This is a genomic window from Streptomyces sp. NBC_01537, from assembly GCF_045040445.1.
Taxonomy (GTDB): Bacteria; Actinomycetota; Actinomycetes; order Streptomycetales; family Streptomycetaceae; genus Actinacidiphila.
In genome coordinates this window covers 3,201,443-3,316,785 of record NZ_CP109392.1, presented here as the reverse complement: position 1 = coordinate 3,316,785, position 115,343 = coordinate 3,201,443, and the positions used below count along the sequence as shown (strand labels likewise).

The following is a 115,343-nucleotide window of genomic DNA, read 5'->3' as shown; positions in this document are numbered from 1 at the left end:
GATGTCGGGGAGGGCGGTGAGGTCGCCGGACACGACGCCGTAGTCGCGGGAGAGGCCATAGCCGTCGCTCCAGTTGGCGAGCTGGACCGCCCAGACGAACGCCAGAAAGCCGAACATCACGAAGAACGCCTTGCGCGCCTCCGCGATCATCTCGTCCGCCGACTGCCCGCCACGTGGTGCGTTTGCGCTCATCGCCGCTCCCCCTCTTTCCCGGAGGCATCTTCCACCGTGGCGACGGACGGCGGCAACCAGGGCTGGATCAGCCGCTCGCAGAGCCCGGTACGACCAGCCCCGATTCGTACGCCGTGACGACGGCCTGCGTGCGGTCGCGCAGGCCGAGCTTGGCCAGGACGCGGCTGACGTGGGTCTTGACGGTCTCCTCGCTGACCAGCAGCCGGGCGGCGATCTCGGGGTTGGACAGGCCCTCGGCTATGAGGCGGAGGACCTGGGTTTCGCGGGGGGTGAGGGCGGTGAGAGGGACGGCGGTGGTGGCGGCCGGCTTGGGGCGGAGGCGGGCGAATTCGCCGATGAGGCGGCGGGTGACGGCGGGGGCGAGGAGGGCCTCGCCGGCGGCGACGATGCGGACGGCTTCGAAGAGGCGCTCGGCGGTGACGTCCTTGAGGAGGAAGCCGCTGGCGCCGGCGCTGAGGGCGTCGTAGACGTATTCGTCGAGGTCGAAGGTGGTGAGGATGAGGACCCGGGGGCTGTCGGGTCCGGGTCCGGGGGCGGGGGCGGTGAGCTGGGCGGTGGCCTCGATGCCGTCCATGTGGGGCATGCGTACGTCCATGAGGACGAGGTCGGGGCGGTGCCGACGGGAGAGGCGGACGGCTTCGGCGCCGTCGGGCGCGGTGGCGACGACGGTGAAGTCGGGCTGGGTGTCCAGGAGCCCGGCGAAGCCGGCGCGGACGACCTCGTGGTCGTCGGCGACGATGATGCGGATCACCGGCTCATCGCCTTCGTCCTGATCGGCAGCCGGGCCTCGATGAGGAAGCCGCCGCCGGTCGCCAGGCCGGTGCGCAGATCACCGCCGACGGTGGCGGCGCGTTCGCGCATGCCGAGCAGGCCGTGACCGTGGCCTGGGCCTGGGCCTGGGCCTTGACCACTGGGCCCCGGACCCGGCCCCGGGCCGTTGTCGCGGATGCGGAGCCTCAACGCCTCGTCGCAGTAACGCAGTTCCACGTCCACCGCCGCGCCCGGTGCGTGGCGGCGGGCGTTGGTGAGGGCTTCCTGGACGATGCGGTAGGCGGTGAGTTCGACGCCGGGGTCGAGCGCGGTGACGGGGCCGTGGACGATGAGGCGGGTGCCGGTGCCGGTGGCGTCGCGGGCCTCGTCGAGGAGTTCGATGAGCTGGGGGAGGCCGGGCTGGGGGCGGCGGTCGGGGCCTTGCGTGCCCGCGTCCTCGCGCAGGACGCCCAGGAGCCGCCGCATTTCGGTGAGGGCGGCGCGGGCGGTGTCGCCGATGGAGAGCAGGCGCTGGGCGCCGGCGGTGGGCAGGCCGGGGGTGGTGAGCCGGGCGGTCTCGGCCTGGACGGCGATCATGGAGATGTGGTGGGCGACGACATCGTGCAACTCGCGTGCGATGCGGGCACGTTCGCCCCGCGCGGCATGCGCAAGCAGTGTGTCGGCGATGACCCGCTGGGCGGCGGTGTGCTCCAGCGCCTCGCTGCGCGCCCGGTGGGCCAGGCCCGCCCCGGCCGCCGCCGAGGCCAGCGAGGCCAGGAGCACGGACAGGACCCGCACCCCGGTGCCGGCGTGCGGGGGACCCGACAGCGCCAGCGCCACGAAGGGCAGCACGAGCAGCACCGTCAGCCGGCGGGAACCGGCCCGGCCGAGGCGGTAGAGGACCGCCAGCTGTACGGCCAGGCCGCTGACCGTCAGGGACTGGAAGGGTACGAGCGAGAGCAGCGTCGCGGCGGAGGCGGCCACAGCGGCCGCCGCCGGGTACGTACGCTGCAGGCCGAGCGGCAGCGTCGTGCACAGGCACAGCAGCAGCGCGACCGGCAGGCTCACATGCCGGCTGCCGCCCCGCGCGACCGTCTCGGCCACGGCGAGCACGGCAGCGGCGGCCACCAGTGACTCGGGGGCGTCGCTGATCCGGCGCAGAAGCCGCAGAGAGCGCACAAGCCGCAGGGGCCGCAGGGTTCCGGACGACATCACACCCGTCATTCTGGGGCAGTCGGGCCGCCGTGCCGTCCCCCACGAGAGGGATGCGAAGACGGCTCTCCTACGTGACGACCCGGCCCGCCCCGCCTCCCTAACCTCCTGGCATGGCAGCAGAAGCGACCATCCAAATAAGCGACCTGCGCAAGCGGTTCGGGCCCGCCACCGCTGTGGACGGGCTCTCCTTCACCGTCAGCCCCGGCCAGGTCACCGGCTTCGTCGGGCCCAACGGCGCCGGGAAGTCCACCACCATGCGCATGATCCTCGGCCTGGACGCCCCCGACGCGGGCACCGCACTGATCGGCGGCCGGCGCTACGCGGCCCTGCGGCACCCCCTCAAACATGTCGGCGCCATGCTGGACGCCGCCGCGCTCCACCCCGCCCGGCGGGCCCGCGACCACCTGCTGTGGCTGGCCCACTCGCACGGACTGCCCGCCCGCCGCGTCGACGAGGTGATCGGGCTGGTCGGCCTGGAGTCGGTGGCCCGGCGCCGGGCGGGCGGCTACTCGATGGGCATGCGGCAGCGGCTCGGGATCGCGGCGGCGCTGCTCGGTGATCCGCCGGTGCTGCTGTTCGACGAGCCGGTCAACGGGCTGGACCCGGAGGGGATCCGGTGGATCCGGGGCTTTCTGCGCTCGCTGGCCGCCGAAGGGCGGGCGGTGCTGGTGTCCAGCCACCTGATGAGCGAGCTGGAGGACAGCGCCGACCATCTCGTCGTCATCGGCCGGGGCCGGCTCGTCGCGGACACCAGCGTGCGCGAGCTGCTCGCGGCGGCCTCCGAGGACCGCGTCGCGCTGCGCACGACCGCGCGCTCCGAGGCCATGACGGTGCTGACCCGCGCGGGCGCCACGGTGGCGGCCACCGGAGGCGACACGCTCACCGTGTCGGGCCTGGCGGCCGGGCGCATCGTGGCGCTGCTGGGGGAGGGCGCGGTGCCGTTCTCCGAGGTGTCGGCGCACCGGGCGACGCTGGAGGAGGCGTACATGGAACTGACCCGGGACGCGGTCGAGTTCCAGGCCGCCACCACGGAAACCGTGGAAGGGGAGTCGCGATGACCACCACACCCACCATCACCCCGTACCGCTCCACCCTTGGGGCGACCGGCCGCGACGGCTTCGCGCAGCTGCTGCGCGCCGAGTGGACCAAGTTCCGGACCGTACGCCGCTGGGTGCTCGGCATGGCGGCCGCCGCGCTGGTGACCGTACTGATCTCGCTGCTCGGGGCGGCCGGCAACCACACCTCCAACAACGGTGAGCCCGTCCCGCAGGGACCGGACGGCACGGTTGTGACCGATTCCTTCGGCTTCGCCCACCGGACACTGACCGGGGACGGCGCCATTACCGCCCGCGTACGGTCCCTGACCGGGTCGGAGCGCTACGGCGCCGAGCCGTGGGCCAAGGCCGGGGTGATGATCAAGGCGAGCACGAAGCAGGGCTCGGCCTATGTGGCGCTGATGGTCACCCCCGGCCACGGGGTGCGGCTCCAGTACGACTTCACCCACGACATGGCGGGCAGCACGGCCAAGCTCTCCGCCGCCTCCCCGCGCTGGCTGCGCCTGACCCGCGCCGGGTCCGCGTTCACCGGCTACGAGTCCGCGGACGGCGAGAAGTGGACCAGGGTCGGCACGGTCCGCGTGACCGGGATTCCGGCCGCCGCGCAGGCCGGGCTCTTCGCCACGACGCCCCGGCACGAACAGGTGACACGGCAGTTCGGCGGCACATCGGTGACCGCCGGCGGCCGGCCGGTCACCGCTGTCCTGGACCGCGTCGGTCTCACCGGTGCGGGGGAGGGCACGGCGGGCTGGAGCATCGGCGAGGTGGGCCAGGGCGACCTGAACAACGCCGGCGTGTCCCCCGGTTCCGTATCCGGGGGCACCGTCACCGTCACCGGGACAGGCGACATCGCTCCGGACACGACCGGTCCCGACCTCGTCCAGATGAGCCTCAGCGGCGTTTCCATCGGCCTGCTGGTGGCCGTGGCCGTGGCGACGCTGTTCATCACCGCCGAGTACAAGCGCGGCATGATGCGCACCACCCTCGTCGCGAGTCCGCGGCGCGGCCGGGTGGTGGCGGCCAAGGCCGTGGTGATCGGCGCCGTCACCTTCGTCGCGGGGCTGGTGGCGACCTGCGTCGCCTTCCCGCTGGCCCAGCGCAGTCTGCGCGCGAACGGTTTCGGGCCGTACGCCGCGCACATGACGCTCACCCACCCGCCCACACTGCGAGCGGTCGTCGGCAGCGCGGCGCTGCTCGCCCTAGCCGCCGTCCTCGCGCTCGCGCTCGGCGTCGTACTGCGGCACAGCGCGGGGGCGATCACCCTCGTCGCCGTGCTCGTCGTACTCCCGCAGATCCTGTCCTACGCCCTCCCGCTGACCGCCGGTCACTGGCTGCTGCGGCTCACCCCGGCCGCCGCCTTCGCCATCCAGCAGGGCACATCCTCCGACGCCTACCCGCAGGTCGCCCACGCCTGCCTGCCCGAGGACGGCTGCTACCCGCTCTCCCCCTGGTCCGGGCTCGGCGTGCTGGGCGCGTACGCCGCCGTGGCCCTGGCCCTCGCGGTGTGGCGGCTGAACAGGAGGGACGCATGAGGCACGAACTGCACGCCGAGTGGACCAAGTTGCGGACCCTCCCCAGCACGGGCCGGCTGCTGCTCGCGATCGCCGTGCTGACGGTGGCGGTGAGCGCGCTGTCGGCGGCGGCCGTGTCCACCCGGCTCTGCCGGTCGGCGGCCGGCTGCCACGAGGACACCGTCAAGCTCGGCCTCTCCGGGGTCGGGCTCGGCCAGGCGGCCGTGGTGATCCTGGGCGCGCTGGCGATGAGCAGCGAGTACGGCACCGGCACCATCCGTACGACCCTGGCCGCGATGCCCCGCCGGAGCACCCTGTTCGCCGCCAAGGCGGCCGTCGTCAGCGGGTCGGCGATGGCCGCCGGCGCACTGGGCGTGCTCGGCTCCCTCCTCGCCGCCCGGCTCATCCTGCCGGGCAACGGCTTCACCCCGGCCGCCGGCTACCCGCTGATCTCCCTCGCCGACGGCCCCACGCTCCGGGCGGCCGCCGGGTCCGTGCTCTACCTCGGGCTGATCGCACTGCTCAGCCTCGGAGCGGCCACCGCGCTGCGCGACTCGGCGGCGGCCATCACCATCGTCCTCGGGCTGCTCTACGCCTTCCCGGTCATCACCCAGCTCGTCACCGACCCGGACTGGCATGCGCGCATGCAGCGCTACGCCCCGATGACGGCGGGCCTCGCCATCCAGGCCACCCGGAATCTCGGCCGGCTGCCGATCGGGCCGTGGCCGGGGCTGGGTGTGCTGGCCGCGTACGCGGGGGCCGCGCTGCTGGCGGGCGGGGTGCTGCTGCGTGCACGTGACGCGTAAAGCTGGACGCGTAAAGCGGCACGCGCGGCTCAGGACACCTCGACGGCGGCCTTGATGCGCTGCCCGAAGGCGTCCGCGTCCTTGCGGGCCGCGCTCAGGGCGAAGCCGACGACGAGCTTGCCCAGGCCATGGCCTTCGAGGACGTTGAAGATCCGTACGCGGGTTCCGCCGGAGGCGGTGGCGGAGAGGTCGTAGCCGCCTTCTCCGGCGGTCACGATGTTCTTCGAGAGCTCGGTCCAGCGGATCGCGGTGGACGGCTCGAAGGCGGTGATCCGGAACTCCCGCCTGGTGGTCATACCGGCGTCCTTGACCGTGCTGGCGAAGACGGTGCCGACGCCGGTCGGACCGTCCGTCGTCTTCTCGATCTTCTGTACGCGGGGGCTGAACTTGGGGTCGTTCGTGCCATCGGCGAGGAAGGCGAAGACCTCCTCGATGGGGCGGTCGATCTCGACTGTCGCCTCGAACTGACCGGCCATGGCCGCTCCTCAGATAGGGACTACCAGGATCCCAGACAACGGTCCCCCGCGCCTATCGCGTTCCCCCGAAACGGCGCACGAAGCGGCGCTGCCACGGGGTCTCCACGGCCCGGCGGTCGTAGTGCCGCCGTACGAAGTCCACCGCGTCCCCGGCCGGCACCCCGTCCAGCACCGCGATGCAGGCCAGAGCCGTCCCCGTACGCCCCCGGCCGCCGCCGCACGCGATCTCGACCCGCTCGGCCGGGTCCGCGGCCCGGGCCCAGGCCTCCCCGAGCAGCTCCCTGGCCCGCGCGGGGTCGGCCGGCAGCCGGAAGTCCGGCCAGCGCAGCCATCCGGTCGGCCAGGGGGCGTCGGGCGGCTGCCTGCCCAGCAGGTGGACGGCGTAGGTGGGCACCGGCCCGGGCGGCAGCGGCCGGCGCAGGGCCCGGCCGCGGACGAGGCGCCCGGAGGGCAGCCGCAGGACGCCGGGGCCGTCCGGATTCCAGCCTTCGGTCATGCTCACACCCCCACGCTATCCCCGCAGTTGACGGTACGCGGCGGCCGGACCGCGTAACCGGGGTGAGTCCATGCCGGACACGCCGGAACGGGGGGCCATGCCGAGACCTGGAACGCGCGGTCGCGCGCTCTTGTGGGGCGGGTCGGCGGTGGCCGGGGCCGGGCCGATCGGGTCGGCCGCACCCCGAGGCCTTCGCGGGCTCCCGCACCCCGCACCCCGCACGCAGCGGCACCGCCTATGCCCCGGGCCCCGCTTCCGACTCGGGCGAGTCGCTGTCCGCCCATCACCCCGGCGAGTTTCTCCCCGGCCGCGGGGACGCCGCCGGGGCCGAGCACTGGTGTACCCCCGCCGCCCGCGCCGGCAACCGCACATCCGCGCTTCCTGCGCTGGACCCGTATCGCCGTCGACAACGCCTCGACCCCGCCGTCCCACCTCAGCAGCGTCGCCGAAGCCCTTCGTCTGCTCACCGCCGACCTGGTCGACCCCCGCGATCCCCAGCCGGCCCTGGCCCTCGAAGCCTGCGGCCTCGCCGCCGACGTACACCTCCGCCTGTACGCCCACGACGAGGCCGCCCACCGCCAGGACTACGAACGAGCCATGGCCGAACTGGTCAGCCTCGGCCTCGCCGCCGGTGACCAGGCCACCGCGAACGCGGCGCTGGACCGGCTGTCCCGGCTGCGGCGGTCCTGAACCACCGTCATCACGCCTTCACGGTGAACCCGTGCTTCTTGCCCAGCTTGGTCAGCGAAGCCTTCCCGGGTATGCCGTTGGCGGCGTCCCCGGTGTAGCCGCACTTCTTCTGCCAGTCCCGGTACGCGTCGACCGTGAGGGTGCCGAACGCCCCGTCCACGTACTTCCCCTTCAGCAGCCCCTCCGCCTTGAGCGCGTCCTCGACCACCTTCACCTCGGCCTTGTGCGTGGTCTTGCCCTGCGCGAGCTTCGGGTCCTTCTTCGCGGCCTCGATGAGGTTCGCGAGGCTGACAGAGGGCTTCACGGGTTTGGCCGGTTTGGCCGGCGTGGTCGGCTTCGTCGGCTTTGACGTCGTCTTGCCGATCACCTTCTTGAGCTGGACCGCCACCTCGTCACGGAAGTCGTCCATGTTGAAGCTCGGGTCCACCTTCCGGCGGGTGCCCTCCTTGTGGCCGATGACCGACTCCGCCGTCCAGCCGTGGAACCGGCAAATGGCCGCCGCGAACCGCACCACCGCTGTGCGCTGCGCCTCCGGGTACGGGTCCTTCCCGTTCCCCTTGTTCTCCACCTCCACGCCGTACGTGATCGCGTTGGCGTCGATCGGCTCGGCGACGTCCGGACGGGGGTGGTTGCTGGACCCCTTCTTCATCGCCGAGACCGCGTTCGCGGCGAACGTACCCGCGTGGTTGGCGCGCCCGTTGCCGACCATCGTCACAGTGCCGTTCTTCGCTATGTGGGCGTGGCACAGCGGACCGGGCAGGCCGGAGCGGCCGTTGTAGCACAGGCTGAGGCTGTCGGTGCCGGCCGTGTGGTGAATGACGACCCCCTGCACCGGCCCCCAGTCCCCGTGGCCGGCTCGGTTGTGGGTCCGCCAGCCGGCGTGCTCGGCGACGGTTGCTCCCTCAGCCTTCAGCGCCTTCACGAACTGATCGGCTGTCATGGGTGTGGACATCGCTCAACTCCTCTGGTCAATCGGGCCGTTGTCATCTCGATGCGGGTGCCAAGCATCAGACGAGCCGGACCATACCGGAGGTTGCACGGGGCGGACGGCAGCCGCGATATTCGTAGGGAAACCTGTCAGAAGATGCTCTTCCGGGACACGGGATACAGGGCTTCCGCCCAGCGCTGGGGCATCGCCACCCGCCTGGGCATCGGTATCGGCTTCGGCGCGGCGGCCCGCTCCAGCCGGACCCGCCCGCCGAGCTCGATCTCGCCGTCGCGCCCGGGCGCCGTCAGGATCTGGGAGCCGCGGCCCTGGCTGATGTTCAGCGCGCGGTCCAGTTCATGTGTCAGCAGCACCGCCGGTGCTCCCGACGCCTCCGCCTCCGCCCCGCCGTCGAACGCCCGGGCCCTGATCCGGCCCGAGGTCTCGTCCTCCCACGCCCACGCGTAGACCGGTCCCTCACCGGCGGGGGGCGCGGCGAGCGCGTCCACCTCCTCCGGCGAGGCGCACTGCCGCAGGGTGCCCTGGCGCGCCCACTCGGCCCGCACGGTGACCCAGGCGAACTCCCCGTCGTTGCGCGCGAACACCTCGCCGGCCGCTGTGACGAGCACATCGACGTCGAGCAGCCACGCCGTGCCGACCAGCGCGTGCCCGGCGTAGGGCTGCGGCCCCCCGGCGGCGTACGGATCGATCTCGCCGCGCTCGGGGTCGTCCACGAACACGGTCTGGCCCTGCCCGAGGTCCGCCGCCAGAGCCTGCCGGTCGGCGGGCCGCCGTACGGCCGAGCCGTCGCGGACCACGCCCAGGTCCTGCCCGTGGTCGCCGTCGGGCCCGCAGAACACGCGCACCACGTCGAGGGCGACGGGTATCGCGAGGGCGTGGGTGTCAAGTCGTTCGGTCACCCCGGTATTGAAACATCCGGGTCGGACAGTGCCCCCGATGCCGGTGTTTGTCTGATAAGCATCTGATAGGCATCCGCCATGCAGACACAGGTGTGGGCATCGCTGATCGGTGTCCTGCTCGGCGGAGGCATGTCCTACCTGGCCCAGCTCACCACGGGACGACAGGCCGCCCGCAGCGAGGACAGGCGGCAGGCCGTGCAGCTGGCCGAGGCCCGTCGTGCCGAACGGCTGGCGGCGTTGCGGGAGTTCATCCAGCTCACCCAGCAGGGCATACGCCTGGCCGAGGCGCGCTACGACGCCGCCGACTGGCCCTCGGGCCGCACACCCGAGTGGCTGGCCGCCGCCAGGGCCCTCATCGACCGCCTCTGGATCTGCGAGCGGATGATCCTCGTCCTCTTCGGCCCCGGCCTCCACCAACCCGCCCGGGACTACGCCACCGCCGTGGACCACGTCCTGTGGGAGGACCTCGGCGAGCACGACCGCGTGGGCGACCACCTGCGCGGCCCCCAGGTCGCGTTCCTCGGCGCCGCTCACGAGCAGCTGGGCTGAGGAACGCGGCCCGGGCCTTTCAGGGGTCAGGGGTCCTACCGGGTGTAACCGGTGACCTTGCCGATCCAGGTCATGAAGGCGGGCGCGTCCTGGTTCGCGCCGTGCCCGCCGTCCCAGTACATGAACGTGTCGACTTTGTCGCCGAGGTTCTCCAGGCCGGCGGTGAGGTTGCCCACGACGGTCAGCGAGGTGTCGCTGTCCTTGGTGCCCACGCGGATGAACCAGTGCCGGGACCTGCCCGGGTTCTGATGCCTGATGAAGTACATCGGGTTCATCAGGTCGATCGTCTCCGGCAGATCCGCGTCGAGGCGGGCAGTGGCGTTGCCGGTGGCCTTGCGCAGGCTCCAGAGCGTGAAGTGCCGCGACTTCGTGGTGCCGATGCCGAACAGGTTGGTCTCGGGGGTGGACAGGTCGAAGGCGTCGAACGACGGGACGTTCTTCTTGCGGGCGCCCACATGGCTGAGGAAGTCGGCCCAGACGAACGACGCCTTGCCGTCGGCCCAGGTGATCCACGGGTTGGCGGTCAGATACGTGGCGCGGTCCGCGTCCGACAGGGCGGCCAGGAACCTGGTGGCCGACGGCTCCAGATGGGTCCTGACCATGTACTCGTCGTAGTTGCGGGCCGTGATACGGCCGAAGCCGTGCTTGCCGTGGAGCTTCAGCGACGCCTGGTACTCCGCGAACTGCCCCCGCAGATCCGTGGACAGGGCCTGGTCGACCTGCGCGCCGCCGGCGAGAGGATTGGTGCCCCAGTTCCACTCGTACGCCATGTCGGCGTGTGCGAGGTCGGTGATCGGGCAGTACGGCGCGGCGGCGAACACCGCGTCGCTCGCGTCGGCCGCCCCCAGCTCCTCCAAGTACGAGTCGTAGCGGCCGCTGCCGCCCGACGCGCCGATCAGCGAGGTGAGCGCACCGCCCGCACTGACGCCGGTGGCCACGATGCGGTCGGTGTTGCCCGGGATGCGGCCCTTGTTGTGGCGTACGTAACGCACCGCCGCCTTCAGGTCCACGATCGCGGCCGGGGCGACCCCGTAGTGGACGCCGGCCGCGTCCACCAGGCTCCGGCCCCTCGCTCCCGGCTCCACCACGACATAGCCCGACGCGAGGGCCAACTGCGGGTTCGCGCCCCGCCCGATGCCGGTGGCGTTGGCCGTGGACGACGGCATGTAGCCGCCGACCGCGTTGCTGAACAGGATCGGCGCGCCCGAGGCGTCGACCACCACGCCGTCGATCTCCACCGGGACGCTGACGTTGAGGGTCTGATACGTCACGTCCACCGGGCTGGCGACATACGTGATCGCCTTGTAGAAGCGGTACGTCACCGCCTTGACGCCGCTGTCCGTCGTCAAGGCCGCGGTGACGGTGGTGTAGTTCTCCGGGTCGAACGCCAAGACGTCGTCGTCCTTCGCCTTGCCTGGGGCGGCCCACGCGCCGCCCGCCGTGCTCACAACCATCGGTAAGGCGGCCGTTCCGGCCAGCGCCTTCACCATCTGCCTTCGCTTCATCGCGTCTTCTCTCTCCTGTGGGGGGAGCGCCGTGGGGTGCGCCGAGTGCGCGCCGGAGAAGGTGCGGAATGAGGAACCACTTCCGGCGCATGCGAAACATATGCACCGTCCATCAGATCGTCAACAATTTCGTCAAGCATTTTCGGCCAGGTGCGGTCCGTTCGGAGAGGCAGAATCGGGTGGCCGGCTCGGGCACCGGACACTAGGGTCGGTCGGGTGACTGCCGGGCCAGAGACTGCCGTTCACCTGAACCACACCGCTGTTTTCGCCAGGGACCGGCGGCTGTCCGCCGAGTTCATCGCCACGATTCTGGGGCTGCGGGTCGGAGATCCGTTCGGGCCGTTCCTGCCCGTCGATCTCGGCAACGGGGTGACGCTCGACTACTACGAGAAGAGCGACGAGCCGATCCAGTCGCAGCACTACGCGTTCCTCGTGCCCGAGGCGCGGTTCGACAGCATGATCGCCCGTCTGGAGGCCGTCGGCGTCACCTACTTCGCCGACCCCAGCCACACCGAACCGGGCCGGATCAACCGCCTCTTCGGCGGTCGTGGCGCGTACTTCGCCGACCCGAGCGGACACAACATGGAGATCATGACCCGCCCCTACGCCCGCCCGTAGCGGGCGGGCGGCAGGCGGCTGGCGCGCGTTGGCAGGACGCGGAGCATCTGGCCCGGGGAAGACGACCGCACCCGGCCCGTCAGGGACTCCGTGTTCGGCGTCCTGCGGACCGGGTGCGGACCGGAAATTCCGGATCAGGGCAGCGCCGCAGTTCAAGCAGCGGCGTGGCGCGAGATCAGGCCTTCTTGGTCTCCCAGAAGATCTTGTCGATCTCCGCGATCAGGTCGAGGGCCTTCTGGCCGGTCGCCGGGTCGGTGGAGGCCTTGGCGGCGCTGAGGGCCTTCAGGGTGTCGTTGACCAGGGTGCTGAGCTGGGGGTACTTCTCGAAGTGCGGGGCCTTGAAGTAGTCGCTCCAGAGCACCGAGACGTGGTGCTTGGCGAGCTCCGCGCGCTGCTCCTTGATGACGATGGCGCGGGCGCGGAAGTGCGGGTCCTCGTTGGCCTGGTACTTCTCCTGGACCGCCTTGACGGACTCGGCCTCGATGCGGGCCTGGGCAGGGTCGTATACGCCGCAGGGCAGGTCGCAGTGGGCGCTGACCTTAACCTTGGGCGCGAACAGGCGAGTGAACATGGCTGTCCTTCCTCGTGATCGTCTTTCCAGGTGGGAGATTACTCCCTGCCGGATGCGTTTTCTCGGGTGCCCCTGGGTGCTTAGGACAAAAGTCTGGTGTCACCCTGGGGCTGGGTGGACAGGGGCACGAGGAGCGAGGAAAGACGCGGAGGAGGCGGGGCATGCGGGAGCAGAGGGCGGCCAGGCTGCCGTATCAGCTGGTGGAGGTGACGGGGCCGTCGATGGTGCCGACGCTGCGGCACGGGGACTGGCTGCTGATCCAGTACGTGAAGAGCCCGGAAGCGGTGCGGGATGTAGTCCGTGAGGGTGACGTCGTGGTGCTGCGGCACCCGCTGCAGCAGGACCTGCTGATCGTGAAGCGGGCGGTGGAGCGGCGGGAGGGCGGGTGGTGGGTGCTGGGGGACAACACGTTCGCGGAGAGCGACAGCCGGCAGTTCGGGACGGTGCCGGACGAGCTGGTGCTGGCGCGGGGACTGGGGCGGTTCAGGCCTCCGATGGGGGTTCAGCGGTCGGTGGCGGGGGTGGCCGGCTGGGTGGTGTCGTGTGTGCGGGTGCTGAGGACGGACCGGTCGTTCTCCAGGCGCTTGCGGGCGCGGTAGGCGGCGACGTTGGCGCGCGTGGCGCAGCGGTCGGAGCAGTAGCGGCGGGAGCGGTTGGTCGAGGTGTCGATGTAGGCGTTGCGGCAGGGGGCGGCCTCGCAGATGCCGAGGCGGTCGACGCCGAGGGTGGTGAGCTGGAAGGCCAGGCCCATGCAGGCGGTCGCGGCGTAGGCGGCGGTGGCGGTCGAGGCGTGGTCGGCGAGGTGCATGTGCCAGTCGTGGCGGCCGTTCTCGTCCAGATAGTCGTGGCCTGAGATCTGCGGGCTCACGGGGAACTCCAGGAGCAGGGAGTTCAGGAGGTCGACGGCCCGGACCTCGTCCGCCTCGGAGGCGGCCTCGAAGACGCCGCGCAGGCGGGTGCGGACGGCGCGCAGGCGGTTGACGTCGGAGTCGGTGGCCCGGGCGGCGGTCTGGCTGGCGGGGCCGAAGAGGGCGCGTACGGCATCGACCGAGGTGAGGGTGTCGGTGCGGCGGTCCGGCTCCTCGGTGTTCACCAGGCGTACGGCGTAGTCCGAGTAATAGGCCAGTTCCACTGGTAGTCCTTACGTCTGCGCTCTACGGTTGGTAATGACCGATGTGACTCTAAGGGTATTACGCATTGGAGGGGATCGTCATGCCCGGACAGGCTGCACAGATCTGGCAGAACTGGCAGGACAGCTGGGACCGGCAGCAGGAGTGGTACCTGCCGGACCGGGAGGAACGCTTCCGGGTCATGCTCGACGCCGTCGAGGCGGTGGCCGGCCCCGAGCCCAGGGTGCTTGACCTGGCGTGCGGCACCGGCAGCATCACGGACCGGCTGCTGAAGCGCTTCCCGGGCGCGGTGTCGACCGGCGTGGACCTCGACCCCGCGCTGCTCACCATCGCGCGCGGGTACTTCGAGGGGGACCGCAGGGTCGAGTTCGTCGTGGCCGATCTGCGCACGCCCGACTGGACGGCGCGGCTGCCGTACGACTCCTACGACTGCGTCCTGACGGCGACCGCTCTGCACTGGCTCCAGCCGGAGCCGCTCCAGGAGCTGTACGGGCAGATCGCGGGCGTGCTGCGGGACGGCGGGGTCTTCATGAACGCCGACCACATGCCGGATCCGTCCACGCCCAGGCTCAACGAACTGGCCAAGGAGCAGGACCGCGTCCGCCGGGAGCGGGAGAAGGCGGCCGGGGTGCTGGACTGGGAGGAGTGGTGGGCGACGGCCAAGGCGGATCCGGTGCTGGCGGAGCCGACGGCCGAGCGGTACGCGATCTACGGGGCGCATGCCGACGGGGAGGTCCAGACGGAGGCCTGGCACGCGGCCGCCTTGCGCAGCGCGGGTTTCGGGGAGGCGCGGTCGGTGTGGCGGTCGGTGACCGATGCCGTGGTCCTGGGGCTGAAGTGACATCGCACAGGGCTTAGGACGAAAGATGTAAGGGGCGGCCTCCCATGGAGGCCGCCCCTTACCTGTCCGCTTGCCCGTCTGCCCTAGAGGACCTTCGACAGGAAGGCCTTCGTACGGTCGTGCTGCGGATTCGTCAGCACATCGCGCGGGTGGCCGGACTCGACGACCACGCCGTCGTCCATGAAGACCAGCGCGTCGCCGACCTCCCTCGCGAAGCCCATCTCGTGCGTGACGACGATCATCGTCATGCCGTCCTCGGCCAGCCCGCGCATGACGTCCAGGACGTCGCCGACCAGCTCGGGGTCTAGCGCCGAGGTGGGCTCGTCGAAGAGCATCAGCTTGGGCTGCATGGCCAGGGCGCGGGCGATGGCCACCCGCTGCTGCTGGCCGCCGGAGAGCTGGGACGGGTAGTTGCCCGCCTTGTCGGCCAGGCCCACGCGGTCCAGGAGGGCCACGGCCCGCTCGCGGGCCACCGCCTTGGTCTCCTTCTTGACCTTGACGGGGGCCTCCATGACGTTTTCGAGGGCCGTCATGTGCGGGAAGAGGTTGAAACGCTGGAAGACCATGCCGATGTCCCGGCGCTTCAGGGCGACTTCGCTGTCCTTGAGCTCGTAGAGCTTGTCGCCCTTCTGCCGGTAGCCGACCAGCTCGCCGTCGACCGACAGCTTGCCCGCGTTGATCTTCTCCAGGTGGTTGATGCACCGCAGGAACGTGGACTTGCCGGAGCCGGACGGGCCGATCAGGCAGAACACCTCACGCGGGGCGACCTCCAGGTCGATGCCCTTGAGGATGTGGGCCAGGCCGAAGGACTTGTGGACGCCCTCGGCCTTGACCATGGGGTGGTTGGTCACGGTCATGGGTGGTCACCGCCGCCAGTTCGAGAGGGAGGTCATGTTCGACTTGATCTTCTGGAACGGCGTCGGTGCCAGCTGACGCGAGGTGCCACGGGCGTAGTAGCGCTCCAGGTAGTACTGGCCGACGCTGAAGACGCTGGTGAGGACCAGGTACCAGCAGGCGGCCAGGAACAGCATCTCCACGGTGGCGCCGGAGGTCTGCGAGATGTCCTGGGAGTTGCGCAGCAGCTCGGGGTACTGGACGGCGACGACCAGCGACGAGGTCTTGAGCATGTTGATGAACTCGTTGCCGGTCGGCGGCACGATCACCCGCATCGCCTGCGGCAGCACCACCCGGCGCAGGGTCTGGCCCTGGGTCATGCCCAGCGCGTGCGAGGCCTCCGTCTGGCCCTCGTCCACGGACTGCAGGCCGGCCCGGACGATCTCGGACATGTACGCGGCCTCGTTCAGCCCCAGGCCGAGGAGCGCGGCCATGAACGGGGTCATGAACTGCGTCATCTCGTCCTTGTAGAACCCGAGGTTGATGACCGGGAACACGATGGACAGGTTGAACCAGACCAGCAGCTGGACGTAGACCGGGGTGCCCCGGAAGAACCAGACGTAGGCCCAGGCGATCCAGGCGGTGACCGGGTTCTTCGACAGGCGCATCACGGCGAGGACGATGCCCAGGATCGCGCCGACCGCCATGGCGGTGACGCTGATCACGATGGTGTTCTTGACGCCGGTGAGGATGCTGGAGTTGAAGAAGAAGTCCGGGATCGCGTCGTAGTTGACGTTGGCCCCGGCGAAGGCGTTGACCAGCAGGGCCACCAGCGCCAGGACGACCACGGCGGCGACCCAGCGGCCGTAGTGCCGGACGGGGATGGCCTTGATGGCCTCGGGAGCGACGAGGGTCCCGGCCGGGGGCTTGTCGCCGCCGGCCGGGGCCTTGTCGTTGCGTTCGGACATGAGAAGTGAGCCTCTAGACCTTCAGTAGACCGTCAGCCGTGGATCAGGAGCCGCCGTTGATCTTGGCCTCGGTGAGCGAGCCGGCCTCGACGCCCCACTTCTTGAGGATCGTCGCGTACGTGCCGTCCTTGATGATCGCCGTGACGGCGGCCTGGATGGCGTCCCGCAGCTTGGTGTCGGTCTTGCCGACGGCGATGCCGTACGGGCCCGCCTCGATCTGGTCGCCGACCGACTCGAAGGCGTTGCCGCCGTCGGTGGTCTTCGCGGCGTAGGCGGCCACGGGGTAGTCGTCGACGTCGGCGACGGTGCCGCCGGCCTTCAGCCGGGTCTGGGCCTCAAGAGTGGTGTCGAAGGCCTCGATGGTGATCTTCTTGCCGCCGGTGCACTTCTGGGCCTTGAGCAGGTCGTGGGCGACCGAGCCGCGCTGTACGGAAACGATTTTTCCGCACAGGTCGGCGAGCGTGGAGATGTTCTCCGGGTTGCCCTTCTTCACGATGATCCCGACACCGGCGGTGAAGTAGTCGACGAAGTCGACGCCCTCGCCGACCTTCTTGCCGCTGTCCGCGTCGATGCCGTTCTGCCGGTTCTTGGTGTCCGACATCGAGGAGATCGCGACGTCGTAACGGCCGGCCCGCATGCCTGTGATGAGGGTGTCGAAGGTGCCGTTGTTGAACTGGAAGGTCACGCCCAGCTGCTTGCCCAGGGCATTGGCGAGGTCGACGTCGACGCCGACCGTCTTGCCGCTGCTGTCCTTGTACTCCATCGGCGGGTACGCGATGTCGGAGCCGACCTTGATGACGCCCGCGCTCTTGATGTCCGCGGGCAGCTTGTCGCTCAGCGGAGCGGCGCTGGCGCTGCCGGACGACGCGCTCTTGTCGGTCTGGTCACCGCATCCGGTGAGCAGCAGGGCACCTGCGACCGCGATGGCTCCGACCGCGGTGAGGCGCGTTGCGGCGGCGGGGCGACGGATGGTGCTGGCGGTCATGCTGGTTCCTCCTGCGGAGTGGGGGAGTACCCGGTTTGTCCGGCACACGCGTTCGGGGATAGCGAGCCCGTGTGATCTCAGGCATCTTGCCATCCGGACATGAGGTCTTAGGCGACCGGTTGTGTCAAAATCGCATAACGGGCGATCCCCGGGCTCCCATCAGGCCGGTACACCAGGGCCGGACCGCGATGGGGCCGTGCTGACAAGTTACGTGTATCACGTCGGTTGTCCCGCTATTCGGACGATTTATTCGATATGTGCCGTCGTGAATGCGACTCGTCAGCGGAATCGGTCTTCCGGTAGAACAGACCCTTACCCCTCATCCGGGGCCCAGGGCGTGCGTGCGGCACGCCTGGCGTAGCGCGCTCCAGGACCACACATGTGCCTGAGGTCGCGCTTGCCGAGCCCAGCTATCTCCTGTCGTAGGGGGTAGTACCCTCGTAGAAATTTCAGACAAAGGGGTCAAAAGTGGCAGCGGAGATTGTCAATCCTCGCACTGACAGCGACGGGCCTGAAAGCCCCGTCGACCCGGTGTTCGCCCTGCACCGCGGCGGCAAGATGGAGGTGGCCGCCACCGTTCCGGTGCGCGACGCCGACGACCTGTCGCTCGCCTACACGCCGGGCGTGGCCAGGGTCTGCACCGCGATCGCCGAAGAGCCGGAGCTCGTCAACGACTACACGTGGAAGTCGAACGTGGTGGCGGTCGTCACCGACGGCACCGCGGTGCTCGGGCTCGGCGACATCGGGCCGGAGGCCTCGCTCCCGGTGATGGAGGGCAAGGCGATCCTCTTCAAGCAGTTCGGCGGGGTCGACGCGGTTCCGATCGCGCTCGCGACCACCGATGTGGACGAGATCGTCGAGACCGTGGTGCGGCTCGCCCCGTCCTTCGGTGGAGTGAATCTTGAGGACATCTCGGCGCCGCGCTGCTTCGAGATCGAGCGCAAGCTCATCGAGCGCCTCGACATCCCGGTCTTCCACGACGACCAGCACGGCACCGCCGTCGTGACCCTGGCCGCGCTCCGGAACTCGGCGCGGCTGACCGGGCGGGCCATGGGCAGCCTGCGTGCCGTCATCTCGGGCGCGGGTGCGGCCGGAGTCGCGATCGCCAAGATCCTCGTCGAGGCCGGCATCGGCGACGTCGCCGTCACCGACCGCAAGGGCGTGGTCCACGCGGGCCGCGACGACCTGAACTCCGCCAAGCGCGAGCTCGCTTCGTATACGAACCGGGCCGGCCTCACCGGCTCCCTGGAGGAGGCGCTGAACGGCGCCGACGTCTTCATCGGCGTCTCCGGCGGCACGGTGCCGGAGGAGGCCGTGGCCGGCATGGCCAAGGGCGCCTTCATCTTCGCGATGGCGAACCCGACGCCGGAGATCCACCCGGATGTCGCGCACAAGTACGCGGCCGTGGTCGCCACCGGGCGCAGCGATTTCCCCAACCAGATCAACAACGTGCTGGCCTTCCCGGGCATCTTCGCCGGCGCCCTCCAGGTGCGGGCCTCTCGGATCACCGAGGGCATGAAGATCGCGGCGGCCGAGGCGCTGGCCGCGGTGGTCGACGGCGAGCTGTCGGCGGACCGCGTCATCCCCTCGCCCTTCGACGCGCGGGTCGCCCCGGCCGTCACGGCGGCGGTGGCCGCGGCCGCCCGGGCCGAGGGCGTCGCGCGCCGCTGAGCCGAGTGCTCCGGTTTCGGGTGACGTACGTCGCTTCGCGGGGCGGGGCCTTCACCGGCCCCGCCCCGCGCCGCTACGTTCAAGGTCATGTTCGCTGCCTACGCCGCCCGCATCGACCCCGACCAGCCGCTGAACGGCCTTGAGCTCGGGGAGCGCCCTGAGCCGGAGGCCCGGCCAGGCTGGACGACCGTCCGCGTCAGGGCCGCCTCGCTCAACCATCACGACCTGTGGTCGCTGCGGGGAGTCGGGCTCGGCGAGAAGAGCCTCCCGATGATCCTGGGCTGCGACGCGGCGGGTGTCGACGAGGACGGCAACGAGGTCGTACTGCATTCCGTCATCGGCCAGACCGGGCACGGCGTCGGGCCGGACGAGCCCCGGTCGATCCTCACCGAGCGCTACCAGGGGACGTTCGCCGAGAAGGTGTCCGTGCCGAGCTGGAACGTTCTGCGCAAGCCGAAGGAGCTTTCCTTCGAGGAGGCGGCCTGCCTGCCGACCGCCTGGCTGACGGCGTACCGGATGCTCTTCACGAACGCCGCCGTACGGCCCGGGGACTCCGTCCTCGTCCAGGGCGCGGGCGGCGGCGTCGCCACGGCCGCGATCGTCCTCGGGAAGGCGGCCGGCCTGCGGATCTTCGCCACCAGCCGGGACGCGGCCAAGCGGGAGCGGGCTCTCGAGCTGGGCGCCGAGGGCGCCTTCGAGCCCGGCGCGCGGCTGCCGCACCGGGTCGACGCGGTGATCGAGACGGTCGGCGCGGCCACGTGGTCGCACTCGGTCAAGTCGCTGCGGCCGGGCGGCACGCTCGTCATCAGCGGCGCCACGTCCGGGCCGAGCCCGAAGTCGGCCGAGCTGAACCGGATCTTCTTCCTCGAACTGCGGGTCGTCGGCTCCACGATGGGCACGAAGGACGAGCTGGAGGATCTGCTGAGCTTCTGCGCCGCGACGGGGGTGCGGCCGGTGATCGACTCCGTGCTGCCGCTCGCGCGGGCGCGCGAAGGTTTCGAGCGGATCGCCGGCGGCGAGTTGTTCGGCAAGGTCGTGCTGACGATGTGACCAACTGACGTCATCCGGGGTGCGTTTCGGGAAGGGGCGGGGTGGGGGAGAACCCGCCCGCGAGGGGCGCAGAAAGAGGTGGGGGAACCGCACATGGCAACGGGGGACATACCGGCCTACGCCGGGGTCGAGCGCTTCGTGGAGGCGTTCGACAAGCTGGTGGCGCAGCCGAGGCGTAGCCGCAGCAGGGTGCCGGTGGTGCTGCTGACGGAGGACGCCGGAGGGCAGGCAGGTCGGCGGATCGTACGGGGGCTGCGGGGGCGGCTGCGGGGCCGCAGCGAGGTGCTGGCGTCGCACGCGTACGTACCGGCTCAGTCGCCGCAGTCGGCGGAACCGCCGGCGTTGGAGCTGTTCGAGCAGATCGCGATGCAGCTGGCGGAGTCGATGCCGGCGGGCACGGGGCAGTTGCGGCTCCCCGGCTACCGGCTGCTGCACGCGGTGGTGACGGCGACGGCCATCGACGGCCCGGTGGAGCACCGCCATTCGGAGCTGCGCAACCACTGCTATGCCGAGCACCGCCGCTGGTCGAAGGCGGCGGACACGCTGTGGTGGCTGGGCGGGCGGGACCAGGCCAGTGGCGGGACGCTGATCGAGACGGTGTGGAATCTGGTCGCGGGCCCGCTGTTCCAGTCGCTGCCGCGCTGGCTGTTCGGGATCGGGGCCTCGCGCCGGATGCTGGGCCGGGGGCGCAATCGCCGCTGGTACGCGGAGTGGGCGCGGCTGCAGCACGGGACGCCGCCGAAGGACTTCTTCCGGTCGGCGCTGGATCACGTACCCGGCGGCGAGGGGAGCGATCCGGAGCGGCTGGACCGGGTGCTGATGCACGCGCTGCTGGCGGACCTGGACGGGGCGGTGCGGCGCAGACGCGCGAATCCGTGGCGCAGGCGCCGGTCGACGCGCTTCGTGCTGTTGTTCGAGGAGGCGGGGGCCTCGGACTCGCGCGTGCAGCGGTTCCTGCGGGAGCTGCGCTCGGCCGTGGAGGACCTGCGGTGCACCTCCGTGATCGCGGTGGCGGCGGGCGTACGCTCACTGGCCTCCCGGATCCCGGACATCGTGGCGGCGGACCTGGCGCACGCGGGCGCCGAGCTGACTCTGGTGGAGCGGCAGGGCATGCGGGCGGGACAGCCGACCGGCATCGTGGTGCCGGTCCGGGAGGGGCCGGAGGACGACGAGCAGGCGGCGTACTGGATCGGCCGGTTCCCGACCCTGGTGGCGCCGTCACGCCGCTGGGGACCGCGCACCGAGGTGGCCGGGGCCGCGGTGGCGGCGCTGGTCGCGCTCGCGGTGGCGGCGGGGCTGCTGCAGGGGCTGCCGTGGGTGCAGGCCGCGAAGAACAGCTGCGCCGGGGCGACCTTCCTGGAGGACGAGGGCGGGGAGTGCGTCGGCTTTGCCGCCGGGAAGGCGCGGTACGCCAAGGGCGAGAAGCGGATAGGCGCCGTACTGGACCAGATCAACCGGCAGAACAAGCAGGTCAGCGAGGCGACGGCAGACCTGGCCGCCGGGCGGCCGCATTTCCGTACGGTGGTCTACCTCGGCCCCTTCAGCGGCGGCGAGGGAGACGAGGACCCGGTGCGCGGCGGGACCCTGCCGGAGCTGCGCGGCGTCGCGCTGGCGCAGAAGTACGTGAACGAGCTGGCGCTGAAGGGCGAGGGCGACCGCGTGCCGCTGTACGTGCTGGTCGCCAATGCCGGGCACCTCTTCGAGCACGCGCCGAAGGTGGCCGACAGCATCATCCGGCGGGCCGAGCGCGACTCCTCGATCGTCGGGGTCGTCGGCTTCGGGCAGAGCCGCCTCGCCACGTACCGCGCGATACGCAAGCTGGACGCCGCCGGCATCCCCATGCTGGGCACCTCCGGCACGGCGGACGCCCTGCTGGACCAGGGCCTGCACTACTACCAGACGGCGCCGGTCGACAGCCGGGCCGCGCAGGTCATGGCCTCCTTCGTGGAGCACGCCGCGATGGTGCCGCAGCCGGACGGCAAGCCCGTACGGGCCGCCCGCGTCGAGCTGGTCGCCGACCGCACCGATCCGTACAGCAACGGGCTGGCCCGCTCGTTCCAGGCGGACTACACGGCCTCGGGCGGCTCGGCCGAGGCGCTCCTCGTGCCGTCCGACGGGAAACCGGTCTCGGACGCCCTGGCCGGGCAGTCGTACGCCACCCTCGGGGATCTGGCCGAGCGGGTGTGCGCGGCCGTCGGCAGTGGCGCGACGCCCACGGCGGTGGTGTGGACCGGGCGGGCCAGCCAGTTCGTCAACTTCCTTGAGGAGTACCGGAAGAAGTCCGACAACTGCCCCGAACTGAGCGTCCTGGGCGGCGACGACGTCACCAACGCCCTGCTCACCGGCTCCAGTCCGTGGTCCGCCTTCGACCGGCTGAGCCTGTACTACATCTCGCACGGCAACGCCGCCGAGGTGACGGGCGAGGGCGCCCGCTCCTACCTGGAGGCGTACGGCGACACCTACGGCAAGGACTCCATGCGCCTGGACCCGCACCCCGCGCTGGCCTGGGACGCCCTGCGGTACCTCTCCGAGGCGATCGACGAGGCCTGGGTCGGCACCGGGCGCAGCGACGGACGCCTGGACCGGGCCCTGGTCCAGGCGGTGCTCTACCAGGGGCTCGGCGGTGGCGGCTTCAACGGCGCCACCGGGCGCATCGACTCCCGGGGTGTGACCGGCGGCCGCCGGCTGACGGCGGACAAGCTGGTGGGCGTGCTGCGGGGTTCGCCCAAGGGGGCGGCGGAGACGGTGCTGTTCTGCGGGGCGGTGACGGCGTCGGATGTGCGGGTGAAGTGGGGCGCGGGGGGCTACGACTGCCCGGCCGGGTAGGCCGGGTGGTCAGGACTTGGGCTTGCCTCCGCGCAGCACGACGCCGATGTGGGCCGCCGCCGTCGACAGATGGCGCCGCGCCTCGCGGAGCTGGTCCGCGGTGACGCCGTGGTCGCGGGCGGCGTCGCGGATGTCGTCGCGGAAGCGGTCGAGGAGGCGTTCGAGGTCGCGGGCGGGGTCGTCGCTGACGGGGGAGTCGTCGGCGGCCCAGTCGGGGGTGTCGGGGGTGGCGGAGTCGGGCTTGACGTAGCCGGGCCAGGGGGTGGTGCGGCCGAACTGGCCGAGCTCACGGCTGAGTTCGGCGAGGCCTTCTCTGAGGCCGCCCTGCCAGTCGCCGCGCCGGACGTGCTCCTGGACCTCGTCCTGGACCTGGCGGGCGATGCGCTGCACCTCGTCCCGGGCGAAGTCCTGGGCCTCCTTGGCCTGACGGCGGGCGTTGCGGGCGTCTTCCTTGGCGCGGCGGCTCTCCTCCTTCAGCTTCCGGAAGTCGAAGTCGGCGTCGGGCTTCGTACGGGCCTGCTGGGCGGCGGCGCGGACCTCGCGCCGCAGGTCGCCGGCGGCGCCGCGGACGTCCTCGCGGATCTCGGCGGCGAGGGTGGAGACGGACTCGCGGATCTCGTTCTCCAGGTCGTCGATCTCGCCCGCGCGGGAGGCGAGTTCGGCGCGGCCGGCATCGGTGATCGAGTAGACCTTGCGGCCGCCCTCGCTGGAGTGGGTGACCAGGCCCTCCTGCTCCAGCTTGGCCAGTCGCGGGTAGACGGTGCCGGCGGAGGGCGCGTACAGGCCCTGGAAGCGCTCCTCCAGGAGGCGGATGACCTCGTAGCCGTGGCGGGGGGCCTCGTCGAGCAGCTTGAGCAGGTAGAGCCGCAGCCGGCCGTGGGCGAAGACGGGGGGCATGTCAGCTGTCCTTCCGGAAGGGATCGCGGGGTTCCGCGTTGTCGAAATCCTCGATGGGCGGCCTGCGCAGCAGCGCGATCGCCCCGGAGACCGTGGTCGCCCGCAGCCGCGCCCCACCGTCACCGATCCGCCCGGTGATCCGTTTGGCCCCCCACTGGCCGGAAACCCGTAGCTCGTCGAAGGCGCAACTCACCGAGCCGCTCGTGGTGTTGGCCTCCACCTCCGCGTCGCCCGGCTCCGGAATGCGGATCGCGATCTCGCCGGAGACCGTGGTGAGCCGTACGTCGGCACCGCCGAGCGGGTCCAGGTCCAGCACCATGTTGCCGCTCACCGAGTCGGCCTTGACGGCCGCCCCGCTGCCCTCGATCACCGTCAGGTCCCCGGAGACGGTGTTGACCTTCAGGTCGCCCGACACCGCCTGCGCCTCCACGCTCCCGTTGACCGTCTCGGCAGTCGTCGGGCCGGTCAGCCCCACCAGTGCGATCTCCCCGTTCACTCCCCGCACCTGCGTACGGTCCGCGATCCCCGAGATCACCGCGCTCGCCCCGACCACGCCCACCGACACCCGCGTACGCTGCGGCACTGCCAGCGACACCACGGCGTGCCGCCGCCAGCCCTTGCGGTCGAGCCACTTGAACAGGCCCTTCCACGGCAGATCCTCGTACGTCACGGTCAGCGTCCCGCCCTTGTGGCTCACCACGAGCGGCGGCCCCTCCAGCTCGCTGACCTCCAGCCGCGCCGGCCCCTCGTCCACACCGACCACGTTCACGGCGCCGTTGACGATGCGTACGTGCAGTGTGTCGACGTCGCCCTCGAAGACCAGCTTGTCAGGCTCGGCGACGGACCATTCCGACGTGCCGCTCATTTCGCCCCTCCTGGGGTGTGCCGACGACAACGCAACATATCGCGTCTCTCGATAGACACGATATATCGCGTACAGGGGAAGTCAAGCGGCTGCGCGCCCTACTCGTCGTCCTCGTCGTCCAGCCGGGCCAGCCAGGTCGCCAGCCGCTCCACCGGGATCTCGAACTCGGGATTGAGGTCCACGAACTCCTGCAGACGGGCGGCGAGCCACTCGAAGGTGACCTCCTCCTCGCCACGCCGGCTCTCCAGCTCCTCGATGCCGCGGTCGGTGAAGTACAAGGGGTGCTCCGGATCATGAATCAGGGACGGTTGTGCGTATGCGGCCAGGATATTGCGCGCCTGGCCTTGCCTTTGTCCCTGTCGGCGACCTTGACGCGGCGCTAGCCTGATCGTCTCGACTACGGGGGGTGTGGGGGATGGCCGGGGAGGTCACGCAGATCCAACTGCCGGACGGGACGGTCGTATGGGCGCATGTCGCCGGCGCAGACCAACTCGGCGAGCGCCGGGGGGCGTACAGCGACACGGGGCTGTCCGAACAGGTTGCCGCGCGCGTCGAGGGGCTCCATGACCTGGTCCTCGGCGTGACGCGATCGGTGTTCGGCGCCGTGCGGCAGGTCGCGCGGCCGGACGAGGTGAGCGTTTCGTTCGGCATAGAGCTGGCGGCCAGGCCGGGGAAGGTGGTCGGGCTGCTGGCCGAGGCGGAGGGCAAGGCGGCCATCAACGTCACCCTCGCGTGGAAACGCAGCCCCGAGGAGGACGGGGGTGCGGTGTGAGCCCCGGGGCCTCCCTGCGGCACGGAGGGCGCATGCCTGACCCGTTCGAGATCCTGGCCCCCCTCGTCTCGGCGGCTACGGTACGCATCCACGCGGTGGCGGACGGGTATGTCCCCGGGGGGCCCGAAGGGCTCCGGGAGGCGGCGGACGTGCCCTCGCGGATCTGGGGCAGCGGGTTCTTCGTGGCGCCCGGGTGGGTGATCACCTGCGCCCATGTCCTGATCCACGGCGGCCGGCCGCAGGTGCGGGGAGGGGCAGCCGGCATGCGGATCACGGGATCGACGGTTGGCATCACCTTCAACGACGGCGCCGGTTATGTCACCGTGCCGGGCATCGTCGAGTGCGTACTGCCCGAGTCGTACGGGCGCGAGTCGCTGTCCCGGGACGCGGCGGGCCCCGCCCCGGCGCCGGACCTCGCGCTGATCCGGTTGCTGGAGCCCGTGGAGCACCCATGCGTATGGCTGTCCGACCGGTCGACCGCGGTCTGTGACCGGCTCGCCTACTTCGGCTGCTCCGAACAGCTGGGGGAGGTGCAGGACTTCTCCGGGCACAGCGTGTGGAGTGGCACCCTGGGCCGGGACGGCCTGTTCCGGCTGGGCAACACGGACGAGGTTCCCGAAGGAGTCTCCGGCGGCCCGGTTGTGGATCTGCTGAGAGGCGAGGTCATAGGGGTGGTCAAGGCCCGCAGGCGCGACCAGGATGGTGGTCTCGCTGTGGCCGTCAGTCAGCTGCGCCGTCTGCCCATGCCCGCGACCGAGGCAGAGGGGACTGCCATGGACCTCTACGTCGAGGTGTTACGGGCGCACGACCGGTACCACCATGAGCGCCACTCGGACCCTGCTGACGGTCGCATCACCTGGATAGACGCCCAGGCTCTGCTGGTCAGTACGGATATCGGCCAGCTGAATCCGGCCCGGCGCGCCGAGATGCTGGCTCTGCTGACGCGGATCCCGTCGCCCCGGCCGGGCACGGTGTCCGACCTGGTCCGGACCGTGCGCGAGGACGACTGGTCCTCGCCCTCCCCGGTTCCCGCCCCCCGCGACTGGCGGGACGGCGCGGGCAGGCTCTACGACCCACCCGGCGGATCCTCCGAACTGGAGTCCTTCCTGGGCTACTGCGCCCGGGTCGCCGCCGCCGAAAACGCGCAGGCCGAACCGCAGGCCGCCGAGGCACTGTGGCGGTGGGTGGACGGCATCGCGCGCGACGAAGTGCTCCATCGGAGCCTGCGCCGACGCCTCAGGGACCTCTACGACCAGGCCCGGCAGCGGATCCCGGCCACCGATGGAACCCCGGGACCGCTGGAACCGTATACGTCGCCGCAATCCTGCGTCAGGCTGGAACTGACCCCGACACCGTGGGTCGACGACCAGTATGACTGGCGGGTCGTGCTGATGAGCAGCCACGGGCAGGTCCTGCCCTTCCACGACGGTTCCGCTGTCCGCAGGGCGGGTCTGGAGGACCACCTGCGTGAGCCGCTGGAGGACGCGTTCCGGGAATGTGACGGCACGGGCCGTGAGGCACGCCTGGAAGTCGTCGCCCCACCGGAACTGTTCGACCTCGCGGTGGACGAATGGCCGGCCGTCGACGGCACCCCGCTCGGGGTGCGGCGCGAGGTGGTACTGCGCTTCCTGCGCCCCGCCGAGGAGGCGGGGGAGGACGGGCCCAAGGACGGGCCCGCACTCGACCCCGACCGCCTGCGGCGCTGGCGTGGAGTCCAGGCAGGACCGATGCAGGCGCTGGACGTCGACTGCGTGGAAGGCCACCCGAATTGGAACGCGGACCACGCGTGGCTGAACGGACGGCCGCCCGGTGCCGTACCTGTGATGTGCCGTCACATCGCGGTGGAGCCGACCCGGAGCGTACTCCGCAGGGTCGAGGAGTGCGGGTACGGCGTCATCGTCCTGCGCAGACCCGTCACCCGGGAGCGGGACTGCGCGAGGTTCCACTCGGGCGTTCGCGGCGCCCTGGGGTCGGCCGTACGGGGGGAAGAGCTGCCCGCAAGGGTGCTGGCGCTGCGCGCGAGGACACGCGGCAACGACCACGCGGCGGATTGGTCGTCCGGGCTTGCGCTGGTGTACGACGACCCGCTGTGGGAACCCTTCCCAGGTCAGCCGTTGAAGACCCCGGACGTCGACCACCCCTAGCACGTCTGACAGTCAGGAGACGCATATCGTGACTGAGTGGCTCATCTACCGGGGGACCGGCGAGCCCCACGACCGCATCGACGCCCTGCCCAAGGCGCCGCCCTGGCGCGACTTCGACGGAGCACCGCTCCTCGAACCGGGACCGCAGATCGACCATGCCTCCACCCGGCGCCTTGGCGCATACCGCGACCTTGCCGAGCTGCACCGCCCCGGTGCGGAGGAACTGGAGGTGATCAACGCCGCGCTCTATCTGCGCCGCCCGCTGTTGATCACCGGCAATCCCGGCACCGGCAAGAGCACTCTCGCGCATGCGGTGGCCCACGAACTGAAGCTGGGCCGGGTACTGCGATGGCCCATCGTCAGCCGTACCGTCCTGCAGGACGGGCTGTACCGCTACGACGCCATCGGACGGCTCCAGGACGTCCAGATCGCAGCCGGTGCCGCCGGCGGCGAGGGCACCGGCGACAGCGCGCCGGGCATCGGGAGCTACGTCCGGCTGGGCCCCCTGGGTACCGCCCTGCTGCCGACCGCCAGGCCACGGGTGCTGTTGATCGACGAGCTGGACAAGAGCGACATCGACCTGCCCAACGACCTGCTCAACGTCCTGGAGGAAGGCGAGTTCGGCATCCCCGAGCTGGAACGGGTCGCCGACCGCGAGCCCGAGGTGGAGGTCCTCACCGACGACGGGGCCAAGGTCACCATCCGCGGCGGGCGGATTCGCTGCCACGCCTTTCCCTTCGTGGTGCTCACCAGCAACGGCGAGCGGGACTTCCCCGCCCCGCTGCTGCGCCGCTGCATCCACCTGGAGCTCGCGCAGCCCGACACCGACCGGCTCGCCACCATGGTCAAGGCGCACCTCGGCGAGGAGGCGGCCCAGCTCGGCGGGGACCTCATCGAGCAGTTCTTCGCCCGCTCGCGCACCGAACTCATCGCCGCAGACCAGCTGTTGAACGCCATCTACCTGACCCGCTTCTCCGGCGCCCCGAGCAAGGAGCGCCTCGCCGACCTCCTCATCCAGCGGCTCGACCGCAACCGGTGACCGCCGTGCCCGACCCCGTTCCCGACCCCATCGCCGTCCTGGCCGGCCTGCTGCGCCAGGCGGGGCTCGATCCTGCCGCCCGCGAGCTGGCCGACGCCGTATGGCTCGCGCGGTGGGCGAAACCCACGGCTCAGGCACCACCGCGCGACGACGACCCCGCACCGGACGGAGAACCGGAAGTTCCGCACAAGCCAGGCATGGCCGACCGGCCCGACGGCCCCGGAGAACAGCCCGACGACCCGGCGGCCCGCCCCGTCGCCGTGGAGGACCCACGCCAGGTGGCGCTCTACGCCGGCCGCACTCCTCGCGGCGGCCCGCCCGACGGACGGCTGGTCGGCACCGCGGTGCCGGTTCGCGTACCCGCCGCCTCCGCGTTACCCGGCCTGCTCGAACTCCAGCGCGCCCTGCGACCGTTGCAACGCTTCCACGCGCCCGCCCCGCCGGTCGCCCAGGTGCTCGACGAGGAGGCCACCGCCGACCTCGGCGCCCGAACCGGCGGCCTGATCATCCCCGTGTTCCGCGCCGACCGGCGACGCGAAACCACCATGCGCTTGGTGATGGACACCTCTTCGTCGATGGCCGTCTGGGGGCGGCTGTTGGAGGAGATCCGGCAGGTGTGCGAACAGCTCGGCGCCTTCCGCGACGTCCAGGTCCACTACCTGCACCGGTTGCCGGACGGCACGGCCGCCATCGCGACCGGCCCCGAAGCGGGCAGCACCCTGCGCTCCGCAGAACAGCTCAGCGACCCGACCGGGCGGGGGCTGACCGTCCTGGTCAGCGACTGTGCCGGACCGCTGTGGCACAGCGGCGAGGCCCACCGGCTGCTGTACAGCTGGGGCCTGCATGTCCCCGTCGCAGTACTCCAGCCGCTGCCGCCCCGGCTCTGGGCGCGCACCAGACTGCCCGCCGAGGTGGGGGTGCTGCGCCGCGACGAGGGCGCGGTGCTCCCGCTGCGCTTCACCTCCGACCGCCGTGTGCGCGCCGACCGGGGCCCCGGCCCAGGCGCCCTGCCCGTCCCCGTGCTCCCGCCCACCAGCGCGGCACTGGGAGCCTGGGCGCGGCTGCTGTCCGGCACCGGAGCCGGCTCGGTGCGGGCCACCGTGGCCTGGGTGCGCCCCGGCGACGCCGCCGTCGCCGAGCAGCCGGTCGGAGCGACTCCACCCGGGGGCGTCCCGGCCGTACGACCGCCGCTCGAACTCGTCGGGCGCTTCCGCTCGACTGCCTCGCCGACCGCCGTACAACTCGCCGTCTACCTCTCGGCCGCCCCTCTCACCTTGCCGGTGATGCAGCTCGTACAGCGCACCATGCTGCCCGGCTCCGGCCCTGCCGACCTCGCCGAAGTCCTGCTGAGCGGGCTGCTGGTGCGGGTCGGGGCCCAGGGCGGTGACCCTTCGGAGCAATGGTACGAATTCCTCGACGGAGTACGCGACGTGCTGCTCGGCCCGCTCGGCCGGGACGAGGCGACTCTGGTTCTCAAGCACTGCTCCGCGTACGTCGAACAGCACTTCGGCAAGGCCGCGCACAACTTCCCGGCCCTCGCCGTCGCCCACCTCGCGGGCGCCAGTACCGCCGACTTTCCCTCGGTGGAACGCGGCGACGACCCGGTGGCCGCCGGGGAACCGGGCCTGCGGCCCACCACGCGGGTGCCACAGCCCTTCGCGACGGTTCCCGCGCGGGTCGTGCTGCGCTACCTGCCCTCCCTCCCGCTCCTCGGCCCGGCCGCATCCGGTTCCGGCCGTGCCACGGGCCCGTCGGTGGTTCCCGACCCCGCCGAAGCATTGCGGGTGGCCCGCGAGCTGATGCGCCGTTATGACACTGAGCAGACCGAGCGCAGCCTCTTCCGCGCCGTCCAGGTCCTGCGCCGTACCGTCGCCGCCGGTCCGTCGCCGGACGGTCTGCCCGAAGCCGAACTCTCCGGCGCCTTGCTGCGCCTGTGGGAAATCCAGCGGGACCCCGAGCTGCTGGCCGAGGCCCGCACCGCGGTGGAGCGGGCGCTGCTGCTGCCCGGCACCGCGGGATTCCGCGCCGTGCTGGCCCGAGTGCTGCAGGAACAGGGCCGCGGGCTGGCGGACGCGGGCGAGCGGGACGAGGCGGCCGAGCTGTTGCAGTCGGCCGACCGGCACTACGCCGCCGTATGCGCCCTGCCCGACCTGGACGCGGCCGCACTGCTCGACGCCACCCTGCGCCGGGCCCGCACCCTCCAGGAACTGGCCCACGTCCAGGACGACCAGGCGTTCCTGCTGGAGGCACTGAGCACCCTGGAAGCCCTCGGCGCGGCCGACGGCCCTCCCGCCTCCGCCCTGCGGCTGGAACTGGGCGGCGTCCTGCTGGCGCTCGCCGAAGCGGCCCCGGACCCCGCCCGCCGCACCGGATACGCGGAGCGCGCCGCTGACCACCTCCAGGCGGCTCTGACCACCCTCGCCGGCGGCACGGCGGCCGACCGGCACCGCAGCGACCGGGCCCGCCTCGACCTCGCCGCCGCCCTCACCCACCTGCCCGGCCGGCTCGACGAGGCCCTGGACCGGCTCCGGCCGCTGATGACCGGCCCGGCACCCGCCGAACACCGGGTCACCGCCCTGCTGCGCGCCGCACGGGCCCGGCGGGTCCGCCACGAGGAGTCGGGCGACCCCGCCGACCTGGACCTCGCCGCCGCGGCCTTCGAGGAGGCACGCCGAATGGTCCGCCGCGACAGCGAGGAGTACGCCGCCGTCCTGGCCGACTGGGGCGAGACGCTCCTCACCCGGGCCGCGCTTCCCGGCGGCCAGACCCTGGTCTCCCAGGCCGTACGGGTGCTGCGCGACGCCCGCGCCGAGACCCCCGAGCGCGATGCCCGCGCCGCCGAGGGGCTGCTGCTGCTCGGCACCGCTCTGCGGCTGCGGCACACCTACGAACGCGATGCGGTGGACCTGCGCGAGGCCGAGCACATACTGGAACTCGCCGCCCGCACCAGCCCCGACCCGCTGCGCGAGGCCAGGGCCTGGCGCGAGCACGGCGACGTGGAACAGGAGCTGTACGAGCGCACCGGGGAACCCGGCTGCCTGGAACAGGCCGGCGATTCCTACCGCCGGGCCTGGCGCGCGGCCCTGCGGGTCGACCAGGCGGCCCGCCGGGACACCGCCCGCGCGCTGGCCGCCCGCGTCAACCACCTGCGCGGCGAGGTACTGGAGCGTATGGGCCGCCCGCGCAGCGCCCTGGACGCCTACCGCACCGCCGCGGACCTCTGGCGGGAACTGCCCGCCATCGTCGGCGGCGACGCCGAGCGCACCGCAGCACGTATCCGAGAACTCGGCGGAGCCCTCCCGTGATCCGGCCGGGCCTGCCGACCGTTTGCCCGCCGGGGCCTGGGGAATACCTCTCCAGCCCCGAACAGGCAGCAAAGGAGCCGAGGTTGACGAACGAACAGCATGTGGGTTCCGACACGCGGACCGCGCCCGCGATGTGCGCCGGCCGCCTGCCCGATCTCACCGGCGTCGATCTGGAGGCGCTGCGCACCCTCGACCACCCGGTGCTGTCCGAGGTGATCGAGCACCTGGTCCAGCGAGCGCTCGACCCGGAAGGAGTGTTCGCCGAACACAACACGTCGATGCCGTGACGCGCGTCGACAAAGGTTGGTGAGAGAGCCGACCGGGAACCGGCCATGAACCGGATGGGGCTCGTGCGAATCGGTCAAGTTCGATCCGTGCGTGTTTGCGGACCGGCCAATGACGGAAGAACCGATGCTCGATCGGCACCACGCGGGGGAGGTGACCCATGACGCCGCACGACCCGAGCGCAGACGTCGCGCACCGGAGACTGGCGCCCTGGCCCTACGCAGTCCTCGATGTGCCCGCTCTGCGCGCCGCAGGCCACCGCCCCGCTCCCTTCCGGCAGTTTGTCCTCAAGGTCAACAGCCGCTGCAATCTGGCATGTTCGTACTGCTACGTCTACGAAATGGCCGACAGCGGCTGGCGGCGCCGCCCGCCCCGCATCAGCAGCGCCATCGTCCGCCTGGCCGCCGCCCGCATCGCCGAGCACGCCGCCACACACGGGCTGCGCCGGGTCGACCTCGTCCTGCACGGCGGGGAACCGTTGCTGACCCCCGCCGACGTGCTCGCCGCGCACGTCGAGGCGGTCCGGACCGCGCTGCCCGACGGGTGCGAGCTGCACAGCACCCTCCAGACCAACGGCACCCTGCTCACCCCCGACGTCCTGGACACCCTCGCCGCCGCCCGGATCCGGGTCGGCGTCAGCCTCGACGGCGGCCTGCCGGCGCACAACGCGCGGCGTCCGGACCACGCCGGGCGCACCTCATGGCCCGCCGCCGCCCAAGGACTGCGGCTGCTGACGGCCCGCCCGGAGACGTACGCCGGCATCCTGTGCGTCGTCGATCCGGACCAGGACCCGCTGGAGACCTACGAATCGCTGCTCGCCCTGCGCCCACCCGCCCTGGACCTGCTGCTGCCGCACGCCAACTGGTCGGCCCCGCCGCCCGGCGCGGCCCCGGGCACCACGCCGTACGCCGACTGGCTCATACCGGTCTTCGACGCCTGGTTCGGTGCCGCCCGCCGCCTTACCAGGATCCGGCTCTTCGAGGAGATCCTGGCCCTGCTGCTCGGCGCCCCGGCCGCGACCGAGGCGCTGGGCCTGGCCCCGGTGGCCGTCGCCGTGATCGAGACAGACGGAACCATCGAACAGGTCGACTCGCTCAAGTCCGCCTACGAAGGGGCTTCCGAGACCGGTCTCACCCTCCGTGAGCACACCTTCGACCAGGCCCTGGACCACCCCGGATTCACCGCCCGGCAACTCGGCCCGGCGGCACTGGCCGACTGCTGCCGGGCGTGCGACCTGCGCGATATCTGCGGTGGCGGCCTCTACCCGCACCGCTACCGAGCGGGCCACGGCTTCCGTCAGCCTTCCGTCCACTGCGCGGACCTCGACTCCCTCATCCGCCACATCGCAGGGCGGGCGAGCGAGCTGATCCGCCCCACCGCTGTGCCGGCGGCCCGATGACCAGCCTGACCGAGTCCCGGCACAGCGTGCCCGAGGACGTGCTGCGCCAACTGGCCCGCACCGGGGCGGGCAAACGCGCCACGGCCCTGCTGATCGCCGGTCAGCACAGCAAACGGCTCCTCCTCCTCCGTGGCGTTCTCGACCTCGCCCCGCCGGGCGAGGCGGCGGCTCACTGGGATCTGCTGGAGGCGGCCGAGGCCCGCGACCCGCAGGCACTGCGCACCGTCCTCCACTATCCCGCCGTGGGAGCGTGGGCCGTCCGTACGCTGGGCAGGCTGCGGGCCGGCCTGGCCCCGACCGCCGACTTCGGCTATCTGGGCGCAGTCGCGGCCGCCGCGTGCCTGCGGGCCGGGGTGCCCTTCCGCATGGGCCTGCGTACCTACGGACCGCTGCTCGTGCTGCCCACGTTGGGAGCGCTGCGGTTGCCCGGGGGCCCGACGGAGGTCGTCGTCAGCGGGGAGGCAGGAGTTCTGCGCCTGGCCGCGCCCGGCGGGCACCCCGTCGAAGCCGCCGCCTCCCCGTACGACGGGACCTGGCGGTCCGCCGACCTGCGCTGGCGCAGCCTGCATCTGCTGCCGGGCGGTGTCGCCCTGGACGACATCGACCCCTATCGGGCTCCTGACGACGCCACCGGGCGCCTGCTGCTCTCCGGCCCGCTTCCGCAGGCCGAACTGCGGGCCTGGCGGGGGCTCTGGCAGGGCTCCACGGCGGTGCTGCGGCACATCGACCCCGAACGCCTCGCGGAACGCGCCGACCTGCTGCTTGCGATCAATCCGCTCGACCCCGCCTCAGCGACGGGCAGTGCCACCGACCGGGCGGCCTTCGGCTCCGTACTCGCCCGCCGTCAGCCCTCCGCGCTGCGTTTCGCCGCACTCCTCGTCCACGAACTCGCCCACAACAAGCTGACGGCCCTGTGTGACCTCGCCCCCCTGCACACCGCAGGCCCCGAGCGACGGCACTGGGCCCCATGGCGTCCCGACCCACGCCCCTTCGACGGACTGGTGCAGGGTGTCTACGCCCACCTGTCGCTGGCGGACTTCTGGCAGCGGGCGGCACTGGCCGACGGTTTGCCGGACGACGGCCGGGAGCTGGCATGGGGCGAGTACGCCACCTCCGTGGAACAGGTTCGCGCAGTCTTGCCCACCATCGCGGATTCTGATCAACTTACCCACGCCGGAGGGGAGTTCATGATGGAGTTGGCGGCGAAACACGCGGCTCTGAGGCACGTGCCGCCGCCGCCCGCACATCATGCCCGAGCGGTCGCGGAGCTGACGGCACGGCGAGCACACTGGGTCCGGCAATTCCCGGACGGGTTCGCCGGCGGGCCCTGACCGCGACGCACACTTGTCCACGGCAGACCGTGAGCAAGCCATGACTTAGGGTAATCTGGGCTTCCGTCCGCCTGCACGAGGGAGACGGTCGTATGACCGTGGAGCAGCAGCACTTCACCATCAGCTTCGCCGGGTTCAACCGCCCTTGGGCGGCGTGGACCGCACACCGGCTGCGCGAGCACGGCCATCGCGTCACTCTCCAGCGCTGGGACCCGCCGCCCGGGGTTCCTCTGGAGGAGGCGCTGCGCGACCTGCTCGCCGCCAGTGGCACGATCGTGTTGGTGCTCAGCGAGCTCTTCTTCGCCTCCGGGGCCCGTACCGACGCCGAGTGGAACGGTGTCCTGCGCGGCTTGATCGCCGACAGCGCTCACCGCTTCGCAGCCGTCTCTCTCACCGACCGGACCACGCCGCCCGCCGTCGCCGTCCTGGAGCCGGTCGAACTGTGGGGCATCGACGCCGGGGAAGCGGAACATCGGCTCCTGACCCGGCTCGGGCTGCCCAACGACCGTATCGGGGTCGACTCAGGCCGGGTCCGTGCCCCGCGCTTCCCCAACGATCCGCCCGAGGTCTGGGGCGGCGTACCGCGCCGCAACCCGCGGTTCACCGGCCGGCACGCCATCTTCGCCCAGATCCAGGAGGAGCTGAACAAGGCTCCGCGCGGCACCGCCGTGGTCACCCTGCTGGGCATCTCCGGCGTCGGCAAGACCCAGATCGCCGCCGAGTACGCCTACCGTTTCGCCTCCGACTACGACGTCGTCTGGTGGGTCCCGGCCCAGCAGCGCGGCACCCTGCGTGAGCGGCTGGCCGACCTTGCCCCCGCCCTGGGGCTGCGGACCGGACCCGACTACGGTGCGCGGATCCGCGCCGGACTCGAAGCGCTGCGCAGAGGCAACCCGCACGCACGGTGGCTCACCATCTTCGACAGCGCCGACGACCCCCAGCACCTGGTGGAACTACTGCCCTCCGGACCCGGCCACGTCCTCATCACCTCACGCAACCGTGAGTGGGCCGCACACAGCTCGGCCCTCATGGAGATCCCCCTCTACGCCCGCAGCGAGAGCGTCAGCTTCGTCAGGCGCCGGGCCCGCCGCCTGACCGAGTCCGACGCGGATGCCCTCGCCCAGGTGCTGGAGGACTACCCGCTGGCTCTCGACCAGACCGCCGGCTGGCTGGCCGAATCCCCCATGGACGTCGGCGCCTACGTCAGGCTGCTCGAAAGCCGCATGGACAATCGCGACGCGGTCTCGGTCTCCTCCGACTACCCCGTGCCGTTTCCCACCGCCCTCGCGATACTCCTCAACAACCTGCGTGAGACCTCCCCCGAGGCCTTGCAACTGCTCCGCCTCTGCGTCTTCTTCGCCGCCGGCCCCGTCCCGGTCCGCCTGCTCCGCGAGATCCCGGCCGACAGCCTGCCCGAAGACCTCCGCTGGCTGATGAACGACCCTCTGCGGTGGAACACCGCCCTGAACAAGCTGGTCCAGTACTCCGTCGTCGGCCTGGAATACTCCGACCCGCAGACCGGCGGCGACGACCCCGGCAGCGGCGCGCAGGCAGTCCAGTTGCACCGCATGGTCCACAACATCGTCCGCGACGGTATCCCCGCCGACGAGCAGACCGAACTCTCCCGTGCCATCAGCGGAGTACTCGCAGCCGCCGACCCCGGCCGCCCTGACGACACCCGGCAGTGGCCCCGCTACGCCGAACTCATCCCCCATCTGGAGTCCTCCGGCACGCTCGCCTCCACTGACCTTGTTATTCAGCGCTTCGTCCTCAACTGCCTGCGTTACCTCTACAACTCCGGTGAATACACCACCTGCCTGCGCCTGTGCGAGGCGACGTACGAGCACTGGAACGCAGCCTTGGGCGAGGACCACCCGATGGTGCGCGAGGAGACCTTCCAATACGTCAACGCCCTGCGCAGCACGGGCCGTTTCCGCAAGGCCGAGAGGCTCAGCCGGTCGGTGACCGAGCACCTGACCGACGATCGCGGTGAACGGGACCTGGAAACGCTGCGCTTCGCGGGGCTGCTGGCCTCGGTGCTCAACCGGCTCGCCAAGTACGCCGAGGCCCGCGAAATCTACGAGCGGTGCTGGAACTCGTACCGTGAGCTGCTCGGCGAGGACGATCCGCTCGCCCTGAACGCCCAGAACAACCTGGCGATCACGATCAAGCTTCTCGGCCACTACCGCGAGGCATACGACCTGGACCTCGACACCCTGCGCCGACGCGAGCGGGTACTGAGCACCCGCCACCCCTTCACACTCACCTCCGGTACCCAGTGCGCCATCGACCTTCGACTGATGGGGCGTTATCGCGAAGCACTGGCCCGCCAGGAGCAGGGCATGCGCAACTTCGTGCTGACGCTCGGCGAGAATCACCCCAACACCCTGATCGCCGAACACAATCTGGCCCTGTGCACGCGCCGCGCAGGCGACCACGCCGGAGCGGAAGACCGGCTCGCCGGACTCGTGGAACGCTGCCGGCAGGTCCTCGGCCCGCAGAACCCGTGGACCCTCATGGTCATCTCCGACTATGCCGTTCTCCTGCGCGCCTCCGGCAATCTCGAAGGCGCCCGCCGACTGCACGAGAGCGTCATCCAGGCCTACCAGCGGCAACTGGGCCTCGCCCATCCCTACTACCTCGGCTCGGTCGGCAACCTTGGCCTGGTCCTGCGCGCCCAGGGCGAGCGGCACGAGGCGCTCAACCTCTGCGAGCAGGCGCTGTCCGGGATGCGCACCACCCTCGGCGACGAACACCCCTGGACCATCGGGGTTGCCCTGAACACCTCCGCCTGCCGCAACGTCGTGGGACAGATCGGCGGTGCCGCGGAGCTCTCCCGTGACACCCACCGCCGGGCCACGGCAGTCCTGGGGCCGGAGCACCCCCTCACGTTCTGCTGCCAGGTCGCTGTGGCCTCGGACCTGCGCGGGCTGAACCAGCGCGATGAGGCGGCGAAGCAGGAAGAAGACGTCCTCCAGCGGCTCTCCCGCGTTCTCGGTCCCCAGCACCCGCAGACCATCGCGGCGCAGAACCGTACCCGCCCGGTCTGGGAGTTCGAACCACTACCGGCGTAGGTGGCCGAAAGGGCCGGGCTCCCGCCGCGTGATGCGGAGGGAGCCCGGCCCTTTCGTACGCGGGAGGTCCAGGGGATCAGACCTCGAAGACCTCGCGGATCAGCTCCTCCTGCTGCTGCAGGTGGCGCTTCGCCGAGCCCACGGCCGGCGACGAGGACGCCGGACGGGAGACGCGGCGCAGTCGGTCGGCGTTGTCGGGGGCGGCGCCGAGGACCAGGTCGAGGTGGTCGATGAGGTTGAGCGCGATGAAGGGCCAGGCGCCCTGGTTGGCGGGCTCGTCCTGGGCCCAGACGTACTTCTGGGCCTTGGTGAAGGGGGCGAGGGCCGCCTGGAGCTCTACGCCGGGGAGGGGGTAGAGCCGCTCGATGCGGATGAAGGCGGTGTCGGTGTTGCCGCGCTTGGTGCGCTCGGCGACGAGGTCGTAGTAGATCTTGCCGGAGCAGAAGACGACCTTGCGGACGTCCTCGGGGTTGACCGACGGGTCACCGATGACGGGCTGGAAGGAGCCGTTGGTGAAGTCCTCGACGCGCGAAGTGGCGGCCTTGAGCCGGAGCATCGACTTCGGGGTGAAGACGATGAGCGGCTTGTGGTGCGGGTTGTGCACCTGCCAGCGCAGGAGGTGGAAGTAGCTCGCCGGGGTGGAGGGAGCCGCGACCGTCATGTTGTTCTGGGCGCACAGCTGGAGGAAGCGCTCGATGCGGGCGGAGGAGTGGTCCGGGCCCTGGCCCTCGTAGCCGTGGGGGAGGAGCAGGGTGACGCCGGAGGTCTGGCCCCACTTCTGCTCGGCGGAGGAGATGAACTCGTCGACGATGGTGGAGGCGCCGTTGACGAAGTCGCCGAACTGGGCCTCCCACAGGACGAGGGCGTCCGGGCGGGCCAGCGAGTAGCCGTACTCGAAGCCCATCGCCGCGTACTCGCTGAGCAGCGAGTCGTAGACGTTGTAGCGGGCCTGGTCCTCGGAGAGGTAGAGCAGCGGGGTGTAGTCCTCGCCGGTCTCGCGGTCGACGAGGACGGCGTGCCGCTGGCCGAAGGTGCCACGACGGGAGTCCTGGCCGGCGAGGCGGACCGGGGTGCCCTCCATCAGCAGGGAGCCGAAGGCGAGGGTCTCGCCCATGGCCCAGTCGATGGTGCCGTCCTCGACGGAGGCCGCCCGGCGCTGGAGCTGCGGGAGCAGACGCGGGTGGACGGTGATGCGGTCGGGGAGGTTGACCTGGGCGGCCGCGATGCGCTTGACGGTCTCCTGGCTGATGGCCGTGTCGACCGGGACCGGGAAGTCCGGGACGGCGGTGGCCGTCTCCTCGGTCGCCGGGGTCGCCGGGGCGGTGGCCTCGCGGACCTCGGTGAAGACCTTCTCCAGCTGGCCCTGGTAGTCCTGGAGGGCCTGCTCTGCCTCTTCCAGGGTGATGTCGCCCCGGCCGATGAGGGACTCGGTGTAGAGCTTGCGCACCGAGCGCTTCTTGTCGATCAGGTCGTACATCAGGGGCTGGGTGAAGGACGGGTTGTCGGCCTCGTTGTGACCGCGACGGCGGTAGCAGACCAGGTCGATCACGACGTCCTTGTTGAACGCCTGGCGGAACTCGAAGGCGAGGCGCGCGACGCGCACCACGGCCTCCGGGTCGTCGCCGTTGACGTGGAAGATCGGCGCCTCGATCATGCGGGCCACGTCGGTGCAGTACATCGACGAGCGCGACTCGGCCGGGGCGGCGGTGAAGCCGACCTGGTTGTTGATCACGATGTGCACGGTGCCGCCCGTGCGGTAGCCGCGCAGCTGCGACATGTTGAGGGTCTCCGCGACGACGCCCTGGCCCGCGAAGGCCGCGTCGCCGTGCAGGACCACCGGCATGACGGTGAAGTCCGTGCCGGCCTTGTTGATGATGTCCTGCTTGGCCCGCGCGATGCCCTCGACGATCGGGTCGACGGCCTCCAGGTGGGAGGGGTTCGCGGCCAGCGAGACGGTGATCTGCTCGCCGTCCAGGCCGGTGAAGGTGCCCTGGGAGCCGAGGTGGTACTTCACGTCGCCGGAGCCGTGCATCGACTTCGGGTCGAGGTTGCCCTCGAACTCGCGGAAGATCTGGGCGTAGGACTTGCCGACGATGTTGGCGAGGACGTTGAGCCGGCCGCGGTGGGCCATGCCGATGACGACCTCGTCCAGGCGCGACTCGGCGGCCGCGTCGATGACGGCGTCCAGCAGCGGGATGACGGACTCGCCGCCTTCGAGCGAGAAGCGCTTCTGGCCGACGTACTTCGTCTGCAGGAAGGTCTCGAAGGCCTCGGCGGCGTTCAGGCGGCGCAGGATGCGCAGCTGCTCGTCGCGCTCGGGCTTGGAGTGCTGGCGCTCGACCCGGTCCTGGATCCAGCGGCGCTGCTTCGGGTCCTGGATGTGCATGAACTCGACGCCGACGGTGCGGCAGTACGAGTCGCGCAGCACGCCGAGGATGTCGCGGAGCTTCATCATCGTCTTGCCCGCGAAGCCGCCGACGGCGAACTCGCGCTCCAGGTCCCACAGCGTGAGCCCGTGCTCGATGACATCGAGGTCGGGGTGCTTGCGCTGGCGGTACTCCAGCGGGTCGGTGTCGGCCATGACGTGGCCGCGGACCCGGTAGGAGTGGATCAGCTCGAAGACGCGGGCGGCCTTGGTGACGTCGTCGTCGTGGGAGACGTCGATGTCCTTGAGCCAGCGGACCGGCTCGTACGGGATCCGCAGCGCCTCGAAGATGTCGTCGAAGAAGCCGTTCTCGCCGAGCAGCAGCTGGTTCATGATCCGCAGGAACTCGCCGGAGGCGGCGCCCTGGATCACGCGGTGGTCGTACGTCGAGGTGAGGGTCATCACCTTGGAGATGCCCAGCTTGTTCAGGGTGTCCTGCGAGGTGCCCTGGAACTCGGCCGGGTAGTCCATCGAGCCGACGCCGAGGATCAGGCCCTGTCCGGGCATCAGGCGCGGCACGGAGTGCACGGTGCCGATGCCGCCGGGGTTGGTCAGCGACGCGGTGACGCCGGTGAAGTCGTCCATCGTCAGCTTGTTCGAGCGGGCGCGGCGGACGATGTCCTCGTAGGCCTGCCAGAACTCGAAGAAGTTGAGCGTCTCGGCCTTCTTGATCGCCGCGACGACCAGCTGGCGGTCGCCGTTCGGCTTGACCAGGTCGATGGCCAGACCCAGGTTGACGTGCTCGGGCTTGACCAGCGTCGGCTTGCCGTCCCGCTCCGCGAAGGAGTGGTTCATCGACGGCATGATCTTCAGCGCCTGCACCATCGCGTAGCCGATGACGTGCGTGAAGGACACCTTGCCGCCGCGAGCGCGCTTCAGGTGGTTGTTGATCACGATCCGGTTGTCGAAGAGCAGCTTCACCGGGATCGCGCGCACGGACGTCGCCGTGGGCAGCTCCAGCGAGGCGTTCATGTTCTTCGCCACCGCCGCGGACGGGCCGCGCAGCGTCACGTACTCCGTACCCGAACCGCCCTCGGCGGCCGGGGCCGCCTTGGCCGGGGCCTTCGCGGCCGGCTTCGGGGCCGCCGCTACGGGAGTGGGGGCGGGAGCAGCGGGCGCCGGGGTGGGCGCCACGGCGGCCACCGGCGCGGGGGCCGGAGGCGCGACAGGGGCCGCCGCCGGAGCCGGCGACGCCGCGGACGCGGCCACGGCGGACCCGGTGTCCGTTCCCGGCTTGTAATCGGCAAAGAAGTCCCACCAGGCTCGGTCTACCGAGTTCGGGTCCTGGAGGTACTGCTGGTAGATCTCATCGACGAGCCACTCATTGGCTCCGAACCCGGGGGCAGGGCTCTTGCCCTGCCCGTCGGTGTCGGTCGAGACGCTCGAGCTATTGGGGGACTGTGGCGACACGGCGGCAACCGCCCTCTTCCGCTTCACAAGGTGATGGACAGCGGAAATAAAGGCTACGCCTACCGGGGCCCTTCATGCAGGCCCGGGGGGCAGTCGTCGCCTAAGTCACACCGGAAGGCTGGTTTCGGGGTATGTTTCGGCGGGAATGACGTGCCGAATCGGCTGCGCCGGGGCCGCACGCCGTCAGAGTGCCGCCGGGCCCGAGCCCGGCAGGGTCACCCGGATGCGGCACCCGCGGGGCGACTCGGCGACGAGAATCGCTCCGCCGTGGAGGTCGACGGCCCAGCGGGCGATGGCGAGGCCGAGGCCGGTGCCGCCGTCGGCCGGGCCGGAGGCGCGGGCGCTGCCGCGGTTGAAGCGTTCGAAGACGCGGCCGCGCTCGGCGGCGGGGATGCCGGGGCCCTCGTCCAGGACCTCCAGATCCAGGCTGCCGGGGCCGGCGCCGCGGCGGGCGCGTACGGTGACGCGGCCGCTGGGCGGGCTGTGCTTGACGGCGTTGTCGACGAGGTTGGCCACGACCTGGTGGAGCCGCTCGGCGTCGGCGTAGGCGGTCAGCTCGGGCGGCGAGACGTCCAGGTGCAGGTGGACGTCGGCGCGGGCCCGCGTACCGGCGCCGGGGCCGCCCTGGAGGCCGAGGCTGGCGGTCTTGATGACGGCGGCCAGGTAGGGCCAGACCTCGAACCGCTTGGCGTCCAGCAGGACGACGCCGCTGTCGAGCCGGGAGAGGTCGAGCAGCTGGCTGACCAGCCGGCTCAGCCGTTCGGTCTGGGCCAGCGCGGTGCGCATGGTCTCGGGGTCGGCCTCGACGACGCCGTCCACGACGTTCTCCAGGACGGCGCGGAGCGCGGCGATGGGCGTACGCAGCTCATGTGAGACATTTGCCACGAGTTCCTTGCGGTGCCGGTCGACCGCTTCCAGGTCGGCGGCCATGAGATTGAACGCGTCGGCGAGCTCGCCGACCTCGTCCCGCCGCACGATGGCGACGCGCCGGCCGTAGTCGCCGTTGGCCATCGCCTTGGTGACGGCGGTCATCTCGCGCAGCGGGGCGGTGAGGCCGTGCGCCACGAACTGGGTTATGAGCAGCGACGCGATGATCGAGAAGATCGTGATGATGCGTATCCCGGTCTTGGACTCCATCGCCACGAAGACCAGCAGCGTCGTGATCAGCACCGATACGACCACCAGCACCTGCAGCGCCGCCTTGATCGACCGGAACGGGTCGTAGGGCCGCAGCGCCTCCCACACCTGTGCGCGCCAGGTGGCGGTGGTCGTGGCGTGACTGCTGCGAACCGCGGGCTCGGCTCTGGCCATCTCCTGCGTTCCCCTCATCGTGCCGCCATGGTGCTGCGGAGGACTACGGCGCGGGCGTCTCCAGCGCGTAGCCGACTCCGTGCACCGTACGGATGCGATCGGCGCCGATCTTCCGGCGCAGGGCCTTGACGTGACTGTCGACGGTACGGGTGCCGGAGGCGTCCGCCCAGTCCCAGACCTCGGCGAGCAGCTGCTCGCGCGACAGCACGGCGCGCGGCTGCTGGGCCAGGCAGACCAGGAGGTCGAACTCGGTGGGGGTGAGGTGGACGTCGCTGCCGCGCACGCGGACCCGGCGCTGGGCGTTGTCGATCTCCAGGTCGCCGAGGTGCAGATTGCCGCCGCGCGGGTCGCGGGCGGCGATCGTGGCGCGCTCGACGCGGCGCAGCAGGACGTGCACCCGGGCGGCCAGCTCGCGCATGGAGAACGGCTTGGTCATGTAGTCGTCGGCGCCGACCCCGAGCCCGACGAGCATGTCGGTCTCATCGTCGCGGGCGGTGAGCATCAGCACGGGAACGGGGCGGGACGCCTGGACCCGGCGACAGACCTCAAGGCCGTCGTAGCCGGGCAGCATGACGTCGAGCACCAGCAGGTCGGGCTGCCAGGCGAGGGCCAGGTCCACAGCGCTGGGGCCGTCCCCGGCCGTCCGGAGCTGGAAGCCCTCGGCCCGCAGACGGGCCGCGATCGAGTCGGCGATCGTCGGGTCGTCCTCCACCACCAGCACCCGCCGCTGCGCGCCGGGCGTGACTGCGCCGGCGTCGCCGTGATTCGGATTGGTGCCGTCCATGTCCAGTCCCCCATGGTTGATTGCTGTCGGTTGTGTGGGTGATGACCATGCAGCGTACGGGCCCGGTGAAGGCCGAGGCTACGTGGGCCTGGATGCCGGATGCACGGCATCCGGAACGCCCCGTTTCGCGCGGATCTCAATGGTCCGGACCTGCTGGTTTTCCGCCGCCCGCGGTGCCTCCTCGAAGGCGGCCGACGGCTGCGCAGACCATACCCCCAGTAACCCGCCCGGCGGCAGCCGCGCCCTGTCCGACTGCCGATGGGCTGCCGGTCGGCTGCCGATCGCTCAGGGCGAACACGCCCGGGGAACACCAACGGCATCAGAAGCATTGAGTCTGCATAGCTCAACTTGATTGCTTAGGGAGAGATCATGGCTAACTCGTCTTCGTCGTCCGCGCCGCTCACCCTGCCCGTCCTGCCGCTGGACGACGCGGTCGTCCTGCCCGGCATGGTCGTGCCGCTGGACCTGACCGACGCAGAGGTGCGCGCCGCGGTCGAGGCCGCGCAGGCGGCTCAGCGGGCCGACGGTGGTCGCAACAAACCGCGGGTGCTGCTCGTTCCCCGGGTCGACGGGCACTACGCGGCCGTCGGCACGCTCGGCACGGTCGAGCAGGTGGGAAGGCTGTCGGACGGCGATCCGGGAGCCGTGATCCGTGGCGTGAGCCGGGTCCGGATCGGGGCCGGGACGACGGGGCTCGGCTCGGCGCTCTGGGTGGAGGGGACGCAGCTCACGGAGCCCGCGCCCACCGAGGCCCCGGGGACCGTGGCGGAGCTCGTCAAGGAGTACAAGGCGCTGGCCACCAGCTGGCTGCGCAAGCGCGGCGCCTGGCAGATCGTGGACCGGGTCCAGCAGATCGACGATGTGTCGCAGCTCGCCGACAACTCCGGTTACTCGGGCTTCCTGACCACCAAGCAGCGCGTCGAGCTGCTGGAGACCGCCGACCCGGTGGCCCGCCTCAGGCTCGCCATCACCACGCTGCGCGACCACCTCGCCGAGCAGGATGTCGCGGACACCATCCGCAAGGACGTCCAGGAGGGCATGGAGAAGCAGCAGCGCGAGTTCCTGCTCCGCCAGCAGCTCGAAGCCGTACGCAAGGAGCTCGCCGAGCTCAACGGCGACCCCGAGAACGAGTCCGAGGACTACCGCGCCCGGGTGGAGTCCGCCGACCTGCCGGAAAAGGTGCGGGAGGCCGCGCTCAAGGAGGTCGACAAGCTGGAGCGGTCCAGCGACGCGTCCCCCGAGGGCTCGTGGATCCGCACCTGGCTGGACACCGTCCTGGAACTGCCGTGGAACACCACGACCGAGGACGCCTACGACATCCCCGGCGCGCGGGCCGTCCTGGACGCCGACCACGCGGGGCTGGACGACGTCAAGGAGCGGATCACCGAGTACCTGGCGGTGCGCAAGCGCCGCGCCGACCGCGGGCTGGGCGTCATCGGCGGCCGCCGGGCCGGGGCCGTGCTGGCGCTGGTCGGGCCGCCCGGGGTCGGCAAGACCTCGCTGGGCGAGTCCGTGGCCCGCGCCATGGGGCGGAAGTTCGTGCGCGTCGCGCTGGGCGGCGTGCGGGACGAGGCGGAGGTCCGGGGCCACCGGCGTACGTATGTCGGGGCGCTGCCCGGGCGGATCGTACGGGCCATCAAGGAGGCCGGGTCCATGAACCCGGTCGTGCTGCTGGACGAGATCGACAAGGTCGGCTCCGACTACCGGGGCGACCCGGCGGCGGCGCTGCTGGAGGTGCTCGACCCGGCCCAGAACCACACCTTCCGGGACCACTACCTGGAGGTCGAACTGGACCTGAGCGACGTGGTGTTCCTCGCCACCGCCAACGTCCTGGACGCCATCCCCGAGCCGCTGCTCGACCGCATGGAGCTGGTCCGGCTCGACGGCTACACCGAGGACGAGAAGGTCACCATCGCCCGCGACCACCTGCTCCCGCGCCAGCTGGAGCGGGCCGGCCTCACCGAGGGCGAGGTCACCGTCGAGGACGAGGCGCTGCGCAGGCTCGCCGGCGAGTACACCCGCGAAGCGGGCGTACGCACCCTGGAGCGCTCGCTCGCCCGCATCCTGCGCAAGATCGCCGCCCAGCACGAACTGGGCGACCAGAAGCTGCCCTTCACGGTCGGCCCGGACGATCTGCGCGGGCTCATCGGGCGGCCCCACCACGTCCCGGAGGCCCTCCAGGACCCGCAGGAGCGGCGTACGGCGGTGCCCGGCGTCTCCACCGGGCTCGCGGTGACCGGGGCGGGCGGCGACGTCCTCTACATCGAGGCGTCGCTCGCCGATCCGGAGACCGGCGGGAGCGGGCTGCAGCTCACCGGCCAGCTGGGCGAGGTCATGAAGGAGTCCGCGCAGATCGCGCTGTCCTTCCTGCGCAGCCACGGCGCCGAACTGGAGCTGCCCGTGGCCGACCTGAAGGAGCGTGGCGTCCACCTGCACGTCCCGGCGGGCGGCATCCCCAAGGACGGGCCCAGCGCCGGCATCACCATGACGACGGCTCTCGCCTCCCTGCTGTCGGGGCGGCGGGTCCGCACCGACGTGGCCATGACCGGTGAGGTGTCGCTGACCGGCCGCGTGCTGCCCATCGGCGGCCTCAAGCAGAAGCTGCTCGCCGCCCACCGCGCCGGGATCACGACCGTCGTGATCCCCAAGCGCAACGAAGCCGACCTGGACGACGTCCCCGCCGAGGTCCTGGAGCGGCTGGAGGTCCACCCGGTCTCCGACGTCCGCGAGGTGCTCCAGCTCGCGCTGGAGCCGGCCGTGGCGGATCTGGGAGCCTCCCAGGCTCCGGTCGCTGCCTGAGCGGAAACGGTGCCCTCTCCTGCAGCGCCGGGAGGGGGCACCGGCATGTCTTCCGGTCCGGTCGTGCGAAATACTGGCCGGATCATGGAAAAGAGCGAAAAGCGCGATGACGCGGGCAACACCGCGAACGCCACCGGCGACCAGGTGATGGAGGCGCTCGAACGCGAGCTGACCCTCCTCCTCCGCCGCGCCCGCGCCTCCTCCGGCGACATGGCCCGCGAAGTCCACCCGGACCTCGAACCCGCCGCCTACGGCATCCTGTCCCGCCTCCACGAAACCGGCCCCGAACGCGCCACCCTCCTCGCGGGCTACTTCGGCGTCGGCAAGGCCACCATGAGCCGCCAGCTCCGCGCCCTCGAGGACCTCGGCCTCATCCGCCGCGAGCCCGACCCGGCCGACGGCCGCGCCTTCCTCGTCGAGCTGACGGAAGAGGGCCGCTCCCGCTTCACCCGCGTCCGCGAGGCCCGGCGCCGGCGCTACGTCAGCCGCCTCGCCGCCTGGGACCGGGCCGAGCTCGGCGACCTCGCGCGACTGCTGCGCCGGCTGAACGAGTCCCAGGAAGGCGCCTGACCATGAGCGCCGGCAAGCTGCATCCCGACGAGGCGGACACCGACGAGCCCCTCGTCCGCCGGCTGCTCGCCGCACAGTTTCCGCAGTGGGCGGACCTCCCGGTCGAGCCGGTCGGCTCGGCCGGCACCTCCAACGCCATGTACCGGCTCGGCCAGGACATGGTCGTACGCCTCCCCCGCATCAAGGGGGCCGCCGACGACGTGGAGCGGGAGCACCACTGGCTGCCGCGGCTCGCCCCCGCGCTCCCGGTGGCCGTCCCCGCGCCGCTGGGCATGGGCAGGCCGGGCAGCGGCTACCCCTGGCCGTGGTCGGTGTACCGCTGGCTCGACGGCGAGTGCCCCGCGATCGGCGGAGCCGCCGAAGACCGGGTGCCGACACAGGACCTGGCGGAATTCGTCGCCGCCCTGCGCCGGATCGATCCCGCCGGTGGCCCTTCTTCGTACCGCAGCGAGGCACTGGCGGAGCGGGATGCCATGACGCGGGCCGCGATCGGGCAGCTCCGGGGCGTCATCGACGCCGACGCGGCGACCGCCCTGTGGGACGCGGCCCTGCGGGCCACCGCGTGGCAGGAGCCCGCGGTCTGGATCCACGCGGATCTGCAGCCGGGAAACGTGCTGCTGGCCGGCGGACGGCTCAGCGCGGTCATCGACTTCGGCTGCATGGGCCTGGGCGATCCCGCCGTCGATCTGATCGCGGCCTGGTATCTGCTGACCGCCGACGCGAGGGGCGTCTTCCGCACCGCGCTGGACGTCGATGACGCGGCCTGGTCGCGCGGTCGCGGCTGGGCGCTGTCGGTCGCGCTGGGGGAGGTGTCGTACTACCGGGAGACGTACCCGGAGAAGGCGGCCCTGGGGCGTTACGTGATCGCGGAGGTCCTGTCGGAGAGGTGTTAGACGGCTTCGCCGCCGACGCCGGAGCGCCCCGAGGGGATGCCGACGATGAGCACGGTCACGTGCCGGCGGATGGGCTCGCCGAAGACCGTGACGACGGCGTCGGTGATGGAGGCGATGAGCCGCGCGGGGGCGTTGGCGATCTCCGGGAGGTGGAGCGCCGGTTCGCGGATGTTCAGGGTGACGACCGGCGCGGTGGCCGTGGCGGGCGCGCCGGCCGTACCCCAGCGGTGCCGCGGTATGCCGAACAGCTCCACGACGGCGGCTGAGCGCGCCCGCTCGCCGTAGACCGCGACCACCGAGTCCGTCAGGGCCCGGATGAGCCCCGGCTCGGCCTTCCCGTCGAGTTCCTCTTCGTGGATCTGCACGGTGAAATGCGGCATGGCGGAGCTCCGTCCGGCGGGGCGGGTCGGCCGGGCGAAGCGGATTCCGGTGCCCGAGGAGCTGAGGTCGCTCGCGCCGGCGCCGCGGCATCTGTCGCTGCTGTCGTCGCTGCTCTTCGACGGGCCGATGACCGTGAACGAGCTGGCTGTCCGGCGCGGGGGGCCACCGCCTGGCGGGAGGCGCTGGAGCCGCTGACGCCTGATCAGCGGAAGGTGTTCGTGGACACGTTGCGCGCTTATGAGGCCGCGATGGGCGGGGACGAGTCCTGACAGGGCGGAACGTCTAGAGCACGACCAGGACCGCTGTCGCGTCGTCGTGGGTCTTCCAGCGCCTGAAGTGCTCGCCGTCCGGGTCGGCGAATTCCGCCGTGCGCACGCGGCGGATCAGTTCCTCCGGACCCTGCTTGCGCAGGGCGGAAAACGTGCTGAGCCAGTCCTCGGTGCGGAAGCCCTCGACGAGCCGGGCGGCGCCGTCGGTGAGGGCGGCGAGGGCGCGGACGGCGGAGCGGGGGGTGGTGCCGGTGACGGCGTGGGCGGCGGCGGAGGGGGCGGCGGCCGCGGTGAAGAAGCCGCCAGGGGCGTTGCGGTGGGCGTCGGTGACGCGGCCGTGGGTGCGGCGGAGGACGTCGATGCGGTCGTCGAGGACGGCGCGGATGGCGCCGTCGGGGGCCTCCAGTAGCAGTGTGGAGTCGGAAAGCACCAGATGAGCGACGGTGTCCGCGTCCCATCGGACTGCGACGACGGTTGCCTGTGGGGTGAGATGGTGAGAAAGGTCACACGTGTCGCGATGCGCGTCCGCGGTGCGTTCAATCGCGATCGCCAGGCAGTCGGCAAGAGGCAGTTCGAACCGAGAAGTGGACAGTTCGATCAGGGCGCTGCCCAGTTGGGCGACGTACCAGGGGACGGAATGTACGCAGCCGTTGCCGTCGGCGGGAGGGGTGACGCCGTCGAGGAGGACAACGGAACCGCCGGAATCCGGGGTGGGGAGGGCGATTGCCACGAAATCCTCGTTGGGGCGACCGGGGGTGCCGGGCTCGGTGGCCGTCTCGATGCGCATGCGATCAGTCTGCCGGAGAGGTGTGCGTAATCGGTGTGTAACTGATCCGCACCGGGCAGTGAAGGTGCGCATCTTGCCAGGATGGGGCGCTGTACGCCAAACCGGCCGTCGGCATATGCGCCTGGCCGCAAAAAGACAGTCCCTGAGGGGGTTGAACGTCAACTTGTGGGTGCGATTCACTCGTTCGAGTGTCGAGGTGGGGGACGCACATCCCTGCTCCAATATGGGCTGAGAGGGTCTAGCCGCATGCCGGGGTGGGATGAGTCGTTGCCGTGCTCGGCCGATGTGTCGTCATCTCGGGACAAGTGACCAGGCGAGACGGGATAGCGAACACCGGTGCGAACACGACGTAACCCACGTGAGAAGCGTGTACGGCAGCGGCTGCTTGCCGCACTGCTGGTGTGTGCGGTGACAGTGCTGGCCGCCTCCGCCCCCGGAGTGGCCATAGCGGCGAGCGATCTGTCGGAGTCCCAGCGGCTGGTCGGCATGGCCCAGTTGGACGTCCAGGTGGCATCGCTGGCCCACGCGATCGCCGACGAGCGGGACGGCGTGGACGACGGCCGGGTCGGCCGGCAGGCCCGGGATGTCGGCGCGCTGGCGGCCGCCGTCGACACCGATGACGCGCCGCAGATGGCAGCCGCGGTCACCGAGCTCATCCGGCAGCTCCGCGCGCTGGACGCCATCCGGCGCGACGCGCGCAAGGCCGGGGCAGGGGCGGGAGCCGGGGTCCTGGGGGCGGTCGACGCCTACCGGCCGCTGGTCGCCGCGCTCGACGGCATCGGCGCCGCCATCGCCCGCTCGCTCCCCGCCCGGGGCGCGTCCGCCGACACCAGCGCCCTGCCCGCGCTCACCCGGGCCGTGTCGGCCGCCTCGGCCGAACGCGGGCTGCTGGTCGGCGCGCTGACGGCGGGCGGCGGCCAGTCCGCGCTGACGGATGCCGCGCGGACCGCCGACGTACGGCAGCGGGCGGCGCTCGCGGACTTCCGGGAGACGGCCTCGGCGGCGGCGCGCAGGCAGTACGACGAGACGGTCAATGGCTCGGACGCCGACCGGGCGGAGAGCCAGCTGGAGCGGCTCACCGACGACACCTCGCTGTCCGCCGCCGACCGGACGCTGAAGGCCTCCGACGTACGGTCCGCGCTGTCGGCCCGGATCGACCTGATGCGCAGCGTCGAGTCCTCGCTCGTGGCCGCGAGCGCCAAGCGGCTCGCGAGCGTGCGTGACACCGATGTCACCGTCCTCGAACTGCACGCCGCGCTCACCGGGGTGTGCTTCCTGGTCGTGCTCGCCATCGGCGTCTCCACCGCCCGCTCGATCACCCGCCCGGCCGCCGCGCTGTACCGCTTCGCGCGCGGCGGCACGGCGGCGCCGGCCGAGGTGCAGGTGATCGGCAACGACGAGTTCGCCGCCACGGCCCGGGCCATCAACGCGCTCGGCGCCGAGACGGCCGCCCTGCGCGGGCGCGTCACCGGGCTGCACGCGGAGCACACCGCGCTGCTCGGCGTACGCGACGCCCTGGCCGCCGAGCGCGACAGCCTGCTCGGCAAGCAGGACACGCTCGCCGCGCGGCTCGGCTCGCTGCAGGGGGCGGTGCACGCGACGTACGTCAACCTCAGCCTGCGCACGCTGGGTCTGATCGAACGGCAGCTCACGCTCATCGAGAGCCTTGAGGACACCGTCGACGACCCGGACGAGCTCAAGCAGCTCTTCAAGCTGGACCACCTCGCCACGCGCATGCGGCGCAACAGCGAGAACCTGCTGGTGCTGGCCGGGGCCGAGCATCCGACCGGGCAGCACGGGAAGTCGGTGCCGCTGGTGGATGTCGCGCGGGCCGCCCTGTCGGAGATCGACAGCTACGAGCGGGTACGCATCCAGTTCCTGCCGGCCGGCCGCGTGGTCGGCTTCGCGGCGGACGACACCAGCCACCTGCTGGCCGAACTGCTGGAGAACGCGGCCGCGTTCTCCCCGCCGGACCGCGAAGTGCAGCTGTCCGGCTGGCTGCTGGAGGACGGCGAGCTGATGCTCTCCATCGAGGACCGGGGCATCGGCATCCCGGCCGACCGGCTCGCCGGGCTCAACGCGCTGCTCGAACAGCCCGATGCGGCGGCGCCGTCCGGCGAGACGACCGGCATGGGTATGTACGTCGTCGCCCGCCTCGCCGCCCGGCACCGCATCCGTGTCGAGCTGCGCGCGCACAAGCAGGGCGGTCTGGCAGCGGTCGTCGTCGTACCCGCCGCCCTCCTCGCCCCCGCCGACGACCCAGACGGGCCGCAGACCCCGGTCGAGGCGGCCGCCGCCGGGGAGCCGGCACGGCTGCCCTCGCCAAGGGCGCGGGCGGCGGAGCGCAAGCCGAAGCCGAAGCTGAAGCCGAGGCACACGCCGGAGCCGGAGGCGTCCGAGCACGCCCGCCCGGACGAGGAACTGCCCGGCATCACCGCCAAGGGACTGCCGCAGCGCGTGCCCCGCGCGACGGAGCTGGTCAGGCAGGAGAGCACCCCCGTGGTGGCCCCCGTGGACGCGGAGGCCCTGCGGCGCAGGCTGGGCGGCTTCCAGCAGGGGCTGCGGGAGGGGCGGGCCGAGGCCGACGCGGAAGCGGCGGAGATCAGAGCGGAAATCGCCGCATTCGAACCGAACACGGAAAGTGAACCAAGTCCGGGGGGACCAGACGAAAGCGAAGGCGTCGAGGAGGCACGCGGTTAATGGCGGCGAGTACGGACAGCACCGAGAGTACGGACAACCGCAGACTGAGCCACGAGGCCCGAAGCCTCCAGTGGCTGCTGACCAACTTCGTGGAGGAGGCACCGGGCGTCCGCTCGGTGGCCGTCATCTCCTCGGACGGGTTACTGCTGCTCACCTCCCAGGAGACCGAGCCCAAGGCCGATGACGACCCCACGGGCCCGGCCGGTTCCACCGCCGACCTGGCGACCGTCGTCTCCGGGATCGCCTCGCTCACCGACGGCGCCGCCCGTCTCATGGAGGGCGGCACGGTCCGGCAGACCGCCGTCGCGATGGAGAACGGCAACGTCTTCGTGATGTCGATCAGCGACGGCTCCCTGCTCGGCGTGCACGCGGCCGCCGACTGCGACATGAGCGTCGTCGCGTACCACATGGCGCTCTTCGTGGGCCGGGCCGGACACGTGCTCACCCCGGAGCTGCGCAGCGAGTTGCGCCAGGCCATCGAATCGGTCGAGGGAGGCAGCCAGTGACGCCCCGCCACGCGAGCCCCGGGGCCGGAGCAGGAGCCGGAGCAGGGGCCGGAGCCGTCGGGGGGCTGCCCACGCGCGGCGCCGGGCGCCGCTCCTCCCGCGTACGCCCGTACGCCCTCACCGGCGGCCGCACCCGGGCGGGTCACGTGCTGCTCGTCGAGACCTTCGTCGCCACCGTCGACGCCCCGGAGAACCGGCTTGAGATAACGTCCGGTGACTGGGCGGCACGGGTGATGCCCGAGATGCGCGCCATCGTCGAACTGTGCCGCAGGATGCGCTCGGTGGCGGAGATCTCCGCCCTGCTGCGCATGCCGCTGGGCGTCGTACGCGTCCTGCTCAGTGATTTGGCCGACCAGGGAAGAATTCGCGTGTACGGAACCGGGCACGGGCCCGGAGCTCCGGAACGCGCACTGCTCGAAAGGGTGCTCAGTGGACTTCGCAGGCTCTGACGCGGAGGAGGAGGGCCTGCAGGACTGGCAGCTGGACCTCGGCCACGCCCCGACCTCCACCAAGATCGTCGTGGCGGGGGGCTTCGGCGTCGGCAAGACCACGTTCGTGGGCGCCGTCTCCGAGATCACCCCGCTCACCACCGAAGCGGTGATGACCCGGGCCAGCGAGGACATCGACGACCTCGGCTCCACCCCGGACAAGAAGACGACCACGGTCGCCATGGACTTCGGGCGCATAACCCTGGACCAGGAGCTGGTGCTGTACCTCTTCGGCACGCCGGGCCAGCAGCGCTTCTGGTTCATGTGGGACGACCTCGTGCGCGGCGCCATCGGCGCGGTCGTGCTCGCCGACACCCGGCGGCTGGCCGATGTCTTCCCGGCGCTGGACTACTTCGACAGCAGCGGTCTGCCGTACACGGTCGCCGTGAACCACTTCGAGGGCACGACGGCCTACGACGAGGTGGATGTGCGGGAGGCCCTGGCGGTGCCCGAGCACATCCCGGTGATGATCTGCGACGCGCGCAAGCGTGATTCGGTGGTCGCGGTTCTGCTGGAACTGGTCAAGCTGGCGCTCAAGGCTTCCGACGATTACGAGTACGAGTAGCCGGGGCGTGGGCCCCAGACCCTCAATTTCGTACAAGAGAGCGTACTGACTTGCGCAGAGTACTGATCGTGGGCGCCGGCCAGGCCGGTCTCCAGCTTGCCCTGGGCCTGCAGTCCCGGGGCTACGAGGTCACCCTCATGTCCAACCGCACGGCCGACGAGATCCGCGAGGGCCGGGTCATGTCGACCCAGGTCATGTTCCACACCGCCCTCCAGCACGAGCGTGACCTCGGCCTCAACTCCTGGGAGGGCCAGGCCCCGCGCATCGAGGGCCTCGGGGTCTCCGTCGCCGCCCCCGACGGCGCTCGCGCCATCGACTGGCTCGGCCGCCTGGACGCGTACGCCCAGTCCGTCGACCAGCGGGTGAAGATGGCCGGCTGGATGGAGACCTTCGCCGCGCGCGGCGGCCGCCTGGTCATACACGGCGCCTCCGTCGCCGACCTGGACTACTTCGCCCGCGCCTACGACCTGGTCCTGGTCGCCGCGGGCAAGGGCGAACTGGTCGCCCTCTTCGGCCGTGACGCCGCCCGCTCCCCGTACACCGCCCCCAAGCGCGCCCTCGCCGTCTCCTACGTCCACGGTCTGGCCCCCGCCGATTCCCCCGCCGAACCGTCGGTGGTACGCCTCAACCTGGTCCCCGGCGCCGGTGAGCTGATCACCATCCCCGCGCTCACCACCTCCGGCCGCTGCGACATCCTCTTCTGGGAAGCCCTGCCCGGCGGCCCCCTCGACGTCTTCGACGGCGTCACGAACCCCGCCGAGCACCTGGCCCTCACCCTCGGCCTCATGCGCCGGTACGTCCCCTGGGAGTACGAGCGCGCCCGTGACGTCGAGCTCACCGACGCCGGCGCCACCCTCACCGGCGCCTTCACCCCCGTCGTACGCCACCCCGTCGCCGAACTGCCCTCCGGCGGCCTCGTCCTGGGCGTCGCCGACGTCGTCGTCGCCAACGACCCCATCACCGGCCAGGGCGCCAACTGCGCCTCCAAATGCGCCGCGTCCTACCTCGCCGCCATCACCGGCCACGGCGACCTCCCCTTCGACCGCACCTGGATGCAGTCCGCCTTCGACGCCTTCTGGTCCGGCCCCGCCGGCGCCGCCCACGTCACCAAGTGGACCAACGCGCTGCTCGGCCCGCCGCCTCCGCACGTCCTCGCTGTCATCGGCGCGGGTGCCGAGTACCCCGGTGTGGCGGATCGTTTCGCCAATGGCTTCGACGACCCGGCCGACTTCGAGGCGTACCTGTACGAGCCGGAGCGGACGGCGGCGTATCTGGCGTCCGCGTCATCCGCGTCCCTCGGGTGACGGGAGCGGCTACGGCGAGCACGCAGACTGACCCTCAGTCACGGACTCTCGGGCTCAGGCCGACCCGATGGGTGTCGGGGCGGAGGCGGAGGCCGGGGCGGTGGGGGAGACGTAGCCGGTCATGGGTTCGGCGTCGGGGTCGGGGCGGACGGCGCCGAGGATGGGCTGGTTGGCGGCGATGGGGGAGATCTTGACGTAGGCGCCGGGGCGGGGGGCCTGGATGACCTGGCCGTCGCCGATGTAGACGGCGATGTGGGAGGCGCCCTTGAAGTAGACGACGAGGTCGCCGGGGCGCAGCTGGCTCAGGGGGATGTGGGTGAGCTGCTTCCACTGCTGTTCGGCGGTGCGGGGGATGGCGACGCCGGCGGCGGCCCAGGCCTTGGAGGTGAGGCCGGAGCAGTCGTAGGAGCCGGGGCCCTCGGCGCCCCAGACGTAGGGCTTGCCGAGCTGGTCGTAGGCGAACCGGATGGCGGCGGCGCCGCCGGAGGAGGGGGTGAGGTCGGTGGCGCTGAGCTGGTTGGTACCCAGGAAGGCCTGCTGGGCGGCGTTTATGCCCTGCTCTTCGAGCTTCTGGAGGGCGCTGAGCTCGGTGCCGGTGAGCCCGGCGACGATCTTCTCGACGTTGGCGAGCTTGTCCTCGACCTTCTGCTTGGCCTCGCGCTGCTGCGCGGCCAGCTTCTGGGAGGAGTCGAGGGCGTGCTGGGCGGCGCGGTTGAGGGTGGAGATGCGCAGCGCGCCGGTGGTGAGGCGTTCGACCAGCTCGGCCTGGGTGCCGGCGGCGCGCTGGAGGAAGTGGCTCTGGGAGAAGAGGTCCTCGGGGGTGTCGGCGAGCATGAGGTTCATGTACGGGGACACGCCGCCGTCCTGGTACTGCTGACGGGCGAGGGCCCCGGCCTGGTCCTTGGCCTCGGCGAGGGCGATGCGCTCGTCCGCGAGCTGGGAGTCCAGGCGGGAGGCGGTGCCGCGCTGTTCCTTGAGCTGGGCCTTGGCCTCGTCGTAGGTCTCGGTGGCCTCTTCGGCCTGGAGGTAGAGATCCTGGAGACGGTCGAGGAGGGCGGCGAGCTGCGTCGTGGAGGGGGCGGGGTCGGCGAAAGCCCGGGGGGCCGGGACGACGGGGACGGCGAGGGCGGCGGTGGCCAGGAACACCCCGCAGACGAGTGCGCGCCGCAGCGCTGACATTCCCTCACCCCCGCTTTCGGTCATTTTGTCGGATCGTCCCAACATCCACGTACTCCGGGTAGATCCTTACATGACCGCTTGAACTGCGACAGGGGAGGCCGTCCGTCCGGGTATCCGTCCGGCCGTGGGGTCAGCGGGCCGGTTTGGTCCACGGCCACTTCGGGCCCCGGTCGGGGCGGTTCCCCTCGGGGTCGTAGACGAAGACGAAGCGCGTGCGGCGCTGCGCGCGCGGCCCGGGGCTGGGCTCGCGGTGGTAGACGTGCACCACCGGCGGGGCGCCGCCGTCCTGCGGTACGGGTACCTCGTACACCTTGGGGGGCTGGCCGGTGACGCCGGTCAGTACGCCCAGCACCCTGCCGTCCAGCGGGCCGCCGACGAATTCCGTGTCCTCGTGTCTCACCGGCCCAGGTTAGGCCCTGTCCGGGCGATCAGGGTCGGATAGGCCGCGGCGTCTGGCGCGGTGCATCGCAAGGCGCCGGAATGCCCGCAGACTGGTTCGGCTGTGGGCTTTTCGGCAACGCCGCGAGGTGCCGCCCGCCGCGCCAGCGGCTGATGTCACTGTGGCGTCGCGGACCCGGCCATGATCGCCCGGACAGGGCCTAGGGCTTCCAGCGGAGCCAGATCGAGGACGGGTCCACGTACGGTCGCAGGAGGGTGCTGAGCTCCGGGTCGGCGCGGTCGTTGAGCTGGTCCGAGGCGATCTTGCGGGCAACACCGGCCAGGAAGTCGGCGAGCTGGACGCGGGGATCCGAGAAGGATTCGACGAGCCTCAGGCCGGCCAGCCGGCCCTCTTTGAGCCAGGCGATGCGCTCGTCGGTCAGCGAGTTCTGCCGGTCGTGGACGATGGATACGGGATTTCCGTTCTCGCTCCAGTAGGCGATGGTCCGGGCGACGGCCGGTATGAACGGGTCCAGCGCCGGAATCAGGTCCGGGGTGTCGAGAAGGCGCGTACGGAAGGCTTCGGCACGTGGCCGGCCCTGCCGGAGCGGGTCCATGAGCTGCGGGGCGGCGGGGCGCAGGATGTCCAGCAGCCGGAAGAAGGATTCGACGGGTGTCGTCACGTCCCGGCGGTTCCTGGTGCTCCCGGTACGCATCAGGTTGTTGGCGGCTGACAGGAAGGCCTGCCACTGCTGCGGGCCGAGGGCGCGCGGCCCTTCCCGGTACAGGGTCACCGCCATCGGGGGATCCCCGCCCAGCAGGTTGACGACCTTGCCGACGGCGAAGAAGGCCTTGTCGGTCAGGTGCACATGGGCGCTGCCGTGGATCGGCCCGGCCGGGCCGAGCAGCCAGACCAGGACCGGGCGGTGTTTGGTGCGGAGCAGGTGATTCGCTTTGTACTGCTCGGCGGGGGAGCGAATCCGGTTCCGTATTTCCTGGACGTGATCCGCTGCCGATTCGATGGCCAGACGCACACTGGCGTGCGCGAACACGTCGGTGTTCCCGCCGATGAGATTCTCGCCGTCCGAGCCCGACTCGTCACAGGCGATCTCAAGGACGTGACCGGTCGTCATCACCTCATCATCGGCGATCGGTGACCGATCCTCCACGGGTTTCCGGCCCGGTCCGCCGGCTCTCAGCCAGGCGGCAGCAGATGCGCCACGGCCTCCGCCAGCGGCGCGACCCGGCGGGCGAGATCGCCGGCCGGGCTGCCCTTGGTCTCCTGAGCGAGTGCGGCCTGAGCGACCCGCGCCGTCTCCTCGTCCGTCGTCGACGTGACGAGCAGCAGCGCCACGAAGTGGTCGATCAGCCAGCCCCGCAGCTCCCCGGCGGGCGGCCGCTTGCCCTCGTCCAGCCAGGTCAGCGACACCGCCTCCACCGACGCGATCCACGACCGGACCATCATGGCCAGCCGCGGCCCCGGCCCGGGCGCCCCCAGGTGCCCCAGGATCTCGACGGCGGCTGCCCGCCGCACCCCGTCCACTATGGCGTTCGTACGGCTGGTCTCGGCGACGCTGCCGCCCCGCAAAAGCGCGGAGTACGCGGCGTCGTGCTCGTCCACGAAGGCCAGATAGCGGTCCAGGGCGTTCGACAGCCGCTGCGTCAGCTCGCCCTGCGCGGGCTCGACGAAGCACTGGCGCAGTTCGTCGGCCGAGTTGCGCAGCGCCGCCTCGTACAACTGCTCCTTGCCGCCCGGGAAGTAGCGGTACACCAGTGGCCGCGAGACCCCGGCCGCCGCCGCGACATCGTCGACGGAGACGTCCTCCGGCCTGCGGTGCCCGAACAGGTCGATCGCGGCGGCGAGCAGTTGCGTACGGCGTTCCTCGACGCTCAGCCGGGTGTAGGCGCGCCTGCTGGTGTCCATGCGGGCAGCGTATAGCCGTATGGGCCCCGGCTGGTCAGCCCAGTAGTCCCGAGCTCCGCCACAGGGGCAGCGCGGGCCCGCGCAGCATGCCGATCTCCTTGAGGAACTCCATCAGCCTGGCGGCCGACTGCCTCATCACATCCCGCCGGTGCGGGCTGGTGCGGGCCAGTTCGGCCGCGTACGCCGGGTCGAGCCCGACGGCCGTGTAGACCCGCGGGCTGATCAGGGAGCGGGCGATCACCTTGGCGCCCTGCCCGGAGGCGAAGCGGGTCAGGTTGATCTCCCAGCGCGGGGCGGTCCGCATCTGGCGGGCCAGCTCCTCGCGGGCGTAGCGGATGTGCCGCGACTCCTCCACGACATGGATCCGGGTGACCCCGCGGGTGAGCGGCTGGATGCGCTCGTCGGGGAAGGTCAGCCGCTGCATCCAGTCCAGGATCTCCTCGGCCAGCAGGGTGCCGGTGAAGGCGCCGGGGGTGGTGGAGACGGTCTTCAGGACGCGGCCGAGGTTGTGGTCCATGCGGCTCGGACGGTAGACGGGGGTGCCGAGGCGGGTGACCAGGCGGGCGAACATCTTGGAGTGGCGGCACTCGTCGGCGATCTCGGTGAGCGCGTAGCGCACATGCCCGCTGGTGGGATCGAGGTCGTAGGCGTGCCGCAGCAGCAGCTGCATGAGGATGATCTCGAACCAGATGCCGACGGAGGCGAGCGAGGCCGCCTCATGCCTGCTCAGCTCGATCTGCTGCTCCTGCGACATGTGCTTCCACAGCGGCGTGTCGTACAGCGAGCACAGCTCCGGCGGCCAGAACCACTTCCCCTCCTCGAAGGGCGCGTCCCAGTCCAGCTCGGTGTCGGGGTCGAAGGAGTGCTTGGCGGACGCGTCCAGCAGACGTTCCGCTATCTTTTCGCGCGACGCGAAGGGGCTTGCGTCTGCAGGGGGGCTTACAGCAGCCATGCCCTTATGAGACTCTGCGTCAACAAGCTCGTCAAGACCCTCGACGACCCTTGGCGCTCTTTGGAGGCTTCTGTGTGGGACATCCAGGCCACCGGCTCGGCCCGCTTCTCCTGGGACTACGACGACGGCCGCGACCGGCTGCTCGCCCTCTACCAGAAGGGCAAGGACAAGCAGTGGGACGCCGTCACCCGTATCGACTGGGATCTCGAGGTCGATCCCTACGACGCCCTCGGCATCCCCGATGCCAACCTCGCCGTCTACGGCACGCCCCACTGGGACAAGATGTCGGAGCGCAACCGCCGCGAGCTCCACAAGAGCTACGCCTCCTGGCAGTTCAGCCAGTTCCTGCACGGCGAACAGGGCGCCATGATCTGCGCCGCCCGCATCGTCGAGTCCGCCCCCGACCTCGACGCCAAGTTCTACTCCGCGACCCAGACCATGGACGAGGCCCGGCACGCCGAGATCTACGCCCGCTTCCTCCGCGACAAGATCGGCATGACCTACCCGATCAACGACTCCCTCCAGTCGCTGCTCGGCGACACCCTGAGCGACTCCCGCTGGGACATGCCCTACCTCGGCATGCAGGTCCTGATCGAGGGCCTCGCCCTCGCCGCCTTCGGCATGCTCCGCGACACCACCGACAAGCCGCTGCCCAAGCAGATCCTGGCGTACGTCATGCAGGACGAGGCCCGGCACGTGGCCTTCGGACGGATGGCGCTGCGCGACTACTACAAGCAGCTCACCGACGCCGAGCTGCGCGAGCGCGAGGAGTTCGTCATCGAGGGCTGCTACCTCATGCGCGACCGGCTGCGCGGAGCCGAGGTCCTGGAGGACTTCGGCATCGCGCGGGCCGAGGCGGAGGAGCTCAGCGAGCGCTCCGAGTACCTGCAGCTCTTCCGCCGGCTGCTCTTCAGCCGCATCGTCCCCTGCGTCAAGGACATCGGCCTGTGGGGCGAGCGCCTCCAGCGCGCCTACCTCGACATGGGTGTCTTCGACATGGGCGACTCCAACCTCGACCTCCTCATGTCCCAGGACGAGGAGATCGCCGACAAGCTCGACGCCGAGCGCTTCGCCGCCGAGGAATCGGCCCGGGTGGCGGAAGTCGCCGACGCGATCGCGCAGGGCGCGGCGGAGGCTTGACCTGTACATGACCCCGCTTGGCGGAACGTTGACCGGTACATGATCCAGTCGAGGGTGAGGCGGCTCCTAGGGTCGGGGAATGCCGCAGAGCCCGCCCCGGAGGATGGGGCTTCCCACGCTTCCGTACCGCAAGCCCACACCCGGCCGGGACTACTGGGTGCTGGACGACGTCCTTCCGGACCCCGACGCGGTCCGGGAGCGCTGCCTCGCCACCGACAACTGGACGCAGGGCTATCCGCACCGGCCGGAGACCTGGCCGGGGCTGCGTACGAAGCCGGGGCTGGAGCCGGAAGAGCTGGCGCATGTGGAGAAGCTGGTCAGGAAGGCGACCGGTGCGCGCAGAATATGGGCGCTGACCTCGGCCATGGGCGGAGTCACCGACCACAACTGCATCCAGGTCGTCGGCGAGGGGGAGTCCGAGCCCCGGCCGCACACGGACTCGCGGGCCGTGTGCCGGTACGCGGCGGTGCTCTACCTCACCCCGACCGCACCCAAGCGCTGTGGCACCGGCTTCTACCGGCAGCGCATGCCCGGCGGGGTGCTCGGCGGCAACACCGTGGCGGCCCCGCACAACAACCTGGTGGACGCGCTGGGGACGCGTTTCGTCCCGCCGGACTCGTTCGTCGAGGACGTGACCGTGCCCTACCGCTACAACCGCCTGCTCCTCTACGCCGCCAACACCATCCACAGTGCCAGCGGCTACTGCGGCACCACGCTGGAGGACAAGCGGATGACGGCGGTCTTCTTCTGGATGGCCGAGCGCTAGTGCGGTGACCGGAGTGGTTCGCCGGGGCCGTCCGGCAGCCGGTTCCGTCCTCAATCGCCGGACGGGCTGAATTCAGCCCGTCCGGCGATTGAGGACACAGCGCAGCCGGCGGGCTGCGCAACCCGGCGAACGCACGCGGTCACAGCACCAGGGCCTGTCCCGCGGAGATCCGCCGGACAGGCCCCGCCCGGGTTCAGCAGGTGCCGCTGTAGGCGCACAGCCGGGCGGTCAGGCCGGAGAGGGTGGCCGAGTCCTGGGTGGTGGCGTCGATGGCGGTGGCGGAGGAACCGATGTAGACCATCGAGACCACGTTGGAGCTCTGGACGAAGTACATGTGGCTGTCGGAGTCCATGTTCGCCGCTGAACCGGCCGTGCCGTCCGCGCGCCGCAGGGTGTGGAGGTAGGCGGCGCCGTTGGCGCTGGAGGCGGTCTTGGTGACGGTGTTCTTCAGCGTCTCGTTGGTCTCCATGTCGCCGTAGTTCTTGGCGGAGCAGGCGGTGAAGTCGGCCTGGATCCGCTGCAGTCCGCGCTCGGCGGCGGCGTCGTCCTTGAAGAAGAACTGCACCACCTCCGCGCTCTCGGTCTCGGCGGTGTGCGCGGTCGCCTTGTAGACCAGCGACTGGTAGCCGTTGGCGCCCAGGTGGGAGAGGGTGTCACCGCTGCGGCAGGAGTAGAACCACTGGCGGTCCTGGGTCGACTGCACCGGCAGCCAGTTGCCCTTCACGCTCCACGCGTACCGGGCGTGGAACGGCAGCTGGTCGACGGCCGGCCAGGTGTTGCGCACCACGGTGTTCACGTCGCCGCCGGGTATGAGCGGGGCCCCCGGGTCCCCCGACGTGCTGGAACTCGCCGACGGAGAGTTGACCGTGGCCGCCGACTTCGACGGTGTCGCGGGCGCGGTGACCGATGCGCCGGCTGCCGGTGAGGAGCTGAGGGAGGCGGGCACGTTCGAGGAGGTCTGGCCCGCGGGGAGGACCCGCTGACCGTCTCCCTGCTGGGTGAACTGGACCGCACCCAGGGCGAGTGCGCCCAGTATCCCCACGGAGAGGACCGCGCCCACGGTCTTGTGCCGCATCGCGCGCTGAGCCCCACGCTTACGGATCGCGTCCATCGTCTTCATCTGTGCGGCCCCCCCGGCCATCGTCGCCAGACCGGCGAGCTGGTTGTCGAACTGCGGTGTGTTGCTGGTCTCGTCTGCGAACTGTTCGAACTGCTCAGGCATGCTGGGCCTCCCGCCCACCGGCGGTGCTCTCGTCATCGGCAAACTCGGATACGTGCCCGGCCAGGGCCTTGCGGCCGCGGGCCAGTCGCGCCTTGACCGTTCCGGCCGGTGCCCCGGTCTCGGCGGCGATCTCCGCCACGGACAGGCCCACCAGGTGGAACAGCACGATCGCCCGCCGCTGGTCGGCCGGGATCTGCTTCAACGCATGTGCCAGGGCGAGCTGGTCGGCCGACGTGCCGGGCACGTCGTCGGCAACCCCGTGCCGGCGGTGCGCCACCAGCCGGTTCGCCGCCTTGCGCCACGCGCTCACCGCGATCCGGTAGGCGACGGTGCGCACCCAGCCCTCCGGATCTCCGTACTGCTGGATCTTGGACCAGCGCTGCCAGGCCCTTGAGTACGCCTCCTGCACGGCGTCCTCGGCATCGGTCAGGCTGCCCACCATCGCGTAGACCTGCCCGACCATCCGTCTGGACGTATTGGCGTAGAACGCATCGAAATCATCGCCCTCGCGCATCGTCCCTCATCCCGTTCCCCATCCCCATCCCCATGTCCTGCCCCTGTCCTGCCCCCGCGGCCCCTAGCCGCTGCAATGATCACGCCCGACCCCCAGGGCGGGTTGCATCCGGATGCAGAACTTTTTCAGGGGATTTTCGAGCGTCCGGAGAGTTCCCGAAACGGTTGATGGCTTGCCCCGGCTTCCCTACTCTTGAGTCGATTTTCAGCCACAGTGGCGTGAGCGGCCAGGGGGAGTCATGGGGAGCGTCGGCCAACTGGTCAGACTCCGTAGAGAGATAGCGTTCGAGTCGGCCCGGGTGTTCTGGGGGAACGACGCCTGGGCCGAGAACAACCGGGGCCAGCGGCGGCTGCTGAGCAGGTGGCGGGCCGATCCGGCCGTGGCGCTGAGCGCCGAGGGCGTGGAGCTGGCGGCCGACGTGGCGAGGCTGGGGTACGCCGTGCAGGACCCCGGTTACCGCCAGGGGCTGATCGAAGAGGTGCGGCGCGGGTACGAGCGGGTCATCGAGGATGCCTCGGCGACGGTCGACATGGGTGGCCGGATCCGGGAGGCGGTCCGGTATGTGGTCGAGCCGATGCGGCAGGTTCCGGCCGTACGGGAGCTGCTCAGCCCGCTCGTGCTGCGGACGCTCGACGCCTATTACGGAGGACGCTGGCGGGTCCAGCATGTGCGGATGTGGCGGATCGGCCACCTCACCGAGGAACAACGGCAGGTGCACCACTACGGCAACCTCTGGCACAACGACCAGCACCCCACCTCCACCCTGAAGTTCTTCGTGCAGATGAACGACGGCGTCACCGCCGAGGGCGGCGCCTTCCGGCTGCACAGCATCCCGAACACCCGGCGCATCATGCGCAGCGGCTACCTCGGCCAGGGGTGGGTCAAGGGGCCGGCGAGGGCGATGCTGGAGGACCCGAGGCGGGTTATTGCGTTCGACGCGCCGGCCGGGTTCGGGGCATTCTGCAACACGACCTTGTGCCTGCACCGAGCCGGCATCCCACCGGAGGGCACGACACGCGGCATGGTGCAGTTCACGTTCGTCCCGGCAGAGCAGCCCAACCGGTCCGGTGACCCCTTCCTCGGGCTCGGGCCCGACACCAACGTCGCCGAGGGGAAGTTCGCCTGACGTGGCAGATGTCTACGCCACCACCTCGGGACTCGTGCGCGGCCACCGCCGGTCGCCGGGCACCGGCATCGTCTCCGTACGCGGGATCCCCTACGCCGCACCGCCCTTCGGGCCCGGCCGCTTCGCCGCGCCCCGGCCGCCCGAGGCCTGGAGCGGGGTGCGGGACGGGTGGGAGTTCGGGCCGGTGGCACCACAGTCGGCGGAGCTGCCGGGGGCGCCGGTGTGGTCGGAGGGCTCGGAGAAGGATGACGGCGGAATTCTGACCGTCAACGTATGGACGCCGGGGGAGGCGCAGCGGCCGCTGCCGGTGGTGGTGTGGATCCACGGCGGGGCGTACAGCTTCGGGTCGAGCGCGCAGCCGGACTTCGACGGGACGGAGCCGGCCCGGGCCGGGCTGGTCGTGGTGACGCTCAACTACCGGCTGGGGTTCGAGGGATTCGGGCATGTGCCGCAGCATCCGGACAACCGGGGGCTGCTCGACCAGATCGCCGCCCTGCGCTGGGTCCGGGACAACATCGCGGCGTTCGGGGGCGATCCGGGGAATGTGACGGTGGCCGGGCAGTCCGCCGGGGCGACGTCCGCCGCTTGCCTCGCGACGATGGACGGGGCCCGGGGGCTGTTCCGGCGGGCGGTGCTGCTCAGCGCGGTGGGGCCGTGCTACTCGGCGGAACTGGCCGAGGCCACGGCCCGCGAGGTGGAGACGGAAGCAGGGGTGCCGCTCACAGCTGCCTCGCCCGGGGCGCTGGTGGCGGCGTCGGACCGGGTGAGCGAGCGCTGCGCGCAGGATCCGGCCGCCGGGATGCGGTACCACGACCCGGTGCTGTACGGGCCGGTGGTGGACGGGGTGACCCTGCCCGAGGACCCGGTCGACGGGCTGGCGGCGGGCCGGGCGGACGGCATCGACCTGCTGGTCTGCCACACCACGCAGGAGTACCGCCTCTTCCACGCCGTCGGCGGCACCCGGCCCGAGGCCCCGGTCCCGGGGCTGCCGGACGGGCTCCTCGCGGGCTATCGCGCCCTGATGCCGGCCGCCACGCCCGCCGACCTCTACCTCGCGGTGTGCGGGGACCTGGTCTTCACGGAGTACGGCCTGCGGCTCGCCGAAGGCCACGTACGGGCCGGGGGCAGGGCGTTCACCGCCCGCTTCGACCGCCGCCGGCCGGGCGTCCATGCCTGGCACTGCGCGGACGTGCCGTTCGTCTTCGGTACGCACGGCATCCCCGAGACGGAGTTCCTCATCGGGGGCCCGCCCACCGCGGCCGACCACGACCTGTCCCGGCGCATGATCCGCTCGCTCGCCGGCTTCGCCGCCACCGGGGATCCGGGCTGGCCGGCGGACCGTACGTGGACCTGGAGCACAGGGGAGCCGGCCGAACCGCTGCCCGACGCCCGGGCGCTGTGGCGGGACCACCGCTTCAGCCCAGAACGGCCCGCATCACCGCGCGGGCGATAGGCGCCGCGTTGCCGCCGCCGCTGATGTCGGCACGGTCGGCGGCGGCGTCCTCGACGACGACGGCGACGGCGACGGAAGGGGTGGGGGAACGGTCGGGGTGGGCCCAGGAGATGAACCAGGCCAGCGGGAGGCCGCGGTTGTTCTCGCCGTTCTGGGCGGTGCCGGTCTTGCCGCCGACGACGGCGTGCGGGATGGCGGCGTTGCGGCCGGTGCCGTCGGTGACGGCGGCGGTCATGAGCTGCTGCATCTCGACGGCGACGGCGGGGTTCATGACCTGGCGGTAGACGGAGAAGCCGTAGCCGCCGTACGTGTCCACGATGTGCGGCTGCATCAGGGCGCCGCCGTTGGCGACGGCGGCGGCGACCATGGCCATCTGCAGGGGCGTGGCGGCGGTGTTGTACTGGCCGATGGCGGACATGGCGAGCTGGGCCCTGTCCATGTGCGGGTCGAAGACGCTGGTGGCGGCGCGGGAGGGGATCCGCAGCCCCGGGTCGTTGAAGCCGAAGGCCTCGGCGGTCTCGGCCATGGTCCTGAGGCCGACGTCGACGCCGAGCTTGCCGAAGACCGTGTTGCAGGAGATCTGGTAGGCCAGGCGCAGGCTCGTGTCGCGGCAGGCGCCGGAGGCCGACTCGTTGGTCAGCCGGGTCGTGGAGCCGGGCAGCGGGTAGGGGTCGGGGGAGTCCGTCGGCTCGTCGACATCGGTGACGGTGCCACTGGCGAGCGCGGCGACGGCGGTGACCGTCTTGAAGGCGGATCCCGGGGGATAGGTCTGGCGCAGGGCCCGGTTGAGCATGGGCTCGTCCGGGTCGTCGAGCAGGCGGGCCCAGGCGTCGGTCGCGTCCGGCCCGGTGCCGGCGAAGGAGCCCGGGTCGTACGAGGGCGTGCTGACCAGGGCCAGGATGCGGCCGGTGGCGGGGTCGAGGGCGGCGACGGCGCCCTTCTTGCGGCCCAGGCCCCGGTAGGCGGCGAGCTGGGCGGCGGGGTCGATGGTGGTGCGTACGTCGTGGCCGGGGGCGAGGGCGTCGTCGGCGGCGGCCTCGACGAGGGTGGCGCCGTAGGTCTGGGAGGCGAAGCCGGTGACGGGGGCGTAGAGGGGGCCGTCGGTGTAGGTGCGTACGTATTTCAGCTGGCCGCCGGTGGCCCGGGAGCCGGTGACGGGGCGGGGGCCGACGAGGATGTCGCCGCGCGGGTGGTCGTAGCGGGCGATGACGGGGCGGCGGTTGGCGGGATTGCCGTTGTAGGCGGGGGCGTCGAGGACCTGGACACGGACGGCGTTGACCAGCAGGGCGGTGAACAGCAGCAGGCAGAAGGCGGCGGCGTGCCGGGCGTGGGCCGTCATGACTCGGCCCTGCGGGCGGTGTCGCTGAGCCGGATCAGCAGGGCGATGATGATCCAGTTGGTGACGACGGACGAGCCGCCCCGGGCCAGGAACGGCATTGCCATCCCGGTGAGCGGGATCAGGTCGGTCACACCCCCGGCGATCACGAAGACCTGCAGCGCGATGATCGAGGCGAGGCCGATCGCGAGCAGCCGGCCGAACGGATCGCGCATGGCGAGCCCGGCGGTGTACCCCCGGGCGGTCAGCATCGCGTAGAGCAGGAGGAGGGCGGCGATGCCGGCCAGGCCCAGTTCCTCGCCGGCCGTGGCGAGGACGAAGTCGGACTTGACGGCGAAGCCGATGAGGACGGAGTGGCCCTCACCGAGGCCGGTGCCGAACACCCCACCGGCGGCGAACGCGAAGAGGGACTGGGCGAGTTGGCTCGGGCCCTCACCGGCGTCGATGCTCGCGAAGGGGTGCAGCCAGTCCTGGACCCGGCTGTGCACGTGCGGCTCCAGGGAGCCGACGGCGAAGGCCCCGGCGCCGGACAGCAGCAGGCCGACGGCGGTCCAGCCGGTGCGGCCGGTGGAGACGTAGAGCAGGATCACGAAGAGGCCGAAGAACAGCAGCGAGGTGCCCAGGTCGCGCTCCAGGACCAGGACGCCGACGCTGATCGCCCAGATCGCCAGGACCGGCCCGAGGGCCCGGCCGGTGGGCAGCTGCAGAGACCGGATCCGGCGGCCGGTGTAGGCGAGGGCGTGGTGGTTGTCGGCGAGGTACGCGGCGAAGAAGACCGCCAGCAGCACCTTCGCGAACTCCCCGGGCTGGATGGACAGGCCCGCGTACTGGATCCAGATCCTGGCGCCGTTCACGGCCGGGAAGGCGATCGGCACGATCATCAGCACCAGGGCGGCGGCCACGCTGACGTACGCGTACCGGGCCAGCGCACGGTAGTCGCGCAGCAGGAGGACGACGGTGATGAACAGGGCCACGCCCAGCGCCGACCAGACGAGCTGGGTGGGCGCGGCGGCATCGGCGGTCCGCAGGTCCAGGCGCTGGAGCAGGATCAGGCCCAGGCCGTTCAGCAGGAGCGCGATGGGCAGCAGCAGCGGGTCCGCGCAGGGGGCCCCGGCGCGCACCGCGCCGTGCGCCGCCAGCGCGAGGGCGCCCAGCGCGCAGCCGTAGCGCAGGGTGTCGGGCGGCACGGTGCCGGCCGTGGCCAGGCCGACATCGCAGTAGCCGAGGACGCTGATCAGGACGGCGCAGAGCAGCAGGACGAACTCCATGCCCCGGCCGTGCCGGGGCGCAGCGGTGACGGGCCTTGACGGCGCGCCCGCGGCCCGGGGCGTTGCGCTCGTTGCGCTCATGGACGCAACGTAGCAAGCGGTGCCCGGTAAATCGGTTATGTCCGTAACGACGGGCTTGCCGGAGCGTTGTCAGTGGTGCCGTCTAACGTGGTGATCGTGAAGCCACATGTGCCCGGTGCTCCCGAAGAGCTCTCAGACCTGCCGTACGCGCACCTGCTCCAGCCCTATGAGGGCGGGCGCGGGCTCGAAGTCGAGGCGCGCTACGACACCGTCCACTTCGACCGCCTCGACTTCGAGGACGACGACGCGGCAGGCGCGAGCTTCCTGGAATGCGCGATAACGGACAGCTCGCTCACCGGTGTGGGCCTGCGCCGGGCCCGGCTCAACGACGTCTGGCTGGCGGGCGACCGGTTCGTCGGTACCCAGCTCGCCGAGAGCGGCTGGCAGGACGTGGTGGCCGGGTCCTGCGTTCTGGCGGGCGTCGAGGCCTTCGGCGCGGTGCTGCGCCGGGTGGTCTTCCGGCGCTGCAAGTTCGACTCCGTCAACCTGCGAGCGGCCGAGCTGCACGAGGTCGTCTTCGAGGACTGCGTCCTGCGTGATGTGGACCTGGGCGGGGCGAAGCTGAACGGGGTGTCCTTCCCGGGCTCCGCGCTGGAGCGGATACGGCTCGGCAAGGCAGTCCTGAAGCGGACCGACGTGCGCGGCACCACCGTCCTGGACCTCGCGGAGGGGTACGAGTCGCTGCGCGGCGCCGTCATCGACACCGGGCAGCTACTGGAGCTGGCGCCGGCTCTCGCCGTCACTCTCGGCATCACCGTCAAGGACCGCTGAGCCGGGCTGGGGGTCCAGGGCGAAGGGCTGCCGGTCGGCGTATGCGAGGCGGGACACGCCGTCGTTGGTGTCGACGAACTCGCCGTAGTTCTTCAGGCCCAGCCGCTCGGCGACCGCCCGCGAGGCCTCGTTGTGGCCGAGGATCCACGCGAAGACCGGCACCTCGGGGTCGACCGCCGCGGCGGCGGCCAGCGCGGCCTGCGACATCTCGGTGGCGTAGCCATGGCCCCAGGAGGAGGGAGCGAACCGGTAGTAGAGGTTCCAGCCGCCGCTGGCGTGGCGCTGCACTCCGCCGACGCCGATCGTCGATCCGTCGGAGCGCAGCCGCACGCTCCAGTAGCTGAGTCCGTCCGTCCGCCAGCGGGCGGCCGCCCGGTCGATCCAGACGCGGGTCTGGTCCGCGGTGGTGTGCCGGCCGTCGGGGTCGTGCCGCCAGGTCTCCGGGTCGGAGTTGATGGCGAACAGGGCGGCCAGGTCGGCCATCGAGACGGCGCTCAGTTCGAGGCGTTCTGTGTGTTTGTGTTCGAACGCCTCGTTCGCTTCTTTGTGCATCGCGTAATAATCACATGGATCAATGGGGAGGGCACGGATAATCGGGCCCATGGGAAAGAGCTATGAGCGCCTCGACGCCCGCCTGCGTTCGTTCATCGAAGAGCAGAAGATGTTCTTCACCGCCACCGCCCCCCTGTCCGCCGACGGCAAGGTCAATGTCTCCCCGAAGGGCCTCGTCGACGGCTCCTTCGCCATCATCGACGACCTGACCCTGGCCTATCTCGACCTCGGCGGCAGCGGCGCCGAGACCATCGCCCACCTCCGCGAGAACGGCCGCATCACGCTGATGTGGTGCGCGTTCACCGGCAAGCCCAACATCGTGCGCGTGCACGGGCACGGCGAGCCTGTCTTCCGCGACGACCCGCGCTGGGACGACCTCATCACCCACTTCGGCGACGACTTCCGCAAGCGCACCGACTGCCGCGCGATCATCGTCATCACGGCCGAACGGGTCAGCGACTCCTGCGGCTTCTCCGTGCCGCACTTCGACTTCGTCGAGGACCGCACCCTGCACACCCAGCGCTTCAGCCGCGAGACCGAAGACACCTTCAGCGACTACTGCGAGGCCAAGCCCTACGTCGCCACCAGCCTCGACGGCCTGCCCGGCCTCCCGCTGCCGCTCCCGGCCCGGACGTCCTGATGAGGCCACGCCTCTGACTCCCGCAACTTCCTGTCATGCACGCGGTCTTGTGGGCAGAAGATCCTTCTGGGCTAATAACTCAGAACGGAGAGGACGGTCCCCCATGCCCGTAATCGGACGACACCGCCGCCAGCCCCCGCCCAACCGGCTGAACCGGACCGCCGTCGCCGTCACCGCGGCCGGTGGCGCGGGCATCGCCCTGCCGCTGATCAGCACCTCCGGCGCGGCGGCGGCCCCGCTGACCGTCTGGAACAAGGTCGCCGCGTGCGAGAGCAGCGGCAACTGGAGCATCAACACCGGCAACGGCTACTACGGCGGGCTCCAGTTCGCCCAGTCCACCTGGAAGGCGTACGGCGGGGCGAGATACGCCGCCCGCGCCGACCTCGCCACCAAGCAGGAGCAGATAGCCGTGGCCGAGAAGGTCCTGGCCGGTCAGGGGCCGACCGCCTGGCCGGTGTGCTCGGTGCGCGCCGGGCTGAACGGCACGGCGAAGAAGACCGAGGTCCACAAGTACACGTACAAGCCGAAGCCGAAGGCGACCAAGGCCGCCAAGCCCGCCGCGTCCACCAAGCCCGCCGCGTCGGCCAAGGAGTACGAGGTCGTCAGCGGCGACACACTGTCGGGCATCGCCGGCGATCAGCACGTCAAGGGCGGCTGGCACCGGCTCTACGAGGCCAACCGCAAGACCGTCGGCCCGGACCCGGACCTCATCTACCCCGGCCAGGAGCTGGCGCTGCCCGGTACGAAGGCTCAGCCGAAGACGACGAAGGCCCAGCCGAAGACCGCGACGAAGGCCCAGCCGAAAACCACCGCCGCCAAGGCCAGCACGCACTCCACCACGCACACCACCACCCACACCGGCTACGTCGCCCCCGTCGCCGCCGACTACCGCCTCGGCACCGCCTGGGGCACCCCCGGCTCCCTCTGGGCCAGCGGCCACCACACGGGCCAGGACTTCGTCGTCCCGACCGGCACCTCCGTGAAGTCCGTCGCCGCCGGCACCGTGGTGACCTCCGGGTGGGGCGGGGCGTACGGCTACCAGGTGGTGATCCGGCACGCCGACGGGATGTACACGCAGTACGCCCACCTCTCCTCGCTGACCGTACGAGCGGGCCAGACCGTCAGGGCCGGCCAGCAGCTCGGCCGCTCCGGCTCGACCGGCAACACCACGGGCCCGCACCTGCACTTCGAGGTCCGCACCGGCCCGGTCTACGGATCGGACGTCAGCCCGCTCGCGTACCTCCGCAAGCACGGGGTGAGCGTGTAGGGGAGCGCCCAGGCCAAGCGGCAGGCCCTAACAGGCGAGCGCGGCCCACACCGCGTGGCCGCTGCCGCCCGGCTGCGCCGATCCCGCGCCCCAGCGCACTGCCAGGGCCTCGACCAGCATCAGCCCGCGCCCGCCCTCGTCGTCGAGGCCGGCCTGGCGCGGCACGAGGTCGCCGGCGGCGCAGCCCCGGTCGGTCACCTCGACGTAGACCAGCTGGTCGGCGGTCCAGAGGGCGACGTCTATCCGGTCGCTGCCGCTGTGCCGGACGGCGTTCGTGAACAGCTCGCTGACGACGAGCACCATGTCGTCACCGCAGGGCACACTCCAGCTGTGCAGTATCGCGCGCACCCGGCGGCGGGCCTCGCAGACGGCGGTGTCCTCGGCCGGCAGGTGGAAGGCGGCATGGGACGGGTAAGGGCGTGGGGCCGGCGGGATCAGCCGCATGTCGGGAGCCACCGTGCCTGCCTTCCATGTGCCTGTGGGGGGACGCGCCGAAGGGTGCGAGGGCCGGGGCGGGGCCCAACTCCCTTGACTTCTCGGCCGCATGGGCTGGATCACACTCCAACTATCGCTTCCGTCCGTACCGAATGGCAAGGGACACTTTGCAGATTGCAGAAACCGGCCTGCAGTATGTGTCCGGCGTCCCAGCCGTGGCACACTTCTGGGAACGAGCACAAAGTCACCCGCGCAGCCACAAAAAACCAGAGGGGCAAAGGGCATGAGTGAACCGCGGTCCGCTCCGACCGTCGGCCAGATCGTGCTCGGCAAGCGGCTCCAGGACCTGCGGGAGAAGGCCGGCCTCTCCCCGGAGCAGGCCGCCCGCGCGCTGCGCGTCAACCAGACGACCGTACGCCGCATGGAGAAGGCCGAGGTCGGCCTCAAGCTCCTCTACGTCGAGAAGCTGCTGCAGACTTACGGCGTGGACCGCGAGGAGACCGACGCGTTCCTCGGCCTCGCCGAAGAGGCCAACAAGCCCGGCTGGTGGCACAACTTCCGCGATGTCGTGCCCGACTGGTTCAGCGTCTACGTGTCCCTCGAAGGCGCCGCCAAGCGCATCCGCGCCTATGAGCCGCACTGGGTCCCGGGCCTCCTCCAGACCGAGGACTACGTCCGCGCCCTCATGGCCGTCGGCTTTCCCCAGGCCTGCAGCGAGGAGCTCGACCGCCGGGTGGCGCTGCGCATGGAACGGCAGGCGCTGCTCACCAGACCCGGGGACGCGCCCGAGCTGTGGGCCGTCATGGACGAGGCGGTGCTGCGCCGCAACGTCGGCGGTCCCGAGGTCATGCGCGGGCAGATCGAAAGCCTGCTGGAGGCGGTCGAACGGCCCAACATCACGCTCCAGGTGGTGCCCTTCGCCACCGGCCCGTATCTGGGCTGCTCAGGGCACTTCCAGATCTTCCGCTTCCAGATCCCGGAACTGCCGGACATCGTCTACGCGGAAGGCCTGACCAGCGCGGTCTACATGGACCAGCGCGAGGAGGTGGCCGCGCACCTCCAGGCTCTGGACCGGGTGTGCGAGCAAGCGGCGACCCCTGAAGGCACAGCGGCCTTCCTCCGTGATCTGCTCAAGGAGATCTGAACGATGGATCGCGATCGAATCGATCGAATACGCACCGGCATGCCCGCCCGCAACCTCGGTACCGAGGGCTGGCACAAGCCGTGGAGCGGACCGAACGGCGGCGCCTGCGTCGAGGCGAAGAAGCTCAACGACGGACGCGTAGCGCTGCGGCAGTCCACCGATCCGGACGGGCCCGCGCTGATCTGCAGTAACCAGGACATCACGCAATTCATCCTCGGCGCCAAGTCCGGCGCCGCGGACTTCCTGATGGGAGAGGTCGCATGACCCCGGGCCGTATAGACACCACCAAGCCCCACCCGGCCCGGATGTACGACTACTACCTCGGCGGCAAGGACCACTACCCCATTGACGCCGAGGCCGCCCAGGGCGTCCTCACCATCAACCCGCACGCCGCCCACGGCGCCCGTGCCCTGCGCCGCTTCATGCAGCGCAGCACCCACTTCCTCGCCGCCGAGGCGGGCATCCGCCAGTTCCTGGACATCGGCACCGGTATCCCCACCGAGCCCAACCTCCACCAGGTCGCCCAGAGCGTGCACCCCGAGGCCCGGATCGTCTACGCCGACAACGACCCGATCGTCCTCACCCACGCCCGCGCCCTGCTGCGCAGCAGCCCGGAGGGCCGTACTGCCTACCTGGACGCCGACGTGCGCGAGCCGGACAAGATCCTCGGCGCGCCGGAGCTGCTGGACACCATCGACCTGTCGCAGCCGGTCGCGCTGAGCCTGAACGCCCTGCTGCACTTCGTCCCCGACGAGTTCCGGGCGTACGAGCTCGTCTCGGCCTTCGTGGACGCGCTCGCGCCCGGCAGCTACCTCGTCATCTCCCATGTCACGCCCGACTTCGACCCGGAGACGATCCTCAAGGTCATCGCGCACTACAACACGAGCGGCATCCCGGCGCAGTCGCGCACCGAGGCCGAGGTGACGGCTTTCTTCGACGGTCTGGAGCTGGTCGAGCCGGGCGTCGTGCCGGTTCACCGGTGGCGGGCGGGGGCCGGCGACCCGACGGCGGGCTACACGAACCAGCAGGCCGCGAGCTATGTGGGCGTGGCGCTGAAGCGCTGACGCGGTCGCTGAGGCGATGGCTGAGTGATCGCTGAAGCGGCGGGCGGATGTTACATCTGACGGACCGTCTGTCGTATTCTCATAAAAGTCTTTGAGTCCCTTGGCATGGCCACCCGTATGAACGGGTGAACCAGGCCGAGGGAGGTCCCAGTTGAGTCACGCAAGGCAACGCAACGTCCGCAGGATCGGCATCTTCGCCACCGCTGGCGGGCTGATCTGCGCCGGGGCGGTGGTCGCGGGGGCATTCGCGAGCCAGTCGTCCGACAAGGCATCGACGAACGCCGCCACACTCGCCAGTAAGGATCCCGCCGCACTCGCCGCCCAGTTGGTCAGCCAGCTCGGCACCGACGACACGGCGGGCGCTTGGCTCGGCGACGACGGCAAGGCGGTCGTCGCGGTCACCGACCAGGACGCGGCAGCCGCAGTCCAGGCCGCCGGCGCCACCGCCAAGATGGTCACCCGCAGCTCCGACGTGCTGGCCACCGCCACCGCCGCGCTGAAGGCCGCCCCCACGGTGGCCGGCACCGCATGGTCCGTCGACCCCAAGACCAACCAGGTCGTGGTGCTCGCCGACACGACGGTCTCGTCCACCGACTGGAGCACGCTGTCCACCACGGCGACCGCCCAGAACGGCGCCGTACGTATGGAGCGCACGGCCGGCACCTTTACCACCCGCGCCGCAATCGCGGGTGGTGACGCGATCTTCTCCGACGTCGCCCGCTGCTCCCTCGGCTTCAATGTCACCGACGGGACCAGCAACTTCATCCTCACCGCAGGCCACTGCGGTGAGGTCGGCACCCCCTGGGCCGCCGACCAGGCCGGCACGGCGACCCTTGGCTCCACGGTCAAGGACACCTTTCCGGGTGACGGCGACTTCTCGCTGATAGCCACCGACGGCACGGCCATCGAGCAGCCCAGCGAGGTCGACCTCGGCAACACCACCCAGGCGATCACGTCCGCCGCCGAAGCGGTCGTCGGCGAGGCCGTCGTCCGGAGCGGCAGCACCACCGGCGTCCACGACGGCGAGGTCCAGGCCCTCAACGCCACCGTCAACTACCCCGAGGGCACCGTCACCGGCCTCATCCAGACCAACGTCTGCGCCGAGCCCGGCGACTCCGGCGGCCCCCTCTTCGACGGTGACAAGGCCATCGGCCTCACCTCCGGCGGCGACGGCGACTGCACCGTCGGCGGCACCACCTTCTTCCAGCCCGTCACCACGGCTCTCGCCGCCCTCGGCGTCGACATCCCCGCAGCCGACGGCGCCACGGCCACCGCCACGGACAGCGCCACGGCCACCGACGCGCCGACCGACGGCGCCACGGACGCGCCCACGGACGGCGTGACGGACGCACCCACCGACGGCGCGACCGCAACGGACACGGCCACCGCGACCGATCTGCCCACCGACGCCGCCACCGAGGAGCCCACGGACGCGGCGACCGCCACCGAGGAGCCGCCCGCAGACGTCGCCCCCGGCTACATGTACGACCGCTCGCGTCACCACCGCAGCAGCCACTGACCCAGCAGCGCAACGCCGCTGACGCTTTCGAACCGCCGCGCCCCGCCCCTCCAGGCAGCGGGGCGCGGCTTCGTCGTAGCAGTCAGCTCTGCGTCCGTCAGCCCTGCGTCGTCACCCGGATCCCAAGCAGCTCGCGTACGTACGCATATTTCGCCGCCAGCCTGTCCCGGGTCTCCGCAGGAAGCACCGCCAGCCGCCCCGGATCCGCATTGTGTGCGAGATCCGCCTCCTTCACGAGAGCCGCCCCCGGCGTCGCCAGGATCCGCGCCGTGTACTCCTCCAGCGGCTCCCCGGGGCGTTTGGTCAGCGCCAGCACGATCTTCTTCGTCGCCTGTGGCAGCTCCGCATCCGCCAGCCACCGCTCCGACAGGACCCCGTCCTCCACCGCGTCATGCAGCCACGCCGCCGCGATCTGCTCCTCCGAGCCCCCGCGTTCGGCGACCCCGTGCGCCACGGCCGCGAGGTGCTCGACGTACGGGCGTCCCGCCTTGTCCACCTGCGCCGCATGGGCGAGCCGGGCGAGCGCTTCGACCTGGGTCAGATTCAGAGCCGTCATGGGGCAACCGTAGAGGCCATCCGGGGGAATGCGCGCGCCGGGAGCGGCAACCACGGCGACCCGCAGCAGGGCGGCCAGGGCCGCCACAATGCGCAGGCAACAGCTGCCGGTAGGGGGAGGTGCCGAGCGGCCCCGGCGTTCGCGGTGGCGGACGCCGGGCGCGGCCCGGCGGACCCGCCCCACACCGGTCCGGATGGTGGGGCGGCGTACGCCGGTCAGCTTGGTGAACGGCGTTTCGATCATGATATTACCCCGGGGTAACGACATCCCTCCCGGGGGGCCGCCGCCGCCCCCGCCGGTCAGAGGCGTTCGATGATGGTGACGTTGGCCTGACCGCCGCCTTCGCACATGGTCTGGAGGCCGTAGCGGCCGCCGGTGCGCTCGAGTTCGTGGAGCAGGGTGGTCATGAGCTTGACGCCGGTGGCGCCCAGCGGATGGCCCAGCGCGATGGCGCCGCCGTTGACGTTGACCTTGTCGGGGTCCGCGCCGGTGTCCTTGAGCCAGGCGAGGGCGACGGGGGCGAAGGCCTCGTTGATCTCGACGAGGTCGATGTCGCCGATCGACATGCCGCTCTTCTTGAGGGCGTACGCGGTCGCCGGGATCGGCGCGGAGAGCATGCGGATCGGGTCCTCGCCGCGCACCGAGAGGTGGTGGACGCGGGCGCGCGGGGTGAGACCGTGTTCGCGGACCGCGCGCTCGGAGGCGAGGAGCATGGCGGAGGCGCCGTCGGAGACCTGGGAGGAGACGGCGGCGGTGATGCGGCCGCCCTCGCCGATGACGGGCTTGAGTCCGGCCATCTTCTCCAGGGTGGTGTCCCGGCGCGGTCCCTCGTCGGCCGATACGTCGCCGTACGGGGCGAGTTCGCGGTCGAAGCGGCCCTCGTCGATGGCGCGTACGGCCCGCTGGTGCGAGCGCAGGGCGAAGGCCTCCATCGCTTCCCGGGTGATGCCCCACTTCTCGGCGATCAGCTCGGCGCCGTAGAACTGGCTGACCGGCCGGTCGCCGTAGCGGGCGGCCCAGCCCCGGGAACTGGCGAAGGGGCCGTCGGCGAGGCCGAGCGGCTCGACGGCGCGTTGGTTGGCGTAGCCGATGGGAATCAGGGACATGTTCTGGACGCCGCCGGCGACGACCAGGTCCTGGGTGCCGGACAGGACGCCCTGGGCGGCGAAGTGGACGGCCTGCTGGGACGAGCCGCACTGGCGGTCGACGGTGACGCCGGGGACCTCCTCGGGGAGTCCGGCGGCCAGCCAGCATGTGCGGGCGAGGTCACCGGCCTGGGGGCCGACCTGGTCGAGGACACCGAAGACGACGTCCTCGACGGCGGCCGGGTCGACGCCGGAACGTTCCATCAGGGCGGTCAGGATGTGCGCGCCGAGGTCGGCGGGGTGGACGCTCGAGAGTCCGCCGCCCCGGCGGCCCACGGGGGTGCGGACGGCTTCGACGATGTAGGCCTCGGGCATGATCACGACTCCTTCGGGGGGACGGCGATGCCGTCCAGGACCATGGACAGATACTGCCGTGCGATCTCTTCGGGGCTGTGCTGCCCTCCGGGCCGGTACCAGGAGGCGGCGACCCAGACCGTGTCGCGTACGAAACGGTACGTGAGCCGCAGGTCGAGGTCGGCGCGGAAGGCTCCGGTGGTGGCGCCGCGCCGCAGGGTGTCGAGCCAGACCCGTTCGAACTTCTCCTGGGAGTCGGCGAGATACCCGAAGCGCGGCTGGGCGGACAGGTGCCGGGCCTCTTTCTGGTAGATCGCGACGGCGGACAGATGCCGGTCGATCTCGCGGAAGGATTCGACGACCAGGGCCTCGATGGTTTCGCGGGGCCCCAGCCCGGCGGCCAGGACCGCGTCGTAGCCCGCCCACAGTTCCTGCAGGAAGCCGGAGAGGATCTCGTCGATCATCGATTCCTTGGAATCGAAGTGGTAGTACAGGCTGCCCGCGAGCATCCCGGCCGCGTCCGCGATCTGCCGCACGGTCGTGGCGTTGTAGCCCTGGCGGGCGAACACCTCGCCCGCCGTCGCCAGCAGCTCCGCGCGACGCACGGCGGCGGGAGCGGGAGCGGGGGCGGGCGTGGGGGAGGGGCTCACGGCTGTGGTCTTCTTCGGCACGGTCCCATTCTCGTCTGTCGCCCCGTCCTGCGGCGGGAGGATATTTCGCTGGGCACCGAAGCGTCCACGGCCTAGCGTCACAGCCATGACAACGGCGCCCGATCAGCACCAGCAGGAACACCAGGATCACCCGGATCACCCGGATCACAAGCAATGGCCCGCCCTTGCCGCGGCAGGCGTCACCGTCGTGCTGTGGGCCTCCGCCTTCGTCTCCATCCGCAGTGCGGGATCGGCCTACTCGCCGGGGGCTCTCGCGCTGGGGCGGCTGCTGGCCGGGACACTGGTGCTCGGGACGATCAGCGTCATACGCCGCCAGGGCCTGCCGCCCCGGGCGGCCTGGCCGGGCATCGTGACCTCGGGTCTGCTGTGGTTCGGCGGCTACATGGTGATCCTGAACTGGGGCGAGCGGGAGGTCGACGCGGGCACGGCGGCGATGGTCGTCAACATCGGGCCGATCCTGATCGCGCTGCTGAGCGGAAAGCTGCTGGGGGAGGGCCTGCCGCGCCGGCTGCTGGCGGGCATGGGGGTGTCGTTCGCCGGAGCCGTGATCGTGGGGCTGTCGATGAGCGGGGGCGGGGACGGAGGCGCCGACGGCGGGAAGGGCGCATCCCTGCTCGGCGTGGCGCTCTGTCTGCTGGCCGCCGTCGCGTACGCGGGCGGTGTGGTCGCGCAGAAGCCCGCGCTACGGCACGCCGGGGCTCTGCAGGTGACCACGTTCGGCTGTCTGACCGGCACCCTCGCCTGCCTGCCCTTCGCCGGGACCCTGGCGACCGAGGCGGCGCACGCACCGCTGTCCGCGACGCTCAACATGCTCTACCTCGGGGTCTTCCCGACCGCCCTCGCCTTCACCACCTGGGCCTTCGCCCTGGCCCGGACCACCGCGGGCCGGATGGGCGCCACGACGTACGTCGTCCCGACTCTGGTGGTGCTCATGTCCTGGCTGATTCTGGACGAGGTGCCCGCACTGCTCACGCTCGCCGGAGGCGCCGTGTGCCTGGCCGGGGTGGCGGTGTCCCGCCGCAAGAGCCGGGAACTGCCCCGGGCGGCCGCGGAGTAGGAGCCTCCAAGGCCCTTCACGGCCCTCCACAGCCCAATCACCGTTTGGACACTTATTGTTCTCACTGCAAACACCGAGGCACGGCGATCCCGACATGATCCGGCCATTGAATCTCCCCGGCGCTACGCCCGTAGCGAGCGCGAAGTTGGGGAGGGCCACGCACCATGTCATCCGCAGATGCATCGGCATCGGCAGAGGCGGATTCCGAGCCTTGGAGATCTGAGGACCCGGTCCGTCCCACCGCCGTGCGCGGGTTCGGCGACCGGGTCTTCCGGTGGCAGTTGACGGCGGCCGGGGTGACCGTGCTCGCCATCATGGCGGCGGTCGGGATCTTCCTGCTGCTGAGGGCCACGGCGGCGCTCAGGGTCACCGGCTTCTCCTTCCTCACCACCGCCCAATGGCAGCCGGACGTCCACCACTTCGGCATCGCGGCGGTCCTCACCGGGACTCTGCTGATCGCCCTCGTGGCGGTGGCCGTCTCGTTCCCACTCGCGCTCGGCACGGCGCTGTTCATCTCCGACGTCGCCCCGCGCGGCCTGCGCCGCACACTCGTCGCGATGGTCGACCTGATGGCGGCGGTGCCGTCGGTGGTCTACGGCCTGTGGGGGCTGTTCTTCCTCCAGACACATGTGATCGGACTGTCGCGCTGGCTGTCGCAGTGGCTCGGCTGGATCCCGTTCCTGCACGTGGACGGGGCGCAGCCGGGCGAGCCGCTCGCCTCCAGCAGCGTCTACACCGCCTCCACCTTCGTCGCCGGGCTCGTGGTCGCGCTGATGGTCGCGCCCATCCAGTGCTCGGTGATGCGGGAGGTCTTCGCGCAGGCCCCGGTGGGCGAGCGGGAGGGGGCGTACGCGCTCGGGGCGACCCGGTGGGGTGTGATCCGGTCCGTCGTACTGCCGTACGGGCGGGGCGGGATGATCGGCGGGACGATGCTGGGGCTGGGCCGGGCGCTGGGGGAGACCATCGCGGTCTACCTGATCATCAGCCCGGTCTTCACGATCCAGCCGCACATCCTGCAGACCGGCGCGAACTCGGTCTCCTCCCTGATCGCCCTGCACTACGGCGATGCCTCCGACTTCGGCATGTCGGCGCTGATGGCGGCGGGCCTGGCGCTGTTCCTGCTCACCCTTGCGGTCAACTTCACGGCGTCGTCGGTCGTGGCCCGCTCGCGGTCCGGCGCACAGAGCGAGGCATGAGATGACCGTCGTAGAAGACTCCCCGGTGGTCGCGGTCGCCGAAGAGGCCGTCATTCCCGAAGCGCCCGACCAGCCGCGCCGTATCGGTGGCCTGACCCGTACCGGCGTGCTGTCCCTGTGCGGGGCCGCCGCCTCCGGGCTGTGCATCGCGATCCTGCTGTTCGGGCAACTCGCCCCGCTGTCGGGCGCGTTCGGCTTCACCGTCGTCGCCTACGGCACCTTCCTCGCCGTCTACGCGGTGCTGACCGGCCTGGAGGAGGACGGCCCGGCGATCCGCGACAAGGTGATGACCGTGGTGCTGTGGTCGGCGGCCACGGTGCTGTTCTCCGGCCTCGTCCTCGTCGTCGGGTTCACGCTGTGGCGGGGCCGGGAGGCGCTGCCGCACCTGAACTTCTTCACCCAGGACATGCAGGCCGCCGGCCCGCTGGACCCGCTGTCCAACGGCGGCATCGCGCACGCCATGCTCGGCACGCTCATCATGATCACCATCGCGCTGGCCATCACGGTCCCGCTGGGCCTGGCCTGCGCGGTGTACCTCAACCAGGTCCCGGGCGGCTTCTCCCGGTTCGTACGCACCATCGTCGAGGCGATGACCGCGCTGCCCTCGATCGTGGCCGGCCTGATGGTGTACGCCACCTGGATCCTCGGCCTCGGCCTGCAGAAGTCCGGGCTGGCGGCGGGCTTCGCGATCAGCGTGATGATGCTGCCGATCGTGATCCGCGCCTCGGACGTCGTGCTGCGGCTGGTCCCCGGCACGCTCACCGAGGCCGCCGAGGCGCTGGGTGCGCCGCGCTGGCGGACGGTGTGGCACGTCATCCTGCCGACCGCCCGCTCGGGCCTGGCCACCGCCGTCATCCTCGGCACGGCGCGCGGCATCGGCGAGACCTCGCCCGTGCTGCTCACGGCGGGCTTCACCGCCGCCCTGAACGCCGACCCGACGGCAGGGCCGATGATCTCGCTGCCGCTCGCGGTCTTCTCCTTCGTCAAGTCCCCCGAACCCACCATGATCGCGCGCGGCTTCGGCGCCGCCGCCGTCCTGATGGCCCTGGTGCTCGTGCTGTTCACCGTCGCCCGCCTCATCGGCGGCCGGGGTGCCGGCCACCGCAGCAAGGGCCAGGCGCGGCGGGCGGCCCGTGCGTCGCGCCGCGACGTACAGCGCTTCGACGACCTGCACGCTCCCGCACTGCCCCTGTTCGACGGAGAGAACGACTGATGCGCAGCCAATTCCTCAGGCTCAGGCGGTTGCTGGTGGGGCTCGGTCTCGCCGCGCTCATGGGCGTGTCCGCCCCCGCCGTGCAACCGGCCGCGGCCGCCGGCTACACGCCCATCGCGGGCGCCGGGTCGACCTGGGCCGAGAACGCCGTGGACGAGTGGCGGCGTGATGTGAACCAGTACGGCATGCGGATCAGCTACAACGGGCAGGGCAGCTCCGACGGCCGCCGCCAGTTCCTCAACGGGACGGTGGACTTCGCGGTCTCCGACATCCCCTTCCAGACCAAGCCGACCGACGGATCGGCGGCCGAGAACCCCGCCAAGGGTTCGTACGCGTACATGCCGATCGTGGCCGGCGGCACCGTCTTCATGTACCACCTCACGATCAACGGCAAGAAAGTCACCAACCTGCGCCTGTCCGGGGACGTGGTCACCAGGATCTTCACGCGGAAGATCTCCAGCTGGGACGACCCGGTGATCGCCGCCGACAACCCCGGCCTGAAGCTGCCGCACCGCAAGATCATCCCGGTCGTCCGTTCCGACGGCTCCGGTTCCACGGCCCAGTTCACGATGTGGATGGCCAACCAGCACAAGTCGCTCTGGCAGGCGTACTGCAACAAGGTCGGCCGGGCCTCGGCCTGCGGCCAGACCTCGTACTACCCGACCGTTTCCGGGATGATCGCCCAGTCCGGGGACCTGGGCGTGGCGGGCTACGTGGCGCAGGGCTACGGCGAGGGCGCGATCGGCTACGTCAACTACTCGTACGCGGTCAACGCGCACTTCCCGGTGGCGAAGGTGCTCAACCACGCCGGGTACTACACCGAGCCGACCGCGCAGAACGTCGCGGTGTCGCTGCTCAAGGCGAAGATCAACACCAACAAGAGCTCCGCCGACTACCTCACCCAGCAGCTGAACGGCGTCTACAACGACACCGACGCACGCAACTACCCGCTGTCCAGCTACTCCTACATGATCCTCCCGATCAAGGAGCAGGGCACGTTCACCAAGGACAAGGGCCGCACCCTGGGCGCCTTCTCCTACTACTTCATGTGCCAGGGCCAGCAGCAGGCGGAGACGCTGCACTACTCCCCGCTGCCGATCAACCTGGTGAAGGCCGGCCTGGAGCAGATCCGCCGGATCCCGGGCGTCGTCGCCAAGAACATCGACATCAAGAAGTGCAACAACCCCACCTTCAGCGCTTCGGGCCGCAACAAGCTCGCCGAGACCGCGCCCTACCCCAAGGCCTGTGACAAGAAGGGCGCCGCGCCCTGCACCACCGGCAGCGGCGGGGCCAAGGCCGGCAGCAGCTCCGGCGGCGGCTCGACCGGCGGTACGACCACCGGCGGCACGAACGACGGAACCGGCGGTGACACCGGCGGCACCGGCGGCACCGGTCCATCCGTCGACCCCGACACCGGACAGACCATCGCCGCCGACGGCTCCACCGGCAGCGGCGGCACCAGGACCGGAACCTCCGGCACCGGGACCACCGGCACGATCGCCCTCGCCCAGCCGGTCACCGTGGCCGGGAGCAGCGGCTGGGGCGGGGCGCAGACGCTGATGCTGCTGGCGGGGATCGCGGTGCTCGCCCTCGTACTCCTGCCCTCCTTCGTGTCCCGACTCCTCGCGAGGCGATCCCGTTGAGATTCCCGCTGAGACTTCTCCCGGCTCTGCGCCGCATCGCCGCCGGAGCCGCCATCGGCGCCCTCCTCGGCGGTATCGCGGCCCAGGCCGCGCAGCCTGCCACGGCGGCGTCGAACGACAACTCGGCGGTCACGGTCTCCGGCCGCGGCGAGTTCCAGGACATGAAGTTCACGGTCAGCCAGACCGCGCACCTGACCAGCCAGGCCGTCACCGTCTCCTGGACCGGCGGCACCGGTACCAGCTTCGCCGGCACCCAGTTCAACACCGACTTCGTCCAGATCATGCAGTGCTGGGGTGCCGACGACCACACGGTCGCCTCGAACCCCGGTCCGCCGCGCACCCAGTGCCAGTACGGGGCGTCACCAACGACGAGCCGCAGCAGTTGGCCGGGTAACGCCTACGACGACACCCGTTCCGTCTTCTACTCGGCGGACCCGTCCAACTACGGTCAGGACAACCGCTACGGCGCGGGCGGCGTGAGCGGACAGGGCGAGGTGCCCTTCAAGTCCGTCGACGGCACCGTCATCACCAGCAGCACGCAGAACAACAAACTGTTCAGCTACAACACCACCAACGAGGTGGACTTCGCCCGCACCAGTTCCGACGGCACCGGCAGCGAGTTCTTCGAGGTCCAGACCGCATACGAGGCGCCGCACCTCGGTTGCGGCGCCTCCACCGCGGCCGCCCGGTCCTGCTGGCTGGTCATCGTCCCGCAGGGCCATCTCGACCTGAACGGCAAGCCGTACGAGGACACCACCCAGGTCAACGCCGGCTCCCCGGTCTCGTCCACCAACTGGGCCAACCGCATCGCCGTCAAGCTGAACTTCAACAAGGTCGGCTCCACCTGCGCGCTCGGCTCCGACGAGCGTGCCACCACCGGCAGCGAGCTGGCCGCCGATGCCATGACCAGCTGGCAGGCCGCCCTGTGCTCCACCGGCACGGTCTACGGCTACACCCAGCTCGACGAGCCGGACGCCCGCGACCGTCTGGCCACCGGCGGTTCCACGGGCCTGACCTACACCACCAGAGCCGTGGAATCCGCCACGGACGTCACGTACGCGCCAACGGCCCTGTCCGGCACCGTCATCGGATTCACCATCGAACGCAGGGCCAAGTCCGATGCCTCGGACGACGTGCGAAAACTCACCGGCTCCAAGATCCAGTCCATCAACCTCACGCCACGCCTGGTCGCAAAGCTGCTCACCGAGTCGTACCGCAGCTCCACCTGGGGATCGGTGGTGACCAAGTACGTGGACGGCACCTCCACCCTCCAGGCGGCCAAGGGCTACGGGTGGGCGAAGACCAACCCCTCGGGCTTGGCCACAGACCCAGAATTCATCAAGTACAACCCGGAGTTCGCCAGCCTCTCGGTCTCCGAGACCCCTGCCACCGACACCGATCTGATCACCACACTGGGGCACAGCGACTCGTCCCGCGCGGTGTGGAAGTGGATCGAGTCCGACAGAGCGGCCCGGCGCTTCCTGGCGGGCATTCCCGACGACTGGGGCATGACCGTCAACCCGTACTACAGCACCAACGCCGACCAGAACCGGTCCGGCATCGCCTTCGACCCGTCCCGTGACGACTACCCGAAGAGCGACCCCTGGTGCACCATCCCGCCGGGCAGCGACGCCACCGACAAGCAGTGCATGATCGACTTCCACCCCTATGTGGAGGATCTGCACTCCGGCGCCCTGCACACCCGTCGAGCGGATGTGCTGTGGAAGTCGAGCTGGGATCCCTTCGCCAGCCCGCCCACGTACAAGAGCCCCGGCCCGCAGACCGTCGGCTCGCGCTTCGTCATGACCATCACCGACGCCGCCTCCGCCGCCCGCTACGGCCTGCAGACCGCTCTGCTGCGCAACGCGAAGGGCACATTCGTCGCCCCGACCGCCAAGAGCCTTCTTGCCGCTGCCACCAGCGCGACCGGTGACACGATCCGCGAGATCGACCCGGCCACCGTCACCGGCAAGAACGCCTACCCGCTGGCTCAGCTGGTCTACGCGGCGGTGCGTCCCTCCACCCTCACCGCCGCAGCCCGCAAGGACTACGCGACCCTGCTGACGTACGCCGCCGGCGCCGGCCAGACCACCGGCACCGGTCCCGGCGAACTGCCGCCCGGCTACGCTCCTCTGTCGCCCGCCCTGCGCGCCCAGGCCAAGACGGCGGCCACCGCGATCGCCCAGTGGAAATCCGCCGCCACCTCGGACGGCAGCACCTCGGCCGAAACGACCGGCAGCGACGACACGGGCAGCGGCACCGTGGGCGACGGCACCACCGCAACTGCCCCCTCCACCGCCGTGAGCCCCGTCGCCAGCAGCTCCCCGTCCTTCGACGGCGGCACGGCCGTCCAGGTCACCGCGAACGGCACCACCCCGGCCGACCCCGCAAGCTCCCTGCGCTACGCCGTCCCCGTGGGCGCCGCCCTCGGCGCGGCCGCAGCGCTGGGCGCGCCCTTCGCAGGCGGGGCCAGACCCCGGGTGCCGCTGCCGCTGCGGATCCCGCTCCCCGGCGGGCGGTCGCTGACCGTCCTGCCCCGCGTCACGCTGCCGGCGCGCCTGCGCCGGAGCGGCTGACGCCCCACAGACGGCCGCCCGCCCCGAAGGACAGTCGGGGCGGACGGCTGGTACCACCCTGCCAGATCCCTGACACACACCCGTTTCGACCGTTCATGAGCAGGAGAACCTCCATGCGCTCCACCCGCTCTACGCGCCTTGCGACAGCGACCCTCACGGCCGCCGTCGTGGTCGGCGGTCTGGTCATCGCCAGTCCGGCACAGGCCGACCCGACTCCTGCCGGTACCTTCCGCCAGCTGGTCGGCGTGGGCTCCGACACCACCCAGGACGTGCTCAACGCCCTGGCCGGTGACACCGTCAACGGCACGAGCTACGCGGCCACCGCGGTGACCGCCAACGGCTCCGGTATCGCCTCGTACGATGCGGTCGACCCCGCCACCGGCACCGCCCCGTCCAACATCACCACCCGCAGCGGCGGCCCGTCGTTCCTGCGCCCCAACGGGTCGGGCAACGGCCGGATCGCGCTCAGCGAGGCGCTGACCGGCGACCTCTACCCGAACGCGGCCGGCGTCAGCATCTCCGGCCAGGTCGACTTCGCCCGCTCCTCCGGCGGCCCGAGCGTTGTGGGCACCGGACTCACCACCTTCACCTACATCCCGATGGCCCGGGACGCGGTGGGCGTGGCGGTGCGCGGCAGTGCCCTGCAGAACCTGACGGTGGCCCAGCTGCACGACATCTACGGCACCGACAACATCACCGAGATCAACGGCACGACGATCCACCCCTACCTCCCGCAGAAGGGCTCCGGCACCCGGAAGTTCTTCCTGGCGTCCATCGGCCTCGACGAGAGCACCGTCAAGACGGTCGACACCGTCCAGGAGAACCAGGCCAACGCGGCCCTCACCGCCGACGGCGCCCTCGTACCGTTCTCGGTCGCCAGCTGGATCGCCCAGAGCAACGGCATCGCCCCCGACTACAGCTCCACCGCTGTGGCCGGCGGCGCCTACCTCGCCAACATCCAGCTCCCCGGCGACACGGGCACCACCTCCCCGATCGTGACGGTCAACGGCAAGCTGGCCCCGGTCGAGTCGTACTACGCGAACTCCACCTTCGGCCGGGACGTCTACAACGTCGTGCCGACCCGGGCGATCGATCCCACCAGCATCTTCTACGACGACAACCTGTACGACGTCTTCGTCACCAGCGGCGACCACACCGCGGCGCTGGCCTCGGACAGCTCCGAGGCGGTCATCGCCAAGTTCGGCTTCGTCAACGAGTCCTACAACGGCTCCATCAACCTGTCCAAGCACGCCAAACTCGGCGGCCTGGAGGAGTCCGGCGTCGCACTCGGACTGCCCAACGCCCCGCTCGTCAAGGCAACCCCGGCCAGCGGGAGCCTCAAGCTCGGCTGGACCGGCACCACCACCGGCCTGCCGATCACCGACTACCGGGTCCAGCTCCTGGACTCCACCGGCGCCGTCGTGGTCAACAAGGACCTGACCGCCGCCACCGCCTCCTACACCTTCACGGGCCTCACCCCGGGCAGCTACACCGCCTCGGTGACCGCCAACAACCTCAACGGCGCGGGCACCGCCACCTCCTGGACCGGCTCCGTCAAGTACGGCAGCACCACCACCGCCTCGGCCGCCACGACCGCGTACGGCAAGGCCCCCAAGGTCGCCGTCACCGTCAAGGGCAGCAACTCGGTCGCCCCGACCGGCAAGGTCACCGTCAAGGAGGGCACCACGACCCTCGGCACGGGCACCCTGAGCAGCGCGGGCAAGGTCACCATCTCGCTGTCCAACCACCTCAAGGTGGCCAAGCACAGCCTGACGGTGACGTTCGCGGGCACGAGCAAGCTCTACAGCTCCACCACCAAGGTCTCCCTGACCGTCACCAAGGCCTCGGCCGCCGTCACCACCTCGGCGCCGTCGTCCATCAGCCACACCAAGAAGGCCAAGGTGGCCGTCAAGGTCACCGCCACCGGCACCACTCCCGGCGGCAAGGTCCAGATCATGCAGGGCACCAAGGTCATCGCGACCGGCACCCTGAGCGGCGGCAAGGTCACCGTCACGCTGCCCAAGCTCAGCAAGGGCAAGCACACCCTGCACGTGCACTACGTGGGCTCGTCGACGGTCGCCGCCAAGAACGGCGCGAACTTCGTCATCAAGTCCACCTGAGCAAGGCCGTAGCAGCCGGGGAGGCCCCATCGCCGGGCCTCCCCGGCCCTCACACACGTAAGGAGGGCCGCCATGACGGTCACCGCACCCGCACCCGCCCCCGTGGCGGCGCCGCCCAGGACCATCCCCCTGCCGACCGTTCCCCCGGCACGCCACCTCGCGCGCGGCGCGCTGCTCACCCTCGCCGCACTGCTCCTGGGCATCACCGCCCAGCTGCTCCTGGTCAGCCACCTCCAGCAACGCGCCGCCCAGCAGGCCGCGTTCGACGAGCTGCGCGCCAACCTGGCCCTCGGCACGGCCCCGGTCGCGCAGACCGACCAGGAGGGCCACCTGCTCGGCCCGGGCACGCCGGTCGCGATCATCGCCATCCCGGCCCTTCACCTCCACCAGGTCGTCCTGGAGGGCACCGACTCCGCCGTCCTCGCCGACGGCCCCGGCCACCGCCGCGACACCCCGATGCCCGGCCAGGCCGGCACCAGCGTGGTCATGGGCCGCGCGGGAGCGTACGGAGCCCCCTTCGCTGACCTGGCGGATCTCGCCCCCGGTACGGAGCTCACCGTCACCACCGGCCAGGGCAAGGCCAAGTACCGCGTCCTGGACACCCGCCGCGCAGGCGACCCGGCCCCCGCCACCGTGGCCGCCGGCAAGAGCCGCCTGGTCCTGGTCACCGCGACCGGCCCCCGCTTCCTCCCCTCCGGGATCCTGCGCGTGGACGCCGATCTGGTCTCGGCCACCTTCGAAACGCCCGCCGCCACCATCCAGGCCGGCACCCTCCCCGACGCCGAGCAGCCCCTCGCCGCCCGCACCGGCATCCCCTGGCCCTTGGTGATGTGGCTCCAGGCCCTGGCCCTCGCCTCCATCGCAGCCGTCTGGGCCTGGCACCGCTGGGGCCGCCACCAGACCTGGATCGTCTTCGCGCCCGTCGTGGCAGTACTGGGCCTCCAGGTCGCGTCCCAGGTCACCCAGCTGCTCCCGAACCTGCTGTAGAGGAACGAAACGCCATGACAACCGAAGCCACCGACGTGACCGACACCGCCGTCCTCCCCCTGGTGCGGGCAACCCAAGCGAACCCCGCCGTCCTGGAAGCCCGCGCCGTCTCCGCCTGGTTCGGCACCCACAAGGTCCTGGAGCGGGTCTCCCTCACCATGCCCGCCGGCGAGGTGACCGCCCTCATCGGCCCCTCCGGCTGCGGCAAGTCGACGTTCCTGCGCATCCTCAACCGCATGCACGAGATGATCCCCGCCGCCGCCCTCTCCGGCGAGGTCCTCTTCGAGGGCGAGGACATCTACGCCCCCGGCCGTCGCCTCACCGACGCCCGCCGCCAGATCGGCATGGTCTTCCAGAAGCCCAACCCCTTCCCGGCCATGTCGATCTACGACAACGTCCTGGCCGGCCTCAAGCTCACCGGCATCCGCGCCTCCCGCCGTGAGAAGGACGAGCTCGTCGAGGAATGCCTCACCCGCGGCGGCCTCTGGAAGGAGGTCCGCGACCGCCTCCGCCAGCCCGGGGGCGCCCTGTCCGGCGGCCAGCAGCAGCGCCTGTGCATCGCCCGCTCCCTCGCGGTGCGCCCCCGCATCCTCCTGATGGACGAGCCCTGCTCCGCCCTCGACCCGACCTCCACCCGCCGCGTCGAGGAGACCATCCTCGAACTCGCCGGGCAGGTCACCGTCGTCATCGTCACCCACAACATGCAGCAGGCCGCCCGCGTCTCCCGCCAGTGCGCCTTCTTCCTCGCCGAACAGGGCACCCCCGGCCACATCGTCGAACACGGCCCCACCGACGACATCTTCGGCAGCCCTCAGGACACCCGCACCGCCGACTACGTGGCAGGCCGCTTCGGCTGACCCGGCCGCATGATGCGGCCGAGCCGCTCGTCCCGCCCGTCCCGTCTGTTTCCTACGGGCGGCCCAGGCCGCGGTACGTCCACCCGGCGGCCCGCCAGCGCGCGGCGTCGAGCGCGTTGCGGCCGTCGATGACGTATGGCTCGGTCACCGTGGCCCGCAGAGCGACGGGGTCCAGGTCGCGGAATTCCTGCCATTCGGTGAGGTGGAGGACGACGTGGGCGCCGCGCAGGGCGTCCTGGGCCGAGACCGCGTAGGCCAGGGTGGGGAAGGACTTGCGGGCGTTGTCCATGGCCTTGGGGTCGTAGACGCAGGTGTTGCCGCCCATGAGCTGGATCTGGGCGGCGACGTTGAGCGCCGGCGAGTCGCGTATGTCGTCGGAGTCGGGCTTGAAGGCGGCGCCCAGAACGGCGATGCGGCGGCCCAGGAAGCTGCCGCCGACGGCCTCGCGGGCCAGGTCCACGACACGCGTACGGCGGCGCATGTTGATGGCGTCCACCTCCCGCAGGAAGGTGAGTGCCTGGTCGACGCCCAGCTCGCCGGCCCTGGCCATGAAGGCGCGGATGTCCTTGGGCAGGCAGCCACCGCCGAAGCCGACGCCGGCCCGCAGGAAACGGCCACCGATGCGGGTGTCGTGGGACAGCGCCTGGGCGAGCATCGAGACATCGGCGCCGGCGGCCTCGCAGACCTCCGCCATGGCGTTGATGAACGAGATCTTGGTGGCGAGGAAGGCGTTGGCCGAGGTCTTGACCAGCTCGGCGGTCGGGAAGTCGGTGACGACCACGGGAGTTCCGGCCTCGATCACCGGGGCATAGACCGCACGCAGCCGCTCCTCGGCCTCCGCCGACCGTACGCCGAAGACCAGCCGGTCAGGCCGCAAGGTGTCCTCGACGGCGAAACCCTCTCTCAGGAACTCGGGGTTCCAGGCGAGTTCGGTGCCCTCGGGCATCAGCCCGGCGAGCCGCTCGGCGGTGCCGACCGGGACGGTGGACTTGCCGACGACGAGGGCGGGACGGCCGGCCAGCAGGGGCGCCAGGTTCTCGATGACGGCGTCGACGTAGCGCAGGTCGGCCGCGTTGGAGCCGGCCGCCTGAGGTGTGCCGACACAGGAGAAGTGGATGTCGCCGAATTCCGCGACCTCTTCGTACGAGGTTGTGAAACGCAGCCGTCCGGAAGCGACATGTTTGGCGAGCAGTTCCTCGAGTCCGGGTTCGTAGAAGGGAACCCGGCCCGATCGCAGTGCGGCGATCTTGTCCGGATCGACATCGAGGCCGAGAACCTCGTGGCCTATTTCCGCCATGCAGGCGGCATGGGTGGCACCGAGATATCCGGTGCCGATGACTGTGACACGGGCAGACACTGATTTGGCCTTCCGCAAACGGGCCGCCAGCGGGGCCGCATACCGGTTGGGACGTGTGGGGGAGAGCGGAACCATATCTCAACCGGGTTGGCGAATCGACCGAGTTGTCCCACTTCACGTGAACGTCACATGAACGTCATTGCGGCGGTGAATCCGCACAACTTTTGCATCTCGTTCACATCTCCGTTGAATCACGAACTACCGGTATGCCCGGTCTTGTCATGTAAAAAGCATGTTTGCCACCCAGCAACGGCTGCTAGTTTTCGGCCAGTTGGCGAGATCAGCGTCGAAGTCGCCAGCCCTCGGGGGGCGAGGGGGCAGGGACTGCGCGCGCTCGGCGACGTCCACCTGCTCCGGACCCCGGATCTCCAACTCGTCGGTCCAGGGACATTCATGCTCGCGTACTTGCTCGAACTGAGGGAATGGCGAAACCACGGGGTTGTCTATCCGTTCGCCGTTTTCATGACCATGGTCTGGTCGCTGTGGGTTCTCCGAATTCTGCTGGCCCGCCGTTACAAGCCGTGGAAGCGGTCGTGGCAGGCCACCACCTCCGTCATCATTCCCGTCGTCGACGAGCCCGAGGACCTTTTCCGGTCCGTGCTCCAGCGAATTACCGACCAGCAGCCGAGTCAGGTCATCGTCGTCATCAACGGGCGCCGCAATCCCCTGCTGGAGACCATCTGCGCCGACGTGGGCGTGGCCTGGATCTGGACCGAGATCCCCGGCAAGCGCAACGCGCTGCGAGTCGGCCTGGAGCAGGCGACCGGTGAGATCGCCGTGCTGGTCGACTCGGACACCATCTGGACCCGGGACACCCTCAGTGAACTGATCAAGCCCTTCAGGGATCCCGAGGTGGGCGGGGTGACGACCCGTCAGCGGATTCTCGACCCCGGGCGCTCGGTGCTCACCCGCTGGGCGGACTGGCTGGAAAGCGTACGGTGCCAGTACTCGATGCCCGCCATGAGCGCCGTCGGCACCGTGGGCTGTCTCCCCGGCCGGACCATCGCCTTCCGGCGGAGCATCCTCGAGGACTGCATGGAGGACTTCCTCAACGAGAAGTTCCTCGGCGTCTTCCTGGAGGTCAGCGACGACCGGACGCTGACCAACTACACCCTCAAAGCCGGCTACAAGAGCGTCTACCAGTCCACTTCCCTGGTCTACACCGATGCTCCTCTGGAGCTGAAGAAACTGGCCAAGCAGCAGTACCGATGGGCGCGCGGCTCGCAGTACAACACCCTGCGGATGTTCTGGTGGATGCTCCGGCACGCCAGGCTGCTCTGGCTGTTCTACGTCGCCGACATCCTCGTGCCGTTCGTCCTGCTCGGCACCTTCGCCTCCTGGGCCGTGGCCGCCTGGCGGCGTGACAAGCCCGGCATCTACAACCAGCTGCCGCTGCCCGAGGGCGGACTGCACGCGCTCCTCTTCATTCTGGGGCTCGCCGCCATGATGTCCGTGGTCTCGATGGCCATCAGGTTCGGCAGGCACTTCGCCTACCGGCCGAAGGACATGGTCTTCCTTCCGTTGTTCATGATCATCAACACTCTGCTGCTGCTGCCGGTACGGCTGCTCGGGTTCTTCCGCATGGCCCACAACGCCAGCTGGGGCACCCGGGCCGACAGTTTCGCGGGCGAGCGTACTCACAGCCCGCTGGTCGTGGTCCCCTACCTGCTGGGCGCCGCCCTGCTGTTCGGATCGGTGATGATGAGTGTCTAGAGCCGCGAGCACGCCCCCCAAGCGCCTGCGTTGGTGGAACCGGGGCACCGGCATCCGGCTGCGGCTGTGGATGACGGCCCACGTCCTCGTACTGTCGCTGCTCACCTACGCTGTGTACGTCCTGGTCAACTCCCCCGACCAGGCGGCCTACCAGGGCCTGGGCGTCGCCGCCGCCGAGGCCGGAATCGTCGACCGGCTCAAGTCCCCGGTGGCCGACACCACGCCGACCGTCCCGGACGCGACGTCCTTCGCCGACCCCAAGGGGAAGTACTTCGGCGTCAGCAGCGTCCAGATGCCCTGGGCGGCCAGCAAGACCGAAGCCGTCGCGAAGGCCGCGGGCAAGCGCCCGACCATGGTCGAGTACTTCGTCAACTTCGACGAGGACTTCGACCCCGACACCGTCGACTCGGCCTACCGGCAGGGCATGCTCCCGGTGATCTCCTGGCAGCCCTGGGCCGGCCGCTCCGAAGGCATCAACCAGCCGAAGTACGCCCTCGCCAAGATCGCCGGAGGCACGTACGACGCGTACATCACCCGCTTCGCGAAGGCGGTCGCCAAGCACAAGTGGCCCGTGGTGATCCGTTTCGCCCATGAGATGAACGGCGAGTGGTACCCCTGGTCGGAGGCGCGCAGCGGTAACCACAAGGGCGACTACGTCAGGGCATGGCGGCATGTCCACGACCTCTTCGAGCAGGCCGGGACCGACAACGCCATCTGGCTCTGGAGCCCCAACATCCTGCGTCCCGTGCCTCACGTGAGCCTGTCCGCCCTGTACCCCGGTGACGACTACACCGACTGGGTGGGGATGGTCGGCTACGCCGTGCGCGAGAAGACGGCCGCGGCCGTCTTCGACCCGACGCTGAAGAAACTGCGCCGGATCACCGACCATCCTGTGCTGATCACCGAGACCGGTGCCCAGCCCGGCACCTCCAAGGCAGCCTGGATCACCGACTTCTTCACCTGGCTGGGGAAGAAGCAGCAGGACGACGTCCTCGGCTTCATCTGGTTCGAACGCGACAAGGACCAGGGCGGCGGCGCCGACTGGCGCTTCACCGAGACCACCACCACACGCACCGCCTTCCGCCGGGGCCTGGCGCGCCTCGACCTGGCCGGAGGCGCCACGACGTCCACGACCGCATCGACCTCGAGGGATTGACCTCGAGCCGTCCGCCTGCCGAAGCTTGTCCGGATGGCAACTCCTTGGGGACTGACTGCGAATGAGCCGGATCACCGAGCTGTGGCTCGCGGGCGAGAGGCCCGCGTGGGACGGGCTCTACCGGGCGGACGGCTCGGCTCGCGATGCCGAGGTGGACGGCGCCGCGCTGTCATGGTTCGACCTCGGTCCCCCCTTCGATCTGGACGCCTGCCTCGCCGAGGACCCCGAGTGGCTGACCTCGGCCGACCACCACCCACGGGGTTTCGCCCGATTGCCGGACGGGTCGGGCTATGTGTGCTGTGGTGACGGCGCCCACGGTTCGGAGGGGTTCTTCGCCCGGCTCGACGCGGACAAGAACCTGGTGTGGCTGGTGTCGCTGAGCGAGTCCAATCCATTCGAGCGGGCGACGGTCGTCGGGCACATGGCCACGTTCACCAACAACCTGGGAAACTCGATCACTGTGGACCTCGCCGATCCGGCGTTCGCCTCGGTTCCGTCCGGCTGATATGAACGGCGGATGGAGACCGAACAGGCAGCCTCAGGGGCGGCCCCGGCCGACGAGGTACGGGCGCTGGTCGCCGCCCTCCTCCCGTCGCTCGCCCCGCACGCGATGCTCGACGCCGACAACGGGCTGCTCGTCCTGCCGGTGGGCACCGCGCACGCCGACATCTCGCTGGACGCGATCACCGCCGCCTGCGCCCGTGTGCCGCAAGCCGCCTGGCCGGGGCGCGTAGAGGCCTGGCTGGCGGCCAAGGCGGCCCAGGTCACGGCCGCGCTGGCGGAGCGGGACCGGCTCGGGGTGCTGGAGGAGCGGCTGCGGGTGCAGATCACGCCGAGGGTGGCGGATGCGGAGCGGGCGGAGCTGATGTGCACGCCGTACGGGGACGGGGGTGTGCTGGACATGGTCATCGTGCTCGACGGGCGGGGGCGGCTGACGCGGCAGCGGTCCGGGCAGCTCGTCATCCATGACCCGGAGAGCCACGCGCTGGCGAACACCCTGCGCGACGAACTGCCGTCCTTCACCGTCACGGACGACGCGGACACCGGCGTCAGGACCGTCAGCAAGCCCGGCAGCCCGTACGTCACCAGTGTCCTGCCCGCGCTCCAGCGCTTTCTGCCGCCCGGCCCGTGCCCGTACGGCGTGCTCGTCGCCCTGCCGCGCTACAGCGAGGTGCTGCTGACCCCGGTGGCGCCCGGGGCACTCGACGAGGCCGCTCGGGCGCTGCAGGAGCGGGCACGCCTCGGCTTCTGCGTGGCGGACGACCCGTGCGACGACCGGCTGTTCTGGTGGGCGGACGAGAAGCTGTACGCGGTCGGCTTCGGGCGCTTCAGCGGCCGCGTGAAGGTGCCGGGGGCACTGCGCGCGGCCGTCCGCTTCTGAGGCCGGGGGTCAGCCCTCGGCGCGGGCCAGGGCCAGTTCCAGGACGACGAGCAGTGCGTCGCGGACGGAGCCGCGTTCGCGGGCGTCGAAGGCGATGACCGGGACGGGGTCGGCGACGTCGAGGGCCCAGCGGACCTCGTCGAGTTCGTGCTCGATCCTGCCGTCGAAGGTGTTGACGGCGACGGTGAAGGGGATCCCCTTGTGCTCGAAGTAGTCGACGGCGGCGTAGCAGTCGTCCAGCCGCCGGGTGTCGACGATCACGAGGGCGCCGACCGCCCCCTCGATCAGGTCGTCCCACATGAAGCCGAAGCGGTCCTGGCCGGGCGTGCCGAACAGGTAGAGCTTCAGGGTCGGGTCGATGGTGATGGTGCCGAAGTCCATGGCGACCGTGGTGGTGGTCTTGTGCGGGGTGTGGGTGAGGTCGTCCACCCCTGCCGCGACCTCGGTGATGGCCGCTTCGGTGGTCAGCGGGGCGATCTCGGAGATCGACCCCACGGTGGTGGTCTTGCCGACGCCGAAGCCGCCCGCGATCACCATCTTGACCGGCAGCGGCGGCCGGAGAGGCGGTTCAGTCAGTGTCACGGAGTACTCCCCGGGAGTCGGGGATGGTACGGAGACCATCGATAACCCTTCGCAATACGGATGCGTCCTGGGCGGTTCCGGCGTGCGGCACGTGGACCGACAACTGCCCGGCCGAGCGCAGGTCCTCGGCCAGGACGCGGACCACGTTGAGGTGCAGCCGCAGCTTGGCGGCGATCTCCGCGATCGACTGCGGCCGCCTGCAGACGGCGACGATGTCGTGCCGCTCGAAGGTCAGCCGGTCGAGCACCTGCAGCCCCGCCGCGGTCGCCACGACCTGGGTCTCGACCGGGATCGGCGGACCGGTCCTGGTGCCCGCCACCCGGCCGGCGGTGACCAGGAAGGGCCGCACGGCCGGGGCCCGGCCGACCGGGTCGGGAGCCGGACCGGCGAAGCCGCCCCCGCCGGGGGCGTCCTCGCCGGGCGACGCGTCGCCGTCCGCCATCAGCCGGTCGGGGCCGTGCCGACGGTGTTCTTGAGTTCGAGCACCAGCTGCGGGCTCAGCGCGGCGCCGGCCCGGTTGGCGAACAGGGTCATCTCGTAAGCGATGTTGCCGAGCTTGGCCTCCTTGGAGGTGACCACGCCCAGCACCGCGCCGCTGCCGATGGCGGAGACCAGCACATGGCCGCCCTCCAGGTCGATGATGACCTTGTTGAGGCCGCCCAGGCCGTAGTTGCCGGAAGCTCCGGCGGCCAGGCTGGTGATGCCGGAGACGATGGCGGCCAGCCGGTCGGAGTCGGCGTGGTCGCGCAGCCGGGAGACGGCGATGAGCAGCCCGTCGGAGGAAACGGCGATGGCGTCGACGACCCCCGCGGTCTCGGAGGCGAAACGATTCAGCAGCCAGTTGAAATCAGCTGCGGCGGCCCGCAGATCGGTGGGCGCGGCCCCCTCCGCCGGGGTGTCACTCGTCGGCGTTGTCACTGCTCCGCTCCTTCCGGGAGTCCTGTCAGGTCGTGGTGGTCATTGTCGCTGGTCGTGGGTGCCGCGCTGTCACGGTGGGCCCGCTCCACCGCGGCCTCGAACTCGTCCAGCGCCGAGCGGACCTCCTCGGCGTCGGCGGGACGGGCGGCCTGCCGGGCGGCCGGCCGGCCGGCGCCGGCGTCGGTCGTACGCAGGGTGGCGCCGCGGACCCGGCGGCGCAGCGGGCGGGCCGTGGCGTCGCCGTCGTCGGCCGGCGGTGTCTCCTGCCGGGGGATCCGCCGGGGCAGTGCGCCGGGCGCCGTGGGCTCGGCGGCCTCGCTGCGCCGGGGCAGGGCCGCGGCGGGAGAGGGCTCGGCGGGGGCGGCGGGGGTACGGGCCGTGTCGTAGGACGCGGATCTGCCGGCGGGGACGGGGACGACCGGGCTCATCAGGAGCAGCAGCGAGGACGGGATGACGACCCGGCTGGTGACGCCGCCGCCCGGGGTGCGGTCCAGGACGACCTCGACCCCCCAGCGCCGGGCCAGGATGCCGACCACGAACAGGCCGAGCACCTTGGTGGGCACCAGGTCCAGGCGCTCGCGGCGGATCAGCCGGGCGTTCTCCTCGGCGAGGCGCTCGGCGCTCATGCCCAGGCCGTGGTCGGCGATCTCGATCCGCGCGCCGTCGCCCCCGGCCCGTACCGACACCTCGACGGGGCTGCCGGCAGGGGAGAACGCGACGGCGTTCTCCAGGAGTTCGGCGAGCATCAGCGTCAGGTCGCCGATGATGTCGGGGGCGACCGTGACCTCGGTCTCGGCGTGCAGCCGGACCCGCTGGTAGCCCTCGATCTGGCCGAGCGCGGCACGGGCCACGTTGGTGAGCGGGGTGGGGCTGGCCTCCAGGCCGGTCTCGCGGATGCCGGCGAGCAGCATGAGGCTGTCGGCGTTGCGCTGGAGGCGTACCGCGATGTGGTCGATGCGGTAGAGGCGGTCCAGCAGCGCGGGATCGGTCTCACCGCGCTCCACGGCGTCGATCAGGGCGAGCTGGCGGGTGGTCAGGTTACTGACCCGGCGCCCGACGTTGCCGAACATCTCGGCGACGTTGCGGCGGCTGAGCACCTGGCGCTCCAGCAGCGCGGCCGCGGTGTTCTGCACCCGGTTGAAGGCCTCCGCGAGCTCGCCGATCTCGTCGCGTACGGTGACCGGCACCTCGCGCAGCCGGGGCGGGCCGACGTCGGCCGCGTCGTCGTCGGCGACCCGCGCGAGCTCCAGGCCGGCGACCTCGGCGACCTGCTGGGCGGCGCCGGTGAGCGCCTGGACAGGGCGGACCACGGAGCGGCGGACCGCCACGGTGAAGGCCAGCCAGAGCATGAAGCCGACCAGCGCGGCGCCCAGCAGCCAGGCGGCCCGCCACCAGGCGTCGGTGGAGGCCCGGTCGGCGCGGGCGGCGATCTCGTCGATGAGCGAGGAGGTGATCTTCAGCCGGACGGCGGCCAGCTTCTGGTAGTCCTGATAGTCCGTCAGGGCGGTGGTGAAGGACGTGGTCAGCTGCGTGGGCGTCCTGGACACCAGTGAGCTGGGGTCGACCTGGAGGGCGGCGAACCTGAGATCGAGGATGGCGTGGGAGGCGTTGTGCTCGATCCCGCCGAGTTCGCTGATCTGCTCCTCGGTGGCGTACCGGCCGAAACGGGCGGCCTGGTGCTCGTAGAGCTCATGGGAGCCGATCGCGCTGACCAGCTCGATGAGGGCGTTGGCGTCACCGGTCTGCGCGGAGAAGACGCTGGTCTCGAAACTGCCGTGGGCGGCGTCGGTGCGCAGCAGGGAGTCGAGCAGATTGCCGGTGAAGGTGGACGCCAGGGACTCGTTGCGGTCCAGTCCGAGGCCGTCGATCAGCTCGTCGGCCGCGTTGGCGTATGCCGGGTCGATGTTGTCGGCCGGCATGTAGCTCTTCTCGATGCTGTCGCGCAGGCTGGTCAGGCCGCTGACCTCCTTCAGTGCCTGCGCCTCGTCGGCGGGCAGCCGCGAGCCGAAGGCCCGGCGCACGTCGACGACCGCGCTTTCCACGGCAACCTGGGCCTTTTCGTAGGCGTCGGGCGAGGGCGGATAGCCGGGGGCGGCCGACTCGTAGCGTACGGAGAGCAGGACGGCCTGCTGGTGCTCGGCCTCCACCCGGGAGACGAGCTCTGCGACCTCCCGGCTGTCGCGGACCAGTTGCGCCGCCGATGCCGCGCTCCGGGCGTCATCCACCTGATGGACGATCACATAGCTGAGCAGCGCGGCCACCACGACGAGCGGAATACCGACCAGGGTGTTGAGCTTGCGCCGGAACGGCCACCGGTCGGCGAAGTCCGTGATGCCGCCCCGGAGGGACGGCGCCGGGGACGGCCGGTCCGGCGCGTCCACCTGGTTCGCGGACACCAAGCCTCCTTCGTGGGCCTCTCATGGCACATGGAGGTGCCACGGGACTCGCGTCTGTTCGCTTTTGATCATTTCAGGCCATCACCGGACTGCAGCGGCCGGGTATGCCATCACCGGTCCGGACTGCCGCCCGCCCCCAGCTTCGGGGAGACTACAGCCTCTTCACAGCTTCGAAGCGGTCGCTGTTCGTCAAGAATCCATTACGGGGAACCCTCGGCTCCGATCGCCTGCCCTCTCCGTTCCTCCACAACCGGAACCGGCCATCGGTCGATGCTCATCGGTGACCAAATCGCTCTTGACTGACCAACAACCGCCTGGATTTGATCGACTCGGCGCGGTTCATGCCTCTTGTGCACCGCCCGCCACTCCCTTCGTCACCTGAGCCCGGAACGGGAATCGTGCCTCCTACCGCCAAGAGCAGCCGGTCAACACCGAGACACCCCCACGCGGCCGCCGCCGCGTTCGCCGCCGCCATGGCCGCGTCGCTGGTCGCGGGGTGCTCCTCCTCCGGCGACGGCTCCAGTGACTCGCTCTCGGGCAAGCAGGCGGACAGCGCCGTCGTCGTCGGCTCCAACAACTTCGCCGAGAGCATCCTGATCGCCGACGTCTACGGCGAGGCGCTGAAGGCCAAGGGCTTCAAGGTCACCTACCGGCAGAGCATCGGCAGCCGCGAGACCACCTACGGCCTGCTCAGGAACGGCTCCCTCACGGTTCTTCCGGAATACAACGGCGCCCTGCTCGCGTATCTCGACGCCCAGGCCGCCCCCAAGACCGTCGCCACCACCACGGCCGCCATCACAGCCAAGCTCGATCCCAAGCTGACGCTTCTCGATCCCGCGCCCGCCCAGGACAAGGACTCCGTCACCCTCAACGCCACCGCCGCCGAGAAGTACCACCTGACCTCCGGGTCCAGCATCGCCGACCTCAAGCAGGCGGCCCCGGACCTGGTCATCGGCGGGTCACCCGAGTACCAGACCCGCCATCAGGGTCTGCTGGGCCTGAAGTCCGTCTACGGGCTGACCTTCAAGTCGTTCAGCGCCCTCGACGCCGGCGGGCCCCTCACCCAGGCGGCACTGCGGAAGAACACCATCCAGGCCGCCGACGTCTTCACCACGGACCCCGTCATCACCAAGGAGAAGTTCGTGGTCCTCCAGGACCCCGAAAATCTTTTCGGATTCGAGAATGTCGTCCCCCTCGTCTACAAGTCCGGCCTCTCGCAGCAGGGCGTCGACGCCCTCAACGCGGTCTCCGTCAAGCTCGACACAGCCACCCTCCTCGCCCTCGACACCCAGGTCCAGAGCCAGAACAAGGACCCGCTGGCGGTCGCCCAGGCCTGGCTGAAGTCGGCCGGCCTGGCCTGAGGTTTCCTCGGCTCCGGGCGCGGTTTACATTCTCGGGAAAACTGTGGGAACAGCCCGTCCCGTCCAGGTCGGCTGACATCCTCGGACCCGCGGACCGCCCCGGCAGCCTTCGGCCCCTCGAACATGTGAGGATGGCATCCATGAGCAACGTCTTTTTCGACATCACCATCAACGACGAGCCCGCGGGACGGATCGTCTTCAAGCTGTACGACGACGTGGTCCCCAAGACCGCCCGCAACTTCCGCGAGCTGGCCACGGGCGAGCACGGCTACGGCTACGAGGGCTCCGGCTTCCACCGGGTCATCCCCGACTTCATGCTGCAGGGAGGCGACTTCACCCGGGGCGACGGCACCGGCGGCAAGAGCATCTACGGCGAGAAGTTCGCCGACGAGAACTTCCAGCTGAAGCACACCAAGCCGGGCCTGCTGTCCATGGCGAACGCCGGACGGAACACCAACGGCTCGCAGTTCTTCATCACCACGATCATCACCGACTGGCTCGACGGCAAGCACGTCGTCTTCGGCGAGGTCATCGAGGGCATGGACATCGTCAAGACGATCGAGGGCCAGGGCTCGCGCACCGGTGCGACCCGGAGCAAGATCAAGATCGCGAAGTCCGGCGTCGTCGCCGACCAGTAACCGACTGACAAGCAAGCCCACGGGTCCCCTGCCGGCGCTCCGCCCCGGCAGGGGACCCGCCGTTTTCCGGCATGTGCCCGGGGTTCGTGCGGGGCGCGGGCGGGCCGGCCGGGGCGATGAGGTGACCTGGTGCGGACATGCGGTCTTTACACAGCCGCGCCGCGTCGGCGGGAGCGTTTCGTCGGTATGAGATGCAAGTGAATTCCCCGGGTGCTTTGACGTGTTTGTGGCACTGTGGCCCGAGAAGGATCGCGGGTGAATGGAATTGACCGGGTTTCCGGCTGTTGGGGCGGCCGTTCGGTCGTGGCTGAATTGATTCGATGAGGCGCCGGAAAGCGACGATGCCTCGTTGACCGGCAGGTAACTTCGGCGCTAGCTTCCCTGTGACCGGCTTCGCACAAGAGTTCCTGGCAACGCTTCGGGCAGCGCGCGTCCTTGCAAGTCGAATTCAACTTTCGTGCACCGAAAATCCCCCCACTGTGCAATCTTACCGAGTAATCGGAGAATCATGACGTCTGCCGTGCGCGTCGTAGACGTGGTCATCGGTATTTCCCCATTCGGTGAACCCGACGCCAGACTTGCCGCGGCGGTCAGCCGCGCCGGCGGGCTCGGGGTGCTCGACCTGGGAGTCGGCGGCCGAAAATCCAGAGAGGAACTGGCCCGGATCCGGCGCTGGGCGACCGGCCCGTTCGGGGTGCGGGTCGGAGCGGACTGCCTGATCGGTCCCGGGGAACTCGCGATGACCGGAGGCAAGGGCAACAGCGGCGGTCCGCACACGGTGGTCCTCGGCGCGGACTCGCCGTGGCGGGTCGTCGAGGTCGCGGCGCAGTACCGGGTACTGGTCGAGGTCACGGACCTGGAGCAGGCGCTCGAAGCGGTCCGGGCCGGGGCGCACGGACTGGTCGCCCGTGGCAGTGAGAGCGGCGGCCGGATCGGGGAGCTGAGCACTTTCGTGCTGCTGCAGCAGCTGCTCGGCGATCCCGGTGTGGACGTCCCGGTGTGGGCGTGCGGCGGCATCGGTCCCGCTACGGCGGCTGCCGCCGTCGTCGGCGGGGCGGCCGGGGTCGTACTGGACAGCCAGCTCGCACTGCTGGCCGAGTCCGGGGTGGAGGAGCAGACAGCTGCCGCGCTGAGGTCCATGGACGGGTCGGAGACGGTGGTCGTGGACGGCCACCGGGTGCTGCGGCGGCGCGGGCCAGGCGCCGGGCCGGACGGCGGACCGGACGCCGGGCCCGGGCGGCCGCTGCCGGTGGGTCAGGACGGCTTCCTGGCCGCCCGGTTCGCCGCCCGGTGGGGCGACGCGGGCCGGACGGTACGCGCGCTGACCGCCGCCATCCGGGATGCCGCCCGCGACGACGGCCCGGCGCGGGCCCTGCGGTCCGGCTCCCCGATGAGCCGGGCGCTCGGCACCCGGCTGCCCGTGGCGCAGGGGCCGATGACCCGGGTCAGCGACCGGGCGCGGTTCGCCGCCGCCGTCGCGGCGGACGGCGCCCTGCCGTTCCTGGCCCTGGCGCTGGCGACCGGCGAGCAGACCCGCGCGATGCTGGAGGAGACCAGGACCGCCGTGGCGGGCCGGCCCTGGGGCGTCGGGGTGCTGGGCTTCGCGCCGGAGGAGACCAGGAACGCCCAGCTCGAAGCCGTACGCGAGCTGAAGCCCACGCACGCGATCATCGCGGGCGGGCGGCCCTCGCAGGCGGAGGCGCTGGAACGGGCCGGGATCGCGACGTTCCTGCATGTGCCGTCGCCGGGGCTGCTGCGGCAGTTCCTGGAGGCCGGGGCCCGCAAGTTCATCTTCGAGGGCTCGGAGTGCGGCGGCCACGTGGGGCCGCGCAACAGCTTCCCCCTGTGGGAGGCGCAGCTCGCGGTGATCGAGGACTTCCTGGCGGACGCCGGCGACGGCGAGGCCGAGCGGATCGAGGTGTTCTTCGCGGGCGGCGTCCACGACGAGCGCTCGTCGGCGATGGTCGCCGCGCTCGCCGCTCCGCTGACCGCGCGCGGAGCAGCCGTCGGCGTACTCATGGGAACCGCCTACCTGTTCACCGAGGAGGCGGTGGACGGCGAGGCGGTCCAGCACCTCTTCCAGCGGCAGGTCGTGTCCGCCACCCGCACCACGCTGCTGGAGACCGCCCCCGGCCACGCGACCCGGTGCGTACCCAGTCCGTTCAGTGACGGCTTCCGGGAGATCGAGGCGGAGCTGCGCGCCTCCGGAGTGGCCGACCGGCGGATCTGGGAGGAGCTGGAGCGGCTCAACGTCGGGCGGCTGCGGATCGCGAGCAAGGGCGTCGAGCGGGCCGGTGACAGCGGCGAGCTGACGACCGTCGACGAGGAACGCCAGCTCGCCGAGGGCATGTTCATGGCCGGCGAGGTGGCCGTGCTGCGCTCGGCGACCACCACGATCGGCGCGCTGCACCGGTCCGTGACCACCGGCGCGGCGGAATTCCTCGCCGGACGGGCGGCGCTGCTCCGCGAAAGCCTGGGGGAGGAGACGGCAGGCAGCCCGGCGGCTCCCGCCCCTCTGGACGTGGCCGTCGTGGGGCTGGCCTGCATGTTCCCGCAGGCTCCCGACCTCGCCGCCTTCTGGGCGAACATCATCGGCGGCAACGACGCCGTCGGCGAGGTCCCGGCAGACCGCTGGGATCCTGCCGTGCACTACTCGCCGGAGGCGGACGGGGCGACCCCGGTCACTCCGTCGAAGTGGGGCGGCTTCCTGCCCCGCATCCCCTTCGACCCGCTGCGCTACGGCATTCCGCCGGCCTCGCTGGGCAGCATCGAGCCCGTACAGCTGCTGGCGCTGGAAGCCGCGCGCCGCGCGCTGGAGGACGCCGGATACGGCGAGCGGGGCCGGGCGTTCGACCGCTCGCGCACCTCGGTGGTCTTCGGGGCCGAAGCGGGCAGCGACCTGTCCAACGCCAGCACGCTGCGGGCGGTGCTGCCGTCCTACTACGGGAAGGTGCCCGACGGCCTGGAGGAGCAGCTGCCCCGGCTCACCGAGGACTCCTTCCCCGGCATGCTCTCCAACGTGATCTCCGGCCGGATCGCCAACCGGCTGGACCTGGGCGGGGCCAACTTCACCGTGGACGCGGCCTGCGCGTCATCGCTGGCGGCCGTCGATGTCGCGTGCAAGGAACTCGTCGGCGGCACCAGCGATGTCGTCCTGTGCGGCGGCGCCGACCTCCACAACGGCATCAACGACTACGTGCTCTTCTCGTCGGTGCACGCGCTCTCCCCGACCGGCCGGTCCCGGGCCTTCGACAGCTCGGCGGACGGCATCGCCCTGGGCGAGGGCGTCGCCTGCGTCGTCCTCAAGCGGCTCGAAGACGCCGAACGGGACGGTGACCGGATCTACGGCGTCATCAAGGGCGTCGGCAGCTCCAGCGACGGCCGCTCGCTCGGCCTGACCGCACCCAGGCCCGAAGGGCAGCGCTCCGCGCTGGAACGGGCCTACCGCAACGCGGGGATCTCACCCGCCGACGTCGGCCTGGTCGAGGCCCACGGCACCGGGACCGTGGTCGGCGACCGTACCGAACTGACCATCCTGGGCGAGGTGTTCACCGAGGCGGGGGCCAAGGCCGGCGGGTGCGCGCTCGGCTCGGTCAAGTCGCAGATCGGGCACACCAAGTGCGCCGCCGGCCTGGCCGGGCTGATCAAGACCGTGCTGGCCCTGCACCACGGCGTCAAGCCGCCCACCCTGCACGTGGAGCGGCCCAACCCGGCGTGGCGGGAGGAGCAGAGCCCCTTCGTCTTCCACACCCGGGCCAGGCCCTGGGCGGCTCCGGCGGAGGAACGCATCGCCGGGCTCAGCGCGTTCGGCTTCGGCGGCACCAACTTCCACGTGGTGCTCAGCGCCTACGCGGACACCGCCCCGCCGGCCCACGGCCTGGACGCCTGGCCCGCCGAGCTTTTCACGTTCCGTGGGACCGAACCGGCTGCCGCACGCCGTGCCGTCGAGGACCTCCTCGCCCTCGCCGAGGCCCCCGGCCGTCCTTGGCGGCTCCGTGACCTCGCGCTGGCGGCCTCCCGCCGTTCGGACGGCCGGCACGAGCCTGTGCAGGTGGCGGTCGTGGCCACCAGCGTCGACGGGCTGACCGGCCAGTTGCGCCGGGCTCTCGCCGGGGAGCACGACACCGCGGCCGGAATCCACCTGGCGACCGGGGACGATCCGGCTGCCGCTCCGGGCACCGCACCCGTGTGGGGCTCGCACGCGGCCGACGCGCCTCGGCCGCAGGCCGAAGACGGCCGGGCCGATGGGCCAAAGGCCGGCGGGAACACGACGTACAGCAGCAGCACCCCGACAGCAGCCGGCGGCAAGGTCGCGTTCCTCTTCCCCGGCCAGGGCAGCCAGCAGCCCGGGATGTTCGCGGACGCGTTCATCGCCTTCCCCGAGCTGCAGCACTACCTGGAACTCGGCCGCGAGCACGCCGATGTGCTGTACCCCGCGACCGCCTTCGACGACGAGGGGCGCGACCGCCAGCAGGCCCGGCTGACCGACACCCGGGCCGCTCAGCCCGCGCTGGGCATGGTCGGACTCGCCGCCCACGAGCTGCTCACCAGGGCCGGGGTGCGGCCGGACATGGCGGCCGGACACAGCTACGGGGAGCTGGTCGCCCTGTGCGCGGCCGGTGCGATCGGCCCCGAGACGCTGCTGGAGCTGAGCTCCGAGCGGGCGGCGGCAATCCTCGCGGCCGCCGGTGAGGACCCGGGGACCATGGCCGCCGTCGCGGCCGGTGCCGAGGACGTCGGGCGGACCCTGCGCGAGGCGGGAGCGCCCGCCTCGGTCGTCGTCGCCAACCACAACTCGCCCCGGCAGACGGTGATCTCGGGGCCGACGGAGGCGGTCGGCGCGGCAGTGCGGCTGCTGCGCGAGGCAGGGCTGGGAGCGAAACGCATACCTGTGGCCTGTGCCTTCCACAGCCCTGTGGTGGCCGGCGCGGGCGAGCGCTTCGCGGCGGCGCTGGCCCAGCAGGCCGTGCGCCCGCCGGAATTCCCGGTGTGGTCCAACCGTACGGCGGCTCCGTACGGCGACGAGCCCGACGCCGTACGGAAGGAACTCGCCGCCCAGATCGGCGCCCCGGTCGGCTTCGTCGCGCAGATCGAGGCGATGTACGAGGCCGGGGCCCGGGTCTTCGTCGAGGCAGGACCGGGCTCCGTACTCACCCGGCTGGTCGCGCAGATCCTCGGCGACCGCCCGCACCGCACCGTCGTCTGCGCGCCGCGCCCGGACAGCGGCCTGCGGGGCTGGCTCGACGCCCTGGCCCAACTGGCCGTTGCAGGGCTGCCGGTGCGCACCGGATGGCTGTTCCAGGGCCGCGACGCGGTCGACGCCGGGCGGACCCCCGCGCCGAAGCGGCCCGGCTGGACGGTCGACGGACACCTGGTCCGCACCGCCGCCGGAGAACTCCTCCCAGGTGCCCTCGCACCGGCCCGACGAGTCCTGGAGACCACCACCGTGACGACGAACCCCAACCCCGGGGACGCTCTGATCTCCGAGTTCCTGCGCACCAGCCGGGAGATGGTGGCCGCGCAACGCGATGTGCTGCTGACCTACTTCGGCGGGGCGGCGGGGGAGCGGCCCACGCCGCCGGCGATCGTGCAGCAGCCGGTCCTGCAGCTCGTGCCCGAGCCCGCGAAACAGCCGGAGCCCGTTCTCGAAGCTGTGCCTGATGTGCTGCGGATGGTGCTGGAGATCATCGCTGAGCGTACGGGTTATCCGGTGGACATGATCGAGCCGGATCTCGATCTGGAAGCGGATCTGAGCATCGACTCGATCAAGCGGGCGGAGATCGCCGGTGAGCTGGCCAGGCGGCTGGGCGCTGGCGGTGGCACCGACTTGGCCGGGCTGGAGGATGCGGAGCTGGAGGAGTTGGCGAAGGCCCGTACGGCGGCGGCCGTGACGGGCTGGCTCTCCGCCCGCCTGACCACGGCCGCGCCTGCCGCGCCAGTCGCCGCGCCCGCCGCGTCTGATGTGCTGCGGATGGTGCTGGAGATCATCGCTGAGCGTACGGGTTATCCGGTGGACATGATCGAGCCGGATCTCGATCTGGAAGCGGATCTGAGTATCGACTCGATCAAGCGGGCGGAGATCGCCGGTGAGCTGGCCAGGCGGCTCGGTGCCGGTGGCGGCACCGATCTGGCCGGGCTGGAGGATGCGGAGTTGGAGGAGTTGGCGAAGGCCCGTACGGCGGCGGCGGTGACGCAATGGCTCTCCGCCCGCCTGACCACGGCCGCGCCTGCAGTGGCTCCCGAGCCCGAGGAGGCACCGGTCACCGGCGAGGCGCCGAGGCGGTTCCAGCTCCGGCCGGTGGCCCTGGAGGCGGGGGGCGCCCCGGCGGACCCGGCGTCGGTACTCGCCGGGAAGCGGTTCGTCCTCGTCGGGGACGGGGACGGTGCGGCGGGCGAGGTCGCGGCCCGGCTCGCCGCGTACGGCGCCGAGGCGGCCGCCGTGGACGCGGAGCACCTGCTGACGGAGGGCGACGGGCAGGTGGACGGGGTGCTGCACCTCGACTCCCTGGCGGCCGGCCGCCCGCCCGTGCTGCCCGACGCATTCCCCGTGTTCCGGGCAGCCCTGGGGCGCGGCCCGCGCTGGCTGCTCGCCGTACGCCCCGCCGGGAACGATCTGCGGTCGGCCGGGCTGCACGGCCTGTTCCGTACCGTCGCCCGCGAGTATCCGGAGACCGCCGCCCGGGTGATCGACCTCGACGGGGCCGGCACCGGGCCCGCCGCAGTCGCTGATGCGCTGGTCGCCGAACTGCTCGCGCCGGACGGGGCCCCGGTGGTGCTGCGTACCGCGTCCGGCCGCCAGGGCCTTGAGATGGCGGAGGTCCCGCTGGGCGCCCTCGGCACGACCGGGGCCGGGCCCGCCGGTGAGGGGGCGGCGGAGGCCGCCGCCATCGGGCTGGACCGCGACTCCGTGGTGCTGCTGGTCGGCGGGGCCCGGGGCATCACCGCGAAGTTCGCCGCCGCGCTCGCCTCGGCCTCCCGGTGCCGGATCGAGCTGCTCGGCCGGACGCCCGCGCCGGCCGGCCCCGAGGACCCGGCGACCGCCGCGGCACCCGACCGTACGGCGCTGCGCGCGGCGCTCGCCTCGCGGGCGGGAGGCGTCCTGAAACCGGCCGAGATCAACCGCGAGGCCGAACTGATCCTGGCCCAGCGGGAGATCGCCGCGACCCTGGAGGAGCTGCGGGTACTGGGCAGTGAGGCCCGCTACCGCAGCGTGGACTTCCGGGAGCCGGACGCCGCGCTCCAGGCGGTCAAGGAGATCCACGCCGAGCACGGGCGGCTCGACGGCGTCGTCTACGCGGCCGGGGTGATCGAGGACCGGCTGATCGCCGAGAAGACCGCCGAGTCCTTCCAGCGCGTCTACGGCACCAAGACCAGCGGCGCCGAGACCCTGCTGGAGGCTCTGGAGGAACTGCCCAACGGGCCCTTGTTCACCGTGCTGTTCGGCAGCATCTCCGCCGCCCTCGGCAACCGCGGCCAGGTGGACTACGCCGCCGCCAACGACGCCCTGGAGACCCTCGGCTCCGCCTGGTCCGGCCGCACCGGCCGCCGGGCGCTGACCGTGCACTGGGGACCGTGGGCGCCCACCGGCGGCCACACCGGCATGGTGAGCCCGGAGCTGGGCAGGGAGTACGCCAGGCGCGGGATCAAGCTCATCGACCCCGAGGAGGGGACGGCGGCGCTGCTCCGCGAACTCGCGTGGGGCGACGAGACGGCCGGGGCCGTCGTCTACACCTCCTCGGGCTGGTGACCGGCGCTATGGATGGCAGGGGCATGGCAACAGCGCCACCGATCGCCATCACCGGCATGGCCGTGCTGCTGCCCGGCGCGCCCGACCTGGCCACGTACTGGCGGAACCTGCTGGACGGCACGGACGCGATCACCGACGTGCCCGAAGGGCGCTGGGACGCCGACTACTACCGCCCCGGCACCGCCGCCGGCCGGGCCGTCGCCGACCAGGTGTACTGCCGGCGCGGCGGATTCGTGGACGGCCTGGCCGAGGTGGAGGTCACCCGGTTCGGGATCATGCCGAACTCGGTGGCCGGCACCGAGCCCGACCAGCTCATCGCGCTCAGCGTGGCCGCCGCCGCCATCGCCGACGCGGGCGGCGAGGACCGGCTCCCCGACCGGCACCGCATCGGCGTCGTCCTCGGCCGGGGCGGCTACCTCACCCCGGGGCTCGTCCGGCTCGACCAGCGGGTCCGTACCGCCGGGCAACTGGTACGCACGCTCGGCGAGTTGCTGCCCGACCTCGATCCCGGACAGCTCGACCGGGTCCGCGAGGCCTTCACCGAGCGGCTCGGCCCGGACAGCCCCGAGTCGGCCATCGGGCTGGTGCCCAACCTCGCCGCCTCCCGGGTCGCCAACCGCCTGGACCTGCGCGGCCCCGCGTACACCGTGGACGCCGCGTGCGCGTCCTCGCTGGTCGCCGTCGACCAGGCGGTCGGCGAACTCGCCTCGGGCCGCTGCGACCTGATGCTCGCCGGGGGCGTCCACCACTGCCACGACATCACCCTGTGGAGCGTCTTCTCCCAGCTCCGCGCGCTCTCCCCGAGCCAGCGCATCCGCCCCTTCCACCGCGCCGCCGACGGCATCCTCATCGGCGAGGGCACCGGCGTGGTCGTCCTCAAGCGGCTCGCCGACGCCCAGCGCGACGGCGACCGGGTCTACGCCGTCATCCGCGGCACCGGCGTCGCCAGCGACGGCCGCGCGGCGGGTCTGGTCAACCCCGACCCCGGCGGCCAGGCCCAGGCCGTACGCCAGGCCTGGCGGGCAGCCGGTCTCGATCCAGCGAACGCCGGGTCGATCGGCCTGCTGGAGGCCCACGGCACCGCCACCCCGGCCGGGGACGGGGCCGAACTGGCCACCCTCGCCGATGTGTTCGGGCCGAGCGCCGAAACGGACGAGCGGGCGGTCATCGGCTCCGTCAAGTCCATGATCGGCCACACCATGCCCGCCGCCGGTGTCGCGGGCCTGGTCAAGGCCGCCCTGGCCGTCCACCACGGCATGCTCCTGCCCACCCTCCACTGCGACGACCCGCATCCTGCGCTCGCGGCCACCCGGTTCCGTACGCTGGAGAAGGCCACGCCCTGGGAGACCACCCCCGGCCAGCCGGTCCGCCGCGCCGCCGTCAACGCCTTCGGCTTCGGCGGCATCAACGCCCACGTGGTCCTGGAGCAGGCGCCGGGCGCCGTACCCGCGCTGACCGTGGCCGAGCCCGAACGCGTCCTGATGCTCGCCGCCGCCACCCCCGAGCGGCTCGCCGCCCTGCTGGACGCCGGTGATCCGGCGGTCCTGGCGGCGGGCCTGGACGCCGGGCGTACGCATCCGGAGGCGGGCCGCGTCCGGCTCGGCATCGTCGACCCGACCGCCAAGCGGCTCGCCCTGGCCCGCCGGGCGGTGGCCAAGGGCCGCGCGTGGCGGGGGCGCGGCGACCTGTGGTTCTCGCCGGAGCCGCTGCTGGCGGGCGGCGGGCGGACGGCCTTCGTCTTCCCGGGTCTGGAGGGCGACTTCGACCCCCGGGTGGACGATGTGGCCGCCCACTTCGGCCTGCCCGGGATCGGTTCCGGCTCCGCGCGCGTCGGCGACGTCGGACGGCACGGCTTCGGGGTCGTCGCCGTCGGCCTGCTGCTCGACAGAGCGCTGCGCCGGATCGGCGTCGTCCCGGACGCGGTGGCCGGGCACAGCGTCGGCGAGTGGACCGCCATGGTGGCCGGCGGCCTCTACGCGGGGGACGAGGTCAGCGACTTCATGGCCTCGTTCGACCCGGACACGGTCACCGTCCCCGGCCTGGCCTTCGGCGTCATCGGCGCCCCCGCCGAACGCGTGCTCGCCGCGCTCGCGGAGGATGACGGCAGGATCGTGCTCTCCCACGACAACGCGCCCAACCAGTCCATGGTCTGCGGCCCGGACACGGCCGTCGAGGAATTCGTCCGCTCCTTCCGCGCCCAGGGCGTGCTCAGCCATGTGCTGCCCTTCCAGTCCGGCTTCCACACGCCGATGCTGGCGCCTTACCTGGGGCCCATCAACGAAGCGGCGGGCCGCTTCCGGCTGCACCCGCCCGCCGTCCCCGTCTGGTCGGGCACGACCGCCGCGCCCTTCCCGGCCGCCGAGGCCGCGGTGCGCGAGCTGTTCGTCCGGCACCTGCTGGAACCGGTCCGCTTCCGTCAGCTCACCGAGGCCCTGTACGCCGCCGGGCACCGGGTCTTCATCCAGGTCGGCACCGGCCAGCTCGGCTCCCTCATCGGCGACACCCTCGGCCCCCGCGACCACCTCGTCGTCAGCGCCAACTCCCCGCACCGCCCGGGCCTGGCCCAGCTCCGCCGCGTCGCCACCGCCCTGTGGACCGAGGGCGCGGCCGTGGCCCCGGCCCTGCCCCGGGCGGCGGGCGCCGCACTGACGAAGACCGCTGCCCGGCCGCCCGTAAGGCTCGACCTGAGCGGGGCGCTGGTCTCCCTCGCCGGTCCGGCCCTGGCCGGCCTGCGGGCCGGGCTGGCCGGACAGGCCCTGGACCGCGGGTCCGGCGCTGCGGCCGCACCCGTGGGCGTTCCCGCCCCGGTCGGGGGTACGGTGCCTTCCGGCGCCGCCCCCGCCGGGGTGGGCACTCCGCCGCAGGGTGCCGCATCGGCCCTGGACGCCCTCGCCGGGCGGTTCCCGCTCGCCGCCGAACTGAGCGCGCTGATGCGCGAGACCACCGACACGGCCACCGCGTTGATCACCGCCGCGGGCAGCCGCCGCCCGGCCGCACGGATGCCGGTGGCGCCCGCACAGGCGCCCGCGCCCACTGCGCCACCCGCGCCGGTCGGCCTTCAGGAGGAGAGCCGCAGCGTGGTGCGCGTGTCCCCGGACACGATGCCGTACCTCCTCGACCACTGCTTCTTCCCGCAGCGCCCCGGCTGGCCCGACGTGGCCGACCGCTGGCCGGTAGTCCCGGCCACCACGATCGTCCAGCACATGATGGACGCGGCCGAGCAGGCCGCCCCCGGCATGCTGGCGGTGGCCGTGCACAACGCCCGGTTCGACCAGTGGCTGACCGCGACCCCGCCGGTGGACGTCACCGTCACCGTCGTGCCCGAAGCCCCCGGCCGGCTCGCGGTGTCGTTCGGGCCCCGGGCCCGCGCGGTGGTCGAGCTGGCCGACCGGCACCCCGGGTCGGCGCCCGCCCGGTGGCGTATGCAGGACTCCGCCGAGCGCGCGCCGGAGCACACCGCCGCCCAGCTCTACGACGAGCGCTGGATGTTCCACGGCCCGGCGTTCCAGGGGGTCACCGAGCTGACCGCCATCGGCGAGACCCACATACGCGGTGTGATCACCACCCCGCCCGCGCCCGGCGCCCTGCTGGACAACGTGGGCCAGATCCTCGGGTACTGGATCATGGCGACCCGCACCGAGCGGACCGTGGTCTTCCCCGTCCAGATGCGGCAGATGCGCTTCCACGGGGCGCATCCGTCCGCCGGGACCGAGGTGGAGTGCCTGATACGGATCACCTCCCTCACCGACACCGTGCTCGAAGCCGACGTACAGCTGGTCGTCGCGGGCGCGGTGTGGGCGGAGCTGACCGGCTGGCAGGACCGCCGCTTCGACAACGACCCGCAGACCAGGCCCGTGGAGCGCTTCCCCGACCGCAACACCCTTTCCCGGGCCATGCCCGGCGGCTGGGCCCTGCTCCACGAGCGGTGGCCGGACCTGGCCTCACGGGACCTGATCATGCGCAACTCCCTCAGCGGCGCCGAGCGTTCGGAGTACGAGCGGCACGCCCCGCGCGGCCGCCGCCAGTGGCTGCTGGGCCGCATCGCCGCCAAGGACGCCGTACGGCAGTGGCTCTGGGACCACGGCGAGGGGCCCGTCTTCCCGGCCGAGATCCGGGTGGACAACGACGCGGAGGGCCGCCCGTACGTCACCGGGCTGCACGGCCGCGCCCTGCCCCCGCTGGACGTCTCGCTGGCCCACCGCGCGGAGGCGGCGGTCGCCCTCGTACGGCCGCACGCCCCCGGCCCCGGGCCCGGGATCGACATCGAGGAGGTCACCGAGCGCGAGCCGGAGACCCTCGCCGTCGCCTTCGGCCAGGACGAACTGACGTTGCTGCGCGCCCGCGTCGCCGCCACCGGGGAGCCGGAGGCGCTGTGGTTCACCCGCTTCTGGGCCGCCAAGGAAGCGGTCGCGAAGGCGGAGGGCACCGGCTTCCGGGGGCGGCCGAGGGACTTCGCCGTGATCGCGGCGGACACCCCGGACCGGCTGGTGGTCTCGGGACGCCTGGAACGCGCCTATCCGGTGCGATACGAGCGCGCGGGCAATCCGCCCGGCCTGCCGAGCAGGGACTACGTCGTCGCCTGGACGACGCAGGACGACGAGGAGAGCGAACGATGAACACCGGTCAGCCCATCGCCGACGAGGAGTCGGTGCTCGCCGACATCACCGGCATGCTCGCGAAACTCCTCGACGAATACGGCCTCGACGACATCGAGATCGGCATGCGGACCACCTTCAACCGCGACCTGGAGCTGGAGAGCATCGACCTGGTCACCCTGGCCGGGCTCCTGGAGGAGCGGTACGGAGGGCAGGTCAACTTCGCCGAGTTCCTGGCGGACATGGAGTTCGACGAGATCATCGAGCTCACCGTCGGCAGGCTCGTCGAGCATGTCGTGCAGAGCCTCAAGGCAGCGGAGGCGGGCTGACCCATGGCCATGCTCGACACCGGCGACCTCCGGCTGCACGTACAGCGTCTCGCCCCCCGGGACGGCCGCCCCGCCACCGCCACCGCGGTGCTCATCCACGGACTGCTCACCGACAGTCTGGCCAGCTACTACTTCACCGTCGCCCCGGCCTTCGCGGCCTCCGGCATCGACGTCATCATGTACGACCTGAGGGGCCACGGCCGCAGCGGACGCCCGGACAGCGGCTACACCGTGGACCGCCAGGTCGACGACCTGGACGCCCTCCTCGACCGGCTGGAGGTGACCGGCCCGGTCCACCTGGTCGGCAACTCCTTCGGCGGCACCGTCGCCTTCGGCTACGCCGCCCGCCGCCCCGAGCGGGTGGCGAGCATCTCGGTGATCGAGTCGGAGCCCGCGACCGAGGCATGGGCGGCCAAGCTCGGCGGGATCCTGGGGCGCGTCGTCAACCAGTTGGCGCACAACGAGGCGGACGCGCTGGCCTGGATCACCGCCAACCGCAGCCAGAACACCGCGCGCCTGGCCAAGGGCGCCGCGCGACTGGCGCGCACTACCACGATCGCGCGGGACATACCGGCGAGCACCGTCCTGACGGAGGATCAGATCCGTTCCGTGTCCTGCCCGGTGCTCGCGGTCTACGGAGGTGAGTCCGACCTCGCGGAGCAGGCGGACTGGCTGGAGTCGCTGCTGCCCGACTGCCGCACGGTGGTGGTCCCGGGCCACGAGCACTCGGTGCTGGTCGAGGCGTCGGGAGTGGTCGGCGGCCACATCCTGGACCTGATCCACGGGCGCCAGGCGGTTATGGGGTGAGCGGCTTCCTGTTCGTCGTCCCGCCCCTGACCGGCCACATCAACCCGGCGGCCGGTGTGGCCGCCGAGCTGGCCGCGCGCGGCCACCGGGTGGCCTGGGCCTGCGCCGACCCCGGCCTGGTGCGGCGCCTCGCGGGGGAGGAGGCGGTGGTGTTCCCGTGCGACGGTCCCGTGCCGGGGTCCGGCGACGGCGTACGGCCGGCTGAGATCCGGGGCCCGGAGGCGCTGAAGTTCCTGTGGGAACGGTTCCTGGTGCCGCTCGCCGAGGAGATGGCCCCCGGCGTACGGGCGGCCGTCCAGGAGTTCGGCCCCGATGTGGTCGTCGCCGACCAGCAGGCCCTGGCCGGGGGGCTGGTCGCCGAGCGGCTCGGCGTGCCGTGGGCCACCTCGGCCACCACCTCGGCCGAGTTCACCGACGTGCTGGCGGGCAT

General features: G+C 71.4%; 97 protein-coding genes and 1 pseudogene (2 of these 98 running past the window's edge). 58 read left to right on the top strand and 40 right to left on the bottom strand.

Translation table 11 applies throughout. The features are described 5' to 3' along the window. From OG607_RS15035 to OG607_RS15025, 3 genes are all read right to left on the bottom strand, one after another. Positions 1-192, bottom strand: the 5' portion of a protein-coding gene (locus OG607_RS15035; RefSeq protein WP_405723454.1) for a rhomboid family intramembrane serine protease. The gene continues 498 nt to the left of window position 1, outside the view; only the first 192 of its 690 coding nucleotides appear in the window; it begins with the start codon at positions 190-192; its stop codon lies off the left edge, out of view. A 67-nt stretch (positions 193-259) separates the two neighbouring features. After that, the gene (locus OG607_RS15030) at positions 260-943 is read right to left on the bottom strand and encodes a response regulator (RefSeq protein WP_405723452.1); all 684 of its coding nucleotides are present in this window, start codon (positions 941-943) and stop codon (positions 260-262) included. Further along, positions 940-2,154, bottom strand: coding sequence for a sensor histidine kinase (locus OG607_RS15025; RefSeq protein ID WP_405723450.1), 1,215 nt, complete (start codon positions 2,152-2,154; stop codon positions 940-942). The genes OG607_RS15030 and OG607_RS15025 overlap by 4 nt, the downstream gene beginning before the upstream one ends. 113 nt (positions 2,155-2,267) lie before the next feature. On the opposite strand from OG607_RS15025, the gene OG607_RS15020 reads away from it, so the two are divergent. The 3 genes from OG607_RS15020 to OG607_RS15010 are packed head-to-tail and all read left to right on the top strand — an operon-like array spanning position 2,268 to position 5,529. Next, positions 2,268-3,215, top strand: coding sequence for an ABC transporter ATP-binding protein (locus OG607_RS15020; protein ID WP_405723448.1), 948 nt, complete (start codon positions 2,268-2,270; stop codon positions 3,213-3,215). Further along, on the top strand, positions 3,212-4,744 hold the full coding sequence (locus OG607_RS15015; protein ID WP_405723446.1) for an ABC transporter permease subunit: 1,533 nt from the start codon (positions 3,212-3,214) through the stop codon (positions 4,742-4,744). Before OG607_RS15020 ends, OG607_RS15015 begins: the two co-directional genes overlap by 4 nt. Beyond that, positions 4,741-5,529 carry an ABC transporter permease gene (locus OG607_RS15010; RefSeq protein WP_405723444.1) on the top strand — a complete coding sequence of 263 codons (789 nt, stop codon included), beginning with the start codon at positions 4,741-4,743 and terminating at the stop codon, positions 5,527-5,529. The genes OG607_RS15015 and OG607_RS15010 overlap by 4 nt, the downstream gene beginning before the upstream one ends. 29 nt (positions 5,530-5,558) lie before the next feature. Here the strand turns inward: OG607_RS15010 and OG607_RS15005 are convergent, their stop codons facing one another. Then, positions 5,559-6,005, bottom strand: a complete 447-nt coding sequence (locus OG607_RS15005; protein ID WP_405723442.1) for an SRPBCC family protein — start codon at positions 6,003-6,005, stop codon at positions 5,559-5,561. Positions 6,006-6,057: 52 nt separating this feature from the next. Next, positions 6,058-6,501, bottom strand: coding sequence for a protein phosphatase (locus tag OG607_RS15000; RefSeq protein ID WP_405736776.1), 444 nt, complete (start codon positions 6,499-6,501; stop codon positions 6,058-6,060). Positions 6,502-6,738: 237 nt separating this feature from the next. Between OG607_RS15000 and OG607_RS14995 the strand changes: the two genes are divergently transcribed. Next, positions 6,739-7,191 (top strand): hypothetical protein, encoded by a 453-nt coding sequence (locus OG607_RS14995; RefSeq protein ID WP_405723440.1) that lies wholly within the window; start codon positions 6,739-6,741, stop codon positions 7,189-7,191. Positions 7,192-7,201: 10 nt separating this feature from the next. Here the strand turns inward: OG607_RS14995 and OG607_RS14990 are convergent, their stop codons facing one another. Both OG607_RS14990 and OG607_RS14985 read right to left on the bottom strand, forming a co-directional pair. Continuing rightward, complete coding sequence (locus OG607_RS14990; protein ID WP_405723438.1) at positions 7,202-8,143, bottom strand: N-acetylmuramoyl-L-alanine amidase; 942 nt, start codon at positions 8,141-8,143, stop codon at positions 7,202-7,204. Positions 8,144-8,268: 125 nt separating this feature from the next. Next, on the bottom strand, positions 8,269-9,036 hold the full coding sequence (locus OG607_RS14985) for a PhzF family phenazine biosynthesis protein (protein ID WP_405723436.1): 768 nt from the start codon (positions 9,034-9,036) through the stop codon (positions 8,269-8,271). Between the two features lie 78 nt (positions 9,037-9,114). Between OG607_RS14985 and OG607_RS14980 the strand changes: the two genes are divergently transcribed. Continuing rightward, entirely contained in the window at positions 9,115-9,585 is a 471-nt protein-coding gene (locus OG607_RS14980) for a hypothetical protein (RefSeq protein WP_405723434.1), read from the top strand. A gap of 35 nt (positions 9,586-9,620) precedes the next feature. Here the strand turns inward: OG607_RS14980 and OG607_RS14975 are convergent, their stop codons facing one another. Beyond that, positions 9,621-11,090 (bottom strand): subtype B tannase, encoded by a 1,470-nt coding sequence (locus OG607_RS14975; protein WP_405723432.1) that lies wholly within the window; start codon positions 11,088-11,090, stop codon positions 9,621-9,623. A 216-nt stretch (positions 11,091-11,306) separates the two neighbouring features. On the opposite strand from OG607_RS14975, the gene OG607_RS14970 reads away from it, so the two are divergent. Further along, positions 11,307-11,708, top strand: a complete 402-nt coding sequence (locus tag OG607_RS14970; RefSeq protein WP_405723430.1) for a VOC family protein — start codon at positions 11,307-11,309, stop codon at positions 11,706-11,708. 175 nt (positions 11,709-11,883) lie between these two features. Here OG607_RS14970 and sodN read toward each other — a convergent pair whose 3' ends face one another. Further along, on the bottom strand, positions 11,884-12,279 hold the full coding sequence (gene sodN / locus OG607_RS14965) for a superoxide dismutase, Ni (RefSeq protein WP_127358959.1): 396 nt from the start codon (positions 12,277-12,279) through the stop codon (positions 11,884-11,886). A gap of 161 nt (positions 12,280-12,440) precedes the next feature. On the opposite strand from sodN, the gene sodX reads away from it, so the two are divergent. Next, on the top strand, positions 12,441-12,878 hold the full coding sequence (gene sodX, locus OG607_RS14960) for a nickel-type superoxide dismutase maturation protease (RefSeq protein WP_405723427.1): 438 nt from the start codon (positions 12,441-12,443) through the stop codon (positions 12,876-12,878). Here sodX and OG607_RS14955 read toward each other — a convergent pair. Further along, positions 12,782-13,411 (bottom strand): CGNR zinc finger domain-containing protein, encoded by a 630-nt coding sequence (locus tag OG607_RS14955; RefSeq protein WP_405723425.1) that lies wholly within the window; start codon positions 13,409-13,411, stop codon positions 12,782-12,784. The genes sodX and OG607_RS14955 overlap by 97 nt on opposite strands. Positions 13,412-13,491: 80 nt before the next feature. Here OG607_RS14955 and OG607_RS14950 point away from each other — a divergent pair, with 80 nt between their 5' ends. Then, positions 13,492-14,250: a class I SAM-dependent methyltransferase gene (locus OG607_RS14950; protein WP_405723423.1), complete on the top strand. Its 759-nt coding sequence runs from the start codon at positions 13,492-13,494 to the stop codon at positions 14,248-14,250. An 83-nt stretch (positions 14,251-14,333) separates the two neighbouring features. Here the strand turns inward: OG607_RS14950 and OG607_RS14945 are convergent, their stop codons facing one another. Genes OG607_RS14945 through OG607_RS14935 form a run of 3 tightly spaced genes read right to left on the bottom strand, consistent with a single transcriptional unit; the run spans position 14,334 to position 17,037 of the window. Beyond that, positions 14,334-15,107 carry an amino acid ABC transporter ATP-binding protein gene (locus tag OG607_RS14945; RefSeq protein ID WP_405723421.1) on the bottom strand — a complete coding sequence of 258 codons (774 nt, stop codon included), beginning with the start codon at positions 15,105-15,107 and terminating at the stop codon, positions 14,334-14,336. A 6-nt stretch (positions 15,108-15,113) separates the two neighbouring features. Then, positions 15,114-16,052 carry an amino acid ABC transporter permease gene (locus tag OG607_RS14940; RefSeq protein WP_405723419.1) on the bottom strand — a complete coding sequence of 313 codons (939 nt, stop codon included), beginning with the start codon at positions 16,050-16,052 and terminating at the stop codon, positions 15,114-15,116. 43 nt (positions 16,053-16,095) lie between these two features. Continuing rightward, positions 16,096-17,037 (bottom strand): ABC transporter substrate-binding protein, encoded by a 942-nt coding sequence (locus tag OG607_RS14935; RefSeq protein WP_405723417.1) that lies wholly within the window; start codon positions 17,035-17,037, stop codon positions 16,096-16,098. A gap of 468 nt (positions 17,038-17,505) precedes the next feature. Here OG607_RS14935 and OG607_RS14930 point away from each other — a divergent pair, with 468 nt between their 5' ends. From OG607_RS14930 to OG607_RS14920, 3 genes are all read left to right on the top strand, one after another. After that, entirely contained in the window at positions 17,506-18,708 is a 1,203-nt protein-coding gene (locus OG607_RS14930) for an NADP-dependent malic enzyme (protein ID WP_405723415.1), read from the top strand. Positions 18,709-18,795: 87 nt separating this feature from the next. Beyond that, positions 18,796-19,758 carry a zinc-binding dehydrogenase gene (locus tag OG607_RS14925; RefSeq protein ID WP_405723413.1) on the top strand — a complete coding sequence of 321 codons (963 nt, stop codon included), beginning with the start codon at positions 18,796-18,798 and terminating at the stop codon, positions 19,756-19,758. Between the two features lie 93 nt (positions 19,759-19,851). Next, positions 19,852-22,584: an ABC transporter substrate-binding protein gene (locus tag OG607_RS14920; RefSeq protein ID WP_405723411.1), complete on the top strand. Its 2,733-nt coding sequence runs from the start codon at positions 19,852-19,854 to the stop codon at positions 22,582-22,584. A 9-nt stretch (positions 22,585-22,593) separates the two neighbouring features. Here the strand turns inward: OG607_RS14920 and OG607_RS14915 are convergent, their stop codons facing one another. The 3 genes from OG607_RS14915 to OG607_RS14905 all read right to left on the bottom strand — a co-directional run bounded on the left by OG607_RS14915 (position 22,594) and on the right by OG607_RS14905 (position 24,624). Next, positions 22,594-23,481 carry a helix-turn-helix transcriptional regulator gene (locus OG607_RS14915; protein ID WP_405723409.1) on the bottom strand — a complete coding sequence of 296 codons (888 nt, stop codon included), beginning with the start codon at positions 23,479-23,481 and terminating at the stop codon, positions 22,594-22,596. 1 nt (position 23,482) lies between these two features. After that, entirely contained in the window at positions 23,483-24,346 is an 864-nt protein-coding gene (locus OG607_RS14910; RefSeq protein WP_405723407.1) for a DUF4097 family beta strand repeat-containing protein, read from the bottom strand. Between the two features lie 98 nt (positions 24,347-24,444). Continuing rightward, positions 24,445-24,624 carry a DUF6104 family protein gene (locus OG607_RS14905; protein WP_405723405.1) on the bottom strand — a complete coding sequence of 60 codons (180 nt, stop codon included), beginning with the start codon at positions 24,622-24,624 and terminating at the stop codon, positions 24,445-24,447. A gap of 137 nt (positions 24,625-24,761) precedes the next feature. Between OG607_RS14905 and OG607_RS14900 the strand changes: the two genes are divergently transcribed. The 8 genes from OG607_RS14900 to fxsT all read left to right on the top strand — a co-directional run bounded on the left by OG607_RS14900 (position 24,762) and on the right by fxsT (position 37,695). Then, a complete protein-coding gene (locus OG607_RS14900) occupies positions 24,762-25,118 on the top strand; it encodes a CU044_2847 family protein (RefSeq protein WP_405723403.1) in 357 nt (118 codons plus the stop codon). A 32-nt stretch (positions 25,119-25,150) separates the two neighbouring features. Then, on the top strand, positions 25,151-27,262 hold the full coding sequence (locus OG607_RS14895) for a trypsin-like peptidase domain-containing protein (protein ID WP_405723401.1): 2,112 nt from the start codon (positions 25,151-25,153) through the stop codon (positions 27,260-27,262). A gap of 25 nt (positions 27,263-27,287) precedes the next feature. Next, on the top strand, positions 27,288-28,301 hold the full coding sequence (locus OG607_RS14890; RefSeq protein ID WP_405736774.1) for an AAA family ATPase: 1,014 nt from the start codon (positions 27,288-27,290) through the stop codon (positions 28,299-28,301). 5 nt (positions 28,302-28,306) lie between these two features. Then, positions 28,307-31,606, top strand: coding sequence for an SAV_2336 N-terminal domain-related protein (locus tag OG607_RS14885; RefSeq protein WP_405723399.1), 3,300 nt, complete (start codon positions 28,307-28,309; stop codon positions 31,604-31,606). An 83-nt stretch (positions 31,607-31,689) separates the two neighbouring features. After that, a complete protein-coding gene (gene fxsA / locus OG607_RS14880) occupies positions 31,690-31,893 on the top strand; it encodes an FxSxx-COOH cyclophane-containing RiPP peptide (RefSeq protein WP_405723397.1) in 204 nt (67 codons plus the stop codon). 158 nt (positions 31,894-32,051) lie between these two features. Next, positions 32,052-33,290, top strand: a complete 1,239-nt coding sequence (locus OG607_RS14875) for an FxsB family cyclophane-forming radical SAM/SPASM peptide maturase (protein ID WP_405723395.1) — start codon at positions 32,052-32,054, stop codon at positions 33,288-33,290. Beyond that, positions 33,287-34,621, top strand: coding sequence for an aKG-HExxH-type peptide beta-hydroxylase (locus tag OG607_RS14870; protein WP_405723393.1), 1,335 nt, complete (start codon positions 33,287-33,289; stop codon positions 34,619-34,621). The genes OG607_RS14875 and OG607_RS14870 overlap by 4 nt, the downstream gene beginning before the upstream one ends. Before the next feature lie 92 nt (positions 34,622-34,713). Then, positions 34,714-37,695: an FxSxx-COOH system tetratricopeptide repeat protein gene (gene fxsT / locus OG607_RS14865; RefSeq protein WP_405723391.1), complete on the top strand. Its 2,982-nt coding sequence runs from the start codon at positions 34,714-34,716 to the stop codon at positions 37,693-37,695. A 76-nt stretch (positions 37,696-37,771) separates the two neighbouring features. Here the strand turns inward: fxsT and OG607_RS14860 are convergent, their stop codons facing one another. The 3 genes from OG607_RS14860 to OG607_RS14850 form a co-directional block, all read right to left on the bottom strand. Continuing rightward, a complete protein-coding gene (locus OG607_RS14860; RefSeq protein WP_405723389.1) occupies positions 37,772-41,530 on the bottom strand; it encodes a multifunctional oxoglutarate decarboxylase/oxoglutarate dehydrogenase thiamine pyrophosphate-binding subunit/dihydrolipoyllysine-residue succinyltransferase subunit in 3,759 nt (1,252 codons plus the stop codon). A 183-nt stretch (positions 41,531-41,713) separates the two neighbouring features. Next, positions 41,714-42,841: an ATP-binding protein gene (locus OG607_RS14855; protein WP_405723388.1), complete on the bottom strand. Its 1,128-nt coding sequence runs from the start codon at positions 42,839-42,841 to the stop codon at positions 41,714-41,716. A gap of 43 nt (positions 42,842-42,884) precedes the next feature. Next, positions 42,885-43,625 (bottom strand): response regulator transcription factor, encoded by a 741-nt coding sequence (locus OG607_RS14850; protein ID WP_329312575.1) that lies wholly within the window; start codon positions 43,623-43,625, stop codon positions 42,885-42,887. 369 nt (positions 43,626-43,994) lie between these two features. On the opposite strand from OG607_RS14850, the gene lon reads away from it, so the two are divergent. The 3 genes from lon (at position 43,995) to OG607_RS14835 (ending at position 47,887) form a co-directional block, all read left to right on the top strand. Then, the gene (gene lon, locus OG607_RS14845) at positions 43,995-46,424 is read left to right on the top strand and encodes an endopeptidase La (protein WP_405723386.1); all 2,430 of its coding nucleotides are present in this window, start codon (positions 43,995-43,997) and stop codon (positions 46,422-46,424) included. An 84-nt stretch (positions 46,425-46,508) separates the two neighbouring features. Then, positions 46,509-46,994 carry a MarR family winged helix-turn-helix transcriptional regulator gene (locus OG607_RS14840; protein ID WP_405723384.1) on the top strand — a complete coding sequence of 162 codons (486 nt, stop codon included), beginning with the start codon at positions 46,509-46,511 and terminating at the stop codon, positions 46,992-46,994. A gap of 2 nt (positions 46,995-46,996) precedes the next feature. After that, on the top strand, positions 46,997-47,887 hold the full coding sequence (locus OG607_RS14835; RefSeq protein ID WP_405723383.1) for an aminoglycoside phosphotransferase family protein: 891 nt from the start codon (positions 46,997-46,999) through the stop codon (positions 47,885-47,887). Here the strand turns inward: OG607_RS14835 and OG607_RS14830 are convergent. Next, positions 47,884-48,267: a 4-oxalocrotonate tautomerase family protein gene (locus tag OG607_RS14830; protein WP_405723381.1), complete on the bottom strand. Its 384-nt coding sequence runs from the start codon at positions 48,265-48,267 to the stop codon at positions 47,884-47,886. The genes OG607_RS14835 and OG607_RS14830 overlap by 4 nt on opposite strands. A gap of 25 nt (positions 48,268-48,292) precedes the next feature. On the opposite strand from OG607_RS14830, the pseudogene OG607_RS14825 reads away from it, so the two are divergent. Beyond that, positions 48,293-48,537, top strand: a pseudogene (locus OG607_RS14825) (MarR family transcriptional regulator); the annotation flags it as partial. A 13-nt stretch (positions 48,538-48,550) separates the two neighbouring features. Here OG607_RS14825 and OG607_RS14820 read toward each other — a convergent pair. Further along, positions 48,551-49,324, bottom strand: a complete 774-nt coding sequence (locus OG607_RS14820; RefSeq protein WP_405723379.1) for a hypothetical protein — start codon at positions 49,322-49,324, stop codon at positions 48,551-48,553. A gap of 336 nt (positions 49,325-49,660) precedes the next feature. On the opposite strand from OG607_RS14820, the gene OG607_RS14815 reads away from it, so the two are divergent. The 5 genes from OG607_RS14815 (at position 49,661) to OG607_RS14795 (ending at position 54,887) form a co-directional block, all read left to right on the top strand. Then, entirely contained in the window at positions 49,661-52,024 is a 2,364-nt protein-coding gene (locus OG607_RS14815) for a nitrate- and nitrite sensing domain-containing protein (RefSeq protein WP_405723377.1), read from the top strand. Further along, positions 52,024-52,530, top strand: a complete 507-nt coding sequence (locus OG607_RS14810; protein WP_405723375.1) for a roadblock/LC7 domain-containing protein — start codon at positions 52,024-52,026, stop codon at positions 52,528-52,530. Before OG607_RS14815 ends, OG607_RS14810 begins: the two co-directional genes overlap by 1 nt. A gap of 65 nt (positions 52,531-52,595) precedes the next feature. Next, positions 52,596-52,979, top strand: coding sequence for a DUF742 domain-containing protein (locus tag OG607_RS14805; protein WP_405736772.1), 384 nt, complete (start codon positions 52,596-52,598; stop codon positions 52,977-52,979). Further along, positions 52,960-53,583: a GTP-binding protein gene (locus OG607_RS14800; RefSeq protein ID WP_405723374.1), complete on the top strand. Its 624-nt coding sequence runs from the start codon at positions 52,960-52,962 to the stop codon at positions 53,581-53,583. The genes OG607_RS14805 and OG607_RS14800 overlap by 20 nt, the downstream gene beginning before the upstream one ends. A gap of 50 nt (positions 53,584-53,633) precedes the next feature. After that, positions 53,634-54,887, top strand: coding sequence for a styrene monooxygenase/indole monooxygenase family protein (locus tag OG607_RS14795; protein WP_405723372.1), 1,254 nt, complete (start codon positions 53,634-53,636; stop codon positions 54,885-54,887). Between the two features lie 54 nt (positions 54,888-54,941). Here the strand turns inward: OG607_RS14795 and OG607_RS14790 are convergent, their stop codons facing one another. The 5 genes from OG607_RS14790 to OG607_RS14770 form a co-directional block, all read right to left on the bottom strand. Further along, a complete protein-coding gene (locus OG607_RS14790; RefSeq protein ID WP_405723370.1) occupies positions 54,942-56,090 on the bottom strand; it encodes an NlpC/P60 family protein in 1,149 nt (382 codons plus the stop codon). Between the two features lie 106 nt (positions 56,091-56,196). After that, a complete protein-coding gene (locus tag OG607_RS14785) occupies positions 56,197-56,466 on the bottom strand; it encodes a hypothetical protein (RefSeq protein ID WP_329312537.1) in 270 nt (89 codons plus the stop codon). Positions 56,467-56,665: 199 nt separating this feature from the next. Beyond that, the gene (locus OG607_RS14780) at positions 56,666-57,577 is read right to left on the bottom strand and encodes a hypothetical protein (RefSeq protein WP_405723368.1); all 912 of its coding nucleotides are present in this window, start codon (positions 57,575-57,577) and stop codon (positions 56,666-56,668) included. Between the two features lie 62 nt (positions 57,578-57,639). Next, positions 57,640-58,368: a TetR/AcrR family transcriptional regulator gene (locus tag OG607_RS14775; RefSeq protein ID WP_405723366.1), complete on the bottom strand. Its 729-nt coding sequence runs from the start codon at positions 58,366-58,368 to the stop codon at positions 57,640-57,642. Positions 58,369-58,402: 34 nt separating this feature from the next. Next, the gene (locus OG607_RS14770; protein WP_405723364.1) at positions 58,403-59,320 is read right to left on the bottom strand and encodes a diiron oxygenase; all 918 of its coding nucleotides are present in this window, start codon (positions 59,318-59,320) and stop codon (positions 58,403-58,405) included. 6 nt (positions 59,321-59,326) lie between these two features. Here OG607_RS14770 and OG607_RS14765 point away from each other — a divergent pair, with 6 nt between their 5' ends. Both OG607_RS14765 and OG607_RS14760 read left to right on the top strand, forming a co-directional pair. Further along, entirely contained in the window at positions 59,327-60,460 is a 1,134-nt protein-coding gene (locus OG607_RS14765; RefSeq protein ID WP_405723362.1) for a ferritin-like domain-containing protein, read from the top strand. Between the two features lie 79 nt (positions 60,461-60,539). Then, positions 60,540-61,226: a DUF6445 family protein gene (locus OG607_RS14760; protein ID WP_405723360.1), complete on the top strand. Its 687-nt coding sequence runs from the start codon at positions 60,540-60,542 to the stop codon at positions 61,224-61,226. A 193-nt stretch (positions 61,227-61,419) separates the two neighbouring features. On the opposite strand, the gene OG607_RS14755 is transcribed toward OG607_RS14760, so the two are convergent. Together OG607_RS14755 and OG607_RS14750 are read right to left on the bottom strand one after the other, a co-directional pair. Next, positions 61,420-62,448 carry a hypothetical protein gene (locus tag OG607_RS14755; protein ID WP_405723358.1) on the bottom strand — a complete coding sequence of 343 codons (1,029 nt, stop codon included), beginning with the start codon at positions 62,446-62,448 and terminating at the stop codon, positions 61,420-61,422. Continuing rightward, a complete protein-coding gene (locus OG607_RS14750; RefSeq protein WP_405723356.1) occupies positions 62,441-62,962 on the bottom strand; it encodes a SigE family RNA polymerase sigma factor in 522 nt (173 codons plus the stop codon). The genes OG607_RS14755 and OG607_RS14750 overlap by 8 nt, the downstream gene beginning before the upstream one ends. A gap of 238 nt (positions 62,963-63,200) precedes the next feature. On the opposite strand from OG607_RS14750, the gene OG607_RS14745 reads away from it, so the two are divergent. After that, the gene (locus OG607_RS14745; RefSeq protein ID WP_405723354.1) at positions 63,201-64,088 is read left to right on the top strand and encodes a hypothetical protein; all 888 of its coding nucleotides are present in this window, start codon (positions 63,201-63,203) and stop codon (positions 64,086-64,088) included. A gap of 1 nt (position 64,089) precedes the next feature. After that, positions 64,090-65,541: a carboxylesterase/lipase family protein gene (locus tag OG607_RS14740; RefSeq protein ID WP_405723352.1), complete on the top strand. Its 1,452-nt coding sequence runs from the start codon at positions 64,090-64,092 to the stop codon at positions 65,539-65,541. On the opposite strand, the gene OG607_RS14735 is transcribed toward OG607_RS14740, so the two are convergent. Together OG607_RS14735 and OG607_RS14730 are read right to left on the bottom strand one after the other, a co-directional pair. Beyond that, positions 65,504-66,880, bottom strand: coding sequence for a penicillin-binding transpeptidase domain-containing protein (locus OG607_RS14735; RefSeq protein WP_405723350.1), 1,377 nt, complete (start codon positions 66,878-66,880; stop codon positions 65,504-65,506). The genes OG607_RS14740 and OG607_RS14735 overlap by 38 nt on opposite strands. Continuing rightward, entirely contained in the window at positions 66,877-68,226 is a 1,350-nt protein-coding gene (locus tag OG607_RS14730) for an FtsW/RodA/SpoVE family cell cycle protein (protein WP_405723348.1), read from the bottom strand. The genes OG607_RS14735 and OG607_RS14730 overlap by 4 nt, the downstream gene beginning before the upstream one ends. 96 nt (positions 68,227-68,322) lie before the next feature. Here OG607_RS14730 and OG607_RS14725 point away from each other — a divergent pair, with 96 nt between their 5' ends. Further along, positions 68,323-68,997 carry a pentapeptide repeat-containing protein gene (locus OG607_RS14725; RefSeq protein ID WP_405723346.1) on the top strand — a complete coding sequence of 225 codons (675 nt, stop codon included), beginning with the start codon at positions 68,323-68,325 and terminating at the stop codon, positions 68,995-68,997. Here the strand turns inward: OG607_RS14725 and OG607_RS14720 are convergent. Next, on the bottom strand, positions 68,938-69,549 hold the full coding sequence (locus OG607_RS14720; protein ID WP_405723344.1) for a GNAT family N-acetyltransferase: 612 nt from the start codon (positions 69,547-69,549) through the stop codon (positions 68,938-68,940). The two genes, OG607_RS14725 and OG607_RS14720, sit on opposite strands and share 60 nt — an antisense overlap. A gap of 49 nt (positions 69,550-69,598) precedes the next feature. On the opposite strand from OG607_RS14720, the gene OG607_RS14715 reads away from it, so the two are divergent. Together OG607_RS14715 and OG607_RS14710 are read left to right on the top strand one after the other, a co-directional pair. Further along, positions 69,599-70,189, top strand: coding sequence for a pyridoxamine 5'-phosphate oxidase family protein (locus tag OG607_RS14715; protein WP_405723342.1), 591 nt, complete (start codon positions 69,599-69,601; stop codon positions 70,187-70,189). 103 nt (positions 70,190-70,292) lie between these two features. Then, entirely contained in the window at positions 70,293-71,456 is a 1,164-nt protein-coding gene (locus OG607_RS14710; protein ID WP_405723341.1) for a transglycosylase family protein, read from the top strand. A 27-nt stretch (positions 71,457-71,483) separates the two neighbouring features. Here the strand turns inward: OG607_RS14710 and OG607_RS14705 are convergent, their stop codons facing one another. Continuing rightward, a complete protein-coding gene (locus OG607_RS14705; RefSeq protein ID WP_405723339.1) occupies positions 71,484-71,900 on the bottom strand; it encodes an ATP-binding protein in 417 nt (138 codons plus the stop codon). Positions 71,901-72,174: 274 nt separating this feature from the next. Between OG607_RS14705 and OG607_RS14700 the strand changes: the two genes are divergently transcribed. From OG607_RS14700 to OG607_RS14685, 4 genes are all read left to right on the top strand, one after another. Next, a complete protein-coding gene (locus OG607_RS14700; protein ID WP_405723337.1) occupies positions 72,175-73,035 on the top strand; it encodes a helix-turn-helix domain-containing protein in 861 nt (286 codons plus the stop codon). Positions 73,036-73,038: 3 nt separating this feature from the next. Further along, positions 73,039-73,299 (top strand): DUF397 domain-containing protein, encoded by a 261-nt coding sequence (locus OG607_RS14695; protein ID WP_405723335.1) that lies wholly within the window; start codon positions 73,039-73,041, stop codon positions 73,297-73,299. Further along, positions 73,296-74,099, top strand: coding sequence for an SAM-dependent methyltransferase (locus tag OG607_RS14690; RefSeq protein ID WP_405723334.1), 804 nt, complete (start codon positions 73,296-73,298; stop codon positions 74,097-74,099). The genes OG607_RS14695 and OG607_RS14690 overlap by 4 nt, the downstream gene beginning before the upstream one ends. Before the next feature lie 151 nt (positions 74,100-74,250). Continuing rightward, positions 74,251-75,618 carry a S1 family peptidase gene (locus tag OG607_RS14685; protein ID WP_405723332.1) on the top strand — a complete coding sequence of 456 codons (1,368 nt, stop codon included), beginning with the start codon at positions 74,251-74,253 and terminating at the stop codon, positions 75,616-75,618. Between the two features lie 97 nt (positions 75,619-75,715). Here OG607_RS14685 and OG607_RS14680 read toward each other — a convergent pair whose 3' ends face one another. The 3 genes from OG607_RS14680 to OG607_RS14670 form a co-directional block, all read right to left on the bottom strand. Continuing rightward, on the bottom strand, positions 75,716-76,174 hold the full coding sequence (locus tag OG607_RS14680) for an HD domain-containing protein (RefSeq protein ID WP_405736770.1): 459 nt from the start codon (positions 76,172-76,174) through the stop codon (positions 75,716-75,718). A 299-nt stretch (positions 76,175-76,473) separates the two neighbouring features. Next, positions 76,474-77,634, bottom strand: coding sequence for an acetyl-CoA C-acetyltransferase (locus OG607_RS14675; protein WP_405723330.1), 1,161 nt, complete (start codon positions 77,632-77,634; stop codon positions 76,474-76,476). A gap of 2 nt (positions 77,635-77,636) precedes the next feature. Continuing rightward, positions 77,637-78,263, bottom strand: a complete 627-nt coding sequence (locus OG607_RS14670) for a TetR/AcrR family transcriptional regulator (RefSeq protein WP_405736767.1) — start codon at positions 78,261-78,263, stop codon at positions 77,637-77,639. A 106-nt stretch (positions 78,264-78,369) separates the two neighbouring features. Between OG607_RS14670 and OG607_RS14665 the strand changes: the two genes are divergently transcribed. The 8 genes from OG607_RS14665 (at position 78,370) to OG607_RS14630 (ending at position 89,933) form a co-directional block, all read left to right on the top strand. Next, positions 78,370-79,341, top strand: a complete 972-nt coding sequence (locus tag OG607_RS14665; protein ID WP_405723328.1) for a DMT family transporter — start codon at positions 78,370-78,372, stop codon at positions 79,339-79,341. A gap of 245 nt (positions 79,342-79,586) precedes the next feature. Beyond that, the gene (gene pstC, locus OG607_RS14660; RefSeq protein ID WP_405723327.1) at positions 79,587-80,537 is read left to right on the top strand and encodes a phosphate ABC transporter permease subunit PstC; all 951 of its coding nucleotides are present in this window, start codon (positions 79,587-79,589) and stop codon (positions 80,535-80,537) included. A 1-nt stretch (position 80,538) separates the two neighbouring features. Next, a complete protein-coding gene (pstA, locus tag OG607_RS14655; RefSeq protein WP_405723325.1) occupies positions 80,539-81,750 on the top strand; it encodes a phosphate ABC transporter permease PstA in 1,212 nt (403 codons plus the stop codon). Continuing rightward, on the top strand, positions 81,750-83,393 hold the full coding sequence (gene pstS, locus OG607_RS14650) for a phosphate ABC transporter substrate-binding protein PstS (protein ID WP_405723323.1): 1,644 nt from the start codon (positions 81,750-81,752) through the stop codon (positions 83,391-83,393). The genes pstA and pstS overlap by 1 nt, the downstream gene beginning before the upstream one ends. Further along, entirely contained in the window at positions 83,390-85,969 is a 2,580-nt protein-coding gene (locus OG607_RS14645; protein WP_405723322.1) for a hypothetical protein, read from the top strand. Before pstS ends, OG607_RS14645 begins: the two co-directional genes overlap by 4 nt. A gap of 113 nt (positions 85,970-86,082) precedes the next feature. Next, the gene (locus OG607_RS14640) at positions 86,083-88,089 is read left to right on the top strand and encodes an Ig-like domain repeat protein (RefSeq protein ID WP_405723321.1); all 2,007 of its coding nucleotides are present in this window, start codon (positions 86,083-86,085) and stop codon (positions 88,087-88,089) included. 72 nt (positions 88,090-88,161) lie between these two features. Then, a complete protein-coding gene (locus OG607_RS14635; RefSeq protein ID WP_405723319.1) occupies positions 88,162-89,076 on the top strand; it encodes a sortase in 915 nt (304 codons plus the stop codon). Positions 89,077-89,090: 14 nt separating this feature from the next. Then, complete coding sequence (locus tag OG607_RS14630; protein ID WP_405723317.1) at positions 89,091-89,933, top strand: phosphate ABC transporter ATP-binding protein; 843 nt, start codon at positions 89,091-89,093, stop codon at positions 89,931-89,933. A gap of 52 nt (positions 89,934-89,985) precedes the next feature. On the opposite strand, the gene OG607_RS14625 is transcribed toward OG607_RS14630, so the two are convergent. Further along, a complete protein-coding gene (locus OG607_RS14625) occupies positions 89,986-91,290 on the bottom strand; it encodes a UDP-glucose dehydrogenase family protein (RefSeq protein ID WP_405723315.1) in 1,305 nt (434 codons plus the stop codon). 462 nt (positions 91,291-91,752) lie between these two features. Here OG607_RS14625 and OG607_RS14620 point away from each other — a divergent pair, with 462 nt between their 5' ends. From OG607_RS14620 to OG607_RS14605, 4 genes are all read left to right on the top strand, one after another. Then, positions 91,753-93,003: a glycosyltransferase family 2 protein gene (locus OG607_RS14620; protein ID WP_405723313.1), complete on the top strand. Its 1,251-nt coding sequence runs from the start codon at positions 91,753-91,755 to the stop codon at positions 93,001-93,003. After that, positions 92,996-94,159, top strand: coding sequence for a glycoside hydrolase family 26 protein (locus OG607_RS14615; RefSeq protein ID WP_405723311.1), 1,164 nt, complete (start codon positions 92,996-92,998; stop codon positions 94,157-94,159). The genes OG607_RS14620 and OG607_RS14615 overlap by 8 nt, the downstream gene beginning before the upstream one ends. Before the next feature lie 61 nt (positions 94,160-94,220). Next, positions 94,221-94,664 (top strand): hypothetical protein, encoded by a 444-nt coding sequence (locus OG607_RS14610; RefSeq protein WP_405723309.1) that lies wholly within the window; start codon positions 94,221-94,223, stop codon positions 94,662-94,664. Between the two features lie 12 nt (positions 94,665-94,676). Continuing rightward, on the top strand, positions 94,677-95,540 hold the full coding sequence (locus OG607_RS14605) for a hypothetical protein (RefSeq protein WP_405723307.1): 864 nt from the start codon (positions 94,677-94,679) through the stop codon (positions 95,538-95,540). A gap of 9 nt (positions 95,541-95,549) precedes the next feature. Here OG607_RS14605 and OG607_RS14600 read toward each other — a convergent pair whose 3' ends face one another. Genes OG607_RS14600 through OG607_RS14585 form a run of 4 tightly spaced genes read right to left on the bottom strand, consistent with a single transcriptional unit; the run spans position 95,550 to position 99,436 of the window. Beyond that, positions 95,550-96,161, bottom strand: coding sequence for a GTP-binding protein (locus tag OG607_RS14600; RefSeq protein ID WP_405723305.1), 612 nt, complete (start codon positions 96,159-96,161; stop codon positions 95,550-95,552). Next, on the bottom strand, positions 96,109-96,564 hold the full coding sequence (locus tag OG607_RS14595; protein WP_405723303.1) for a DUF742 domain-containing protein: 456 nt from the start codon (positions 96,562-96,564) through the stop codon (positions 96,109-96,111). Before OG607_RS14595 ends, OG607_RS14600 begins: the two co-directional genes overlap by 53 nt. Beyond that, positions 96,564-97,040 carry a roadblock/LC7 domain-containing protein gene (locus OG607_RS14590; RefSeq protein WP_405723301.1) on the bottom strand — a complete coding sequence of 159 codons (477 nt, stop codon included), beginning with the start codon at positions 97,038-97,040 and terminating at the stop codon, positions 96,564-96,566. The genes OG607_RS14595 and OG607_RS14590 overlap by 1 nt, the downstream gene beginning before the upstream one ends. Continuing rightward, positions 97,037-99,436 (bottom strand): ATP-binding protein, encoded by a 2,400-nt coding sequence (locus OG607_RS14585; protein ID WP_405723299.1) that lies wholly within the window; start codon positions 99,434-99,436, stop codon positions 97,037-97,039. The genes OG607_RS14590 and OG607_RS14585 overlap by 4 nt, the downstream gene beginning before the upstream one ends. A 398-nt stretch (positions 99,437-99,834) precedes the next feature. Here OG607_RS14585 and OG607_RS14580 point away from each other — a divergent pair, with 398 nt between their 5' ends. From OG607_RS14580 to OG607_RS14550, 7 genes are all read left to right on the top strand, one after another. Then, the gene (locus OG607_RS14580; protein WP_405723298.1) at positions 99,835-100,797 is read left to right on the top strand and encodes an ABC transporter substrate-binding protein; all 963 of its coding nucleotides are present in this window, start codon (positions 99,835-99,837) and stop codon (positions 100,795-100,797) included. Between the two features lie 140 nt (positions 100,798-100,937). Beyond that, a complete protein-coding gene (locus tag OG607_RS14575; RefSeq protein WP_405723296.1) occupies positions 100,938-101,435 on the top strand; it encodes a peptidylprolyl isomerase in 498 nt (165 codons plus the stop codon). A 508-nt stretch (positions 101,436-101,943) separates the two neighbouring features. Beyond that, positions 101,944-109,182, top strand: a complete 7,239-nt coding sequence (locus OG607_RS14570; protein ID WP_405723295.1) for an SDR family NAD(P)-dependent oxidoreductase — start codon at positions 101,944-101,946, stop codon at positions 109,180-109,182. 23 nt (positions 109,183-109,205) lie between these two features. Further along, positions 109,206-113,798: a beta-ketoacyl synthase N-terminal-like domain-containing protein gene (locus OG607_RS14565; protein ID WP_405723293.1), complete on the top strand. Its 4,593-nt coding sequence runs from the start codon at positions 109,206-109,208 to the stop codon at positions 113,796-113,798. Next, the gene (locus OG607_RS14560; protein ID WP_405723291.1) at positions 113,795-114,106 is read left to right on the top strand and encodes an acyl carrier protein; all 312 of its coding nucleotides are present in this window, start codon (positions 113,795-113,797) and stop codon (positions 114,104-114,106) included. The genes OG607_RS14565 and OG607_RS14560 overlap by 4 nt, the downstream gene beginning before the upstream one ends. Positions 114,107-114,109: 3 nt before the next feature. Continuing rightward, positions 114,110-114,913: an alpha/beta fold hydrolase gene (locus OG607_RS14555; protein ID WP_405723290.1), complete on the top strand. Its 804-nt coding sequence runs from the start codon at positions 114,110-114,112 to the stop codon at positions 114,911-114,913. Continuing rightward, on the top strand, positions 114,910-115,343 hold the 5' end (the start) of the coding sequence (locus OG607_RS14550) for a glycosyltransferase (RefSeq protein ID WP_405723288.1). The gene runs 793 nt beyond the window's last position; only the first 434 of its 1,227 coding nucleotides appear in the window; the start codon lies at positions 114,910-114,912; its stop codon lies off the right edge, out of view. Before OG607_RS14555 ends, OG607_RS14550 begins: the two co-directional genes overlap by 4 nt.

Coding starts and splice junctions, on each gene's coding strand:
- OG607_RS15025 (WP_405723450.1), bottom strand. CDS start 2,154: ATGTCGTCCGGAACCCTGCGGCCCCTGCGGCTTGTGCGCTCTCTGCGG.
- OG607_RS15020 (WP_405723448.1), top strand. CDS start 2,268: ATGGCAGCAGAAGCGACCATCCAAATAAGCGACCTGCGCAAGCGGTTC.
- OG607_RS15015 (WP_405723446.1), top strand. CDS start 3,212: ATGACCACCACACCCACCATCACCCCGTACCGCTCCACCCTTGGGGCG.
- OG607_RS15010 (WP_405723444.1), top strand. CDS start 4,741: ATGAGGCACGAACTGCACGCCGAGTGGACCAAGTTGCGGACCCTCCCC.
- OG607_RS15005 (WP_405723442.1), bottom strand. CDS start 6,005: ATGGCCGGTCAGTTCGAGGCGACAGTCGAGATCGACCGCCCCATCGAG.
- OG607_RS15000 (WP_405736776.1), bottom strand. CDS start 6,501: ATGACCGAAGGCTGGAATCCGGACGGCCCCGGCGTCCTGCGGCTGCCC.
- OG607_RS14995 (WP_405723440.1), top strand. CDS start 6,739: ATGCCCCGGGCCCCGCTTCCGACTCGGGCGAGTCGCTGTCCGCCCATC.
- OG607_RS14990 (WP_405723438.1), bottom strand. CDS start 8,143: ATGTCCACACCCATGACAGCCGATCAGTTCGTGAAGGCGCTGAAGGCT.
- OG607_RS14980 (WP_405723434.1), top strand. CDS start 9,115: ATGCAGACACAGGTGTGGGCATCGCTGATCGGTGTCCTGCTCGGCGGA.
- OG607_RS14975 (WP_405723432.1), bottom strand. CDS start 11,090: ATGAAGCGAAGGCAGATGGTGAAGGCGCTGGCCGGAACGGCCGCCTTA.
- sodN (WP_127358959.1), bottom strand. CDS start 12,279: ATGTTCACTCGCCTGTTCGCGCCCAAGGTTAAGGTCAGCGCCCACTGC.
- sodX (WP_405723427.1), top strand. CDS start 12,441: ATGCGGGAGCAGAGGGCGGCCAGGCTGCCGTATCAGCTGGTGGAGGTG.
- OG607_RS14950 (WP_405723423.1), top strand. CDS start 13,492: ATGCCCGGACAGGCTGCACAGATCTGGCAGAACTGGCAGGACAGCTGG.
- OG607_RS14945 (WP_405723421.1), bottom strand. CDS start 15,107: ATGACCGTGACCAACCACCCCATGGTCAAGGCCGAGGGCGTCCACAAG.
- OG607_RS14940 (WP_405723419.1), bottom strand. CDS start 16,052: ATGTCCGAACGCAACGACAAGGCCCCGGCCGGCGGCGACAAGCCCCCG.
- OG607_RS14935 (WP_405723417.1), bottom strand. CDS start 17,037: ATGACCGCCAGCACCATCCGTCGCCCCGCCGCCGCAACGCGCCTCACC.
- OG607_RS14925 (WP_405723413.1), top strand. CDS start 18,796: ATGTTCGCTGCCTACGCCGCCCGCATCGACCCCGACCAGCCGCTGAAC.
- OG607_RS14920 (WP_405723411.1), top strand. CDS start 19,852: ATGGCAACGGGGGACATACCGGCCTACGCCGGGGTCGAGCGCTTCGTG.
- OG607_RS14915 (WP_405723409.1), bottom strand. CDS start 23,481: ATGCCCCCCGTCTTCGCCCACGGCCGGCTGCGGCTCTACCTGCTCAAG.
- OG607_RS14910 (WP_405723407.1), bottom strand. CDS start 24,346: ATGAGCGGCACGTCGGAATGGTCCGTCGCCGAGCCTGACAAGCTGGTC.
- OG607_RS14900 (WP_405723403.1), top strand. CDS start 24,762: ATGGCCGGGGAGGTCACGCAGATCCAACTGCCGGACGGGACGGTCGTA.
- OG607_RS14895 (WP_405723401.1), top strand. CDS start 25,151: ATGCCTGACCCGTTCGAGATCCTGGCCCCCCTCGTCTCGGCGGCTACG.
- OG607_RS14875 (WP_405723395.1), top strand. CDS start 32,052: ATGACGCCGCACGACCCGAGCGCAGACGTCGCGCACCGGAGACTGGCG.
- OG607_RS14870 (WP_405723393.1), top strand. CDS start 33,287: ATGACCAGCCTGACCGAGTCCCGGCACAGCGTGCCCGAGGACGTGCTG.
- fxsT (WP_405723391.1), top strand. CDS start 34,714: ATGACCGTGGAGCAGCAGCACTTCACCATCAGCTTCGCCGGGTTCAAC.
- OG607_RS14855 (WP_405723388.1), bottom strand. CDS start 42,841: ATGGCCAGAGCCGAGCCCGCGGTTCGCAGCAGTCACGCCACGACCACC.
- OG607_RS14850 (WP_329312575.1), bottom strand. CDS start 43,625: ATGGACGGCACCAATCCGAATCACGGCGACGCCGGCGCAGTCACGCCC.
- lon (WP_405723386.1), top strand. CDS start 43,995: ATGGCTAACTCGTCTTCGTCGTCCGCGCCGCTCACCCTGCCCGTCCTG.
- OG607_RS14840 (WP_405723384.1), top strand. CDS start 46,509: ATGGAAAAGAGCGAAAAGCGCGATGACGCGGGCAACACCGCGAACGCC.
- OG607_RS14835 (WP_405723383.1), top strand. CDS start 46,997: ATGAGCGCCGGCAAGCTGCATCCCGACGAGGCGGACACCGACGAGCCC.
- OG607_RS14830 (WP_405723381.1), bottom strand. CDS start 48,267: ATGCCGCATTTCACCGTGCAGATCCACGAAGAGGAACTCGACGGGAAG.
- OG607_RS14820 (WP_405723379.1), bottom strand. CDS start 49,324: ATGCGCATCGAGACGGCCACCGAGCCCGGCACCCCCGGTCGCCCCAAC.
- OG607_RS14810 (WP_405723375.1), top strand. CDS start 52,024: ATGGCGGCGAGTACGGACAGCACCGAGAGTACGGACAACCGCAGACTG.
- OG607_RS14790 (WP_405723370.1), bottom strand. CDS start 56,090: ATGACCGAAAGCGGGGGTGAGGGAATGTCAGCGCTGCGGCGCGCACTC.
- OG607_RS14780 (WP_405723368.1), bottom strand. CDS start 57,577: ATGACGACCGGTCACGTCCTTGAGATCGCCTGTGACGAGTCGGGCTCG.
- OG607_RS14775 (WP_405723366.1), bottom strand. CDS start 58,368: ATGGACACCAGCAGGCGCGCCTACACCCGGCTGAGCGTCGAGGAACGC.
- OG607_RS14770 (WP_405723364.1), bottom strand. CDS start 59,320: ATGGCTGCTGTAAGCCCCCCTGCAGACGCAAGCCCCTTCGCGTCGCGC.
- OG607_RS14765 (WP_405723362.1), top strand. CDS start 59,327: ATGAGACTCTGCGTCAACAAGCTCGTCAAGACCCTCGACGACCCTTGG.
- OG607_RS14760 (WP_405723360.1), top strand. CDS start 60,540: ATGCCGCAGAGCCCGCCCCGGAGGATGGGGCTTCCCACGCTTCCGTAC.
- OG607_RS14755 (WP_405723358.1), bottom strand. CDS start 62,448: ATGCCTGAGCAGTTCGAACAGTTCGCAGACGAGACCAGCAACACACCG.
- OG607_RS14750 (WP_405723356.1), bottom strand. CDS start 62,962: ATGCGCGAGGGCGATGATTTCGATGCGTTCTACGCCAATACGTCCAGA.
- OG607_RS14745 (WP_405723354.1), top strand. CDS start 63,201: ATGGGGAGCGTCGGCCAACTGGTCAGACTCCGTAGAGAGATAGCGTTC.
- OG607_RS14735 (WP_405723350.1), bottom strand. CDS start 66,880: ATGACGGCCCACGCCCGGCACGCCGCCGCCTTCTGCCTGCTGCTGTTC.
- OG607_RS14730 (WP_405723348.1), bottom strand. CDS start 68,226: ATGAGCGCAACGAGCGCAACGCCCCGGGCCGCGGGCGCGCCGTCAAGG.
- OG607_RS14720 (WP_405723344.1), bottom strand. CDS start 69,549: ATGCACAAAGAAGCGAACGAGGCGTTCGAACACAAACACACAGAACGC.
- OG607_RS14715 (WP_405723342.1), top strand. CDS start 69,599: ATGGGAAAGAGCTATGAGCGCCTCGACGCCCGCCTGCGTTCGTTCATC.
- OG607_RS14710 (WP_405723341.1), top strand. CDS start 70,293: ATGCCCGTAATCGGACGACACCGCCGCCAGCCCCCGCCCAACCGGCTG.
- OG607_RS14705 (WP_405723339.1), bottom strand. CDS start 71,900: ATGCGGCTGATCCCGCCGGCCCCACGCCCTTACCCGTCCCATGCCGCC.
- OG607_RS14700 (WP_405723337.1), top strand. CDS start 72,175: ATGAGTGAACCGCGGTCCGCTCCGACCGTCGGCCAGATCGTGCTCGGC.
- OG607_RS14695 (WP_405723335.1), top strand. CDS start 73,039: ATGGATCGCGATCGAATCGATCGAATACGCACCGGCATGCCCGCCCGC.
- OG607_RS14690 (WP_405723334.1), top strand. CDS start 73,296: ATGACCCCGGGCCGTATAGACACCACCAAGCCCCACCCGGCCCGGATG.
- OG607_RS14680 (WP_405736770.1), bottom strand. CDS start 76,174: ATGACGGCTCTGAATCTGACCCAGGTCGAAGCGCTCGCCCGGCTCGCC.
- OG607_RS14675 (WP_405723330.1), bottom strand. CDS start 77,634: ATGCCCGAGGCCTACATCGTCGAAGCCGTCCGCACCCCCGTGGGCCGC.
- OG607_RS14665 (WP_405723328.1), top strand. CDS start 78,370: ATGACAACGGCGCCCGATCAGCACCAGCAGGAACACCAGGATCACCCG.
- pstA (WP_405723325.1), top strand. CDS start 80,539: ATGACCGTCGTAGAAGACTCCCCGGTGGTCGCGGTCGCCGAAGAGGCC.
- pstS (WP_405723323.1), top strand. CDS start 81,750: ATGCGCAGCCAATTCCTCAGGCTCAGGCGGTTGCTGGTGGGGCTCGGT.
- OG607_RS14640 (WP_405723321.1), top strand. CDS start 86,083: ATGCGCTCCACCCGCTCTACGCGCCTTGCGACAGCGACCCTCACGGCC.
- OG607_RS14635 (WP_405723319.1), top strand. CDS start 88,162: ATGACGGTCACCGCACCCGCACCCGCCCCCGTGGCGGCGCCGCCCAGG.
- OG607_RS14630 (WP_405723317.1), top strand. CDS start 89,091: ATGACAACCGAAGCCACCGACGTGACCGACACCGCCGTCCTCCCCCTG.
- OG607_RS14620 (WP_405723313.1), top strand. CDS start 91,753: ATGACCATGGTCTGGTCGCTGTGGGTTCTCCGAATTCTGCTGGCCCGC.
- OG607_RS14610 (WP_405723309.1), top strand. CDS start 94,221: ATGAGCCGGATCACCGAGCTGTGGCTCGCGGGCGAGAGGCCCGCGTGG.
- OG607_RS14605 (WP_405723307.1), top strand. CDS start 94,677: ATGGAGACCGAACAGGCAGCCTCAGGGGCGGCCCCGGCCGACGAGGTA.
- OG607_RS14600 (WP_405723305.1), bottom strand. CDS start 96,161: ATGGTCTCCGTACCATCCCCGACTCCCGGGGAGTACTCCGTGACACTG.
- OG607_RS14595 (WP_405723303.1), bottom strand. CDS start 96,564: ATGGCGGACGGCGACGCGTCGCCCGGCGAGGACGCCCCCGGCGGGGGC.
- OG607_RS14575 (WP_405723296.1), top strand. CDS start 100,938: ATGAGCAACGTCTTTTTCGACATCACCATCAACGACGAGCCCGCGGGA.
- OG607_RS14570 (WP_405723295.1), top strand. CDS start 101,944: ATGACGTCTGCCGTGCGCGTCGTAGACGTGGTCATCGGTATTTCCCCA.
- OG607_RS14565 (WP_405723293.1), top strand. CDS start 109,206: ATGGCAACAGCGCCACCGATCGCCATCACCGGCATGGCCGTGCTGCTG.
- OG607_RS14560 (WP_405723291.1), top strand. CDS start 113,795: ATGAACACCGGTCAGCCCATCGCCGACGAGGAGTCGGTGCTCGCCGAC.
- OG607_RS14555 (WP_405723290.1), top strand. CDS start 114,110: ATGGCCATGCTCGACACCGGCGACCTCCGGCTGCACGTACAGCGTCTC.